The following is a 108604-nucleotide window of genomic DNA, read 5'->3' as shown; positions in this document are numbered from 1 at the left end:
AGCTTATGAGCTGCTTGGCATCTTTTTTTATTGGTCATAGTGAACGGCATTAATCTAAACGATCTAGAAGCGAGTTGAAAACTTGTTTCACCTGTTCATCATACTTCCCTTTTTCCTTACCGGAGGAAGTATAAACGAGCGAGGCACGATGATGATTGTAAATTACTGTTCGGGAATTCTGTGTATCAATGACGTTCTGATCACCGTACCAATTGTGAATTCGGTTCACGCGTTCTTGCTCATTTGTAAACACATGGAGTGAAATATATTGTGCTGGATTCCCGTTTATCATATACATGTAGCTAATATTCCCGCGACCGTCCTCTGAATACATTTGATGTGTAAGAGGTATATGAAGTGAACCGAACGTAAGTTGAAGTTCATTAAGAAATTTTCCGTTCAATCCTTTTCCTTGTGACTTCGCACGAATATTTCCTTCATCGAAAGATTGCATATTATAGAGCTTTGTTTCTTTATTGATAACGTTATGTTTGCTACATCCAACCGTAGCAGCCAGCAGCGCACAAGCAAGGATTCCCGCTACTTGTTTTTTCATGAAGTCCATCCTTCCCTCATGCCGATATAGGTTTAGAATGCCAGAAAAAACGGTAGCTTATTCAGTTCCTGTGCAGGAAGTTATGATTTCTCTGCTCGGTCATCCAAGTGTATGATCGTACGACCTACTGCCTCACCATTTAAAATTGCTGGTAACACTTCTACTAAATCTTCTAATCTCTTCTCTGTCAGACCCATTTCCAATACGATATCTGGTTTCCATTCATGAGCAATACTATTCCAAAGCTGAATTCTCAGATCCATTGGACAGAGTACAGAATCTATACCAAGTAGCTGTACTCCTCGTAAAATGAACGGATAAACCGTGTTATCAAACTGTGTTCCTCCCGTTAGTCCTGATAGGGCAACACCCCCACCATAACGGATGCTTTTGAGTAGACCTGTAAGCCCTGGACCTCCTACTGGATCAATCACGGCTGCCCATTGCTCTGAACCCAGAACGCCCTTCGAAGTAACCTGAATATCTTCACGAGTCACAACATGTGCTGCTCCCAATTGTTTCAACCATTTCTGATACTCTTTATGCTTACCTGTACTTGCTGTGACTTCATATCCTAGCTTAGAAAGCATATTAATCGCCATGCTCCCTACACCCCCACTAGCACCAGTAACCAGCACTGGGCCACTTGAGGGAGTCAAGCCATTACGTATAAGACGTTCAATGGACTCAGCAGCGGTAAATCCAGCGGTTCCAATGCCCATCGCTTCTCTCAAACTCAATCCTTCAGGCAAATGAACAAGCCATTCACCGCTTAAACGTGTATATCTGCTGAACCCACCATAGTGAGAAGAACCAAGACCGTATCCCGTACAAATCACTTGATCTCCTGCTTTGAACTTAGAATGCTCTGAAGAAACAACCACTCCAGCTAAATCGATACCGGGGATAAACGGATATCTATTTACGATCCCGCCATTTGTAAGGCTCGCTAATCCATCCTTATAATTCACGCCTGTGTATTCAACTTTAACAGTGACATCTCCATCGGGTAATTGGTCCATCGACAGAATTTCAACACTGCCTTGGACTTTATCCGCTTCTTTTCGCAATACAAATGCTTGAAAATGATCCATAAATCAAATCAGCTCCTTTTTTATTTTCCAATAAAATAAGTACTACGCATATTCTATTGAGGGGATATGTATATCAAGCAGTGTCGAACAAGCGCGTTCTACATCATTTATTAGCAGGATCTGCGATTTCCCGAGAAATAATTATGCCCAGATACTCTCGAAAATAAAACGCCTGCTAAAACATAATTTCATGTTCAGCAGGCGCCGAAAGGAACCTATTTTATATTTATAAGCAGCTCTATTCCTCTTCTTCCATATGCTCAGCCATCATTCTTTGTTTAAGCTCCCAGGCCTTTTCACTGATATTAATTCGATAAAACTCAGGATTTAGTTTACGAAGATATTCAGGCCAGAATATAGCTAATTGCTCCTTATGATAATCGCGAATTTCATCCAGCGATGGCAGCTCATACACTTGTATTCCTTGCTCAAAGACAGGAACAAGCATCGAAACCGCATCATAATTCCGCACGTATTTCTGTAAGAAAGGATGCTGTGGGTTAAACAATTTCAGCCTCAAACCATCATGTGGCTTCTCTTCATCAGGGAAGCAAATATAATCAGCTGTTGCCTTACCTGTAACCCGATCGATAATACGGTATACATCCTTTTTACCGGGAGTTGTAACCTTCTCGGGATTACCAGAGATTTTAATAGTAGGAACTATAACCCCATCCATCTCATGTTCAACAAGCTTATACACACCACCCAAAGATGGCTGGTCAGAAGCCGTAATTAACTGTGTGCCTACGCCCCATGTATCGATGCGGGCACCTTGAGCCTTCAGGTTGAAAATCGTATTCTCATCTAGGTCATTAGAGGCTACGATTTTCACATAAGCAAGCCCTGCATCATCAAGCATTTTACGAGCCTTAATAGACAAGTATGCTAGGTCTCCGCTATCTAATCGAATAGAACCAAGTCGTTTACCCATGGATTCCAGCATTTTTGCTGTTTCGATGGCATGAGGAACACCACTTTTTAAGGTGTCAAATGTATCCACTAATAATGACACAAAATCCGGTAAAACTTTTGCATACGTGTTAAAAGCCTCTTGCTCACTAGCGAAACTTTGTACCCAAGAGTGGGCATGAGTTCCTTTGGTAGGGATACCGAATTTCTGCCCAGCAAGCATATTCGAAGTCGCATCGAATCCCGCAATATAAGCAGCGCGAGCCCCCCATACAGCAGCGTCTGCTTCTTGAGCACGACGCGTACCGAATTCCAATAACATATCGTTTCCAGCAACTTGCTTGATTCTTGATGCTTTCGTGGCAATAAGCGTTTGAAAATTCATGAAATTCAGAAGCGCTGTTTCAATGAGCTGAGCTTCCATAATTGTGCTTTCGACACGAATCAAGGGTTCATTCGGAAAAACTAGCGCTCCCTCTTCATGGAGTACATATCACCACTGAATCTAAATTGCTTCAGTTCCTCTAAAAAAGCAGAATCATAATTCTCTTCCTGCTCCGACAAATATTTAATATCGTCATCTGTAAAACGGAGATTAGCTATATAGTGTACAATTCGCTCTAGCCCTGCAAAAACAGCATAACCATTTCCAAAAGGAAGCTTGCGAAAATATGCCTCAAATGTTGCCTTTTGCTGATGCGTTCCATTCACCCAGTGGGCATACATCATATTGATCTGGTATTTATCGGTGTGCAAAGCCAAACCCATCGTTTGCATAACCAACATCCTCCTTTGTCTACCTTTTTATGATGTTCGCCCCAAGACTCGTTCTGAAATGTTGAAGAGCCCAAAGATGTCCTTCTGGATTAAAGCTCGCTACAGCATCCTCATGAATCGTAATATGATAGCCCTTGTTATAAGCCTCAATCGCTGTATGTAAGATACAAATATCAGTACAAACTCCAATCAGATGTACTTCCTTGATGCCACGTTCCCGCAGTCTTATATCAAGATCAGTCCCACAAAAAGCACTGTAACGAGTTTTGTTCATCCAGTAAATCATTTCTTCGTTGTTTTGATAAACTTGTTTTAATTCACCATAGAGCTCGCGACCAACAGTATCACGAATGTTATGGGGCGGAAAAAGTGCTGTTTCAGGATGATATATATCACCCTCTTCATGCATATCTACAGCCATTACTACCCAATCTCCGTGATCTATAAACGTTTGTGTTAGTTCTGCTACTCTCTCCTGTATGTCTATAGCAGGTTGACCAACAGGTAACTTACCATCCACAAAATCATTTGTAAAATCAATTACAACCAGTGCTTTCATTTCCCCACCCCTTACGTATAAATGGATAAAAGTGGCACTAAATCAGTAAAACGATAGAGCTGCGCAGGGCGCTGAGAATATTGATTAGAACTTAACGGCTTGCCATCTTTATCACGTACTTCCTCTAAAATACCTTGTCTACTGCGAGTAGACGTAATTTTTCGAATAAAATTTGGCTCGTTAAACTCCGGTACAACGGTCTGAATTACCTGGTATAGCTCACTTAGTGTAAACTGTTCGAGAAGGAACTGCCTCGCGATCGTAGAATGCAGCATTTGCTGCTGAATGCGCATATAGGCATCCCGAATGATATCTCTGTGATCAAAAGCTAAGTCTAATTCACCAAGTACTTCATCAATTCCAAATAATCCAACTTCACCAGCATCATCCGCCGCTTGTCTATGCTCAAGCATCCACTCTTCCACAAGAGCAAAAAAAGCATTGCTGATAATCCAGCCCCGTGGATCTCTGCCTGGAGTACTGTAGACGCCTAGATATTCCAGATGTCCTCCGTCAACTCCTGTCTCTTCCTTGAGCTCCCGCTTAGCTGCATCATAAATGGATTCACTCTCTTGGCAAAACCCTCCGGGTAATGCCCACATCCCAGCGAACGGCCACGCCTTACGGCGAATCAACATAACCTTGAGCTCACGAATAGGTAATGTCTTCGTTACGGTTTTTCGTTCTCTCTTAGTCAATGTGAACATCACAATGTCAGCAGGAACTCCATCAGGGTCCGATATTTCTTGACCCGATTATTAGAAGCTCCCTCTTCATGAACCAGGTTTCCATTTAAATCAGATTGATTTTCAATTAATTGATTGTTGTTATTTGAATCTCTATTTACTTGATCATCCATATTATCACCACATAACATTCTTATTGATATTTTCATTATGAACAATTAAAAAATAATGTCAAGTCTCCCCATTTTATCTGATGGATTCCATTCTATTATTGTTTTATGATTTACGTTGAATAACTCTGAAACTTCCAGTTGCCATGCATCCTAGGTTACCCTCGCTGTCATGAATTCTTGCCTGTGACGTCAAGCTTCTTCCAGCCTCATGTAAGATAATAGCCGAGACAAAAAGACGACCTTGCTTCATAGGAGACATAAAATGAACATTGAGATTTGTCGTGACGCAGCTATCCAAATTTTTTCTTGCGGTTGCAACCATTCCCATAGCTTGATCCATTAGAGAAGTGAGGACACCCCCATGAATAATGCCCAATGAGTTGGTATGATGTTCTTGTGCATCGAGTTCAATTTTCACTTCGTTCTGATCACCTGAAATGTACTCACAGCCCAGATAATTCCAAAACGTGTGTTCTCCACGAGCCAACATTGCATCTAATGCATTTTCCATCTATTTATTTCCCCCATAGTTGTTTATATTTTATGTGACTGTTCTCGGATGGTGTTTCCTATGCGAACTACAATACTTGGATGATAATTCGGCTTCTAGGATCACTTGATCTCGGCACCATATCCCATTTTCATATATCATTTCTTGATAATGTTTAATAAAATGATCCCGCTCGATGCGTACCATTCGAAAGCCACATTTTTGATACAGAGCTAACTGATTTAAACTAGAATTGCCTGTACGAATCCATACCCGTTTATAACCTTGTGTTCTTCCCATCTCCATCACTTGCCCAATAAGCCTTTTTGCATACCCTTGGCCTTGACAGTCCGGATCAACTGCAATATTCATGATCTCTAGATTGTCTGGTTCAATTTCCATAACACCACATACTCCAACAACAATCTCGTTTTGCTCAACAATTAGCCATTTTACGAGATCCCTGTACTTCATTACTTGCGTTATTTCAGAATCGGCGAGTAGTAAAAGTTCCATGGGTGGTATTTCTCCATCCCTTAATTCTCTTATGAGAAACGCTGGTTCTACATCCTTCATACTCTTCCTCTTCCTTATATCTTAATACTACCCAAAATACACCCTAGAAAAAGCAAAAAAGGCGCGGATCTTGATCCGCAACCTTATTCCTTAACTTATCCGCAATCGGAAGGAGGCGAATCTGTTCCCGCTTCCACGTTTACTTTTTGAGAAACCGTATCCCGAAGGACAGAAATTACCAACTGTAATAAATAATTGATGTCGCTTTGGCTTTGTTGAAATTCTACAACTAGCGGAATACCATCAATCTCATCCTGTAAATCTGAAACTTCTTTCTCTATTTTCATAATCATCTCTTTATTTTGAAAAGATTCGAAAGCAACAAGTTCTTTTTGTTTCTTCTTAATTGTTTTAATAAGACCTTGAATGCGTTCATGTTCACGGATTTTTTCTTCAGCTTTCTGAAACTGTTGAACTTCTTCGCTGCTTGAAATGAGTTGAGCTAGTTCCTGAGCTTTGGCCATGATATCCTCACGGATAATCAATTCTTTAGTATCGTATGACATCATGCCGTATTTATTCATATGTCCCTTGTCTGTCACGTTTATTACCCCTATTCTATTTATATGGATACTGCTACAGTTACTGGTTCGTCAACGACTTCGCCCTTAATGTACCAGGTCATTGAATCGGTAATTTTAACCTGCACAAATGTGCCAATCAAACTTGCATCCCCTTCAAAATGAACCAGCTTACTTGTGCGAGTACGGCCGGCAAGCACCGCAGCATTGTTCTTACTCTCACCCTCTACGAGAACTTCGACCACCAAGCCAAGCATATTCTTATTGCTCTCATGACTACGATCAACGATAGCTTTGTTGAGACGTTGTAGGCGCTCGCTCTTCACGTCCATCGGAACGTTGTCTTCCATTACCGCAGCAGGCGTACCTTCACGCGGGGAATAGATAAACGTATACGCGGAATCAAAACCAACTTCACGCACTAGATCCATCGTATCTTCAAACTGCTCTTCAGTTTCTCCGGGGAATCCAACAATAATATCAGTCGTCAGGACAAGTCCAGGTACACTTTCCTTCAATTTGCGAACAAGCTCAAGATACACTTCACGTGTATATTTTCTTCCCATAATTTTGAGAATAGCATTGTTTCCCGATTGACTGGTAAGTGAATATGCTCGACTAAATTGCCACCTTTTCCAAGTACTTCAACCAAATGATCATCGAAATCACGCGGGTGTGAAGTCATAAAACGTACTCGGGGAATATCGATTAATCGAATATCATCCATCAGATCAGCGAACGAATATTTGATGTCGATGAAATCTTTACCGTAGGCGTTTACGTTTTGACCCAGAAGGGTAATTTCCTTGAAGCCTTGCCGAGCTAGGTCGCGCACTTCCGCGATCACATCTTCTGGACGCCTGCTACGCTCTTTTCCACGAGTAAATGGAACAATACAATATGTACAGAATTTGTCGCAGCCATACATAATGTTAACCCAAGCTCGTAATCCCTGCCGTTTCTTCGGTAGATTCTCAATAATGTCGCCTTCTTTAGACCAAACTTCGACGATCATTTCTTTGCTAAACAGCGCTTCTTGAATCAATTGTGGTAATCGATGCACATTATGAGTTCCGAAGATCAAATCCACGAAACCATGCTTTTGCATAATACGATTGACCACATTCTCTTCTTGCGACATACATCCGCACACACCTAATAGCAGGTCGGGTTTCTCTGTCTTTAAATGCTTGAGATGGCCCAATTCTCCAAACACCTTATCCTCAGCATTTTCACGAATTGCGCATGTGTTTAGCAGAATAATATCCGCTTCCTTACGGTCTTCTGTGCTTGTGTATCCCATTTGTTCTAATAAGCCTTTAATCGTTTCTGAATCATGCTCATTCATTTGGCATCCGAAGGTATAGACAATATAATGCTTACCTTCACCAATACCCATGAGCTCCTGTGGCACAGATTCGTAAAGCACCTGTACATCTTCTTTGCGGCGCTTCTTACCTTGTCTATGGTTAGGCTCCGAAATAATATGAATCTCCCGGCCCTTAATTCGTACTTTTTTTCCGAATTCATCCTCAGAGAGGATCTTAGCGTCCGAGAAATCAAAATATTTGGAGTAATCCTTTGTTTCTTTAGCCATGATGTTGACCACTCCTTCACTTCCAAGGGACAAGCCCTACAAACTAAAAGACATTCTTATGGATTATATCATGAACCCAATGTGTTATCTACTTTAACACTACACGAAAAAAGCAAAAAACAGGAGATTTCCTCCCGTTTTTTATGCTTAGCTCATATATAAATTTAAATAGATCTACTCTACTAATTCAGCCGTATCACCAGTCTTAGCCCCCGCTGCGTTCGCTTCATCGGTATCAATATGCATATCTAGCGCAAATGAATCGGAAACACGAGCGATTACATTCTCAAGAATGAGACCGCGTTCTCCGCTCAGACGAACTTTAAGTAGCTGCTGATCTTCAATTCCCCAGTTCTTTGCATCCGAGGTATGAAAATGAATATGTCTTGCAGCCACAATGACTCCCTGTTCAAGCTCTACTTGACCTTCAGGCCCTTTAATTGTAATGCCTGGAGTTCCATCTATTTTACCAGATTCTCGAACTGGAGCCTTCACTCCAATCGCGAAAGAATCAGTACGAGAAATTTCTAATTGGCTCGCTTGACGAGCTGGTCCCAAAATTCTAACCTTGTCGAATTGTCCCTTAGGACCGATAACAGCCACCGTTTCATTTGCCGCAAATTGTCCGGGCTGTGAAAGAGGCTTGAATTCTGTCAATTGATAACCTTGACCAAACAGGGCCTCAATATGTTCTTGGGACAGATGTATATGTCTTGCAGATACGCCTACAGGTACAGTTTTACTCATCTGAAATCACTCCTTAATGTTATCTATGTTCTGTACATTGTAAGACTTATTATACATCCTTTTAACCGAAAACAAAAAGGTGATACCCCTAAGGAAGCGCCTTCAATGAAATTATTTATACTCTGCTACAAGTTTGTCATTTCTTCGCGCCTAAGTAAACGGGATTACACAGAAGATTTACTTCTTTCAGGCAAATGGGTTTCCAAAAAGTTTAATGCATTATTGTTAAACCATCCTTTGATCTGGGATTCCGAATAATGTTTGAGTAGCAGTTCAGCAAGAGCGGGATAGCATGCCGGATGTTCAAGTCCCTTTACCCAGGATTCAATGCCGTCGAAATCAGACCCAAACATGAGATGATTCTCTCCTCCCAGCTCACAAATGTGTTCAATATGAGGAAGAAGATCTTTAATCTTAACGGAAGCCTCATCTTGTTTTACAAACCAAGGCACAAAGGTAAGCCCTATTCTTCCATCCATGGATACAATAGCCCGAATTTGTTCATCACTTAAATTACGAGGATGTGGACAAATACGATATACATTAGAGTGAGAAGCGATAAAAGGTTGTTTTGTGAGCTCTGTCAGTTCCCAGAATCCAGCTGGTGACAAATGTGAGACATCAAGAAGTAGTCCAATCTCGTTACACAAGCGCACGAGCTCAATTCCCTTTTTCGTTAAACCGCCGTTTCTTTTCTCCAACACACCGTCTGCAGCCCAATTAGCATAATTCCATGTTAATCCTAAAAACCTTACTCCTAATTCGAAACACATTTTGACATAAAACAAATTTCCTTCAAATCCGTCTGCCCCTTCAACCGATAGCATCCCCCAGCACCCTGAGGGTACTTCTAAGGAGTTTATATCTATTGCTTTTAACGAGTGCCCACCTTTATGATGATCGTTCTTTAGAGCACCCTTTACGCCCGCCTGATATGAGATATTATTTTCTGTTAGGTTCTTTTGTTCGCTATTTTGTCCTACCTTTGGACGTATATGCTTTATCTGCTCTCTCCACTTTAACCACTCCATTCCATCGGCCGTAGGGAGCACTCGTGATTTGAATACATCCACTTGATTTAAAATATATTCATAACGAGGCGTCCCCCAACGTTCAGATAAATATATAGCAAAGCATTGTAGCGACACTTCTCCCTGAAGCATACGCTGGTATGTAACATCAAGCTGATATCCATCCTTAAAAGATATATTTGCATTCTCCATCATTTTACTCAGAGCATCACAATGAAAATCTACGACAGGATAATTCATAATCCTTCCCCTCCTTTAACTCATAACATGCAAAAAAACCTGTCTATTTCATATAAACTGAATAAAAGTTTGAGGACATACAGTCCCCCTCTTCTGCTTCATTCAATTTATATCAATAAACAGGTTTACCTAGAATGAACTACTAAAGATATGCCCAATCATAAACGTTAACATTTATTAGGATTATTACATAACAAATTTAAATTCAATCTATATCGTTATTCACAATTTGAATCTATCCATTCATCTAGGCTCAACTATTAATTTAATCGCAGTTCGGTCTTCCCCATCGATCACAATGTCTGTAAAAGCTGGAATGCAGATCAAATCAACTCCACTGGGTGCAACGAATCCCCGGGCAATAGCCACTGCTTTAACAGCTTGGTTAAGTGCACCAGCACCAATCGCTTGCAACTCAGCAGCACCACGTTCACGAAGCACGCCTGCTAATGCACCGGCAACAGAATTTGGATTGGACTTTGCTGAAACTTTTAATACATCCATGGTAAGTACCTCCCCTGGGAATATGATGTTAGCTCGCATCTACATACTCAAATGTTATTCGGGGGAGGTAAAATAATACCTTCTTTTTTACAATCCTTAAATAAAATATCCATCTATAGACATATCATATTAAGCCTTATGTCTTATAGCCTTAGTCCATAATCCAATCGTCTTCTAATATCCTTATTTTTTCCATCTTCATCGCTTTACCTGTCACATCATCAAGCTTAACAAACAAGCCATGAAGATGCCATTTACCTTCATCTACCTGAAAACGCACAGGGAGCTGTGTCTTGAATTTTCGTAATACTGCATCCTGCTCCATACCTAGAACGCCATCTCTTGGACCTACCATACCGGCGTCAGTAAGATATGCCGTGCCATTGGGCAAGATCCGATCATCGTTACTCTGTACATGGGTATGCGTGCCTACCACGATTGAAGCACGTCCATCTAAGTGCCAGCCCATCGCAATTTTCTCTGACGTTGCCTCTGCATGGAAGTCGACAAGAATATGCTTATGCTTCTTGCGTAGTTCATCGACAATTTCATCACTTACTCGAAATGGACAGTCGATCGCTGGCAGAAACGTACGCCCCTGTAAATTAACAATAGCAAGCTCTTTACCATTAGCCTTAACAACGGTATAACCCAGGCCTGGTGTGCCTGGAGGGAAATTGGCTGGACGAATCATACGAGGCTCATGATCGATAAAATCAAATATATCTTTATTGTCCCAAGTATGGTTACCCATTGTAATGCCATGAACTCCCCAATCAAAAAACTCTCTAGCGATGGACTGTGTAATTCCTCGTCCTGCAGCTGAATTTTCACCGTTAACGATAATAATATGTGGATTATACTTTGATTTAAGGGATGGCAATGTCGTTCTTAACGCTTTTCTGCCTACACTTCCTACGATGTCTCCAATAAACAAAACGTTGATACGATTCTCCTCCTTATATGTGAACAATTGAAAAGTGGCCCCAAATGGCGGCCACTTTATCTTGTGTTTCTTTATTTAGCGTATTCAACTGCACGCGTTTCACGAAGAACTGTAACTTTGATATGTCCTGGATAATCCAGCTCATTCTCAATCCGTTTCGTAATATCACGCGCAAGACGGAATGCATCCGCATCATCGACTTTTTCAGGCTGTACCATAACGCGAACTTCGCGTCCAGCTTGAATGGCGTATGATTTCTCAACACCTTCGAAGGATTCGGATATTTCCTCAAGCTTCTCAAGACGTCTGATATAAGTCTCAAGCGTTTCACGGCGTGCTCCCGGTCTTGCAGCGGAGAGTGCATCTGCGGCACCAACCAACATAGCAATAACCGATGTAGCTTCAACATCACCGTGATGCGATGCAATACTGTTGATTACAACTGGATGTTCTTTGTATTTCTTCGCAAGTTCCACGCCAATTTCCACGTGAGATCCTTCCACTTCATGATCCAGCGCTTTGCCAATATCATGCAGTAAACCGGCACGTTTCGCGAGTGTGATGTCTTCTCCTAGCTCTCCAGCCATTAAACCAGTCAGATAAGCTACTTCCATGGAATGTTTAAGCACATTTTGACCATAGCTAGTACGGAATTTCAGGCGACCCAGAATTTTAATCAAATCTGGATGCAATCCATGTACTCCTACCTCAAACGTAGCTTGCTCACCATACTCACGAATTCGTTCATCAACCTCTTTACGTGATTTTTCGACCATTTCTTCAATTCGCGCTGGATGAATACGTCCATCTGCTACCAATTTCTCAAGCGCAGTTCGAGCGATTTCGCGACGAATTGGATCAAATCCCGACAAAATAACAGCTTCCGGAGTATCATCGATAATGAGATCAATACCAGTGAGGGTTTCCAGAGCACGAATATTACGGCCTTCACGACCGATAATACGCCCTTTCATCTCCTCATTCGGCAACGTTACTACAGAGACTGTCGTTTCTGCTACGTGGTCGGCAGCACAACGTTGTATAGCAAGTGTAACGATTTCGCGGGATTTCTTATCCGCTTCTTCTTTCGCCTGCTGTTCAATATCCTTAATCATTTGTGCAGTTTCATGGCGAACTTCCTGCTCTACATTGCTCAAAATGATGCTTCTTGCATCGTCCATTGTCAAATTAGAGATACGCTCCAATTCTGACATCTGGCTCTTGTAAATCGTGTCAATTTGCTGTTGTGTTTCTTCAATTCGTTTCTCTTTGTTAGCCACTTGTTCTTCTTTACGTTCTAGCGATTCAATTTTTTTATCCAGCGACTCTTCTTTTTGCAACAATCGTCTTTCTTGTCGTTGAATTTCATTCCGACGCTCACGAGTGTCCTTTTCAGCTTCAGTCCGGATTCTGTGGACTTCGTCCTTACCTCCAAAACTGTTTCCTTCTTCTGAGCTTCTGCTTCTTTCTTCGCGCTTTCCACGATTTGTACGGCAGCTTCTTCAGCACTGGAAATTTTAGCTTCTGCAAGAGATTTGCGAATAAAATAGCCAATCACGAACCCAAAGAATAATGCGGCAACAACGAGAACGACCGATAGCCATATAGGCATTCTGTTCACCTCCTCGTTGGTTCCTCCAAGGTATTCCTTGGGAAATTCTACAGTTGTTTAATTACTTCAATACGTTCATCATCATACAAAAAATCGTGTATTACCGATTTCCATCTGCACATGCGAACCGCATGTACAAAGCCCGCCTTACTTGTGGCGGAATCATATCATATGAATTGGGCCAAGGAATCTTACATAAACGATCCTCTTTGGAAGGAAAAAGGGTACCTTTATAAATAGAAGATTCATACTCATTTTAGTATTTGTCAAAAGATATTGTCAAGAGAATGCGGTTCATTCTTCGTTAAGTTCTTAATTTAATGGTATTTATTTAAATGACAGATTATCAAACCTTGTCATACATCACTCTACAATTAGTCAAAAGAATAACTTTCTTCTTCGTCCTCAGGTAAATTATCCTCTTGAATCAAACGGTTAATAACATTCCTTACCTGATCTCCAGAGAAACCTCTCCTCATCAAATATGCTCCTGTTTTACGTTTCTTATCTAGAATTTCTCCCTTGATCTGATTCCATTTCTTTCTACCAATCACCAGAGCACTGTCAAATTCCTGTTCAGGACTGACCTCAGCTAGCGCTTCCGTAATTAACACCTTATCAACGCCCTTCTGCTGCAGTTCCTGTCTGACCCATGCCTTACCTTTACGCTGGTTTGTAATCCTCTGCTCCGCCCACTGCTTCGCATATATTTCATCATTGACCAGCCCTTCGTTCTCCAAACGCTGTACAGCAACCTCAATCGTATTGGCTTCCATACCTTTGTCACGAAGACGGTCAGCGATTTCCTTGCGTGTGCGCGGCTTATGCCCCAAATAACTTAATCCATGAACGTAGGCCTGCTGCTTCTCATCGGCAAGTATGATGTCCTCTAGCTCCTGCTTCCAGAAGGAATTCCCCTTCATCATACGGTATTTAACCACTACATCTTCGTGGACAGACACCGAATAAGGACCAAAAGAAATTAAATATCTTCCTTTAGGTCTTCGTAATTTTTCAACAGATGTTATTTCCAGACTCTCGTTATCCGGGAAGTGAGCAACAACACTACTCTCTTGTTCTAAATCTGAGTCATCATCCTTCATCGTCATCTTCTCACCCCTATTGATTCAACATCATCCCATTTGGAAAAAAGCACCCTGTGACATAATATCACAGGGCGCCTAAGTTCTTAATCATCTATTCTAATTCAAGCAATTCCTGTGCTTCGCGTTCCTCTGCTTCCAGATCCTTCGCAGACGGTTCTTCCACATGAGTAACTAAATTACTAGCTTCACGAATCTTGGTCTCGATCACATCACAGATTTGTACATTTTCTTTCAAAAATTGCTTAGCATTCTCACGACCTTGACCTAATCGCTCACCCTCATAAGAGTACCACGCACCGCTCTTATTGACGATATCCAGCTCAGTACCAATATCAATAATGCTACCTTCCTTCGAAATACCTTGACCGTACATAATATCAACCTCGGCCTGTTTGAAAGGAGGAGCTACCTTATTCTTGACAACTTTAATCCGTGTGCGGTTACCCACAACATCGTTGCCCACCTTAATGCTCTCAATACGACGTACATCCAAACGAACAGAGGAATAGAATTTCAACGCGCGTCCACCTGGTGTTGTCTCCGGATTACCAAACATAACCCCGACCTTTTCACGAAGTTGGTTAATAAAGATAGCAATCGTCTTCGACTTACTAATTGCACCGGACAGCTTACGAAGAGCCTGAGACATCAAGCGAGCTTGTAGACCTACGTGAGAGTCACCCATGTCGCCTTCGATTTCTGCCTTAGGAACCAGTGCAGCTACGGAGTCAATAACGACGATATCTACAGCTCCACTGCGAACAAGTGCTTCCGCAATTTCAAGTGCCTGCTCACCAGTGTCTGGCTGAGACAATAGCAATTCATCGATATTAACACCTAGTTTGCTAGCATATGAAGGATCCAGCGCATGTTCAGCATCAATAAAAGCAGCTTGTCCACCTGTTCTCTGTACTTCAGCAATAGCATGAAGAGCTACTGTGGTTTTACCAGAAGATTCTGGACCATATACTTCAATAACGCGGCCTCTAGGAAATCCGCCTATACCTAATGCAATATCCAAAGCTAAAGCTCCGCTGGGAACTACTTCCACTTGCATATGAGTGGATTCACCCAATTTCATAATCGAACCTTTACCGAATTGTTTCTCTATTTGACGAAGCGCCATTTCAAGCGCAGCACGACGATCTGACAATAAAATCACTTCCTTCACTGTTTATACTAATACTATTATAATACCTTGTTTGAAACCATTTGCCAAGCTTTTTTCGAACATACATTCGTTTTTTTGCAGTTATCATACTCCTTTCCCTTTCGATGCCTTATAGCTCAACAAAAAAAGAACCGCAGCAACGATTAGATTGCAACGGTTCTTCCGTATTGGTTATATTATACATTCAAAATAATAAGGTTCACAACTATGTTAACTCTATTAACCTAAACATAAATTATCTTTCAGCCTATAGAATTAACTTTTTCCATAGATGATGGAGCAAAGTTTTGGCTGTACGAATACGAATCGTTTCCCGGTTACCACTGAAACGAAGCTCATATACTTCGGTCTCACCCTCACGTCTCGCAATAGCCACATACACTAACCCAACCGGTTTATGTTCTGAGAATGCAGGGCCCGCAACTCCCGTTACGGATAATCCAAAATCACTGTCCATAATCATTCGAACCTGCTCTGCAAGCACCTTAGCTACTTCATGGCTAACAGCGCCGGGCGCATCTGGACCTTCGAGCAATGCATGAGGAACATTGAGAAGCTTCTCCTTAATAGCATTCGAGTAACACACAACTCCACCTTTAAACATGTCTCCGCTACCCGGAATGGAAGTGATACTCTCCATCACAAGCCCACCCGTACAGCTCTCAGCAATACCTAATGTGAGACCTCGATCCGACATAATGTCGACGATCATCTTTTCGATTGGTACATCAGTATTTGCATACATGTGCTCCGGAAGACGCTTCTGTATTTCCGCCTCAAGCGTATTCAGCTTCACAAGAGCCTCCTGCTCGCTATTTGCCTTGGTAGAGATCCTTACAGTAACTTCCCCTTCCTTGGCGTAAGGAGCAATGGTAGGATCGCTTTGAGCATGAATTAAATCAAGAAGCTTATCTTCAAGTAAAGATTCACCAATTCCAGCGAACTTAAGCATTTTAGAATAGATCGGCATTTCATCCGTCAAAGCATGTTGTAAGAGCCAGGGTTTAGCTTGCTGATTAAACATGGGCATCATTTCTTTAGGAGGACCCGGAAGAACAACATAAAATTTGTTCTCTTCTGTCAAAGCAACCCCGACTGCAAGTCCAGTCTCGTTAGGAAGCGGTGTGCTTCCTTCAATAATAAGAGCCTGACGCCGATTGTTTTCTGTCATATGTATGCCTCTGCTCACGAAGAATTTCTCCACCTGATCCATCGCAAGTCGATCGATATGAAGCTCACGTCCAAGAAACTCAGCCAACGCGTCCTTCGTGAGATCATCTTGAGTTGGCCCAATTCCACCCGTAAATAGCAAAACATCTGCACGCTTGGTAGCTAATTCAATAGCATTCTTCAGCCGAGACATATTGTCCCCTACCACCGTTTGACAATAAACATCAATGCCTATAGCGGCAAGTTCTCTAGATAAGAACTGTGCGTTTGTATTTACGATTTGGCCCAGAAGCAGTTCCGTGCCCACTGCGATAATCTCTGCTTTCATGCTTCTCACGCCTCCTCATTTACATCTGTGATATGTATTTATCATTTACAATTAATCATGAAGGTACAACAGCATTTTCTGATAAATGGGAAATAAAAAGCAATAGGATAAGTCCTATTGCCGTTAAACGTTAGATGCATGAAGCAATTTTCTATTTTTCACAAAATAATCGATTCCGGAATAGAGGGTTATTAATGCTGCCGCCCAAGTTGCAATCGAATCAAACGGAATGCCTGCAAATACAAACGGAAAGTTGTTAATCAGCATCGCCACAATAGCGACAATTTGAACAACAGTCTTTACTTTCCCCCAATAACTCGCAGCTACAACAGCACCATCAAGCAATGCAACTTGACGTAATCCCGTCACAGCAAATTCACGACTAATAATGATCACTGCAATCCATGAATCGCATTTTCCCATTTCTACTAATGAAATCAGTATGGCAGCAACAAGTAGCTTATCCGCTAAAGGATCCAGCAATTTACCTAAATTCGTAACCATATTATTCTTGCGAGCCAGGTAACCATCAATCCCATCCGTACTGGCTGCCACAATAAATATTACAGCTGCTATTAGTTGGTTATAGGGCAGTTCATACGAACCCCAAACCAACGGTTCAGGATAAAAACTGAAATCAACTAGCAAAAATACCATCATGATCGGAATCAGACAAATCCTCGCGATTGTGATGCGGTTGGGCAGATTCACTGTTCACCCTCCCCAGAAAGAAAATAACTCGCTAAAACCGCACTGAGCGTGACATTATTTGTTTGTTCTGTCATTCCGCATCCCCCAATAATCAAAAGCCCGTCATCCATAATTACACTGATCAAGTATAATATATCAAAATATGCTATGTCAAAAAGCGAAGACCGTTCATCCTTCTTTTCAAAAATAGGCGCATTATTTAAAATTCATAAACTGTAAATCAAGCTTTAATTCTGCTTTGCGAAGCATCTGCATAATTTCTTGCAGATCATTCTTACTCTTACCTGTCACACGAATTTGGTCACCCTGAATTTGACTCTTTACCTTTAGCTTCGAGTCACGAATCAAGACATTAATTTTTTTCGCATTGTCTTGATCAATCCCCTGCTTCAGTGTGATTTTCTGACGAACAGACCCGAGCGAAGCAGGTTCAACTTTGCCGTAATCCACATTTTTAAGAGATAAACCACGCTTAACCATCTTCGATTGCAAAATATCGAGTACTGAATTGAGCTTATACTCATCATCTGAGACCACAACAAGTGCATCTTTTTCGAGTTTTAAACTGCTTTTACTTCCTTTAAAGTCAAAGCGTGTCTCAATCTCTTTCTCTGCTTGCGTAATCGCATTCGTCATTTCCTGCAAATCAAACTTAGACACAATATCAAATGAACTTTCTGAACTCATGACTTCACGTCCTTTCTTTAAACATCAAGATATATTATATGAAAATATAGACATCAAGTCTAATAAACCACACATTTTTCTTAAAAAAACAATAAAAAGACATTCCTTTGGATGAAATAATCCTTCAGAAATGTCTCTTTCATACATATTTTATGCTTGCGAATCTCGCACGGGCTGTCTGAACATATCTAATATGCCCAAAACGATATGAGCAAGACCATAGCCCAAAACGCCATACCCCCAAGAATTTGGAGTCAGGTAATAACCAAAGAGGCTGACAACAATACCCAAACCAGTTACGATCCAGCTAACTGTCATAGCACAAGCACCTCATTTCAGTGGAAATTAGACGACTAGAAACTACCATCAAAGATAGCTCTAGTCTTTCCTTAAGAGCAAGGGCTTATACTCTTGAAATATTAGTTGTTTCCGGTTGTGCTTGATTCGTCATTGGAATCTGAATTCGTAGTACCATTACCGCTATTAGTTGACTGACCTGTGCTGTCTCCATCGCCCTCAGGACCATATCGTACTAGAATACGAGATGTTGACTTACCATCTTTAACTGGTTGTCCAGCAACTGTTATATCCGTTGCAGGGGAATATCCTGACTTAATATAAATCCCAGTTGAATCAAGTGTAAAGGAGAATGTTTGACCTGCTTCTGTATTACCAAATTGCAGCTTTTCACCATGGATATTATTTCCCTTGTATATCTCGAGCCAGCTCTTGCCAGTCGCCTTGATTTCTATTTGTACAGGACTTCCTTGAGGAGCTGATACATTAAAGATTGTATCTTTACCCTTCTTACCCGCAGGAGTTACTGTTGTTACTTGACTGCCTGTATTATTTTCCGGCTCCGTAGTCGTACCTGTACCATTCGTTGCATCTTCACCAGTCGTACCACCACCCGTAGTTCCATCAGGATTAGTACCCGGCGTAGTCGTAGTGTCAGGCTCCTTCACAGGTTCTTGAGGCTTCGTCACGGGCGGAGTCGGCTGTGTCGCTGGGTTCTGTTCCGTATTAGTCAATTTACTATCGTCTACTTGATTCACCTTCGGTTCTTTTTGGTGGCTCGCGTATAAGTAAATAACTACAATAATTAGAATTGGGAACGTCCACATCAGAACGGTAGACAGCCATTTCACATTTCGTTCTGGAGCTGTTCGATTCTTTGTACGTTTCTGAATTACAGGTTCCATGACCGTTTCAGGCTCAGCTGGACCCACATCCTGTTTATGCCCTTCCAGCAGTTCATCAGGATCTAGCCCAACCGTTTCGGCATAGGTTTTGATAAAAGCCCTCACATAAAAACTTCCCGGGAGCACCTTATAATCCCCAGCTTCGATGGCTTCCAAATATCTCTTGCGGATTTTTGTCATTTCTTGCACGTCGTCCAGACTCATACCTTTTTGTAATCTGGCTTCTCTTAACTGTTGACCCAGTTCAGACATACCATCACCTCCTCTTCAAAATATTCATGTTATAGATCATCGCTATATGTGCTGGTAAACGTATCATAGAGAATTTCTTCTTGCGGATTGTTTCTGAGTTCAACAATGATATTGAAATCATCATAAGTGTATTCGGACTCTTGCACAAAAACATCTGGATGTTCAATTACCTTTGTACAAGGCATATTCATAATATCCTGTAAAAGATTATAATGCCGCTCATTCGAACGAATTGTACTCACAATACCATCTATAATAAAAACGTTGTTATGATTCATTTCATCTTCTGACAACTGGCTTCGTACCGTTTGACGAAGTAGTGTTGAGGATACAAACGTCCATCGTTTCATTGCGCACACACTGCCTGCGATAATAGACTCCGTTTTACCAACCCGTGGCATCCCACGTAATCCGATGACTTGATTTCCTTCCTTCTTAAATATTTCACCCAAAAAGTCGACAAGTAATCCCAGCTCATCCCGAGTGAAACGAAACGTCTTTTTGTCATCCGAATCTCTGTCGATATATCGTCCATGACGCACCGCAAGAATATCAACCAATTTTGCTACTCTCAGGGCCCCCACTGTAATATTATCCACTTTTTTCAACATGGAACCCATCAAATGTATTTTCTCATCATCATCTGTTTCCAGAAGCATACCACGTGTTTTGCCTTCTACACCGTTTATTGTCAATATGTTAACTTCCAGCATACCCAAGAGAGAAGCAATATCTCCAAGAAGACCGGGACGGTTCTTATGTATCCTGTATTCCATATACCATTGTTTAGATTCCAATTCGACACCCCATCTGACCTTTTCCCGTTCGCTTCGACAAAATAAACCTTCAACCTTTTCAGGAGAGGTTCAGCTGATTTGAACTCATAACGGGTCACGTTAATGATATATAAAATACTTATGAAAAACAAGTTCAACTCTGTAACCATTAGAGAAAAGCCCCCAAATGGGGGCTTTTTCCAAATCATTATGCATTTCTCTTGGCAAGTTTCACCATCAAGCGGGCGATTGTATGCCGTTCTTCCTTATTGCCGACTTCCCATAATTCCTTAAGGGCGCGGTTAGAAGGATTCTGTGGATCGACCTTCTCATCGAGGAAATCACCAATTTCATAAGCCAGCTTGGAAATGGTATCCTCATTCATTCCTAACTTTTCAGCTTGAACGACACGTTCACCCAGAAATTTTTTCCAGGTATCGAAATTTCTCACTACTGTTGACATGATAAATCTCCTCCTCAGCTCATTGCATAAGATTTAAAATCAACAGTTGTAATATAACCTCATAGTGTGAACGCTATTCCTCCGTAGAACTGGCTTATTTAAGTAACCCATCCTCCATTTGGACTAATGACTTGGCCGTTAATATAACCCGATTCAGGAAGTGCCAAAAAATAAACAAGTGAAGAAATTTCATCAGGTCTCGCCAGTCGTCCAGCCGGTATTTCATCTTCGAGCATACGAATTTCATCGTCCTCCAAATGATCTAGCATCGCTGTATCCACTGCCCCAGGTGCCACTGCGTTCACCGTTACACCAGAAGGTGCAAGTTCCTTGGCAAGCGCTTTAGTGAACGCATTAATACCACCTTTACTGGCAGAATAAAGCACCTCACAAGAAGCACCGGAAATGCCCCAAACTGATGAAATATTGATGATTCGTCCGCAGCGTTGTGCAATCATATACGGCATGAAAGCCTGTGTACAGAGAAACAAACCCTTTAAATTAACTGACATGACCTCATCCCACTGCTCCTCTGTCACTTCAGACAAGAGTCCATAATGAGAGATGCCAGCATTATTAATAAGAATATCCGGATTCATGCCGTGACTCTCCAGCTTATCACGCATTCTATAAATTTGTTCACGATCTTTAAGGTCTGCCGATACCGTTATCACCTTACCACCAAACTTCATACAGCGACGAGCTACATCATTAGCAGCTTCGTGAGAATTCCCATAATGAATAACAACGTTCATGCCTACAGAGGCGAAACGCTCAGCGATCGCTGCTCCAATTCCCCTACTTGCACCTGTAACTAATACCGTCATTTCACCAATTGCCTTAACTGAACATGCCTCTCCCACATTGTCCATTAAGGATTCACCACGATGGATATGGCCAATTGATCCCAATCAATATGTTCACGCAGACGTGTATTTACATCGTCTAATGTAATGGATTCATAAACCTGCACAACAGAGAAAAAATCACTTCCACGGAACTGATATTTCGTAAATTCATGAGCAATATTTTCTGGAGAGTTAAGCATACGCAAATATCCACCAATCTTCTTCTTGCGTGCTCTTTCAAAATCAACCTGTTTAAAACCGCTAGAAACAATCGCATCCACTTCGGTACGAATTCTCGCCAGCATCTCATCGGGATCGCGAGTATCTCCTCCTGCTGCTGAGAAAGCATATTGCGGGGAGCTATTATATTCATGTGAGAAGCTGTCAGATATCAAGTCTTCATCATAAAGCTTCTGATATAGTGGTGTGCTAGAACCAAACAACAGATCGAGCATCAGCTTGGTTGTCAAATCACTTTTCAAAAGATCTTTGCCTGTTGCCCCAAAACTTTTATCTTTAAACCCAAATAAACACTTAGGCATGGAAACCGCGAGTTTACTAACTCGTTTTTTCTCCGCAACGCCTATTTGTTCAGGCTCAAATAATCTTTCAATACTACCTTGTTTTTCATACGTTTTTTGCGCTTGATTGTTACGAACCAGCTCAAATACTTCCTCAGGCTTCACACCACCCACTACAAACAATAGCATATTGCTTGGGTGATAAAATGAATGGTAGCAGTTATACAATGTTTCTTTCGTGATGGTGCTAATGGATTCCACTGTACCCGCAATATCGATATGAACAGGATGAATGGAATACATGGCTTCGATTAAGCCAAAGTATACTCTCCAGTCTGCATTGTCTTGATACATATTAATTTCCTGTCCGATAATGCCCTTCTCTTTATCCACATTTTGATCCGTAAAGTAAGGGTTTTGTACGAAATTGATCAATGTTTCAAGGTTCGTTGTAATATTCTCCGTCGCCGAGAACAGGTACACCGTTTGATCAAAACTTGTAAAAGCATTAGCCGAGGCCCCATTGGTAGCAAAAGTTGCAAAAATATCGCCTGTTGGCTCCTCAAACATTTTATGCTCTAGAAAATGAGCGATCCCGTCAGGTACTTTGACTTCGTCCTGTCCTTCTACCTTAAAATGATTATCCACTGAGCCATATTTGGTCGCAAATGTTGCATATGTTTTCTGAAATCCTGGCTTTGGCAGAACATATACATGCAGCCCGTTGTCCATCACTTCGTAATATAGGCTTTCCTGTAGCTGATCGTATTGAAGTTTTTCCACCGGCTATTCCTCCTCCTGCCCTTTCAGAAAATAAATCGTATCCAGTTCAAAAGTTAATGCGGCTGCCTTGACATCATCTATACTGATATTCTCCACCTGATTTAGTAATTCAGCACGAGAACGATCTTTACCTGAAAATTGACGATTGAAGTCATACGCAATCATTTCAAAAGCAGAATCATCGATTTCGCGAAGCAGATTACGAATCATTGCTTTCGTTTGAGACATTTCAAGCTCGGTTATATTCCCAGCGCGCATCTCTTCTAACTGACGCTGAATGATTTCTAATGCCTTCTCGTAGTTCTGAACCTCAATACCCGATTGTATTGTCCCGATGCCTTTGTGACCATCGTAGCGGGATGAGGCATAGTAAGCGAGACTTTCTTTCTCGCGAACATTGATGAACAGCTTGGAGTGAGGGTATCCACCCAAAATACCGTTATACATTAAAGCTGATGCATATAGATCATCACTGTAATTAATAGACGTACGAAGACCAAGGTTCAGCTTCCCTTGACTGACTTCAAGTTTCTCCACCACCGTCTTCACATCACGCACTTCACGGATCGAAGCATTAGGTTTGTAAGTGATTCCGGGTGCATCGCCAAGTTCAAAGTATTTCGTAACAAGTTCCTGCACTTCTTCCAGTGATGTATCCCCAACAACATACAAATCCATGCTGGAATTTTGCAACCATTGCTGATAAGCATCATAAAGATTCTCTGCATTGATTTGATCCAAATCTTTGCGTTGTCCAAGAGGGTGAAGGCGATAAGGCTCGTTGCTACACATCTCCTCAATACACCGTTCCGAAGCATAGCGGATTTTATCATTAACAATGGAATCTAATTTTTTACGTACATTTTCTTTTTCGGCCTGCACATAGGACTTACGGAAATGTCCATCTTCAAGCGCAGGACGAGTAACTACTTCTCCTAAAAAAGCAAAAGACGATTCAAGTAGACTTTCCTCACTTTTCACAAAAGAATCATTGATGGTATCCATTCTGAACTGGACCATTTGATAATCTCCGCGCTTATATACGTCAAAACCGAATCCGGCTCCATACATTTGTTCAAGCTGTTCCCGAAATTGAATTGTTTCCGGATAGGAAGCTGTTCCTCGCCGAAGCACAAAGGGAATTAATGCCGTGCTGGTAACGGTTTCCTCCGTAAGCGGTGTGCCCGCAAATAGTGAAATCGCAAAAGTCTTGAAACGTTTTGTCGGCAGTACGTGAAGCCGAACACGCTTCGCTTTTCCATGTTGAAATCCCGTTTTATCCAAGGTTCCAAGCTCCTTTAGCCATGAATTTATAAAGAATCACGCTCTCGATTATTATCCATTCTAACCCATTCGAAAGTGAAGAAGCAACCGAAGACAAACCCTTCGGTTGCTGTTTCCAGAGTGTTTCTTGTTACATACAGAAAATATGTTGTCCAATCGTTTTCACTTGTGGTCGGCTCCAAATCCACTTTGATGTTGCCGTCTTCGGATTAAAATAATACAAACAGCCACCACTTGGATCCCAACCGTTTAGCGCCTGTTGAACGGCCTTGCGAGCTACATCATTGGGTTCGAGCCAAATCTGACCGTCCGCTACAGCTGTGAAGGCTCCTGGCTGAAATATTACGCCTGAGGTCGTATTGGGAAAGCTAGGTGATTTAACCCGGTTGAGTATAACTGCGGCGACGGCAACTTGCCCTTCAAACGGCTCACCCCGAGATTCACCATAAACCGCATTAGCCATGATTTTGAGGTCGTTCTCTGAAAGTCCCATCGTATTTGAAGAAGACATCTGAGAATTCTTATCCTTATCTTTATCTTTATCAGTGGATGGCTTTGTTCCAGAATTCGAACCTGAGGGATTAGGATTGGCCGCTGTACCCGCAGGCTTCCAATTCTTAGTAGCATTATATAGTTTCAGCTTGGTCTTGGGCCCAACCGATCCATCCGCCTTTATACCAAATTCCGATTGGAACCATTTCACAGCTTTTAGTGTTGTAGCACCAAATTGACTATCAATTTTGCCACTATAGAATCCCAAATGTTTGAGGCGGCCCTGGAGCTCGTAAATATCCTGACCCGATGCACCATACTTAAGCAAAACTGTACCAAACGTTGGAACAGAATCTTGATCCAATTGTTCATCGGCGTTTGTTAATTGCGGAGATGCAGTAACCCGTGTATGTTCAGACCACGGTTGCAGCTCTGCGAACATAGCACCCGATAGCACAACGGTTAAACCGATAGTGATCCATATTTTTACCTTTTTCATATCATAAGCTCTACCTTTCTCTTGTGGATTAACAGGATGGCTAAGGTTATTATGACAATCGCCCCCATATCCTATGCACTTCAGAAGAGACAAGCTTTAACCTGAGAGTGTCAACAATTACGAATCGAATACAATACAAAAAACCTCCCTGCATCAGTGACAATACCACATTTAGTAACGCTGAATGTGGTATTGCCTCTGGTCAGAAAGGTTTGATTAAAAAATGAGATTAATTAAGAACTAATTCGATTGTTTTGCTGATATTGCTCCATCGACATCAATACTTCTCTTGGCTTACTACCCTCATAAGGACCGATGATACCTCTTGCTTCCATCGAGTCAATCAGACGTGCTGCTCTAGTATATCCTACCCTCATTCTCCGCTGTAGTAACGAAACCGATGCCTGCTTCGCTTCAAGAACGATTTGAACCGCTTGATCGTAAAGTTCATCAAGAACTTCATTTCCATCGGTAGTGGTTTCCTCTATTTCGGGCACTAGGGACTCATCATACTTAGCTTCGCCTTGTTCTCGCACATAATCAACAATAATTTCCACTTCCTGGTCAGTCATAAATGCACCCTGAACACGGATCGGCTTGGAAGAACCCATTGGCATAAACAACATATCACCGCGGCCAAGAAGTTTCTCGGCACCTGCCATATCTAGAATAGTACGAGAATCTACTTGCGATGACACACCAAAGGCAATTCGTGAGGGAATATTCGCCTTAATTACACCCGTGATTACATCTACGGACGGGCGCTGAGTAGCAATAATTAAGTGAATACCTGCAGCACGGGCCATTTGTGCCAATCTAGTAATAGCTTCTTCCACATCGTTCGCAGCTACCATCATTAGATCAGCAAGCTCATCCACAATGACGACAATATAAGGGAGCACCGCTGGCAAATTATCTTTCATTAAATTATTATAACCTTCAATATTCCGCGTCCCTGATTTCGAAAATAATTCATAACGCTTTTCCATCTCAACCACAATTTTCTTCAAGGCCAAGGAGGCACGTTTCGGATCGGTTACAACCGGTGCTAACAAATGGGGAATCCCATTGTAAACATTAAGCTCCACCATTTTGGGATCAACCATAAGAAACTTAACTTCATCTGGTTTGGCTTTATACAAAATACTTGTAATTATACCGTTAATACATACGGATTTACCTGAGCCTGTTGCACCTGCAACGAGTAGATGGGGCATTTTAGCCAAATTACCCACTATCGTTTGACCAGATATGTCACGTCCGAACGCAATAGATAATTTAGATTGGGCATCTTGAAAAATGGGTGTTTCCATGACTTCACGCATCGTAACAAGTGATACTTCATTATTTGGAACTTCAATGCCTATGGCTGATTTACCTGGAATCGGCGCTTCCATCCGGATATCCTTGGCGGCAAGTGCCAGTGCGATATCATCAGTCAATCCAACGATCCGACTGACCTTAACACCTATATCCGGCTGAATTTCATAACGAGTTACTGCGGGTCCGCGAACAACCTCAAGTACCTTAGCTCGAACACCAAAGCTTTCCATTGTAGCTTCAAGCTTCCTCGCCGTCTGCATATAATCCTGTTGATCTCCAGCTTTCCCTCCAGTTTGGGGCTTAGCCAAAAGACGGAAGGGCGGAATCTTGTATGGCTTTGGTGGCGGAACGGGAATGCTTGGCTTCTCCCCACCATCAAGAGACTCACCTTGAGCGGATTCCGATGTATTTGTATCACTTACACTTGAACCGTCATTCAAAACATCACCTAACTCGTCATCAGCTTCAGCATTCAACTGAACTGATTCATCTCCAACAGAATCATTCACATGTGGATCATCCCAATCTTCTTCACCAACACCTTCAGATTTCACTTGCTCAAAGAAATCACGGATAATAGGGGTCGGCGCTTGAAACACTTCTTCGCGTTCCACATCCAATCCCTGCTTATTAGGATTATCTAAGCTTTGTCTTAATAAATGATCGTACGGACCTTTTGAAGCTTTTGCAGGTTTAGAAGGATAATCTTTAATACCTTCAAGAATATCGCGGCCATCGAGCTCCTCATCCTCTTGGTAATCCTTTTCCTGCTTAGCAAACCTGCTACCAAACATTTGGAAGAACACAGGTGTAGAACGTTTTGACTTCGGAACTACAAAATCATCAAATTCATCTTCCTCGTCTTCGGTCGGAAGTAAAGGTGCTCTAGTTGAAGCGGTAGACTTTCCAGATTTCGTGAGTGGAGTCTGCTGTCGGTTGGATCCGATTCTCTTATGCATTTCTCCTCCCACTTTCATCACTCGAGTGCGGAAGATTCGTAATAAATCCACATAAGACAGGTTCGTAATTAACATAAAGCTAATGATAAACATGACCACAAGCATTAATTTAGATCCTAAGCTACCGAATAGCCAGAACAGCACTGCAAATTGAAGCGCCCCGATATACCCTCCACTAATGTCTTTGTTCATCATCGAACGATCACCATTAACGGCAGAAGTTAACAAACTTCCCTGCAAATCATTATGTACTTGGGTAATAATCGACGACGGACTTATAATATTAGGTGGTATCTTAGTTCCCAATGAAGAAATACTGCTCATCAAAGTCAAAGCTAGTACCACTAGTAAAATCCCCGTCTTACGTGTACTCCATCGACTAGGCCATTTGCGCTGTATCATAACAGCAAGTCCCAGATAAATCCCGATCAATGGGATAATAAAGTAAAATCTCCCTAGCAAAAGCCCAAACATTTTGGACAAAGACCATCCAACCTTGGCCTCTCCTGAAAGCGCAATAACGGAAAGAGTAATTAGAATTATTCCATATATTTCATACTTCAGTACATTAGTCAGTGAAGCCTTCTTTTTCCTTCTTCGTTTAGCCAAAATGTCACCCCCGGAACAATATTATACCATATAATTCCGTGGGCACCTATGTTCTGTTTATCCTTCTATAAATCCATTTTCAGTGTGGGGATATAATGAATAATTTGCCCTGGTGCAAACGCAGGATTCAAATAATCGCCAAGAGGGCAACCAAGAAGTCTTACGATTTGCGCTTCATTATTACCTAGAGGATTCACCTGCATTAATACTCCTTGTATAGTCACCTCTTCAGAAGGTTGATCGAGCTTGTCTGCTCCTTCCCAAATAGCCTCAAGTGGGATAATTGTATGCAGCGTCATTGCGTAATCCCCTCCGCTATAGAGACTCTATTCTTATCATCAATAAGCTGGTTGAGTCTGGCTAAGGCATGCCCGATTCCCCCTACCTGATCCATTAGACCATACTTTACTGCATCGGCACCTCCAACTGCCGTTCCGATATCCCTGTTCAATTCACCTGTCTGAAACATCAACTCTCTAAATCTTTCTTCAGATATGCGCGAATGAGATGTAACGAACTTTACAACCCGTTCCTGCATTTTTTCCATATATTCAAAGGTTTGTGGAACGCCGATTACGAGCCCATTAAGCCTAATGGGATGTATAGTCATCGTTGCACTTTCTGCAATAATGGAATAGGTTGATGCAACAGCAATAGGAACACCGATACTGTGGCCACCGCCGATGACAACTGTCACAGTAGGTTTGGTTAACGAAGTAATCATTTCGGCTATAGCAAGCCCTGCTTCAACATCACCACCCACGGTATTCAGTATAATCAGAATTCCTTCGAGTTTACGATTCTGTTCAGCTGCAACGAGTTGCGGAATAATATGCTCATATTTCGTCGTTTTGTTCTGCGGAGGTAGAACCATATGTCCTTCAATTTGACCAATAATCGTCATGCAAAAAATATTGGATTCATTCGATTCTGCAACAGAAGTCTGACCCAGTTGCTGGATGGTATCGAGTACGGTTGGTTCACGTATCACTGATGGAGAAGGTGAAGTGGGTTGAACAGGTTCAGGAGCATTTGGCGCGGGCTCCTCTTGAATATAGTTCGTATCAAGCTCATCATTATGTACCATGTATGCACGATCCTTTCCCAGTAAAATCAAGATGATATTGATTGTAGTATGCCGGAAAAGAGTAAGATTTTATTCAAAATACGATAACACCCTAAAGAACACGCAGGTCTTTGTGACTTGCGTGTTTCTTTAGTACATTAACTCAAAAAAACACATAAAAGCCCCCTTTTCGCAAGAAACCGTCCATTATTGCCTGCGAAAAGGGGGCGACTGTGTGCTTATTTCAAGACCAAAGTCTATTCAGTTTATACATTATACTTCCATAATAATAGGAAGTATCATCGGTCTACGACGGGTTTGTTCATATAAGAATCGACCCAAAGCATCCTTAACTCCGGTTTTGAGAGAAGCCCATTCATTTACATTCTCGCTCATCAGCTTCAGGAGCGTACTCGATACGATTCGGTTCGCTTCATCCAGAAGTCCTTCTGATTCACGAACATAAACGAATCCTCTCGAAATGATGTCTGGTCCCGACATAATAGTCCCATCTTGTTTGCTAAGAGTGACAACAACGACCAAAATACCATCTTGAGACAGTAATTTACGGTCACGAAGAACGATGTTACCAACGTCCCCAACTCCCAAACCATCAATCAATACATTACCTGCAGTAACTTTACCAGCTCTACGTGCAGCTCCGCCTTGGACTTCAACAATTTCTCCAATATCGGTAATAAATATATTGTCTGGATCTACGCCTACAGCTTCAGCCAGCAAAGCATGACGACGTTGCATACGATATTCACCGTGAATAGGTAGGAAGAACTTAGGTTTCATCAAGTTCAGCATTAATTTCAATTCTTCTTGACTACCATGTCCAGATACGTGAATACCAGAGTTAGCACCGCTATAAATAACATCAGCACCTAAACGGAATAATTCATCGATTGTACGGCCGACATATTTTTCATTACCCGGAACTGGAGTCGCGGCAATGATAACAGTATCACCTGGTAAGATATCTACTTTACGATGTGTAGAACGTGCCATACGTGTCAATGCTGACATTGGCTCGCCCTGACTGCCTGTACATAGTACAACTACACGATCAGCAGCCATTTTATTTACTTCTTCTGGCTCAATCAACATGCCATCTGGAACATTAAGATATCCAAGATCAGAAGCGATTGCAACCACATTAACCATGCTACGGCCAATAACCGTAATTTTGCGGCCTGTTGATTCAGCTGCATTAACAACTTGTTGAATGCGGTGTACATTAGATGCAAATGTCGCAATAACAACACGCTGTGCAGCTTTACGGAAAATATCCTCTAGCACCACACCAACATTTTTCTCCGAAGGAGTAAAACCTGGTTTCTCAGCATTTGTACTGTCTGACATAAGTACCAATACGCCTTCTTCACCGATTGCAGCCATTCGCTGTAAATTCGCATACTGACCATTAACTGGCGTATGATCAAATTTAAAGTCACCCGTATGAACTACGTTGCCTTCTGGAGTAGCAATACAAATTCCGACAGAGTCTGGAATACTGTGATTAGTTCTGAAGAAAGATGCTTTAAGCGTCGATCCTAAAACGACTTCGGAATCTTCATCAATCAGAATACGCTTAGTTTCACCAAGCAAATTGGCTTCTTTTAGCTTGTTCTCAACAAGGCCAAGAGTAAGCTTTGTTCCATACACAGGAACATTTAGATGTTTCAGAACGTAAGGCAATCCACCGATGTGGTCTTCATGTCCGTGTGTCAGCAAAATGCCTCTCACTTTGTCACGATTTTCCGTCAAGTAGCTAATATCCGGGATGACAATGTCGATTCCGAGCATGTCCTCTTCCGGGAACTTAAGCCCTGAATCAACTACTACGATATCATTGGCGTATTGAACGACATACATATTTTTTCCGATTTCACCGACGCCGCCCAACGCAAATACCGTCAATTTATCGCTATTATTTTTTTTAGACAAATGAATCTAACCCTCCTATGGTTTTGGACGTCGTACCATTTAGTATTTATATTTCAAAAATATACCGCACCCAGTCACTTGACCTCATTATACATGATTAAAAACTCAAAAAACAAGTCACGTTCTGAGTATCCATTAGGCTTCCCTTTACAAAAGCTCAATATTTAGCAAAAAGGCGCCCCAAAGGGACGCCTTAATACTTTAAACAGCTAGTTCAAAATTAAGATAATGATAACAAATTTCTAATGAATAAACTTTCTGCCTCATCGGGTGCCACAAGCGGTAAACGAACATCGCCGACAGAATGTCCAAGTAAATTCAAGGCATATTTCAAGGCAGCAGGATTAGGAACTGGCGTCGGACATTCAAATAATCCTTTGAACACCGGGAATAACTGCTGATGTAGATTGGCAGCTTTTTGAACATTCCCCTCTAGATAGGCATGGATCATTTCTGACATGGATGCACCAATGATATGGCTTGCTACACTTACAATACCATAAGCACCAACAGATAATGCTGGTAACGTCATCGGATCATCGCCAGAATACACTTTAAAATGAGCTGGAGCTCCAATCACAATCTGAGTCACCTGTTCAAGCGACACACATTCCTTCGTAGCTACAATATTTGAAATTTCAGCAAGACGTAAAGTCGTATGAGCACTAATGCTGGCTACGGTACGGCTTGGCACATTATAGAGCATGATAGGTAGCTGAGTACTGTGGGCAATCGCTTCAAAGTGGCGATACATCCCTTCTTGACTGGGCTTGTTGTAATAAGGAACTACAAGCAAAGCTCCATCAACTCCAAGCTTCTCAGCTTCTTGGGTAAGATGGATTGAATGAGCTGTGCTATTACTACCTGTGCCAGCAATAATTTTACAGCGACCGTCTGCATGCTTTACAGCAAATGCAAATAACTGCAATTTCTCTTCTTCACTTAAAGTTGGTGATTCACCAGTTGTTCCGCAAATAACGAGAGAATCTGACTTTTGCTCTTCAATTAAGTAGTCTATTAATGCAGACGTCTCCGTCCAATTGATATTGCCCTGCTCATCGAAGGGTGTTACCATGGCCGTGATTAATCTTCCGAAATCCACCTTGCATACCTCCTCATATGATTCGCTAGTGCTGACAATCTCTAATATGCATTCGTTTAGCGATGTAACTCAAACGTTTTGTGAAGTGCTCTAAGTGATTGAACCATATCTTCCTTCTTGACCAGCACCCAAATCGTAGTATTGGAATCTGCAGATTGCAGGATTTGTATGTGTTGTTCACTGAGTGATTCTACAATTTTAGCCATAATACCAGGTACGCCATTAATACCTCCACCGATGACAGAGACCTTAGCACAGCCCGACAGACTCTTTGGCTTGAGACCCATTTCCTGCAGAACCGTAATTGCTCGCACCGAGTCGGTATCAAATACCGTATAGACTGCGCCCGTAGGAGTGACATTGATAAAGTCTACACTGATGGAATTCTCAGCCATTGATTTGAACACTTGTAGCTGAAGATTGTCCGTTTCATTTAGGCACTCTACTGTAATTTGGGTTACATTACTCACATAAGCAATACCCGTAACATAACGGTCTACAATGCCTGACTGAACATCCTTGAAACCTTCGGGCTGAGTCACAAGTGTCCCTTCATCTTCAGAGAAGGTTGATCTTACACGGACAGGTACTTGGGACTGCATTGCGATTTCAACAGCTCGTGGATGAATCACCTTAGCCCCGTTTTGGGCCATGTTGCAAATTTCAGCATAACTTACAAAGGGAAGCGGTTTGGCATCTTCTACGACCCGTGGATCAGCTGTTAGAATACCATTTACATCTGTATAAATGTCTACCATTTCGGCGTGCAAAGCGACTCCCAGGGCCGTGGCCGATGTATCGCTGCCTCCTCGACCAAGTGTTGTAAAGTCCCCGGATTCGGTTTGCCCTTGAAAACCCGTTACAATTACGACTTGATGACGTGTCAACTCGTCGATAATGCGTTCAGGTCTTACGTCCAATATTCTAGCATTTCCGTAATGATCGTTAGTAATAAAACCAGCCTGTGCTCCTGTCAATACTGTAGCCGTAATCCCTTCATGATGCAGTATGCTGCACAGGGTTGTCGCAGATATGATTTCACCACAGCACAGCAGTAAATCCTTTTCGCGTGATGGTAGGGCGTTTCCGTTGAGGGCAACCCAGTCCAGAAGTGTATCTGTAGCGTAAGGCTCCCCTTTGCGGCCCATTGCTGAAACGACAACAACGATTTGATAGGAAGCAGCAAGCTCCCTTTGAATATGTTTAATAACAAGCTCTCTTGCCTGCGGTGTGGAAAGAGAGGTGCCACCGAATTTTTGTACTAAAATACCCATTTCAATTCCTCCATAAACCTTAAGCGCGCGCGTTACGTTTAGAAACAATAATTTCAGCAATTTGCACAGCATTCCATGCTGCACCCTTCATGAGATTGTCAGAAACAATCCACATGTTCAATCCTTTGTTATCACCCAAATCACGGCGCAGACGTCCGACGAATACATCGGGTTTACCTGCACAATCCGTAGCTAATGGGTAAGCCTGCGAGCTAGGATCATCCACAAGCGTAATTCCTGGAGAATCAGCCAAAAGCTTCTTGACTGCATCCAAATCATAATCATTCTTCAGTTCAACATATACGGATTCAGAATGACCATATACAACCGGAATTCGGACACAAGTAGCTGTGACACTAATAGATTCATCTTTCATAATCTTCTTAGTCTCAAGAACCATTTTCATTTCTTCCAATGTATAGCCATTTTCCTGAAACTTATCAATCTGTGGAATCGCATTGAAAGCAATTTGATGTTTCACAGGCAATGAACCTACTGGCAATATATCCGGAGTTACTTCCTGACCTTCAATCACTGCTTTCGTTTGGCGATGCAATTCATCTATTGCACGGCTTCCCGCTCCTGAAACAGCCTGGTACGTCGAAACGATGATCCGTGAAATACCATATGCGTCTTGAAGCGGCTTCAATGCTGCAACCATTTGAATAGTTGAGCAATTTGGGTTAGCTATAATGCCATTATGTTCATCAATTTGCTCAGGATTAACCTCTGGCACAACCAATGGCGTATGAGGATCCATACGAAAAGCGTTCGTATTATCTATACAAACAGCCCCGTGCCGAGCGGCGTGGGGGGCAAGCTCTTTACTTACGTCGCCCCCAGCGCTGAACAGCGCAATGTCAATACCTTTAAAACTTTCAGGGGTTGCTTCTTCTACTGTAATGTCTTGGCCTTTAAAGTTAATCGTCGTGCCGGCGGAACGTGCAGAAGACAGCAATTTCAAACTAGAAATTGGGAAGTCTCTCTGATCCAGTAATTTCAAAATTTGTTCTCCTACTGCTCCTGTTGCTCCTACGACTGCGACATTAAACTTTTGATTACTCATTTGCCGTATCTCCCCTTATCAATTAAGACTATTTCTCTATAAAAATAGCAGTGTTTATGCTGAGAAAAAACGTTGTATAATCATAGGCTGTAATTGGGCACCTTCTAGTGCGGCATAGCATGTTTCAGGAATAAGATCCATTTGGGCAACAAGAGAATTTGGCTTCTGCTCCGGATTATCCTGACCAAAAGGAACAAAATAAATGTTCTTGGTAACGAGTAGCTTAGCGATATTAGCTGCATTAAGCCCCAGTCCGTCATTCGTTGAAATAGCGAGCACCAACGGTCTGCTATTGCGCATTTGCGATTTAGCTGCCATCAGCACAGGACTGTCTGTCATCGCATTCGCGAGCTTACTCGTTGTATTACCGGTACATGGAGCAATAACCATGACATCTATTAATTTAGAAGGACCCAAAGGTTCAGCCTCAACAATGGAAGAAATAATATCATTTCCAGTAATATCTTTCAACTGCTTCAGCCAATTTTCCGAAGTTCCAAAACGTGTATCCGTTACTAAAACCGACCCTGACACAATAGGTACCACATTGGCTCCAGCTTCCACAAAGCGCTTAATTTGTGGCATGATTTCAGCAATCGTGCAGTGTGAACCCGTTATTGCATACCCAACCGTCTTCCCCTGCCAGTTCATTCGCCATCCCCCCGAATCTTGATCTCGTCCGAAATCAACTGTACCAACGCATTGGCAATAATTAAGCCAGCTGTTTTGGGAGCTACGATGCCAGGCAGACCGGGAGCAAGCAAAGCCTTAATCCCCCGTTTCTCCGCATAGCGGAAATCACATCCTCCGGGAGCTGAAGCAAGGTCGATAATGACTGAGCTTAAAGGCATTCTAGACAGGATTTGTGCTGTGACTATCATAGTCGGTATCGTATTAAAAATCAAGTCGATATTGCCCACATGATCGCGCAAATCCCTTGTCAGGAAAGGCTCCCAGCCCATAACCTGTGCTCTTGCAAAATGCTTCTCCGAGCGTACGCCCACCTTAACTTCGGCACCGAGTCCCTGTAAACTTTTAGCCATTGTGAATCCTGTTCTCCCTAAACCAAGTACCATACTTCTCGATCCATGTATCGTGAAATCCGTATTCTCAATAGCCATAACTAATGCACCTTCTGCGGTTGGGATGGAATTATGAATAGCTACATCATCCCGGTTCAGAAGCTCCGTCAGCTTGACATGATGAGCAGCACAAAGATTCCGCAAATAGGGTTTAGCCATACCCGTGTAAACCGTGCATTCACGGGATAGGGAAGCCATAAGCTCATCCGTCAGCTTAAGCTGTTCATCAGAGAACAATGTGTTAATCATGCCGTTATCATCGCACCCGACCACAGGCAAGACCAGAACATCTGCAGTAGAAATCAAATCATCGGATAATTCACTCCAAGTGACTCCTTCCATTCTCTCCTTCAAATTATCGAAACCAACGATATGAACTATCGCATCCAATTCCGAACATTTACGGATTACCTCAAGCTGCCGTGCATCCCCGCCTAGGAAAACGAAGCGGACCCCTGTCAGCATAAGGATGTCACTCCTTTCAAGTAACGCTGTTATACAGCCATCTTATGCGCTGGCCTACACATGGGTGAATTAACTGCGATTTTCTCACACAAAAAAAAGCTTGCCGGTTTCTTCCTTTAAGAAGAAATCAGCAAGCTCTATTTATGTTTACTTACCCGTATGACCAAAACCGCCTGAACCCCGAACCGTTTCTGATAAAACATCAACCTGTTCAAATTCTACATCAGGCACCGTTTGAAAGACCATCTGCGCGATCCGTTCATTTCTATCGATCGTGAATGGCTCTTGACCTAAATTAATCAGTAGCACCTTCACTTCACCTCGATAATCAGCATCAATCGTACCCGGTGTATTCAAACATGTAATACCATGTTTAAATGCTAAACCACTTCTCGGACGAATTTGTGCTTCAAGTCCATCTGGCATAGCAAGAGCAAAACCTGTTGGAATCAACTTTCTTTCATTAGGCTGTAAGATAACAGGCTCCTCGACGGCTGCATATAAATCATACCCTGAAGCGGAACGTGACATTCTTTCTGGAAGTTTAATATCTTCGTGACCCGGTAACTTATTGATTTGAACGTAATGCGACAAAGTCGTCCCTCCTCATTCCAGCAATCGCTTTATCCGTTGTTCCCACCATTGCAAGTGCAAACGGCTTACTAAACATAAGATCCAGAGCCGCATTCACATCATCCATATTAACTTTCTCAATCTTCTCAATCATATCATCTAACGATAGATGCTTACCCATCATGAGTTCATTCTTGCCTAGACGATTCATACGACTTCCCGTACCTTCAAGACTGAGGATTAGACTTCCTTTTAACTGCTCCTTACCTTTACGAAGCTCGTCCTCACTAATCCCGTGAGTTGCTATATCCGCCATGACCTCTTTAGTCAACTTCATTACCTCTTGCGTTTGTTTAGGAGCCGTACCTGCATAGACTGTAAACAGTCCACTGTCCTCGTTGGAACTGTGGTAGGAATAGACAGAATAGGCCAGTCCCCGCTTTTCGCGAATTTCTTGGAAAAGGCGTGAGCTCATGCCCCCGCCGATACTATTATTCAGCAAAATCATGGCATATTGAAGCGGGTCATGAATGGAGCAGCCTGGAAACGAGAGGCAGATATGATTCTGCTCGGTCTTTTTCTTATGATATAACACTTCACTGTGGAAATCAGGAGTAGCAATATCCATGACTTCACCATGATTACCAAACCCACCGAAATGTTTTTCTAATAATTCAATAACATCGTCATTAATGTTACCCGCGACACTTACCACTGTATTCTCAATTGTATAATGATCTTTCATATAGGCACGCAAATCATCTGGACCCATCGCTTCTAGTTGTTGTTTAGTACCCAAAATCGGATAAGCTAGGGGATGATCTCCGTACACGACTTTCGACATAAGATCATGGACCAAATCATCTGGCGTATCCTCATACATTGAGATTTCTTCTAAAATGACGTTCTTTTCTTTTGCAAGCTCTTCCCCATCCATCAGAGAATTAAAGAACATGTCTGCCAGTACATCTACAGCTATCGGCAGATGCTCATCTAGTACCTTGGCATAATAACAAGTGTATTCCTTTGAGGTAAAAGCATTGACATTACCTCCAATGGCGTCGAACTGCTCAGCAATAGCCTTGGCATCAAAGCGATCCGTACCTTTAAACAGCATATGCTCGATAAAATGAGAGATCCCATTATTGTCTTGATGTTCATGTCTTGAACCTGTTTTGACCCATATTCCGAAAGAAACAGACCGGCAAGTCGGAATTTTTTCCATTACTACTCTAAGGCCGTTGGTCAGCTTTATTTTTTTCATGCAAAAAGGCCCTCCTAAATGTAATGCGTAAATTCCTAATCACTAAACGCAATCCTTATCCTATCAAAAAAAACGCTCTCACTCAACCGGGGCTTTTACGATCCGTTCTGAGGAAAGTGTTTGGCTTACCGTCCCAAGTGTTAACCCCTTTGCTTTAATCGCTTTAATCATACCCTTGAGGGCCTGAGAAGATGAAGAAGTCGGATGCATCAAGATGAGCGATCCTGACTCCACTTTATTTGATATTTTGACCACGATTGATGAAGGTGAAGGTTTACGCCAATCCACTGTATCCAGCGTCCATAGCACCGTTTGTAGTCCCAAACGATGTGCAATGCGAACAGTCTGCTGATTAAAGTCCCCAGAAGGAGGAGCAAACCATTTATTCTCAACACCAAGGCTTTCTTTTAAAAGCTTCTGAGTTTTGCTGATCTCTAACGTAGCTCGATCTGTACTAAGCTGACTCATGTTCGGATGCGAATAAGCGTGGTTTTCAAGCTCATGTCCCCGTTTTTGAATCTCTTTGGCCAACTCTACATTTTTCTTCAGCCAACTTCCGTCAAAAAAGAATGTTGCCTTCACACCTTCAGCATCCAGCGTATCCAGAATAGGAATGATATACTCGTTCCCCCATGCTACATTAATCATAAGCGATGCCATTGGTTTCTGCGGGTTACCACGGTAAATAGCTCCGCGCCCAGATCCTTTACATCTACCTTAGGTAGAATCTGCCTATAGACGTATGCAGTATGCGGTATGGATGTTTCCTTCGCTGCTTTCTGCGCCCGTTTGTATGTTTCTTCTACGTCAATCTCAAGGCCATTATAGCAGGAACGGCTTTCCACACACGATCTAAGGTTGCATCAATCGGCTCAATTCGTGTCTGCTTCGCCTTCTCTACAATTTGAATATAAAGTGGATCACTCAGGTGATTGTCCTGCTGAGGACCAACAGTCTCTATAATCGATGTATTCTGACGCACTTCATTTATATAATTCCTAACCACAGTGGTTTTCCCTATACCTAGCACAATGACAAAGCACGCTAGCACTATCGATGCCTGTCTAACTTTCATAGCTCCGCTCACCCCTCAACCCACTTTGTCCCATCATATGAGTCAGGCCATTGGAATATGATTAGATTCGTGCAAAGGAAGATACGATTGTGGTTATTTTCTATAAAAAAAGAGCCAGAAGTCTAAGCTTTCTGCCTCTTTTAATGCTTATTCAGCTGATGGTATAGCACATGAAGATAATTAAGCTTTCGTTTCTGTTGTAAGTACCGCTTTACGAGATAGATTAATACGTCCTTGTTGGTCAATTTCGGTTACTTTCACCGTAATTGTATCACCAATAGCAATGACATCCTCTACTTTAGCAACACGATCCGTTGACAGTTGCGAAATATGCACTAGGCCATCTTTATTCGGTAAAATTTCAACAAATGCTCCGAATTTTTCAATACGTTTAACCGTACCAACATAGATTTCACCAATTTGCACTTCACGAACAATACCTTCAATAATAGCACGGGCTCTTTGATTCATTTCTTCATTCGTAGAAGCAATGAACACACGTCCGTCCTGCTCAATATCGATCTTGACGCCAGTTTCTTCAATAATCTTATTAATAATCTTGCCACCTGCACCAATAACATCACGGATTTTATCCGGGTTAATGTTCATAATCATGATCTTAGGTGCATATTGTGACAATGATTCTCTAGGCTTCTCGATAGCTTCCACCATTTTGCTCAAGATGAATAGACGACCTTCTTTTGCCTGTGCCAAAGCATCATTCAAGATACTACGGTCAATCCCATCAATCTTGATATCCATCTGAATTGCAGTTACACCTTCAGCTGTTCCTGCAACTTTGAAGTCCATATCCCCTAAGTGATCTTCCATACCTTGAATATCCGTCAGAATCGATACATGGTCTCCATCTTTAATCAGACCCATAGCAACACCCGCAACAGGAGCTTTGATTGGAACACCCGCATCCATCATTGCCAAAATACTTGCGCAGATACTTGCTTGAGACGTCGAACCGTTCGATTCAATGACTTCAGATACGAGACGAATCGTATAAGGGAATTCCGTTTCAGAAGGAATAACTTTGGACATTGCGCGTTCGCCAAGAGCACCATGACCAATTTCGCGGCGGCCTGGAGCACGCAGTGGACGAGCTTCACCTACGCTGAATGGAGGGAAGTTGTAATGATGCATGAAACGTTTAGTTTCCTGTGGGTCAACACCATCCAGAATCTGAACATCACCAAGAGCACCCAAAGTACATACACTAAGAGCTTGAGTTTGTCCACGTGTGAACAAGCCTGTTCCATGTGTACGCGGTAGAATATTAGTATCGCATTCGATCGGACGAATTTCATCCAATTTCCGTCCATCTGGACGTACTTTATCATGCGTAATAAGACGTCTAACTTCTTCTTTAACAATATCATGAAGCACTTCTTTGACATCTTTCAAGAGCTCTGGCGTCTCTATGTATTTTTGTTCAAAGAACGAGACTGATTCGTTATTGATTCCGTCGATAGCGTCTTGACGAGCATGTTTCTCTTCAATACGTACAGCTTCAACGATGCGAGCTTCGGCAAAAGCACGAACTTCAGCGTTTACTGTAGCATCAACAGCATGCAATTTAACTTCCATTTTAGGTTTACCAGCTTGTACAACCAGTTGTTCAATAACAGCGACAATATTCTTGATTTCATCATGACCAAACATAATTGCCTCAAGCATGACTTCCTCAGGAACTTCATTCGCTTCCGCTTCAACCATCATAATGGCATCTTTCGTTCCTGCTACCACAAGATAGAGATCGCTCGCTTCTTGCTGCGCAACATTAGGATTGATGATAAATTGTCCGTCAATACGACCAACAGCTATACCACCAATAGGTCCGTTAAAAGGAACGTCCGAAATACTAAGTGCAGCGGATGTACCAATCATTGCAGCGATATCAGGTGCACAATCTTGATCCACACTCATAACTAAATTCAGAACTTGAACATCATTACGGAATCCCTCAGGGAACAATGGACGAATTGGGCGATCTGTCAAGCGGCTAGAGAGGATTGCTTTCTCACTCGGTCTACCTTCACGCTTGATAAATCCCCCTGGAATTTTACCTACCGCATATAATCTTTCCTCATAGTTCACAGTCAATGGAAAGAAATCCAAATCCTTCGGATCTTTTGAAGCCGTTACGGTACAAAGAACAACTGTATCGCCATAACGTACAGTTACCGCAGCGTTCGCTTGTTTAGCAAGACGTCCTGTCTCAAGTATCAGGGTTCTTCCGCCTAGCTGCATTTCAACACGCTTTTCCATGAAATCCCTCCTTCTTCTTCATTCATTATATCCATTTATAAATATATTCATCTAATCCTGCATAAAAAGCAACCCAGTTGCCCCCGCTGTCACTCCTAGAAGGACGAACGGTGAACAACCAGGCTGCTTTAATGTAGAACCATATTAGCGGCGCAATCCTAGCTTCTCGATTAGAGCGCTATAGCGTCTAACATCTTTATTCTTCAAGTATGCCAACAGCTTACGACGTTGACCTACCATTTTCAACAATCCACGACGGGAATGATGATCTTTCTTGTGCGTACGCAAGTGGTCCGTCAAGGTAACGATATTCTCCGTTAGGATAGCAACTTGCACCTCTGGTGATCCAGTATCGGACTCATGAGTTTTGTTCTCTTCAATCAGTTGTTGTTTACGTTCTTGAGTTAATGCCATCCTGTTCACCTCCTTCATATAATCATAAAAATAATCGCCGTTAGCCTCGTTACCGTCGGTGAGATCGAGTAACCAAGCTAAGGTTATGTGTACTGTTTCCAGCAACGTTAATCAGTATAGCATACTTGATGACATAAAGTAAATGTTAGCCACTGTTTAATATTACTATTGCAAGAGCTTCTTTGCCTGCTCTGCATCTGCAGTGATTTGAGCTACCAATTCGGGTATCGAGTTAAACTTACGTTCGTCTCGGATATAATGAACCAGTTCTACGGTCAATATCTCTCCATAAATCTCTTCATCGAAATCAAATAGATGCACTTCGTAGCTTGGAGCGATTTTACCTTCATTAAAAGTAGGTTTTACCCCAACATTCATCACGCCTGGAATCCAATTTCCTTGGTACAACGTCATGACTGCATAAACTCCTTGGCGGGAACAACAAAACGGTCAGTTAAGGAAAGGTTAGCTGTAGGAAAACCAATCGTACGACCACGCTTATCGCCATCGATTACAGTTCCCCGCAAACGATAGTTTCTCCCCAGTAAATGATTGACCTGTACCAAATCTCCCGACTGCAAAGCTTGACGAATGACCGAACTGCTGACCTTCTCTCCTCCAAGTAAAAATGGTGGAATGGTCTCCACAAGCATTTTCGTCTGGCCAAGTTCCCTCAGCATATCAGCATTTCCTTCCCCTTTATGACCAAACCGGAAGTCAAAGCCAACAACGGCTGTATGAATCTGTAGCGGAAACAGCATACCTTCCACAAAGTTAAACGGACTAACATGGGAAAAGGCATCATTAAATTCCACGACATATAACGTTTCCACACCCAACTCTTGAAGCAACAACTGTTTCTCATGGAGGGGTGTCAAGTTCCCATCATAGTCGCCTTTCTTCATCACATCTTTGGGATGTGGATGAAAGGTCATCACAGCCGCAGGCACACCAGCTTGGCGGGCCTGACGGACCGCAGATGAAATAACACTGGCATGTCCCAAATGTACGCCATCGAACTGTCCAATAGCTACTACCTGAGGATGAGCATATTCGCGTGCGATGTCTTGAGATAGTGGATAGGATAAGTTCACAGTTTTCACAACGCTCTCACCTGCAATTCATTAGATATCCCTACATAAATAAGTACGGGTTACTGCTCTGGTAAAAACACCTTAATGGGTGCTATTGCTCCAGTCTCTTCCTGCCGTTCGAAGATACCCAGAAAATGACCTTCTACATCATACAACCGAATACTTCCTTCGCTCTGTACTTCAGGAGTCACGAATCTTGCAGATAAACGCTGACCTTGCAGCGTCGCAGCGGTTTTCTCCTCTGCAACAACATGAGCTGGTAAATGCTCAATTGCCTTATCTACTGCAATTAAACGTTCGCCTAATGTTCCGCCCTCTACCAATTGTTCAATCTCAGCAAAAGACAGACATTGCGATGCATCGATGCCCGCTGACACCGTGCGCACCAACTTTACCATCGTGGAAGGCAGACCTAACTTGCGTCCGATATCCACACATAGTGTACGGATATACGTTCCTTTGGAGCATAAAGCACGAAATGATATATCTAGATGCGGACCATTCCAAGATGAACCTGTCATTTCAATCTCATATATCGTTACTTCTCTACTCTTACGTTCAACCGTCTTACCTTCACGGGCCAACTCGTAGAGTCGCTTACCATCTACTTTGACTGCCGAATACATTGGCGGTACTTGAGAGATAACCCCTTGAAATGATCGGAGCACCTTCTCTACCTCTTCAAGAGTAACAGATATATGATCAACTTGCTCTAACACTGTGCCGGTCATATCTTCCGTATCCGTTGCGAGGCCTAAACGTAGGGTAGCTTGATATTCCTTAGGAAGTTCCTGCATATATTCAACAACACGTGTTGCTCTACCAAGACATAGCGGGAGAACACCTGTAACTTCAGGATCTAACGTGCCCGTATGACCTACACGCTTCATTTTTAACAAACGGCGTACTTTGGCCACAACATCATGGGAAGTCATACCAGCCGGTTTATCGACTGCCAAAACTCCTTCGAATTCACTCATAAAAATGATCTCACCCGTTCTATAACCTCTGGTACAATGGTTTCCATTGCGCCTTCAATCTTGCATCCTGCCGCTCTGACATGTCCACCGCCACCAAAAGATTGGGCAAGAGCAGCTACATCAACTTTACCTGCAGAGCGCATACTCACTTTAACGGCTTGATCATTAATTACTTTGAAGAGAATACCAACCTCAACACCCTGAATATTTCGTGGATAGTTTACAATACCCTCAAGATCTTCATTCGCCGCACCCGTGTCTATCATATCTTGTGGTGTGATGCAGACCCAGCTAATTTTACCATCGTCAGTCATCTGAAGAGAACGAAGTGCTTTCGTTAGCACCTTCATTTGAGCATGCGTCATAGACTCCAGAAGTTGTTCAGACAGCTCAGGCCCATTAACCCCATAATCCAAAAGCTTCGACGCAATTGCCATCACTTTAGGGGAAGTATTCGAATAACGAAAGCCTCCCGTATCCGTCAATAGTCCGGTATAAATCGCCGTAGCTATTTCCTGATTCCAGGTAACATTCGAAATATTAATAAGGTCATATAAAATTTCCGCAGTTGCTGCTGCATCTGGCTTAATCAGCGTAACACTTCCATATCCATTATTCGTCGGATGGTGATCAATGTTTAGTATTTCAGCATTGTTGTCAAAATAACGCTCTGTTAATCCAACGCGGCCAAAATCGGCACAATCGACGCATATTACATGCTGAAATGTACGTTCAAGCGGATTCTGTTCCATATTCACAATTTGATCTGACATAAGCAAAAATTGCATACGCTCCGGAATTGAACCCTCATTAATCAGTGTAAATTTCTTCCCTAAACATGAGAGAAGCCAGCCCACGGCTACCGTGGAACTGACTGCATCTCCGTCGGGCTGAATATGCGACACTACTAAGAAGTCATCGTGTTCCAGCAGAAATTGCTTAGCCTGCTCAAGCGATTGTTCATAGGTCTGCATTACAGTCTCCTTTTATAAAACATACTTTAATTCGTATCATCCTTGCTAATCTCGCCGAGCAATTTCTCAATATGACTACCGTAAGCTACGGACTCATCAAATTTGAAAATCAACACAGGCGTATGACGCAAACGAATTCTCTTTCCTAACTCAGAACGGAGAAACCCATTAGCTTTATCAAGCGCTTTGAGCGAATTCTCTTTCTGTTCCACATCCCCCAGTACGCTAATGTAAATCTTAGCCTGGGAGAGATCGTTAGTTACTTCAACACCTGTTATCGTAAGAAAACCGATGCGTGGATCTTTTAGTTCACTTTGGATCAGCTGGCTCAGTTCTTTCTTAATCTGCTCTCCAACACGTCCAGTCCGTATTTTAGCCATGCAATTTCACCTCTCTACTTGCGCTCCACCGTTTCCATGATGAACGCTTCAATAACGTCGAGTTCTCTGACGTCATTATAGCTTTCCAAAGTAATACCGCATTCATAACCTTGCGCCACTTCTTTAGCATCATCTTTGAAACGTTTGAGAGTATCGATCTTACCTTCATGAATGACAATACCTTGACGGATCAAGCGAACTTCCGCATTACGCGCAATTTTGCCTGATGTAACCATACAACCGCAAATGGTACCGACTTTACTGATTTTGAAAATGTTACGTACTTCTGCGTGGCCGATAACCACTTCTTTAAATACTGGATCAAGCATACCCTTCATGGCTTGCTCAATTTCTTCGATTGCGTTATAAATTACGCGGTGCAAACGGATATCAACCTTCTCTTGCTCAGCCGTTGCTCCAGCTTGAGGATCAGGACGAACGTTAAATCCGATAACAATCGCATTGGATGCTGCTGCGAGAATAATGTCCGATTCCGTAATGGCACCTGCACCACTATGAATGATCTTAACGCGAACGCCTTCAACTTCGATTTTGCTAAGTGAACCCTTAAGAGCTTCAACCGAACCTTGAACGTCACCTTTAATAATCACATTCAGATCTTTAATTTCGCCATCTTTAATATGCTGGAACAGATCATCCAGTGTAACACGTACGTTAACACCCAGATCCGATTGTCGCTGCGTAATGGAACGTTTGTCAGCGATGGAACGTGCTTTACGCTCATCTTCAAACACCATGAACGGATCACCCGCTTGAGGAACCTCAGTCAAACCTGTAATTTCAACAGGTGTCGAAGGTCCAGCTTCCTTAAGACGACGGCCTTTATCACTTACCATGGCGCGAATACGACCGAAGCAGTTACCTGCAACAAATGCATCACCGACTTTGAGCGTACCATGTTGCACGAGAATACGTGCTACTGGTCCACGTCCTTTGTCCAGCTCAGCTTCGATAACCGTTGCACGAGCACGTTTATCAGGATTTGCTTTATATTCGTTCATTTCAGCTACGAGAAGGATCATTTCAAGTAGTTCTTCCAGACCCATTCTTTGTTTAGCTGATACATTTACGAAGATTGTATCGCCGCCCCATTCTTCAGGAACAAGACCATACTCAGTTAACTCTTGTTTCACTTTATCAGGGTTAGCATCTGGCTTATCAATTTTGTTAACAGCTACAATGATTGGTAATTCTGCAGCCTTAGCATGGTTAATTGCTTCAACCGTTTGTGGCATAACACCATCATCAGCTGCAACCACAATAATCGTAATATCCGTAACTTGTGCTCCGCGTGCACGCATAGCTGTAAATGCTTCGTGACCTGGAGTATCAAGGAATGTGATTTTCTTATGGTTAATCTCAACTTGATATGCACCAATATGCTGTGTGATACCGCCTGCTTCGCCACCCGTTACATTGGTAGAACGAATTGCATCCAGAAGTGTTGTTTTACCATGATCAACGTGACCCATAATGGTAACAACCGGAGGACGGGATTTCAAATCTTTATCATCGTCGCTCTCTTCAACCGTTTCAAAACGATCATCTTCAAGTACAATTTTCACTTCTACTTCAACACCGAACTCGCCGGCAAGCAGAAGAATCGTATCCATATCAAGCTCCTGATTAATGGTTGCCATAACACCCATCGAAATCAGTTTCTTAATCACTTCAGAAGCATCCTTGTGTAGCAATTTAGCGGTTTCACCAACCGTCATTACGCCACGAACAATGATTTTCTTAGGTGTGTTGTCAATTTTCTCTCGCGGAGGCTGATTCTGTCCTCTTCCACGGCCGTTGTTACGTCCGCCACGATTGTTGTTTCTAAAGTTACCTGATTTGTTATCATCAAAACGTTTCGAACCGTTATTGCTTCCACGGCTCTTATTGTTGTTTCCGCCTCTGTTCTCACCTGGCTTGGAGAAACTATCTCCACCACCACTTGGTTGACCTGATTGGAATCCACTACGATTTTGCGGTGGACGGGAAGAAGTGCCGCTGGACGAACGTTGACCAGCACCCGCTCCTTGTGACCCTTGAGGACGGCTTTGTCCTCCACCTTGTGAAGGTGAACTTGATGGACGGGAGGTATATCCGCCTTGCGAAGAACTTCCTTGCGTGCGGTTACCTTGACCTCCACTTTGTTGTCCTTGAGGACGTGGGTTATTACCTTGGTAAGTACTACCTTGAGTACGGTTACCTTGTCCAGAGGATTGTCCCTGCGGACGATTACCTTGACCGCTAGATTGTCCTTGAGGACGACTAGTGGAAGATGAACTTTGTTGAGAGCTTGGTCTGCGGGAATCTTGCCCGCCCTGGGGTCTTTGTGACCCGGATTGTGTGGTGTTATTCGTATTATTATTCATACCTACCTGCTTTTCCTGTTGTTTTTGGGATTGCGGCTGACCGGATGAACCGGTACCCAGGTTTCTCACGACACTCGTGTCTTTTTGAACATTGGGAGCAGAAGTAACTGGTTTGTTATCTCCACTTTCCCGTTTTGCTGCCGCATTTGACTTGATATCTTTAAAAAATTGTTCCACTTTAGTGACTGTACCATTCTCCATGACGCTCATATGATTGTTCACAGGAATATCGAGTCTCTTCATGATGGTTATAATTTCTTTACTGCTCATATTTAGTGATTTGGCATATTCGTACACGCGCAGTTTTTCTTTACTGTCTTGTTTACTCAATATACTCCACCTCCGTCATTATCTCCAAAGACTTGGAGATCATTTCCGCGAACCCTTGATCCGTAATCGCGAGCACAACGCGTTCCGGCTTACCTATGCTTGTGCCCAAACTTTCCCGGTCAAATCCGATCACCAGAGGGATGTTGTATGTTCCGCATTTATCGCGAAACTTTTTCTGTGTATTTGCTGAGGCGTCACCCGCCAGTATGACTAGTTTAGCTTGAGAAGACCGTATGGACTTTAGCACGATTTCGTCACCTGTGACTATTTTTCCCGCTCGCATGGCAAGACCGAGACGAGACAGTGCTTTATTCATCACTGGATTGTTCCTTGACTGCAAGAAATTCATTCTCAACAGAAGTGAAATCCTCAGCGAGTTGCTCATAAATTTCTGGCTTCACATGATGCTTCAATGCCCGATCGAGCGACTTATTCTTCTGTGCTAGCTTAAAGCAGGAAACTTTACCACATAGGTAGGCTCCTCTTCCAGACTTCTTGCCAGTCAGGTCAATTAGCACTTCATCTTCAGGCGTCTTAACGATACGAATCAGTTCTTTCTTAGGCATCATTTCTTGGCATGCCACGCATTTGCGTAGCGGTACTTTTCTTTGTTTCAAACCGCGACCCCCGTCCTGTTTAAATTAATCGACGGTAACGGAATCTTGATGCATTTCACCCGAGGATGTTTTCGGTCTGCCGAATTCCTGTTCCGCCTGGCTCTCGCTCTTAATGTCGATCTTCCATCCGGTCAGCTTAGCAGCAAGACGCGCATTTTGCCCTTTGATACCAATAGCGAGCGATAGTTGATAATCCGGCACGATCACGCGCGCCATCTTCTCATCTTCAAAAACCAACACCTCAAGAACTTTAGAAGGACTTAATGCATTCGCAACATATTCCTCCACCTGATCTGAATAACGAACGATGTCGATTTTCTCACCACGAAGTTCATTAACGATGGTTTGTACCCGCATACCACGGGGTCCGACGCATGAGCCTACAGGATCAACTTCCGCATTACGGGAATGCACTGCAATCTTCGAACGGAAACCAGCTTCACGAGCAACTGAACGAATCTCAACAACTCCGTCAAAAATTTCAGGCACTTCTAGCTCAAACAGACGTTTGAGAAGACCCGGATGGGTACGTGACAGCATAATTTGAGGACCTTTAGTCGTGTTCTCAACCTTGGTGATATATGCTTTGATACGATCGCCATGTTTGAATTTCTCATTAGGCATAAGTTCGTTCTGCGGAAGAGCAGCTTCGATTTTACCTAAATCAATGTAAAAGTTACGTGGATCCTGGCGCTGGACGGTACCTGTTACGATATCTTCCTCTTTATCAACAAAAGCGTTATAGATCAACCCACGCTCTGCTTCACGGATACGTTGAGTAACAACCTGTTTTGCCGTTTGTGCGGCAATCCGTCCAAAATCACGAGGCGTCACTTCAATTTCAGCAATATCTTCTAGTTGAAAGTGAGGGTTAATTTCTCTTGCAGCAGCAAGCAGAATTTCAGTGCGGGGATCTAACACTTCCTCAACAATCAGTTTACGGGCATATACTTTAATAACCCCTGTGTTACGATTCATATCAACTCTTACATTCTGTGCTGTATTAAAATTACGTTTGTAGCTGGAAATCAGAGCAGCTTCAATAGCTTCAAAAAGGATATCCTTGCTAATTCCCTTTTCTCTTTCCAACTCATTCATTGCTTCAATAAATTCCATACTCATTGGAATTCAGTTCCCCCTTTCATTAGAATGTCTTTAAAAAACAATGGCCAGTCTAGCGCTGGCAACTTTGTCATACGGAATGCGGTATTGCTTCTTGCCTGCTGCGATTAAAAGCTCTTCATTCTCAAACGAAAGAAGCCGGCCTTCAAATTCTTTCAGACCATCTAGCGCCTCGTATACCGTAATATAAACATCTTTACCGACAGCCTTTGCAACGTCTTCACTCTTCTTGAGCGGACGTTCTGCCCCCGGCGAAGATACTTCCAAAAAATAAGCGGTGGGAATCGGATCATTGTTATCCAGTTTCTCACTCAGGTATTCACTGATCATGCCGCAGTCATCAATATCGATGCCGCCATCCTTATCGACAAAAACACGGAGGAAGTAATTACTACCTTCCTTTACGTATTCCACATCAACCAGTTCGAAGTTATGTTCCTCCATATAGGGCTGTACCATTTCTTCTACAATATCTTTAATCTTCGTTGTGCTCAAAGAATATAACCTCCAAGACTTCATTATCCTATATACCAAAGAGTAAAGAGTGGGTCGCCCCACTCTTTACACAACGGTTTTATCTCCATGATTACCAAAAAAATTATAACATAGTCTGGCAACACTGACAAGTATCTGTCCTTGACTGCACCTTGTCTACCAAGGGATTTGGGCATTGTTGCATCAAGTCAACATGACTGAAAAGTTCCTATTTCCACTACTAAAATAATGATAATTGATTACTTTCAGGCAAACCACGGAAGCAGCCCATTTGCGTGAGCAGTTCAATGATTGTTTTACCTGCCTTCGATTTCTGCTGGAAATCTTCAATTGAAAGAAACTCGCCGAAATCACGTGCTCCCGCGATATTGCGGGCAGCATTGTCTCCTATTCCTTGAAGAGCAGAGAATGGTGGAATCAATGATCCTTCGTCTACTGTAAAACGCGTTGCTTCTGAGCGATACAGGTCAATGTTCTTGAAACTGAAGCCTCTTGCTGTCATCTCAAGCGCCATTTCGAGAATAGCAAGCATCCCTTTTTCCTTGGTAGTTGCTTGGAATCCCTTCTGCTCGATCTCTTGAATTTGACGATAAATAGCCTCATATCCCTGACAACAAAGCTCTATATCAAAGTCTTCAGCACGTACTGAGAAATAGGTTGCGTAATACTCAATAGGATGATACAGCTTAAAGAATGCTGTTCTTACGGCTGAAATAACATAGGCTGCGGCATGAGCCTTTGGAAACATGTACTGGATTTTGAGACAGGAATCAATATACACTGTGGTACCTTGCATTTCTTCATCTCATCGATCCATTCCTGAGATAATCCTTTACCTTTACGTACATTTTCCGTAATTTTAAAGGCCAAGCTAGCATCCATACCCGCTTTATAGATCAAGAAGAGCATGATATCGTCACGACAACCGATTACGGTTTTGATGTTACAAGTTCCATTCTTAATCAATTCCTGAGCGTTACCAAGCCATACCCCTGTTCCGTGGGACAAACCTGAAATTTGCAGTAGATCGGCAAATGAAGATGGCTTCGATTCAATAAGCATTTGACGAACAAATTTGGTTCCCATTTCAGGTACACCATATGTTGCAACAGGCGAGCGTATTTGCTCTGGCGTTACACCAAGTGCTTCGGTTGAATGGAACATGCTCATTACTTTTGCATCATTCATCGGAATACTTACCGGATCAACACCCGTTAAATCTTGAAGCATCCGCATCATAGTCGGGTCATCATGACCAAGAATATCGAGTTTAAGCAGATTCGCATCAAAAGCATGATAGTCAAAATGCGTTGTTTTCCATTCAGAGCTGGTATCATCCGCAGGATATTGCACAGGTGTAATATCTTCGATGTCCATGTAATCAGGTAATACAACGATACCGCCTGGATGCTGCCCTGTGCTTCTTTTCACACCCGTACAACCCGCAGCCAAGCGATTCACTTCAGCTCCACGCCAGCTTTTCTGATGATGCTCTTCATATTTCTTCGTGTAACCGAAAGCTGTCTTCTCAGCTACTGTACCGATTGTACCTGCGCGAAACACATTTTCAGGTCCAAAAAGGACTTTCGTATAGTTATGCGCCTGCGGCTGATACTCACCTGAGAAGTTAAGGTCGATATCGGGGACTTTATCACCTTTAAAGCCAAGGAAAGTCTCAAATGGGATATCTTGACCCTCACCTTTTAACATATCGCCACAATCAGGACATGTCTTGTCAGGAAGGTCAAATCCACTTGGAATACTACCATCGAGGAACCATTCGCTATGTCTACATTCACTATTTTTACAAACATAATGAGCAGGCAACGGATTTACTTCGGATATCCCTAAGAAAGTTGCAACAACGGATGAACCTACTGACCCTCGTGATCCTACTAGATATCCATCCCGATTGGACTTCTTAACCAAACGCTCAGAGATCAAATAGTTGGCAGAGAAACCATATTTGATAATAGGTTCAAGCTCCTTCTCTAGCCGCTTCACCACGACATCCGGCAATTCCTCACCATAAATGGATTTTGCCGTGTCATAACATGTTTGGCGAATCTCTTCATCCGCGCCTTCCATAACCGGTGTAAACAGCTTGTCCGGAAACAATTCCAATTCTTCAAAGCGGTCTGCCAAGTCGCATGTATTACGGACTACCACTTCAAATGCTTTATCTTTACCTAAAAATTCGAATTCACTTAACATTTCATCCGTTGTACGGAAGTGTGCATCGGGTTTGCGCATATCCTTGAGTGGACTAAACCCAGTGATCCCATTAATCGTAATTTCACGGAACAACTTATCACGTTCTTCTAAATAGTGAACATTACCTGTCGCAATAACCGGTTTATTTAACTTCTCACCAATTTCACAGACTTTTCGAATCGCTGATTTCAATTCCAGAGCACTGCCTACCAATCCTTTGTCTACCAGATGCATATACATCGTTAGAGGTTGAATCTCAAGGATATCGTAGAACTGAGCAACTTCGATTGCTTCTTCAACGGTTTTATTCAGTACAGCTTCGAAAAACTCGCCCTTTTCACAGCCAGAGATAATCAGCAGCCCTTCACGTAAATCTTCAAGCTTCGACTTTGGTATACAAGGAACACGTTTAAAATATTCAGTATGCGATTGGGAAACAAGTTTGTATAAATTTTTCTTACCAACTGGATTCAGCGCGTAAATGCCACAGTGAAAAGGACGTGCGTTGGACAAATCTACACCGACGTAATCATTGAGACGTTCAAGCTTGGTTAACCCTTTCATCTTCTCAGCATCGGCAAGTAGTCCATTCAAAATACCTGCTAGTGCTATCGTATCGTCAATGGCTCGGTGATGGCTCTCTAGCAACACTTTGTATTTATCAGCCAGTGTATTTAGACGGTGGTTCTTCATGCTTGGATAAAGTAACCGTGCAAGCTCTAACGTATCCAGTCCTGGATTGTCCATGGTGTTCATACCACGTTCTTTAAGTGAGGCTTGTATAAAACCAATATCAAACCGCGCATTATGAGCAACCAGAATGCCGTCTCCAGCAAACTCCACAAAATCACGCAACACAGGCTCAAGATCGGGTGCATCTTTTACCATTTCATCCGTGATGTTCGTTAATTGCTGAATATGATATGGGATCTTCTCATGCGGATTAACAAATGTAGCATAACGGCCAATTTCTTTACCCTCATGAATTTTTACTGCAGCAAGTTCTGTGATATTACTATTGGTAATCGACAGACCCGTGGTCTCGATATCGAATACAATAAAAGTTGCCGTTTTTAAATCTTCAGAACGGGGTTGAATCACCACAGGAACGGAGTCATTCATAACGTTAGCTTCGACCCCGTAGATCATCTTCATTCCATTCTTTTTAGCGGATTTAGCCGCATCCGGATAGCTTTGAACCCCGCCATGGTCACTAACTGCGATCGCTTTATGACCCCATTTAGCAGCGGTCTTCACATATTTATCGATTGAGGTTACCGCATCCATCGTGCTCATCGTCGTATGCAGATGAAACTCCACTCGTTTCTCTGGTGCATTATCTTTCCGAGCAGGAGGGGCTTGTACTTCAGATAAGTCTGACGGGATCATTACAAGCTCAGGGATCGGCATAAACCGGTCCATTTCAACCCGTCCACGTGCCTTTACCCACTTACCATTTTCGAGTAAGTTCATGATTTTGAGATCTTCTTTATTCTTAGCAAACATCTTCATCTGCATAGAATCACCAAAGTCTGTCAGATTGAACATGAAGAGTGTACTGCCATTACGCAGTTCCTTGCGATCCAGACCAAAAATCGTACCCTGAATCGTAATCTTCTTCTCTTCATCTTGAATCTCCTGAATTGCAACAGGCTGCTCTTTAATGTCATAGCCCACTTGCAGGCGTACGTCGCCTTCTTCATCATCTGAAAAGTTCGCTTCCGCTTCAATACTACTCATCATTTGCTGAATCACTTCACGTTGTTCTTGAAGCTTCTTCTGCTCGAATTCTTCGAATGCATCCTGATTAGTCTCTCCAAGCTGAATCTTAACGCGCAATGGCAACTCAAAAAAGCGGGTAAAGAAGCGGGTAATCGCCTGGTCTATTTGTTTCTTACGGGCAAGTTCTAAGGATGTATTATCATTCATCGTCAGTAGCAGCACTTCGCCGTCAAGTTCATGCTGCGCACGCATCATCCAACCATTCACAGACGGTACTTCACGTTGTACCCAACTAAGAAATAGGTTCCAATAAGTGTCAACAATCTCTTTAGGAGCAACGGAAGGTCCGTATTTGAAAATAAACGATAGTTTGGCAATATGCTGCATCTTATCCTGGAGTTTTAAACAAAATGCTCGGTAAATTTCAGCAGGCACCAATGTATCTTTTATAATCGTAATCATCCATTCCTGGCTACTACGACTAATTTCCACCCGGTCAATATATCCATCTAAAAAATAAGGATCAATTAGAGCAGGAGGCACTTCCCCCTGTTTCATCAACAGTTCAAATCTTTTTCTTTGTTCCAGTGTCTTATCCACGCTCTCTTCCCCCTTGCTGCCTTAGCATAAAAATGAAAAGCTCCTGTTCACAAAAATGTCCTCGATCCCTTACTCACCGACTCATTTCTGGCAGAAGCTCCTCAAACATCTATTTCTTAAACCGTATTCTGCTCTCACCCCAGAAAACGACTTCAAATCATCCTAATTAATAGGCTCTAGCGAACACAACAGTATGCTTCGCAGGTTGTCCGCACACAAGGCAAGTATGTTTCACTTCAGTAGGATTAAATGGAATATTACGGCTTGTTGCACCCGTCTCTTCCTTCACCTTACTTTCGCATTCATCCGAACCACACCATCCAGCAAGTGAGAAGCCGCGTTTTTCTTCCATGGCACTCTTCATTTCTTCAAGGGTATCTACGGAATAGAAATTATCAGCCATAAACTGCTTGGCACGCTCGAACATTTCGCTCTGAACTTGTGCAAGCATTGCATTTACTTCTTCAACCAGATTATCCTGCTGAACGACCTTCTTCTCGCCAGATATACGTGATACGAGTACACATACGCCATTTTCCATGTCTCTTGGACCGATTTCCAAACGAATTGGAACACCACGCATCTCATATTCATTGTATTTCCAGCCTGGACGAACATCACTACGATCGTCTACGCGTACACGAATGCCTGCTTTTTTCAGTTCAGAGAACAATTCATCCGTACGACCAACAACCGCATCCCAAGTCTTAGGTGGACCAATTGGAATCATAATCACTTGAGTTGGAGCGACTTTCGGTGGCAAAGCCAGACCGCGGTCATCACCGTGCACCATAATCAGAGAACCAATCAAGCGTGTGCTCGTTCCCCATGAAGTCGTATGAACATATTCCTGTTTATTTTCCCGACTAAGATACTGAATGTCAAAAGCAACGGCGAAATTGGTACCAAGATAATGAGAAGTTCCGGCTTGTACAGCACGACCATCCTTCATCATGGCTTCAATTGAGAAAGTTTCCTTTGCACCAGCAAATTTTTCAGAAGGTGTTTTCTGACCTGTAATCACAGGGATCGCTAAGAACTCTTCAGCAAATTCACGATATACTTCAAGCATTTTCATCGTTTCTTCACGTGCTTCCTGCTCATTCTCATGTGCAGTATGGCCTTCTTGCCATAAGAACTCACTTGTACGTAGGAAAGGTAGTGTACGTTTCTCCCAACGAACTACGTTAGCCCACTGGTTAATGAGTACAGGTAAGTCACGGTAAGATTGAATCCATTTGGAGTACATATGACCAAACATTGTCTCTGACGTTGGACGTATGGCTAGACGCTCCTCAAGCTTATCTCCGCCTGCTTCAGTAACCCAAGGCAGCTCCGGATTAAATCCTTCGATATGTTCTTTCTCCTTTTGGAAAAAGCTCTCAGGAATGAACAACGGAAAGTAAGCATTACGGTGTCCAGTCTCCTTAAAACGGCGATCAAGATCGCTTTGAATATGCTCCCAAATTTCATAACCATCTGGACGAAAAACAATACATCCACGTACTGGCGAATAATCCATAAGGTCAGCTTTTTTAATAACATCTATATACCAGCGTGAGAAATCTTCCCCTTGCGGCGTAATTTCCGTCACAAATTTCTTATCGTTCGACATAAAAATGGACTTCCTCCCAAAAAGTTCTCCCCTATGACTCCTTTTAAGAGTAGGGTATTTCGTCTTTATCCGTTTATCAATCGTAAAATATCATTATACGTCACAGCAATCATGAGTAGGAACAACATCGCAAAGCCTATGAAGTGAACCATACCTTCTCGATTTGGATCAATTGGTTTACCACGAAGTGCTTCAACCCCTAAGAAGACAAGTCGACTACCATCCATTGCTGGGATCGGTAGTAGATTAAATATTCCTAGGTATAAGCTCAATATTGCCGCCCAATACGTAAGCTGCACAATACCTTGCTTCGCAATTTGCCCTGTCACTTCAAACGTGCGGACTGGACCTCCGATGTCATCCATATTGAATTGGTTTATCAGTTGCCCAAATCCTTTGAAAATGATCTTTGTTGTATCGACCATTGCCATTCCGGAACCGGTAAATGTTTCACCAATGGAAGCTTTGCGACTTGGAAGCTGCGATGTAATACCGACTTTACCACCTTCCTCACCCTTCATGCTGCGCGGAGTAAGTGTAACGTCAAATACTTCATTGCCACGTTGAATCGTCCATTTCATTGGCTTATCTTTAGATTTGGCTGTAATATCAACCATTTTCTTGAAATCAGCACCAATCGCTACTCCATCAATCGATTTTACGATATCACCTTTTTGTAAATCAGCCTCTGCCGCTGGCATCCCTTTACTGACATTACCGATTTGTACATACGTCGGATTCTCAATCGGAATGCCCGCCATTTGTAAATGTACAGCGAACAAAATAAATGCCAAGATGAAATTCATCAAGGGCCCAGCAAAAATGGAAAGAGCACGTTGTCCGACTGTCTTGCTGCCAAACTGACGATTCCTTGGTGCAACTTGTATTTCCTGGGATTTTGTCACTAACATGGCTTGTGGATGAATCGGATACTGCTGCATTTCACCATCTACATCTAAACGAACCTTCATCGAATCTACGATATCAATGAATTGCACTTCACCACGAATTACATTCTTACGGTTGTCGAGTTGATCTAAATAAATCTTCTTCGCTTCTCCGTTACTAACTCGTAATGCAATCGTCTGTCCGGGGTGGATTTCAGCAATCTCTGGATCCTCTCCCGCCATACGAGCGTAGCCGCCAAATGGCAGCAGACGCAGTGTAAACTGCGTTTCATTACGCTTATAAGAAAACAGTTTCGGACCGAAACCGATAGCAAATTCCCTGACTAAAATTCCCGCCCTCTTGGCGAAATAATAATGGCCCCACTCATGCACCGTTACAATGACGAAGAACATAAGTACTGTCAAAAATACTACTTGCACCATTTCCAATCGTCGCATCCCCCTTCTTTGTCTGAGACCGAAGTCATATTTCAAACCTATAGATTGAATTCATTATAAAAAGCTGAAGAGCTCGTCTTTTGTTCAGTCTATATAGATTATCATTATTCTCCGGTCACGCACAAGAGAATCACATTTGTACCTATTTTTAAATTAAGGGAGAAGAGTGGTGAAACATATCGGCAGACGGGAGTTCTACTCTTAAAGCTTCGCAGCCCGTTCCCGCGTCAAACGATCGCATTCCTCAATGGAACCAAGTTCTGGATATGAGATGTTGTCATGCATGCCCAGCACTCTTTGTATAATATCCTCAATCTGCAAAAAGGAGATCTCTTTGCGTAGAAACCGCGATACAGCTACTTCATTAGCCGCATTAAACGCTGTCGTTGCGGTTCCTCCTATTTTACCACATTCAAAGGCTAGTCTTAAACATGGGAAACGTTCGTAGTCCATTTCATGAAAATGAAGCTTACCTATTTCAGCAAGAGACAGACTCTTAGACGGGGAAGGCCAGCGCTCAGGATAAGTCATAGCATATTGAATCGGCACTCGCATATCAGGATTTCCAAGCTGGGCAATAATGCTCGTATCTTTAAATTCCACAAACGAATGAATAATGCTCTCGGGATGCAAAAGCACATTAATTTGCTCGTAAGGAAGATCAAAAAGCCAGCGAGCTTCAATAACCTCAAGTCCCTTATTGACCATAGTTGCTGAATCAATCGTAATTTTGGCACCCATAGACCAGTTGGGATGCTTTAACGCATCTTCTACAGTTACATGAGTAAGTTCTTCACGACTCCGGTTACGGAATGAACCACCCGAAGCCGTTAAAGTTATGCTCGCCAAATCACGACGATTCTCTCCATTCAAGCATTGAAAAATAGCTGAGTGTTCACTATCGACAGGCAATAGCTTCACACCACGTTTCTCAGCTAATGAAGTTACAATATGACCCGCTGTAACAAGCGTTTCCTTATTGGCTAGCCCAATCTGTTTACCAGCTTCAATTGCTGCAAGAGTAGAATGCAGACCTACACTTCCCATGACCGCTGTGATAACCATTTCTGCATCTGTGTTTGCAGCAATTTCGATCAACCCTTCATTACCATGAAACAGCTCGACACCTGATGGAATCTTCTCTTTAATTTGATCCGCAAGTTGCTTAGACGCAACGGACACTTTCTTGGGATGATACTGATGGATTTGCTCTAGGAGCAGATCTACGTTGGTTCCCGCTGCAAGCCCTTCAATTTGAAAATGCTCCGGATGCTTTGATACCACATCCAGTGTCTGCGTACCGATCGAACCTGTAGAACCAAGAACACTAATCTTTTTCATCATGCACCTTCTTTTGTTTGCGTTAGTATGGCAACAGCATCGCGATATGTACAAATGGAAAAACAATGATCCAGCTGTCACAGCGATCAAGAATACCACCATGACCAGGCAATAGCGTACCCGAGTCTTTTATGCCGTAGACCCGTTTATATGCTGATTGAATTAAGTCACCTAATTGACCCGCGACTGCACAAGCAAGTCCTATAAGTAGTGCTCTTCCTAATGGAAGAACTCCGCTCGATAAAAATGAAAACACGCATGAGGTCAGCATTGCGATGACAACACCACCTAATGCCCCTTCAATCGTCTTATTAGGACTAATTGCAGGCCACAATTTATGGCTACCAATCCATTTGCCCACAAAATAAGCACCTGCGTCACTACTCCAAATAGATGCTAGCAAAAGGAATGTCCAGAACAACCCATGTCCATCCGATGTGCTACGAGAATCGGCTAGATATGAAAATCCCATTCCTACATATAGAACACCTAAAAAAAGCATAGCCGCTTGTTGAATGCCTACCCGGTTCTTCGTCAGCACTGTCACGAGCATAAACAAAAATAGAAGTAGCCAAATCGCATGTTCCACTGCAGCGGGAAAGGTATATCTAATAAGCTCCACGGGAACATAAACATGAGGATCCCTAAGTATCCGAGCATTGCTATGCCACCGAATGAAGGTACTTGAGTCATGCGCACAAACTCATAATAGCCAATCAAGGCCATTGCAAGTACAAGGATATGATACGGCAATCCTCCAAGAAAACAAAATCCCAGGAAAACAATACCTGCAATGATTCCGGTAATCAATCGTTGTTTCAACGGCTCTGTTCCTCCATTAAGATGATGTAAGTCCGCCATAGCGCCGTGTTCTGCGCTGGTACTCAGCTACTGCTTCATACAAATGATTTTTATTGAATTCTGGCCAATAGATATCAGTGAACCACATTTCACTATATGCAATCTGCCAAAGCATAAAATTACTAAGCCTCATTTCACCGCTCGTACGTATCAGTAAATCCGGGTCCGGAATACCGCCAGATAATAAATGTTTATCAATAAGTTCACTGGTTATATCGGCCGAAGTAATAATGCCTTCCTCCACCTGTTTCGCCAAATTCTGCACACAGTCCGTCATTTCTTTGCGACTCCCATAATTAAGTGCAAAGTTGAGTACAAGCCCATCATTATGCTCTGTTCTACGCATAGCTTCTTCCATAGCAGCAAGTGTATGTTTTGGCAGTTCTTCTTTGTTGCCCATCATGCGTACTTGGACATTTTTCTGAATCAGTTCTTCCAGCTCGATCGCCAGAAATTCTTGAGGGAGGCGCATCAGGAAGTCAACTTCGTCTTTGGGTCGTTTCCAATTTTCCGTAGAGAAAGCGTATAGCGTCAAAAACTTGATGCCTAGCTCATCAGCAGCTATGGTGGTTCGTTTTACTGCCTTCATCCCGTTCTGGTGCCCGACAATACGTGGTAAGCCTCTGCTTTTTGCCCAACGTCCATTACCGTCCATAATGATGGCAACGTGCTCAGGAACGTTATCAAAAGAGCCTTCCAGCGGCTGCTGTTTATCTTCCTGTCTCCACCACGATCGAACTCGATTGATCATTCTAGTTCCTCCAAGCCTATTTCTGCGAAAAAAAGAGACAAACCCCACCGTAAAAGGAGGGGCCGCAAGTCTCTTATACTTCCATGATCTCTTTTTCTTTAGCTACGAGCACTTTGTCGACTTCCGCAATGAATTTGTCCGTCGTCTTCTGGATATCTTCTTGATGACGGTGTGACTCATCCTCAGATATATCGGTTTTTTCCATTTTTTTAATGTCATCGTTTGCATCTCTACGGATGTTACGAATGGCAACTTTGGATTCTTCACCAAATTTCTTAGTTGTCTTAACTAGATCAGCTCGGCGTTCCTCCGTAAGCTGAGGGATAGAAAGACGGATCATTGTGCCATCGTTAGATGGAGTCAGACCTAGATCAGATTTCATGATCGCACGTTCGATTTCAGACAAGGAGGATTTATCCCATGGCTGAATCATTAGTGTCCGAGAATCCGGTGTATTAATGTTCGCTAGCTGATTAAGTGGAGTTTGAGCTCCATAATATTCAACTTGAACTCGATCCAGCAGGGCTGGAGTTGCGCGTCCCGCGCGAAGGGTTGCTAAATCTCTTTTCAGAGATAAAATTGCTTTTTCCATACGCTCTTCTGCGTTCTTCTTTACTGATTGTGGCATCAGTCTACACTCCCTTTAACAATTGTTCCGATTTTTTCACCCAGTACGACACGTTTGATGTTACCTTGTTCCGTAATGGCGAAGACGATGAGCGGAATGTTGTTGTCCATGCACAGGGATGACGCAGTGGAATCCATCACACCCAGGTTTTTATTCAATACATCCAAATATGTTAGTTGATCATATTTTTCTGCCGTACTATCTTTAAACGGATCCGCTGAATACACGCCATCCACTTTATTCTTAGCCATCAGAATTACTTCTGCTTCGATTTCAGCAGCCCGCAGTGCAGCTGTCGTATCCGTCGAGAAGAACGGATTGCCTGTACCTGCCGCAAAAATAACAACACGTCCCTTTTCCAAATGACGGATTGCTCTACGTCTGATATAAGGTTCAGCAATTTGCTGCATCGCAATGGATGTTTGCACCCTTGTCGGTACCTCAATTTGCTCAAGCGCATCTTGAAGGGCAAGTGAATTCATCACTGTTGCCAGCATTCCCATGTAATCTGCTGTTGCTCTGTCAATACCGCTGGAGCTTCCAGCGATACCGCGCCAGATGTTTCCGCCGCCACAAACAATAGCAACTTCAACGCCAAGCTCGACTACTTCTTTGACCTGCTGCGCGATGGAATTGATCATTTCCGCATCAATACCATACCCGTTCTGTCCGGAGAGCGATTCCCCGCTGACTTTTAAGACAACTCGTTTAAATACAGGCTGTTCCAAATGTTAACCCTCCACTTTAAGACAGCACCCGAAAGTGCCAGTTTAGATGAACTGTCTTCTGTACCATTCTGTATTTATGACAGAGCGAACCAGAGTTGATGTCTTTCTCTTAAAAAAGAGGGAACACTCGCGTGTTCCGCTCTTCTCTCATCTTGTATATTCATGTAGCTGAAATGGTGACTTGTTTTATTGATTAACTTGAGCCATTACTTCTTCAACAAAGTTGTCGACTTTTTTCTCTAGACCTTCACCAAGTTCATAACGAACAAAGCGACGGATTGAGATGTTTTCACCGATTGTGCTGATTTTTTCTTTCAGCAATGTAGAGATTGTTTTGTCCGGATCTTTAATGAAGGATTGCTCAAGCAAGCAGAACTCTTCATAGTATTTACTGATACGGCCTTCAACCATTTTTTCAACGATTTTTTCTGGTTTTCCTTCATTAAGAGCTTGAGCTTTCAAAATTTCTTTTTCTTTCTCAATTTCTTCTTGTGGAACTTCTTCACGTGCTACATAACGAGGGTTTGAAGCTGCGATGTGCATTGCAATGTCGCGCGCAAACTCTTTGAACTGATCTGTTTTACCAACGAAGTCAGTTTCACAGTTGATTTCAACAAGTACGCCGATACGGCCGCCTGCGTGAATGTAAGCTTCGCAAACACCTTCTGTAGCAGTACGTCCTGCTTTATTAGCCGCTGCTGCAAGACCTTTCTCGCGTAACACTTCGATCGCTTTAGAAATCTCACCATTAGCTTCTTCGAGTGCTTTTTTACAATCAAGCATACCTGCGCCTGTTTTTTCACGAAGCTCTTTTACTGCACTAGCATTAACTGCCATTTATATTCCCTCCAACATAATATTCTTAAATTATTTCACATGTATACTATCATCTTAAAAAAAGGGCAGTGAGAGGTTATCCACCTGCCAACCACCCTTTTCATTTAATTTATGTCTATATAACTGTTCTGTCGAACTTAGGCAGAAGTTTCTTCGCCTTGGTGAGCTTCCACCACTGCGTCAGCCATTTTACCAGTCAACAATTTAACAGCGCGGATTGCATCATCATTACCAGGAATGACATGATCGATTTCGTCCGGATCACAGTTTGTATCTACGATACCTACAATTGGGATACCCAATTTGCGAGCTTCAGCAACTGCGATACGTTCTTTGCGTGGGTCAATGATGAACAAGGCACTAGGAAGGCCTTTCATGTTCTTGATACCGCCCAAGAATTTTTCAAGACGATCTTTCTCTTTGCGAAGAAGGATAACTTCTTTCTTAGGAAGAACTTCAAATGTACCGTCTTCTTCCCATTTCTCAAGCTCTTTCAAACGGTTGATACGTTTTTGAATCGTTTCAAAGTTTGTAAGAGTTCCGCCGAGCCAGCGTTGGTTAATGTAGTACATTCCACAACGTTCAGCTTCTTCTTTCACAGAATCTTGAGCTTGTTTCTTAGTTCCGACGAACAGAATTGTACCGTTCTCTCCTGCTACGCCTTTTACAAAGTTGTAAGCTTCTTCTACCTTCTTGACTGTTTTTTGCAAGTCAATAATGTAAATTCCGTTTCTTTCAGTGAAGATATATTTATCCATTTTTGGATTCCAACGACGAGTCTGGTGACCAAAGTGAACGCCAGCTTCTAGTAGCTGTTTCATGGAGATTACTGCCATCTTCACACACCCCCTAAGTTTTGGTTTTTTGTGTTCCTCCGCTGTGATCATTTTCCGACAAGACTTCCCATCTGGGTAAGCACCCCTGACGAAATCAGACAGCGTGTGTTTTAACACCGTTAATTACTATAACACAATTGGAATCATGATGCAACGCCTTTGTTAGCATTTATAGACAACAAAAAAACCGTCAGGCTGCATTATGCTAGCTTGCCGGTTTTGCCGTAATTTTAGAGAGAATGCTGTTAAAATCCTCGCCTGGTTCAAAATAATAGGTACCTGACTGAATTTTAGTACTCATTTTCTTTGATCTGCCTTTTTGAATAAACTGATTGGTATCGGAAATGACCCCAGCCTTCTTCAGGTCTTCAGCTACATCTTGCAGAAACTTACCATCCGAGATTTTATACTCTATTTTTACGGATGAAGGTGTCTTTGGAGTATCAGGTTTATTGGTAGAAACAGGCTTGTCTGAGGTAATATCAGTCTGTTTCTCATTATCTTTTGGCTGTTTAGGTTCGGTAGGTTTAGAAGGTTGCTTCGCTGCTCCTCCATTGGTAGGTGTCTTAACACCACTCTCCTTAGCTTTAGCGGCATCGCTTATTACCTTCTGCTTCCATTCTTCTTGGGTCAACAGCTGATCCTTGGGATCCACTATCTTAAGTTTCATAGCACTGGCTTGCTCTTCAAGTTGTTCCTTAGTTAGCTTCACCTGTGGATTTTGGGACTCTACTACACTTTGACCTTGACCCATTAACATAAGCTGCAACAGAAGTGCTCCAATTAGAAGGCCAATGCCAAGGCCAGTCATAAATGAACGATTTCTAATCATTGCAACTCCTCCTGTTTAGCAAGTTGTAAAATGAGCTGTACTTCTCCACTGTGTAGACCCATCATTTTGCCTATCACATCAACCGACTTTCCATTGCTATACATCTCAAACAATTCTGGATAGCGGTCTTTAATAGATGGCTCGTGCTTCTTAAGAGAGATATTCTCCTCAAGTTCGGTAGTCGCTTCCTCAGAATGAAGCGTGATGTTCTCAGATGAATTACTAGGTTTTGCTTCAGAAAAATACTGCTGTGAATGCTTATTCTCAGCAGTATTTAAACGAAGATCATTAGCTGCAGCTTGTTGTTCAACCAGCACAATTCGCTGTCTCAGCTCAGCCAACTGCTCCTGCTGAGCAAGTTGTCTTGATGAAGTATCCTGCTTCATTTGGCTAATTAAATCAACCAATTCATCATTTTCTTTTTCAATATCTGCCATATACTGTTCCAAAGTTGCTTCCACTTCTTTAACAACCTTATCTGCAGATGCTGCCTCTCCCTTTTGCTGCTTAGGTAACAGTAGAGCATATACAAGAGCGGCAGCACCTAATACAACAACAATCATCCATGGTTCCAAACGATTGGTCTCCTTTATACTAACTCAAATGATGTTCAGAGCGAGACATCCAGATGGTGACCCTTATATGGGTGCTCAGCGCATGTGTTCGCTGCTCTGTCTCCTGCTGTGATTTATGCTCATCTGTTGCTTGCTGTCCAGAATACTTAGGTTTGCCCTCATCCCTTACTTCGGTATGAGCGCTCTCATCAACCTCTGTACTACGTTGTCGCATTTGCTGACTAGCCTTAATCTGCTGTCCCGCAAGAAATTGTTGTTCTTGCGAGGACCTATGATGAAGCTCATTTTGAATTTTACCTGCTTCGCTGGTCCGGGGAATTGCAATTTGCAGCTCTACCGATTTCATACTCATGAGCTTCACCTCATCTTAATAAGGATGGGAAAGTAATAGTATTGCTTGTATGTTTAAGTATTTTATAAATAAGGAACCATCGAGATATCACCTTCATGATAATAAAAGGATACACGTTCAGCTGGATCTTTAACAAACCTCGTATAACGTCCAATCACGATCTTAGAACCTCCATAGATCATCCGAATGACGTTAACCTTAGCCGTGCCTGTGTCCTCAAGTGTCTTTTCAATCTCAAGAATTCGGTCTTTGGCCACTGTCTGCTCCATTAGATTCGATTTCTTAGTAACATTTAGTTTGAGACGTAATGATGCCTTGTCCTGTGATAATTGACCTGTCGAAGCAAGCTGATTTAGCAAATGTAACGCTTTATCCGTCTTATCTAAGGCATCCATCTGCTGCTTGATTTGTGCACGTAAATCAACCAGCTCATTTCGCAACTCTGGTAAAACCCCGACTTCGATATTCGTTATCGTCGACATGGAGTTACCAATTGTACGCGCAACTACTCTCTCGCCAGCCTGAATGCTTCCTCCAACAATTAAGCCCTTTGTCCCGTTACAAATGACATTTTTACCTGCTCTGATATTAGAGTGCATAATACTCTGGGATACAATAACTTCTTCTCCCGCCACTACATTACCATCCTGAATAAATGAACTTTTAACATTCTTCCCAGCTTTGACATAACCCTTGTTATATCCGATGATACCACTGGTAATTTCAATTGAGCCCTCTGCTTCTAATTCAGCACCCTCTACGCCACCCACAACACGGATGTCGCCAGCCGCCTTAATTCTAAATCCGGTGAGTACATTGCCTCGAATGACTACTGTACCTACAAAATCTATATTACCGATACTGTAATCAACATCACCATTCACTTCATAAACCGGGAATACATTGACTTTGTTTTTATCCGTCAATGTAATTAAACCATCGATAGCTGCATACATCGAAGTTTGTTCAGAGTCAAGGACCACATTCTTCCCTACTTTGAAAAAAGCCTCTTTTCCCGGTTTAAAAGGAATGGGCTCACCCGTTACAGAAAACCCTATTTTTCCAGGTTCAGGAGGGATCTTCTTCGCAATCAGTTGGCCTTTATTCACATTATTTAAGTTAATCAATTCTTTATAATCGACTTTACCATCAGAGATTTCTAACGGACGATGCTGCTTCTCATCACTTAGTTTGAAGACAAATTCAATTCGTCCGTCCTTACCACTTTGGGGCTGATCCCCCATGGCAACTGGCGTGCGATTAAACATAAATTCTTCTGGATGACTAGCAATCCGACTGAGCGTAGCAATTTCAATACCATGGTTGATTTGATGATTACGAAGAAACAGATTCAGTTCATCTTCAGAACATTTAAATTGTTCATCACGCTTAGTAAACTGTAAATAAGCGATGCTCTTATCCTCTGAAAAAGTAATGTTTAAATACGTATCAAGAGTAAATTGAGCTGACAAAAGGCCTCCTCCTTTCTACTATCCTGCGGTATTAATCGTTTTGCATCAATAGGTCGCGGTGTTTCTCTAAGGTTCCTCTCAGACGCAGTATTGCTTTAGAATGGAGCTGAGATATTCTAGAAGGCGATAACGACATAACCTCAGCTATTTCACTAAGCGATAGGTCTTCATAATATAGTAAAGATACAACGGTACGTTCTTTTTCTGTGAGCTTCTCGATTCCCTTAACCAAGGACTCTCTCAGATAAAATTCATTAACCTTGTAATCCGGATTTTTAGCTTTATCATCTACCATAACCGACAGGCGAGTCTCAGACTCTTCCTCACGGATAGGATCTTCCAGCGAACAAAGAGTCATGACGGCAACTTCCTGGAGCATATGTTGGAAATCTTTCTCGGAAATGTCCAAATATTCACTCATTTCCCCATCGCTTACAGAACGCAAATGACGCTGCTCTAACTGCTGGTATGCATCTTCAATCTTCTTCGCTTTCTCTCTTACGGAACGGGGAACCCAATCCCCCTGACGCAACGAATCCAGTATAGCTCCACGTACTCGAAAAGAGGCATACGTCTCGAACTGGAGACCACGTTTATAATCAAATTTATCAATGGCGTCAATGAGACCCATAACTCCGTTACTTGCTAAATCATCTTTAGAAACATTTTTAGGCAAACCAATCGCTAAACGACTGGAAACATAATCTACAATGTGCAAATAATTTTCAATCAATTTCTTTTTCGCTTCTAAGTTGCCATCTTCTTTACATTGTTCCCAGAGCTCGGCATGATTCAGATGTGAAGCTTTACGCTCGTTCACTAGCCCTCACCCTCCTTATTTGTCTGTCAGGTGACGAACGGCCATAGCCAATTCTTCTGGATCCTTCGCTGTAACCAGTTTAGGCGGATCCAAAGGTGTAAAACCATTCCCGTCTTGTTGATAAGAATTAGGCTTTGGTTTCAATAATTCATTCAGTTCGTTACTCTCATCATGTATTGTCATATCTAAATTGCTTCCGCGATCCTCTTCAACAACATGTTGTCCCGCTGTAAGGCCGATGACGATGCAGGGATGCTGACAGCACCCCATACCCAGCGCAATATAAAAGCAAGTAAAAACCAAATAGCAAATGACATTAATCCTCGGATCATACTTGTCATCAATAAATTATTTCCTATTGAAAATAGGAATGTTACTACAAATCCTACAGCTCCAAATACCACATTAAATATCATATTACCCTTCATGGCTACATTTCCTTTACACCCATTAGTACACTGCGGATGGATAATATCCCTGTGCTACAATCCAGTTCAATTGTACGACCGTAGTTACCGCCAGTGTCTTCTGCTAATAACGGTACGCGAAGCTCCATTAATATTAGCTTGCTGGATTCTACATTACGTGGACCAATTCTCATGGTGTCTCCACTTCCTGCAAAGGCAAACATTTGAGATCCTCCGGCCATTTTGGCTACGATGCGTGAGGGGGATGCTCCCAGTGCTAACAGTTTATCCATCAGAGCAGGTAAAGCCGTATCTGCATATTTAGCAATATTCAGTTGACCTTCGCGGGCAATTTCCGATGACGGCAGCATAATATGTGCCATTCCGGCAAGCTTGAGCTCGGGATCATATAAAGTAACACCAACACATGAGCCCAGACCCAGCGTACGAATTACGCCAGAATGTCTGATAATATTTAGATCAGCCATACCTACTTTCACGATGCTTTGCTCTTCAATCATTCTCTAGCGGCACTCCTAGTGCTTGAAATATTTTGGCAAAAGATTCCGGATCAGGAATCAAGAAGAATTGTCCTTCAACTTCCTGATCCCCTTCCAGAAATGTAGTATCGATCAAGAGGGCATCGTCTCCCATTTGTCCGAACTGCAGAAAACCATAACCCAATATGGCCCCAGCCATATCCATTGCTAATGAAGGAACTGTCGGTGACATCGACAACTTCGTGAAATCAGCCAACGATGAGAGATAGGACCCCGCTAAAATATTACCGATTTCACTAAGAGCAGATTGCTCCATTTCATTGAAATCTCCTTCTTCTACATGGATACCCGCTAATCTTTTCAGTAAGCTTTTGGCTGCATCTGGACTAAGTATAAAAAATAGATTACCTGGTGCATCACCTTCAACTCGAAGGAAAATGGCTATAACTACCTGTTCGGCTCCGCCTACTTTTTCAGAGATTTCTTCAAAAGGAAGTAATTGCACTTTAGGAACAGCCATGTCCACGGGCTTGTTCAGAAGGCGGGATAAAGCGGTTGCGGCGTTGCCCGCGCCGATATTACCCACTTCCTTCAGAACATCCATTTTAAATTCCTTGAAATATTTGAAGACATCCACAACCTAGTCCTCTATACTTTCTAACTGAATAATCTCACTCTTCTTAAGGACTTCTGCCAAGTTTAACATGATCAACAAGCGATCATCACCGATTTTTGCAACGCCATCCAAATATTTTGCTTTGATGCCTCCAACGACTTCTGGAGGAGATTCAATGCGATCCGTATTCAAATCAATCACATCATTTGCTGAATCGACGATAAAACCGACTTCCATTTCATTTACAGCCACAATAATAATACGGGTTTGATCCGTATATTCACCTTCCGGCAGATTGAACCTTCCACGAAGATCGATTACTGGTATAACAACTCCACGTAAATTGATTACGCCTCTTACAAAGGTGTATGTTTTCGGAACCCGAGTAATAGGAAGCATGCGTTCAATCGTTTGAACCTTCTCTACTTCAATTCCGTACTCTTCGTTTCCTAATTTGAAAACGATAACTTTCAATTCTTCTCCCACGCCAAAAACCTCCCTGTTTGTCTACTTAATAAACACATTTGGATCAAGAATCAACGCAACTTGTCCATCACCAAGTATCGTAGCGCCAGATATACCTTTAACCTGAGGCAAATATTTGCCTAGACTTTTCAGCACGATCTCATTTTGACCAATAAATTCATCAATAGCTAAAGCCGCCATCCGATCTCCTTTTTGAATCACAACAATTTCGGTTTCGTCTTCGCTGGCTTCATTAAAATCTTTAATCCCAAAAATTCCACTTAATGAAATGAGAGGGATATGCGAACCACGGAACTCGATCATGTTATTGCCGTGTACACTGCGGATCTGTTCTTTTTTAATTATGCCAGTTTCTACAATAGAAGACAGTGGAATGGCATACTTCTCAGAACCCATTTGTACCATCATCGCCGCAATAATGGAGAGTGTCAAAGGTAATTGGACTGAAAAATTTGTTCCTTTTCCTGGTGTAGAGTAAATGGTTACATGACCACCTAAAGCCGTGATTTTGGCTTTAACGACATCTAATCCAACGCCTCGTCCGGATACATCTGAAATTTTCTCCGCCGTGCTAAAACCAGCAGCGAATAGTAGTTGATTAACTTCCTCATCTGACATGGCATTAGCTTGTTCCTGAGTAACGATACCTTTCTTCAGAGCGGACTTCAGAACATTATCACGATAAATCCCTCGGCCATCCTCTTCAATTTCAATGAAAACATGGTTTCCACTATGAAAAGCGCGTAGGTTTACAGTACCCATTTCAGGTTTACCGGCAGCTAAGCGGTCACTTACAGGCTCTATACCGTGATCTACAGCATTTCGCAGTAAATGAACCAATGGATCGCCAATTTCGTCTATCACTGTGCGGTCCAACTCGGTTTCTGCACCTGTTATAACTAAATCGATTTTTTTGTCTAGTGATTTTGCAAGGTCTCTCACCATCCGCGGAAAACGATTAAACACTGTGTCTACAGGTACCATCCGAAGCTTGAGTACAATATTCTGCAAATCAGAGCTAACTCGGCTCATATGTTCAACGGTTTCAGTGAGCGCATGATCCTTTGCTTCGCTTGCCAGCTGTTCTAGTCGCACGCGATCGATCAACAATTCACTAAACAGATTCATAAGCACGTCAAGTCTTTCAATATCAACACGGATGGTTCTCGAAGGAGTCGAAGTAACTGCTTTGGGAGCCGTTTTTGAAGCCGATTGATTTACTGCTGCAGTCTCGGATACCGTTTTATTGCTAGGCTCAGAATCTACAGGTGGCAATTCAAGTTGTACCGACGCCGCGGCTACTTCTGAAGTTGAAGTAGCCAATTCACCCATTTGCTTCAATGATTCATGATCCAATTCAACCAACTCAACCCGGTCAACCTCGGAAACATTAAGAATCAGTTGTTCCAGCTCAGCCGGATCTTTCTGAGTTATGTAATATAATGAGAAACTGTGATCGAATTTTTCTTGCTCGATATCCTGTACACTCGGATACGATTTTATGACTTCTCCGGATCTCTCCAACGCATCAAATACCATGTATGCACGGACAGCCTTTAACTGACAGTTTTCACGAATGAATACTTCAAGATAAAGTACACGATGCCCTTCGGCAATGGATTGATCTAGTACAGAATACTGAAACTCGTCAAGTTGAATAGCAGAACTTGTTTTTATAGCTGGCACATTATTCTTTATAGACGCTTGTTCTACAGTTCCGCCGTTTTTGGTAGATACTACCTCACCACGGACAATCGCTTGGAGTTGAGTCACGAGCCCGGAGACATCAGCCTTGCCTTCGCCTCCCTGTGTAATATCCTCAACCATTGATTCTAGGATATCTAACCCTTTAAATAACGTATCAAAAATAAAATCCTGCATTGCAAGCTTCTCATTACGAACTAAGTCCAGTACATTCTCCATCTGGTGGGTAAGCGAAGCAAGATCTTCATACCCCATCGTTGCAGCCATCCCTTTAAGCGTGTGCGCTGAACGGAAAATGATTTGTACGATTGAGAGATCATTTGGGTTGCTTTCCAGCAGAAGCATATTTTCATTTAATGATTGCAGATGATCATTCGACTCATCAATAAACATTGATAGATATTGATTCATGTCCATTGTGAGACACCTCCTCTATGAGTTCACATTCCGTTACTTCACTGCTTGAACTAGTTTGCCTGCAATGTCATATAGCGGCAAAACATGATTAACACACTTTAACTCGACGGCTGAACGCGGCATACCGTACACTACACATGTCTCTTCACTTTCAGCAAAGGTACTCGTTACTCCCTTATCATATAGACGCTTCATCATATCTGCGCCGTCACTTCCCATACCCGTCATGAGCACAAGATGAAGTTTGATATCTGTAATCGTTAATAATGATTTAAACATAACGTCGACAGATGGTTTATGTCCGTTGTATTGATCCTCATCTGAAAGTGATATGGAGTATTGATTGCCAGTTCTATTTAGAACGTGCATATGGTAACCTCCAGGAGCGATGTAAACCTTACCACGCTGCAAAAGCATTCCATGTTCAGCCTCTAACACCTCAAGCGGACTGAATGTATTCAGACGCTGTGCAAGAGAATGCGTAAACTTCGGTGGCATATGCTGTACAATCACAACAGGAGCTGGAAAATCCGCGGGTAATTGTTCCAACAACGTTTTTAAAGCCCTAGGTCCACCAGTCGAACAACCTACAGCAATAAGATCGCTAAATGACTCATTCTTCACATGATCAAAGGAATTTCGTTTGCCTAATTTTATAGAAGCAGGCTGAATTGAACTTGCTGTTTTTAACGACTTCTGAGACTCAGAAGATTCTTTGCCTCGTAAACTCTTAGGCGCTTTATCTAAATTCACATTCTTTGGTATCGCTGTTTGAATCTCTTCTGAAACTTTTGTATCTCTTTTAGAAGGATTGGACTTCATCATTCCAGAGTTGTCGGGCTTCTTATAAGAAAGAGAATCGGTACTCAGCCTGCTGCTTGTACCCAATAATTTGTCGGGTTTTTTTGACGATGGCCTTGCAAGAGAAATACTCTCTTTATTCAACTTGTTAATTATTAACGATGACTGTTGCTGAACAAAGGATGTGGTCTCTTGCTTTCGCTTCTCCTCTTCTGCTTGCCAAGCTGCCCGTCGTTCTTTAGCACTCATCGCAGCCCTTAATTGTTCCAGCAATATCTTTCCGACTTGATCTATGTGTTGAGAATGGGATACGGAAGGCTTGCGGATAAAATCAAAAGCTCCTGACTCCAGTGCAATGATTGTCTCTTTCATCCCCTCTTCATTAATACCCGAGAGCATAATGACAGGAAGGGGATGCTCAGCCATAATGGCCTTTAAAGCTTCCAAGCCGTTTAATTCTGGCATCTCAACATCCATGGTGACAATGTCCGGCTTTAATTTTATTATTTTATCAACAGCCTCTCGGCCGTTCACCGCTGTATCCACCACTTGAAAAGAAGTATCCTTCTCGATCAAATCAGAAATGATTTTTCGCATAAATGCCGAGTCATCTACTACTATGACTTTGTATGGCGTCATGCCATTTCCACCCCTGTCCCTTTTACGGAAGAATCATTTTGTACGTCGAAGCCACTTCTGCATAAATCCTTTGATTCCTGCCAAGGCACCCGGTTCCGGGAAAGATTGTACAATCTTATAACGATGGGTTATTCGCTGAATATCCCGCGATGCATCGCAATTAGGAAAAGCTATAGAAAATGGGATCTGCTTCTTCACAGCCTGTACAACATGTGAATCATCCTTAATGTAACCCAGTAGTTTAACCTCCACATTCAGAAACTTTCGAGCTGCCATTGCAATTTTCTCTGCGGTCTGCGCTGCCTCTCTATCATCCGTTGCACGGTTAACTACGAGTTTGAAAGGAACTTGTTGTTCTTGTTCAGTCCCACTAACCACCTTAATTAAAGCGTAGGCATCCGTTATCGAAGTCGGCTCGGGTGTTGTAACCACAAAGCATTCGTCAGCCGAATGAATAAAACTTAAATTCTCTTTTGATAGTCCAGCTCCAGTATCAAAAATAATATAATCCATCTCTCCAGCCAACTTTTCGATCTGGGTTATGAAATAGTCTAAATCATTTTGAGATAAGGAGAGCAAATCCGACATTCCCGAACCTCCTGAAATATAAGATAGGGAATTCGGACCTTTGGCAATGATCTCTTCAATACTCTTCTCTCGCCGTAGCAAGTGATATAAATTGTAGGGAGAGGAAACTCCCATTAGAACATCAAGATTAGCCATGCCTATATCTGCATCAAAGACCAGTACCTTTTGACCTAGCGCTTGTAAGTTCAGAGCGAAGTTAAGGGTGAAATTGGATTTGCCTACTCCTCCTTTTCCACTTGTTACCGTAATGAACTTAGCCGTACGCCCTACATTCCCCGGTTCGGATGCTTGCTTCTGCACCAGATTACGTAAAGGCTGTGCTTGATCCATCATCATTCATTTTCTCCTAACAGGAGACTGCATAGTGCTTTTTCATTAGGTACTAGCAGATCATCCGGAACATTTTGTCCATTTGCCATATACGATAAATGAAGTGGGTATTCATGAATGAGATTGAATATAGATCCGTAGCTTCCGGTTTCATCCAGTTTCGTAAAAATTACTTTATCCAGCCCATATTTACTGAAATGCTCCGTAATTTTTTTCATATCCTGAAACTTAGAAGTAAGACTAAGAACCAAATAGGTTTCACTATTTTCAATTGGTGATAGCAAGCTTTGAAGTTCAGATACCAATATCTCATTACGATAATTTCGCCCTGCAGTGTCCATTAAGATTAAATCACAGTGATTTAGACGCTGAATGGCTCGCTGCATATCACCCGGAGACTGTACGACCTCAAGAGGAACATTCAGAATAGAAGCATAGGTTCTTAACTGTTCCACAGCCGAAATTCGGTATGTGTCAGATGTAATGAATCCAACTTTACGCTGATAACGAAACAGCTGCTCAGCTGCAAGCTTGGCTATCGTGGTTGTCTTTCCAACACCCGTTGGGCCAGCTACGTAGACGATCCTTGTATCATCCTTAATACCACCACCAAAACGATTACGAAGGAAAGAATTAATCGTATCATGTAGAACCGCATTCAACCCTAACTCATCCTGTGTACGACCACTCCCTTCCCAGCTCTCGCGTACCGGCTCCAGCCATTCATCAATAAGTTGCTGGTCCACGTCTTGGTCACGAAGACGATCCTGAAGTTTCTGTAAGGGAAGTGGCAGCTCTTGTGACGAACGTGTTTGACGGGATATCTTAGCCATCCACATCTTCATCTGCCGCATCTCTTCAACTAACTTTTCTTCAGTGAGACCAGGATCTTGATTTGGCTCACTCAAATGCGCATTCGTGATCGAGTCAAAGTTATTCGGGATGTTAGCCACAGAATCATCTTTCATCATAAGAGCAGGCTTGATATTCTGTTGTTCCACTTGGCCTAAATCTACATCATCCTTACTAATGAGGGTTTCTCTGTGGTAACAGCTACTTCGGGCCTTTCAACCTTCATTGCTGAGGTAAGTTCAGCGGTTTTTTTATACGCATTAGGTACCGCTCTTTGTGGGATAGAAGCATACTTCATTACTGGGGCAGCCTGTTGAGACTTTACAGACGATTCAGACTGCTCCTCGCTCTCGATTGCAGCTATAACTTCGATCTTCTTCTGCTGAAACATTCCAAGGAAACCACCAATCTTCGTTTCCTTCGTGCTTAAAATTACAGCGTCAATGCCAAGATCATTGCGAATCTGGAGCATAGCTTCGGGCATGGTATCAACCAGATAACGCTTTACTCTCATAAATTCACCACTCCGACACTTTGAATTTCAACGTTTGGTTCAAGTTCACTATAAGATAGGACCGGAATATCCTGCATGGTCCGTTCAATTACTTGACGTAAATACATACGTATATTTGGCGATGTGAGCAAAATCGGCTGCTGGCCCGATTGGAGCAGCTTATTAATTTGTTCATTCAGCTTCTGATAAACTGTTTGGGTTGACATTGGATCCATCGCAAGATAATTTCCTTGTTCCGATTGTTGTACACTGTCCGAAATTTTCTTCTCCAGTGTAGGTCCTACTGTAATAACCCTTAACGTCTCCCCCTGTTGGGAATATTGCTGCGTTATTTGTCTGGAAAGGGCTTGTCTAACATACTCAGTAAGAACGTCCGGATCCTTTGTAAAATGACCGTAATCTGCTAGAGATTCAAATATAGTTACTAGATCACGTATAGAAATTTTCTCACGTAGTAACTTGGCTAGTACTTTTTGCACATCACCCACTGTGAGCACGGAGGGAATAAGTTCATCGACAAGAACTGCATAGTTTTCTTTTAAATTGTCGATTAGTGTCTTCGTCTCCTGACGTCCAATCAATTCATGTGCATGTTTCTTAATGAGTTCAGTCAAATGAGTAGCTACCACCGACGGTGGATCAACTACCGTATAACCAGACAGTTCAGCGCGTTCTTTGGTTGCTTCATCAATCCACAACGCGGGAAGGCCAAAGGCAGGTTCCAAAGTTTCAATCCCTGAAATAGATTCATCCTCATAACCCGGACTCATGGCCAAGTAGTGATTTAATAATAATTCACCACCTCCGACCGTATTTCCTTTAATTTTTATGACGTATTCATTCGGTTTTAGTTGAATATTGTCACGAATTCGGATAACAGGGACCACTAGGCCTAGTTCAAGTGCACATTGTCTGCGAATCATAATAATTCGGTCAAGTAAATCTCCGCCCTGCTGCGTATCTGCGAGTGGAATTAGCCCATAACCAAATTCGAATTCGATAGGGTCAACTTGAAGGAGGTTGATGACACTTTCAGGACTACGCACTTCTTCGATCTGTTGTTCCTCTTCAAGCTGCTCGTCCTCAATCTGCTTACGATTTAAATTTTGTTTCATTTTACGTGCTGCAAAGACCAGCAATATTCCCATCGGCAATGTTGTAAGCAAATGTATTGGTGTAAAGAGGCCTAATAGTGTAACTGTGACCGCTACAATATACAACAGATTAGGATAGGCCATCAGTTGCTTGCTAAGATCATTTGCTAAATTACCTTCAGAGGAAGCCCTAGTTACGATCAAACCTGCAGCAGTCGAAATCAAAAGCGCAGGTATTTGGCTTACGAGCCCATCACCAATTGTCAATATGGAATACGTTGATAATGCATCACCAAAAGACATTCCTCGCATTGCCATACCAATGATAAATCCACCAACAAGATTAATTAGAAGGATAATGATACTGGCAATCGCATCACCTTTGACAAATTTACTAGCACCATCCATTGCACCATAGAAGTCAGCTTCACGTTCAACTTTTCTACGGCGTTCTCTAGCCTGCTGCTCGTTAATCATTCCCGCATTCAGATCGGCATCAATACTCATCTGCTTACCGGGCATCGCATCAAGGGTAAACCGCGCCCCAACTTCAGCTACGCGTTCCGAACCTTTCGTAATGACAATAAACTGAACAACGACTAAAATCAGAAACACGATGAATCCAACTGCAATCTCACCATTAGCAATCCAGCTACCAAAAGTAGCAACGACTTGTCCAGCTTCCCCTTTAGAAAGGATTAGCTTTGTCGTCGAAATATTTAGTGAGAGCCTGAATAGCGTAGTAATCAGAAGAAGAGACGGGAAAATGGAAAATTGCAGCGCTTCCTGCGTATTCATCGCAACTAGCAAAATCATAAGCGCAAGAGATATATTGATGACAAGAAGAATATCCAAAAGCCATGGCGGGATCGGAAGAATCATCATAAGCACGATGCCGATGACACCGAGTAGAACTGTTATCTCTTTAATTTTCAAGGTCTTCTTAGCCTCCGATCCCTGCGTTATTTAACTTTGCCTTTCAATTTATATACATATGCCAGTACTTCAGCCACCGCCTGAAACAAATCTGCAGGAATCGAATCCCCGATCTCTGCCCTTTGATACAGTGCGCGGGCCAACGGCTTGTTTTCCATAGTGATTACGCCATTCTCCTTGGCGATCTCTTTAATACGCAGTGCCACAAAATCTTGGCCTTTGGCGACAATTTGAGGAGCTTCCATTTGAGAACCCTCATACTTCAAAGCTACCGCAAAGTGGGTCGGATTTGTAATAATCACATCCGCTTTAGGCACCTCTTGCATCATGCGCTGCATGGCCATCCTGCGTTGACGTTCCCTGATTTTACCTTTAATCATAGGATCGCCTTCCATTTTCTTATACTCGTCCTTAATGTCTTGCTTGGACATTTTAATACTTTTCTCAAATTCATATTTCTGATATAAGAAATCGAGTACAGCGAGTACAAACAAGGCAACTCCAATTTTCAAACCTAAATTCAGTGTCAAACTTGCGACGAAATGAAAAGACTTCTCGATATTAACTTCGGATAGCTTAGATATTCCAGCTAATGCTCCCCACAATGTTTGATAGACTAGAAAACCGATAATCGTAAGTTTAAAGATCGATTTTGCAAATTCAACCAGTGACCTCATCGAGAAAATGTTCTTAAAGCCTTTAATTGGGTTGATTTTACTGAATCTCGGCGTTAACGGATCTCCAGTAATCATAAAGCCTACTTGCAGCATGTTAGCTGCCAATCCCATCACAATTGCGCTGATAAAAAGGGGGGCCAGCATTAATAATATCTGTATCCCATATTTCATAAGCAAGCTCATTACATTACTAATTGATATTTCAGTGTTTAAGCGATTAGTCAGAACATCTGTAAACAAATGAACTAGCCGTTCCCTGAGATAACCTCCAAACATAAGAAGAGTGAAGAAGGAAGATAACAGGACCACAGCTCCCGAAAGATCCTGACTTTTGGCCACCTGACCTTTTTTACGAGAATCTTGCCGTTTCTTTGGTGTTGCTTTTTCAGTCTTTTCTCCGGCAAAAAGCTGTAAATCTAGTGGATACCTGTACAACAAATGTTGTCCCTCCGTCCTGCTCAACTCGGTTTATGTCCTATAACTGCCAGCAATTTCTGCATCGACTCGAACATAATTCCGAATAGTTCACCAAATATGTACGAAAAACTGGGAACGAGTAAAAGCAGCATGATCAGACCCACTATGATTTTAAGCGGTATACCGATGACAAATACATTAAATTGTGGCGCTGTTCGTGCAAGAAAACCAAGGCCTATATCCGTTAGAAACAATGTAGTTACTAAAGGAGCAGCCATCTGAAATGCTAACACAAAAGATTGTCCAAAGGACTGAATTAAAAATTCCGACAAACTACCATTATATAATTTCATAAATAACTGATTTGATAGAGGAACCCAGTCGTAACTGTGAATAATGCCATCAAGCAAATAATGATGTCCATTCATTGTAAGAAACAATAAAAGAGCAAACATATATTTAAAGTTTCCTAACATGGGTGAAGATGCACCCGTCATCGGATCAATAACATTCGCAATTCCGAAACCGATCGAGATATCAATAAAGGAACCCGCCGTCTGAATAACCATAAACATCATGTATGCTACAAAACCAAGCAACAGGCCAATAAGTATTTCTCTTATAATAAGCAGTACGTATGAAAGGTCAGTAGGAATCTGTTGATGGATGCCATAAGTTAGAAAAACCAAAACTGATATGAAAAAGGAAATACCGATTTTGAATATATTCGGAACTCCTTTAGAAGAAAACACTGGAACGACAACAAAAAAAGAGGTTATTCGACAAAAAATAAGTAAGAAAACCGGCAGGCTTTGTAACACCATGTTCATAGCCAATTCCGCCTAACCGATATATTTGTATAAATTGTCCAAGATATTAAATGTGAAATCAACAAGTGTTGTTAGAATCCATGGTCCAAAGATGAGCAATGCTAGCATGACTGCTACTATTTTCGGGACAAATGCCAAGGTCTGTTCCTGGATTTGTGTTGTTGCCTGGAAGATACTGATGATTAAACCCACAACTAACCCCAATAGAAGCATTGGAGCACTCACTTTAAGCACTGTATAAACTGCTTGCCCGGCGAGTCCAATAATAAACTCTGAATTCATGACTGACTCCCCCGCCCCCTTTTAAAACATTCAAGTATTAAAACTCATCAGTAGTGATTTGACGACTAGATACCAGCCATCTACAAGCACAAACAATAGAATTTTAAACGGCAGCGAAATCATTACTGGTGGAAGCATCATCATACCCATCGCCATCAAAGTACTGGCAACGACGATATCAATAATAAGAAATGGAATAAAAATCATAAATCCCATCTGAAACGCTGTCTTCAGTTCACTAATTGCAAATGCCGGAACCATTACGGTAAGTGGAATGTCTTTATACGTTTTGGGTTTTTCAGCTTTGGTATATTTCATAAACAATAAAATGTCTTTTTCCCGAGTATTCGAATACATAAATTTCTTCATCGGTTCTTGGGCTTTACTTAAAGCCTGTGTCTGAGTGATCTCACCCTTAAGATAAGGCTGAAGAGCCACATTATTGACTGAAGTAAATGTTGGCGTCATTACAAATAACGTTATAAATAGCGCCAATCCTACTATTACCTGATTTGGAGGCATTTGCTGCGTACCGAGTGAAGTTCTAACAAAACCAAGAACAACTACTATTCTTGTAAAACTGGTCATCAGCATTAAAATTGCTGGTGCAACGCTGATGACCGTTATCATTAATAGAATTGAAATTGAACTTGTACTAGGCTTCCCACCGGAATCGCCAACTTTAATGTCAATATTAGGTATTGGATCCGCAAACGCGGCTGTCATAGATAGTAAACTGACTACAGCCAATAGAATACATGTAAGTAAGATCTTTTTTTTCATGGATCCCTCAACCGATCTGTAGTATTGTCATCCCGCAGAATTTCTTTCATCTTTTCTTTACGACTTGACATCCGTCTGAGCTTATCGTCGAACACTTCATGAAAAGAAGATGTATCCTCTAGCTCGATATCCTCAGATACTACTTTCTGTTTGCGAAGCTTGGAAATCATATTTGCGATGAAAGGAGATAAGGATCCGACCTGATTCGCAGATTCCTGTTCGAATGAAGCCAGAATTAGCGCCACTTCATCAGGATCAGATATTTTGTCAACGAGGCGAATATCCTCGCCCACGCCGACTAAATATATTTTATTTCCAATTTCGATAATTTGAAGGGACTTGTTCGGCCCAAGGCCTACTGTCCCTAAAGTTCTTACAGAGCGATTGCTGAACCATGTTTTATTCTTACGACCTAAAAAACGAATTAATATGATGATCAGACCAACAATAATGATCAAAACAAAAATTACATACATTAAGTACAAGGCATTGCTTCCAGTTGAAGGAAGGGATGTATCTGGTGTACTCATAAATACAAACCTATATGCCTAAAGTTTTATTAATAGCTTCAATAACACGATCCGTTTGGAACGGTTTTACGATAAAATCTTTTGCGCCCGCTTGGATCGCGTCAATAACCATAGCCTGTTGTCCCATAGCTGAACACATAATCACTTTTGCACTTGGATCAATCTTCTTGATTTCTTTCAGTGCTGCAATTCCATCCATTTCTGGCATCGTAATGTCCATGGTAATTAAATCTGGACGTACTTCTTTAAATTTCTCGATAGCCTGTGCACCATCTTGAGCTTCTCCTACGACTTCAAATCCATTTTTAGATAAAATATCACGGATCATCATTCTCATAAACGCTGCATCATCCACGATAAGAATTCGGTTTGCCATTGATTTAAAATCCTCCCTAAGCTTTGCTATTGTAATTTTTGAATTCGGTCCCACTGGCTAAGGATGTCTATTACACGTACACCAAAGTTCTCATCGATAACCACGACCTCACCCTTCGCGATTAACTTGTTGTTAACAAGAATATCAACCGGTTCACCGGCAAGCTTGTCCAACTCGATAATAGAACCTTGTGACAATTCCAATATATCCTTAATTTGCTTTTGGGTCCTTCCTAATTCTACGGTGACTTTAAGAGGAATGTCCATCAATAAGTTCAAATTGTTTTGATCGACATGCCCAAATGATCCAGTCTCCAAATTAGAAAACTGCACCGGCTGAACATTGACATTGCGATTTGGCATACCACCATAGTGCTGTGGACCTGGATAAGGCACTTGCTGATTAGGGTCAAAACCTTGTGGCATACCGTAATTAGGCTGATTATACTGCTGATTTACAGGCGCCGCTTGCGGAGGCTGGGTACTAGTCTGCTGCTGAGGAATAGGGCGCTCTGGTGCTTCTACAGCAGCTGCACTTTCTACCGCAACTGGCTCAGAGTCATCAGAACCATTAATAAGCATACTCACCATTTCCTTGGCAAAGTTAATTGGAAGTAGTTGCATAATCGTAGAATCAATCAAATCACCGATTTTCAGCCTAAACGAAATTTTTATTAACGTTTCTCCTGTTGGTAAACTACTAACTCCATCTCCACTCGACATGTCCAGAATATCAATGCCTGGCGGTGAAATATTCACGAACCGGTTAAAAATGGTTGACATCGAAGTTGCAGATGATCCCATCATTTGGTTCATGCTTCCTGTACGGCGCTGATATGAATCTCATTTAGTTCTTCATCATCAGGGTTACCGTCGCCTCCCAGCATTAAATTAGCAATAACCTGAGCGTCCCTAGTCTTAATTACAAGTGAATTAATCCCTTCAAATCCGTCAACATAGTTGACATGAACAGCGACATGGGGTTTTGGAAATTCAGCCTCAAACTGAGCACGTGTAATCACAGTCACTTTGGGTGTTGTAATTTCCACTTTTTTGCCAAGCAGTGTCGATAAAGCTGTTGCTGCGCTACCAAAAGTAATATTTCCAATCTCCCCAAGCGCATCTTGCTCAAGAGCAGTTAAGTAGCTGTCTACACTTGAATCGCTGGCACTTTCGGAAAAATCCAACTCAGATTGCTTTAGTAGCGCATCAATTTCCTCCTGAGACAAATAATCTTTACTCGTCAATTTCCTCAACTCCTTCACTGACAATCTCATCAATCTGTATGGCAACTCGATCTTTAATCATGCCTGGACTACCGATATACTTAAGTCGATTACCTACTTTAATTGGCAATCCCGAATGAACAGGTTTATTTAGACTTATGACATCGCCTATGTTCAACCCCAAGAACTCTGCTATCGAAACGGAAGAGTCACCAAGCTCAGCAACAATATTTAATTGAGCTAGACTGATTCTATGCTTTAATGATGCCGCTTCTTCCGGCACACTCGATTTTTTCTCAGAAACAAACCATTGATGCGCTGACAACTTCGACATAATTGGCTCAAGCACGACATGCGGTATACATAAATTAATCATACCTGTGGTATCTCCAATTTTCGTACTCAGCGATATTAGAGCAATGGTTTCGTTAGGAGATACAATCTGCATAAACTGCGGATTGGTTTCCATCGCTTCCATTCGCGGAGTAATATCCAGCACGGTCTTCCAAGCTTCAGCTAAGCTCTCAAAAGCACGACTAAAGATACGTTCCATAATCGTTGTTTCGATTTCAGTTAAAGAATTGATTTTAGATGGGGCAATCCCTACGCCTCCGAGAAGTCTATCCAGCATTGAATAGGCAATATTGGGGTGTACTTCTAGTACCATCCTACCTTGGAGCGGCTCTGCTTCAAAAATATTAAGTATAGTCATTTTAGGAATAGACCGAATAAATTCATCATAAGGAAGCTGTTCAACCTGTACAACACTAATCTGCACAAAAGTACGAAGCTGCGCAGAGAAATAGGTTGTGAGATAGCGAGCAAAGTTTTCATGTATCCTAGTTAAGCTACGGATATGGTCTTTGGAAAAGCGAACTGCTCTCTTGAAATCATAGGATCGAATTTTCTTCTGGGATTCTTCTTTCTTAAGCTCTTCAGCATCCATTTCTCCTGAAGACAAGGCTGCCAGAAGAGCATCAATCTCATTTTGCGATAATACATCAACCAATCATCTCACCCCCTTGCAGGATTGTCTCAACGATCCCTTACAATGCTGTTAAAACTTTATCGGTAATCTGAATTTGACTCACTTTACCTTGAGTCACGTTCTTATTGATCAAATTGATCAATTTTGCGCTTAATTGGTCCAAACCGTTGGCGCCCTTGAGTTCGTCTGGTTTCGTATCCGCAAGCACCTTTATAAGAATGGGTTTGATTTTGAATTCTTTGATTTTATCGAACTCTTCTTTCGCCTTTTTGTCATTCAATTGGAACGCAAAATTCATCAATACGATATAATCCTGATCTGCGAGATTAGTCTTAATACCAGTAATTTCCGATGTCATTTCAACAAGTTCATCTGCTGATAGTTTAGGCACTTCAATAGCTTGGGATGCCGAATTTGAATCGTTACGATTCGAGCCAAATAGATTGGGTGCTAGCAGAAACACAGCCAGAACGATCAAGGTTATAGCTAGCAAAATCGTAATTAGCCAGGGCAGCATCTTTTTCATGAGGATTCCTCCGTTTGTTGCACTTTAATAGTTGAAGTATTGACGCCAATTTCCTGATTATAATGCTTTACCATGGAAATGACCTCAGCGGCTTTCTCTAATACAATCATTCGTTTGCCTGTAATTAAGGTGATATAAGTATCTGGTGTTTCTTCAACTGTCTCAATCATTAATGCATTCAGCCACAATGTGGAACCATTTATACGAGTAACAGAAATCATAGTAGACCTCCTATGAAAATTTAGGGGAGGCTACCTCCCCTATGATTTCACTTCAATATTATCGTTTTAAGTTAACAATTTCCTGAAGCACTTCATCAGAAGTAGTAATGATTCTTGAGTTCGCCTGGAATCCGCGCTGTGCCACAATCATTTCAGTGAATTCATTAGTCAGATCCACATTTGACATTTCCAATTGTCCAGCAACAATTGCACCCGTACCATCTGCTAAGTTATTAGCTGTTGTAATTGCAACCTCTCCGCCATCATTAGCGTTTAAAGTAATTCGATACAGGTTGCCGCCAATCTTCTCAAGCCCCTCTGGATTTGTCACTTTCGTAACCCCAAGCTGTGTTCCGTTTTCAACAGATCCATCATCAAGTTTTTGAAGCAGGACTCCATCTTGTGAGATCGAAAATGAAACGGTGTTCTCTTCAAGCGTAATTGGAGCTCCACCAGAATCACACACGAATAATCCATCAGATGTTACTAAGTGCTTCTGTGCATCGACATGAAAGTCGCCTGCACGAGTCATAAATGGAGTATCTTGGTCAGCAGTAAGTTTGACCACGAAAAAACCGTCTCCATCAATACGCAAATCTGTAGGATTGTTTGTAGTCATTGCACTACCACCTAAATGCAAAGTATCAATAGAGCCAATAGATACCCCAAGACCAATTTGCTTCGAATTCGAACCGCCCTGATCTGTATCATTTGGTGCAGTAAGCCCTGCTACAGTCTGACTCATTACATCCTTGAACATCACTCGACCTGATTTAAAACCGATTGTATTTACATTGGCAATGTTATTACCAATAACGTCTAACTTCGTTTGAAAACCGCGCATACCAGAAACGCCAGAATACATGGATCTTAACATAAAAAATTCCTCCTCAATTGGTCATGAACCGCGTCAGTCGATCAGCAGTTCTCTGGCTTCCTTATCGGGCCAGCCAGTCTTATGAAATAACTACAGCACTATCAATCTTAGTAAAAACATTGTCTTGCATTGACTTGCCATCCATAGCTGTAACAACTGTACGATTCGCTACATTTACGATCAAAGCCATATCCTTCATCAAAATCAAAGATTCCTTGCTCCCTTTAGCCGCTGCCTTATCGACTGCACTATTGATACGGGCAAGCTGATCCCCTTGAATTTCAATACCTCTCTGCTCCAGCCTCTTGACCGCGTGATTGCTAAATTTAAGTAGATTCTTCTGCAATAGTTGATCAAATGATGTTGTACTTTCATTTTGTTTGTCACGTTGTTTAGAGACCGTTGAGGGGTGAATCTTAGCAGTAGGATATAGTTGACCAATCGTCAACCGATCACTCATAACGACTCCCCACCTGCTTGTGCCGTACCACCCGTTTTCTCTGAATTAGGAGCTTCTCCAGGCTTATTAACTGGCTCCTCAACTACCGCAGGGGTTGTAGGCTCTTTTTTAGGAACATCTTTAATTTCAATAATTTTTGTAATTGGAATTGCACTATCCCCTACAGCAGCATATTGCACTCCGTCCTTCACAATAATGGAGTCTACAACACCCGATTTTAACTGTGGGGCTGTGTTTTCTTGTCCAGTAGAACCGGAAGTGCCTCCATCCATCCAACTGATTTCTTTACCTATAAGTCCAGATACATTACCTAGAGACTGACTCATTGTGGTCAATTGATTGGAAATGTTCATAAGTTGCTCTACCGACGAGAATTGAGCCATCTGTGCAATAAACTCTTTATCTTCCATTGGTTGCATAGGATCCTGATTCTGAAGTTGCTTCATTAGAATACTCAAAAACTGATCCTTACCCATGGTTTGTGTGCTCTTACTGGCTGCCTTAGCAACATTAGCAGTAGAGTAATTCGGCCATATATTACTTGTTGAAAAATTATCAGAAGCCATATTTCACCTCCACCTTATGCTTTTGCTGTAAATGAATTGCCATTTTTCTCCTGCTCTTGAATAGCCATCCACTCACTCAATTCATCTGCAATCTCAGACACAATTAGAGCATCGTCTGAAGCTGTATCCTTTTCCTTAGAGCGTCGATTAGACTGTTGCTGCTGTCCCGATCCAGGCTGACGTCCATCATGATACATTTGTGATTGAAGTGATTGATTTTGGGTAACCACAAGCTTTTCTACTTGAAGTCCTTGCGAATGCAGAGACGAACGAAGCTGACTCATTTGCTGTTCTAGTAAGTCTTTTGTTCCCGCATGTTCTGCAGTAAACTGGGCAATAAGTTGTCCATTTTGCATCGTGATTTTAATATCAACTTGACCCAAATGCTCTGGATACAAAGAGATCTTCGCTTCTGTAATACCTTGCTGTTTCACAATATCCAGCTTATTAATAACAAAGTTCGTCATTTCCTTAGAAAACGTATCCACTGGAACTGTTGGAACAGTTGCTGCTTTAAAAGGAGATTGAATTCCCTCTTTCATAACCAATTGGCCCGCTGTGATCGTGGTTTGGTTATCGACTACATCATCAAAATTCACACTAGAAACTTCTTCAATGGATGCACCTTCCACACGGCTTGAATTACTAGTTAGAGACGATGTAATGTTCTCCGTTGAAGTTTTTCTGCTAAGCTGAGACATTCTGGTGGGTTCCAGTAATGTATTGTTCTTCGCATCATTTTGCTTCACACTTTCCAGTATCGCAGTAAGACGCTTCAATTCACTACTGTTCGATGAACTGGGAACTGAATTACTAGGGATCGGCTGTGATTCAGAAATTTGGTCGGCATTTTCAGTCGAAGAAGCCTTTGATAATGATTCCATACCATTTTGGACTAACAAATTTTGAAAAGATCCGAGTAACTGTAGCGCGTTAGCTGGAATATCCTTTGATGTTGATGACTGAATCGCTGATAAAAGCTGTGCTAAACCATCCTGGACAGCAAACCGTAAAGTTTCGGGATGTTCTGCAAGCTGTGAAATTGCCGGAGAACGATCCTCATCTGACAACATCGATGGATCCTGCTCCTGATTAGCATTTAAAACCGTAGTAACCTGTTGCAACCAGCTTTGAAGAGAAATTATTAAGGAAGGGTCTGCTGCAATAGCATCATCCAATTTACTTGCGTTTTCCAACAGGCTATTCATAATCTGTGTCAAACCCTGAACTAAGGATTCATCTGCTGTTTCCGAGCCAATATCAGATGCGTTTTGAACTAGCCCAGTCAACAGAGTTCCAACTGAAAGAAGATTCGATGCCAGCGCCGCATTGCCCTCACCTGTCATCATCTGGGACAAGGACTTAACGAATGTATCCGTCCCCGTTCCTGGGGATACCGATGCAGCAGCTACCGTTGGTTTCAAACTACTTACATTACCTGTTGTGACATTTTGAAAAGCTAAGCTCATATTTTTTCACCTCCTTTCAAATGTACATAAGTTACATGATTTCGATTATTTAGTACTCATAAGCTTGTTCAAAATGACAGCTGACGTTGTTGCATCCTGTGATGACATTGCATCCAAAATACTTGATCGCGTAGAATCAGTGACTGAATTCAGAATTTTCAATGCTTTTTCAGGACTGATTTTATAAGTTTTCAATACTAACATCGCAGCACTTTTAGGTGGCATACTTGCAAATGTTTGACTAATCTGAGTTCGATCAAGACCAGTGCTTTCACTGGATGCTGGAGGAGAATTCTTATTAATACGCGACTGTAAAGCTGCTATAGCTAAGTCGCTAGATGAAACTACCTCTTTCAGCATCGTTGTAACTTCAGCAGCAATTTTCGGGTCCATTTTCTCTAAAATGGCGATACGGCTGTCATTTTTCATCGCACTAAGCAACTGTACTATTTCAGCAGTAGTCATACTCTGTAAAATAGGAGCGGACTTACTAGGACTCATATTTGCGTACATTTTAGCTAGATCCTTTATTTGCTTATCATAGGGATCATCTTCTTCATCAGAAGAGGTTTGAGACTGATTTTTAAGTTGCATCGAATCAAGCTCTTCTTGCGCGTTCTTGAGTTTAGTTTCCTGCTGTTGTTTTTCTTCATTCGCTTTTTGTAATGCAGTCTCTTTCGTTGCAAGCTTGTTCTTCAGCTCTTCAATTGTAGCTTTGGCACTTTTAACCTGTTGCTTGCTTTCATCCAATTTAGTTTTTTCAGGATCCTTATCAGGCTCAGGTACCCACTTATTAACAACAGGGATTTTGTTTGCAAACTCTAACATGTTATTGCGCCAGTTTACATTTAATAGAGTTAATAGAACGACAAGTAGTACAATTGTAAAAATAATAGGGATCATGAAGAATAAAACCCGTTCAAATCTCCCTGTTGTTTCTTTCTCTAAATCAAAATCATTATGAGCCACTTTCATTCCTCCCCCGAGGCAAGAGCATCCATTTGCTTCGTCAAACCCATATTATCTGGCTCTCATTGCAAACCTTACGGTTGCCATTTCATCAAGTTCTCCCTGCTCGCGCTGGAGCATTTGTTTTACAAAAGAATCCTTGGCCTTATCTCGAGCCTTCAGCCAAACTTTCTCATCCAGTAATTTATCGGATAGATGAATTTTCTCTTTCTTAACATGATCATTCGCCCGATGAACATCTGAATTTTTTTGAATAATACATAGTTCCAGGTGCTCTACATACGATTGTATTTCACGAATTTTGGCGACAGGAGTTTTGGTTCCAGCCGCCTCTTGAAGCTGATTAGCCATATAATCGCGGCTGTCCAGCAACTCATGTAGTGTCTTTTCTTCAGCTTGCAGCTTACCAATAGCGCTGGACAGCATCCATTCTGCTTGCGTTTTCTCGTTGCTTTTTAAATCTACGATTTTCTGGAACGCATATTGAAATCTCATCCCTTAGGTTCATCTCCTCAAAAATTCGGAAATCAAACGTTCTTGTGCTTGATCTAAAGTCACTTTTTCGTTCACTTTTTGCTTCGTGAAATCCCAAATATCCTGAATATATTCCATTGATTCATCAATTTGCTCATTTGAACCCTGCTGGTAGGCTCCAATGTTAATTAAATCTTCCGACTCCTTATACACAGCAAGAAGACGTTTGAGATTATCGGCCGCTTCGCTTTGCTCTTCAGGGGCAATGTCTTTCATCACCCGGCTGATACTTGCTAAAATATCTATCGCTGGAAAATGACCTTTGTGAGCGATTCCTCGATCAAGCACAATGTGCCCATCCAGAATACCTCGCACCGCATCTGCGATTGGCTCATTCATATCGTCTCCATCAACCAGTACGGTATAGAAAGCAGTAATCGAACCGGTTGGACCTGTTCCTGCTCGTTCTAGTAGTTTAGGTAAACTCGCAAATACCGAAGGAGTATATCCTCTCATAGCGGGAGGTTCACCTATAGCCAGTCCCACCTCACGCTGAGCCATAGCATAACGTGTTACAGAGTCCATCATGAGCATGACGTTAAGACCTCTGTCACGGAAATATTCAGCTATGGTTGTGGCGATCAATGCACCTTTAATGCGGATCAGTGCTGGCTGATCAGAGGTAGCTACAATCACTACAGATCTTTGAAGACCCTCTGGTCCGAGATCTCTCTCAATAAAATCTAGCACTTCACGTCCGCGTTCACCGATCAAGGCAATAACATTTACATCTGCCGCTGTATTACGGGCAATCATGCCCATCAGCGTGCTTTTACCAACCCCAGAACCTGCAAATATACCAACCCGCTGTCCCTTACCTATCGTAAGAAGTCCATCAATCGCTCTAACACCAATACTAATTGGCTCTAGTACTCTTGGCCGCTTAAGTGGATTAGAGGGTATGTTAAAAGTAGAACTGTAGGGCATTCGTGTCGGAATCAATGAACCATCTAAAGGTTGCCCCAGACCATCAAGAACTTTCCCAAGCAGTTCGGAACCGACCTGAACACTAAGGGGCTTGCCCGTTCCTACCACATCACAGCCAGGTCCAATGGACTGAAGTTCACCAAGAGGCATCAGAAGCACTTTATTATCTCTAAAACCTACTACCTCTGCTTTTAGAGGCTTCGCACTTTTAGTGGGATAAATGTAGCATAAGTCTCCAATGCTAGCATCGGGACCCTCTGACTCAACCATCAAACCAATCACCTGAGTAACCTTCCCGTTCACACGAACAGGATCCATGTTTCTCAAGTGATCCATATACCTTTCACTACTAGGCATCTTCATCTTGATGTCTCCGATCGTCATTATCCAGAGCAATGCGGATTAACTCTTTCTTAATTTCAGTCAACTGCGTATCTATTCTTGCATCTACGCTTCCGAATGACGAGCGGATCACACATCCACGATCGACAACCGTAGAGTCTGGTAAGATTTGCAATTCGGCCTGTGAATCAATGGCTACACTTAGCTCTTCTCTTGCTGCCTGTACAAAAGCAAAATTAGCAGGCGCTACACATAGTGTGATCGTCCCTTGCTCACGCTTACGAAGCAGATTTCTCTTAATCAAATCAACCGTGTATTCTGGCTCCAGCGAGAGCTGCTTATCAATAACTTTCTCAGCAATGGCACAACTTAGATCCACAAGAAAAGGCTCAGCTTCTTGGATGATTTGTTCCTTGACCTCGTAGGCCTGTTTTAATACAGCCTGTGCTTCCGTCATCATTTCTTGAATGCGAATCTGCAGTTCCTCTTCAGCCCGCTCTACTCCCTCGCGGTAACCTTGATCAAATCCTTCAGATTTAAGAGCTTCTACCAAATGCTCATCCTGATCGCGACGTTCTTGCCACCATGCAGCTACCTGTTCATTAGCTTGTCCTAGAATTTGCTCTGCTTCTTCAGAAGCCTCGCGTATTTGACGTTCAGCAAAATCTTTGGCATCCTCTAGCATTTCTTTACGTAGACGCTTGGTTTCTTCATCCACTTGAATGATTGGAGTTTCTTCCTGCTCATTCACTGTCTCAGTCTCTTTATCTTCGGTAGACGCATAGTGATGTCCCAAGTTTAATTGTCTCAGAATCTCAACGGGTACATACTGCGAAGATTTAATCAAATTAGACAATGATGTCATCTCCTCCGCCACGAGCTATGATAATCTCACCGGCTTCTTCCAATCTACGGATTGTTCCTACGATACGTGTCTGAGCTTCTTCAACATCACGCAACCGTACAGGACCCATGTATTCCATTTCTTCTTTGAACGTTTCTGCCATTCGTTTAGACATATTCCGGAAAATTACATCACGAACCTCTTCACTAGCCACTTTAAGCGCAAGCTGAAGATCGGCATTTTCGATGTCTCGTATAATACGTTGAATCGACCTGTTGTCCACATTGACGATATCCTCGAAGACAAACATCCGTTTCTTAATTTCTTCTGCAAGTTCAGGATCTTGAATTTCGAGTGCGTCGAGAATAGTACGTTCTGTACCACGGTCTACACCATTCAGGATCATTACAATCGACTCAATACCACCAGCATTCGTGTAATCCTGAGTCACCGTTGCCGACAGTTTTTGCTCCAATACGCGTTCGACTTGAGAAATGACTTCAGGAGAAGTACTGTCCATAACTGCGATTCTACGAGCAACGTCTGCTTGTTTTTCTTGTGGAAGCGAAGAGAGTATGCTAGCTGCTTGTTCAAATTGTAAATAAGATAATACGAGTGCGATGGTTTGTGCATTCTCATTTTGTATAAAGTTCAAAATCTGATTAGGGTCTGCTTTACGAGCAAAATCGAAAGGACGAACTTGCAACGTTGCCGTCAATCGATTGATCACTTCTAGAGCCTTTGTAGTACCAAGAGCCTTTTCAAGAATCTCTCTAGCGTAATTAATACCGCCTTGTGAAATATATTCTTGAGCCATACAGATTTGATGAAACTCTGACATAATCATATCTTTTTCCATACTGTCCACTTTGCGGACATTGGCAATTTCAAGCGTGAGTTGTTCAATCTCTTCATCACGCAAATGTTTAAATATTTGTGCAGATACTTCTGGACCCAAGGTAATGAGTAGAATTGCCGCTTTTTGTCTTCCACTCAGTCCCTGATTGTTTGGTTTTGCCAATGGATTCACCTCTATTCGTCAGCAAGCCATGTTCGAAGCAGGTTGACGAATTCGTCAGGTTTTCTTTTCGCCAACGTTTCGAGCTGCTTACGGACTTGACTTTCGTTCGTCACGCTATCCAAATTAATGGATGGAAATTCAGTTGGAATAGACATAGGAAGATCTTCTTCGATCTCTTCTTTTTGTTTGCGGCGTCTGTATATTAGGTAACCCCCACCTGCAAGTAAAGCAAGTGCGGCAAGACCAATCCCCCATAGCACCCCACTAGAAAGCTGAATGCCTTTGGACTCATTGACATTTCCACTATAAGGTTGCGAGTACACCGAAACTTTTTTTGTTAGGTCAGCGTCTGTATATGTAGTACCTGAATCAGCCAATGATGCTCTAACAATATTCACTAGAATATTCTGTATAGCATCCTCTGTTTTCTGATCAACACTTTTTTGACCAGCTGGTGGTTCAACTGCCACATTAATGGTTAAATCTTTTACAGTATATGGGCTAGCAACAATATTATTGGTAATACGGTTAACCTCGTAATTTATTGTTTTAGTCAAATCCTCAGAAGTTACATCACCCGTCGAAGAATCGCTTGGATACGTTGGAACATCAGTTGCTCCGGTTCCAGCCACACCACTTGTCGGATTGCTTTTCCCTTTATAATTCTTAGAAATTTCCTGAACACTAATTTCAATCCCCTTCATGTTATCCACATCGACTGGGGTTACCATATCTTCTTTTCTTTGAACCTTATCGAAATTAAGCTTAGAAACAACAAGTACATCTACTTTATTAGGGCCCATAAATTGACTTAGAAATTGTTTTACATTCTGGCGAACTTCATTCTCGAATTTCTTTTGAAGTGCGAAGTTCTCTTCAACATTGTTGACAAGTCCACCAGATCCCCCCTTAGCTGTAGCAAGCAGTTCCGCATTACTATCTGCTTCCGTTACCGTTATGTTTTCTACAGGAAGATTGGGTACAGATGTCTTCACCAGATTAAAATATCCATCAATCGCCTCTTGACTAGGATGATAACCAGGTTTGAATGTTATTACAACGGAAGCAGAAGCTTTGTTAGCGTCATCCGTACCCGCAAATACGCTCTCTTTAGGAAGATTAACAAGAACTTTTGCGTTTGCTATGCCGCTCATGCTAGTCAACAACTGCTGAATCTCACCGTTCAACGCATTGTTATATTTCACATTGAATTCACTATCGGTTGTACCTATAGAAGATGAATTCTGTTCAAATGTTCTGAAACCGATGGATCCGTTCTGAATAATCCCCTGCGAACCTACATCAACTTTAACTTTAGCTGCTTGTATACTCGGCACAGATATTGTTTTACCATCCACACCAAGTTTATATGGAATATTATTACTGTCCAGATAAGTCATGATTCCTGCTGAATCACTTGAATTCAAATCACGAAACGCTACTTCGTATTCGGTCTTAGAAAATTGCATTGTCATCACGATAATCGCTATAACAATAAAAGCAAAAGTTGATATAAATAACACTTTTTGTTTTTTACTAAATTGATTCCAGTATTGTAGGACCTTATCCTTGTACTGGATGATTCTTTCGTTCACAACTTCACCCACCCCACCCGAAACTTAGCTCGATCCGATTATACTTGCGTACGCATGATTTCTTGATAAGCTTCGATTACCTTATTACGAACTTGCGTCGTAAGCTGTATACTCAGCAATGCCTTCTCCGAAGCAATCATGGTCTGGTCAACATTTACTTGTCCGAGCATGAATTGGTTGTTCATCACTTGAGATGTTTTCTCTTGCTCAGATACTTGGTTAATGGCGTCTTCCAGATACGCACCGAATTTGCTAAGTGACTCTGAAGGTGTAGCAGTTTCTTGGGAACTATTTAGCACCTTCAAAGGTTGTACACTTTGAGTGGAAAACAAGGTGTTTTGAATCATTAATGTCCCTCCTTACGTATGTTTAATTTTTCACAAGTGTCTATTTACCTATTTCTAAAGCTTTCATAACCATCGATTTAGACGCATTCAGAGCTGTTACATTTGCTTCATAAGATCTCGTAGCAGAAATCATATCTATCATCTCTTTTGCAATATCTACATTAGGCATATATACATAGCCCTTTGCGTCCGCATCCGGATGCGTTGGGTTATAAACAGGCTTAAAAGCTGATTGATCATCTTTGATAGCAGAGACTTTAACACCTGCTGCTGTGCTTTGACCGCTCATTTGATTTTGAAGCAGTTCTGAGAAACTTGATTCATTAGGAGAAAGCACAACCATTTTTCGCCGATAAGGTACTGCTTGTCCATTAACCACCGATGCTCTAGTTGATTCTGCGTTTGCTACATTAGAAGAAATAACATCCATTCGCAGTCTTTGTGCTGTTAACGCAGAGGCACTAATATTGAAGCTACTGCTAATGTTCATTGAGTTTATCTCCCTTCAACTACAGTACGAATCATTTTGATTTGTTCATTCATCTGTTGGATGTATGAATTATATTGCAGTTGATTTTCGGCCAACTTCGACATTTCGGAATCAACATCCACGTTATTTAAGTTATTATTCATGGCAGTGGACTGGTCAACAGTTATTACTGGCGAAGGAATGGAACTTATAGGTCCAATGGCAAAGTGCCGGGAATCTGTAACCTTGCCGCGAAGCTCGGGCATTTCTCCATTAATTTCCTGCTGAAGTAGGCTTTCAAATGATACATCCGACTTTTTAAAATATGGTGTTTCTGCATTCGCAATATTGTTAGCAAGAACCTTCTGCCGCGTATTTGCAGCTTGTAGCCCGCTCTCCATGCGTTGAAAACTCATACTATTCAATAAGTCCAATTGCTTTCCCCCTTTTTTCCAAAAGTTGTATAATTGATTTTTCCACCATCTTACCGCAAATCCTCTTTTTTCGACAAAAGAATATATAAATAACGGTATTTCTAGGACTTAAGTAGAAAATTTTACTATGCTGTCGTATATCCTAAGTTTCTTAGAGATTGGGTTATATTACAATAAGAAAAAAGCCCTATCTTTTTTCAGAAAGAAGGGCTTTTATCTCATTTTTTGTTAAATTATTAACAATTCGGCCTGATATAAGGGCTCACAGGATTAAAAAGGTCTCATACAAAGTCAAAATTCGATAAAACAACAAATCTTTGGTCCTAGTTTTTCGGATTTACGCAAAAGAGAGACGATTTCTCTCCTCTGACTTCTATCATATCACTACAAAATATATTGGCTTAGATCACGATCTTGAGCGATATCGGACAACTTTTCTCGTACATACTCTGGCGTAATCACCATTCGTTCTAAAGTAAGCTCTGGAGCCTCAAAAGAAAGATCCTCAAGTAATTTCTCTAATATAGTATGAAGTCTCCGAGCGCCTATGTTTTCCGTATTCTGATTCACCGTTGCTGCAATCTTGGCAATTTCACGAATCGCTTCTGGTTCAAAGACAATTTCAATGTCCTCTGTTTTAATAAGATCTGTGTATTGCTTCGTTAAAGCATTCTTCGGTTCAGTTAGAATAGATACGAAATCCTCTAGAGTTAAACTGCTCAGTTCTACCCGAATTGGGAATCTACCCTGCAGCTCTGGAATAAGGTCTGAAGGTTTGGAAATATGGAATGCTCCTGCAGCTATAAATAAAATATAATCCGTCTTCACGGGACCATATTTTGTCATCACCGTTGATCCTTCAACAATTGGCAGAATATCGCGCTGTACGCCTTCTCTAGACACATCTGGGCCAGAACCCTTGCCATGACTGGCTACTTTATCAATTTCATCAATGAAGATAATCCCAGACTGCTCTGCACGCTGAATAGAATCAGAAATAACATCATCCATGTCGATTAACTTAGAAGCTTCATCCTGAATAAGTACTTTTCGAGCTTCTCTAATGGGAAGCTTACGTTTCTTTGTCTTACGTGGCAGCAAACTACCAAACATTTCTTGCATATTCATACCCATTTGATCGTTTCCCTGCCCTGCAAACATATCCATCATTGAAGGTGTATTGTCTTCTACGTCTACTTCAATTAGATCATTCTCCAAAGTACCCGACAACAATTGGAATTTAACCTTACGACGACGCTCAGCAAGCCCGCTGTCCTGTTGGTCTTTTTCCTCTTCCTGTTCGTTCTGATTGTTGTTTCCGCCACCAAAAATCATTTCAAAAGGATTCTTCTGTGACTTATTCTTAATCGATGAAGGCTCCAGAATATGTACAATTCGTTCATTAGCAAGCTCTTCAGCACGATCCTTCACTTTCTCTGTGCGTTCAAGTTTGACCATACGAATTGATGTTTCAATCAGATCCCGGACCATTGACTCTACGTCACGACCGACATATCCCACTTCAGTAAATTTGGTAGCTTCAATTTTGACAAAAGGAGCATGAACCAGTTTCGCAAGTCTTCTAGCGATTTCAGTCTTACCCACTCCTGTGGTCCAATCATTAGAATGTTCTTGGGAACAATTTCATCACGGATATCATCAGGAAGTAAATTGCGACGATACCTATTGCGCAAAGCAACAGCAACTGACTTTTTAGCCTGTTTCTGCCCTACGATATATTTATCCAGCTCAGCTACAATTTGTCTTGGAGTTAACGTTTGATTATCCATGTCCATTCCTCCCACTACAACTCTTCCACAATGATATTCGAATTGGTATATACGCAAATCTCAGATGCGATGGTTAATGCCTCTTTGGCAATATCCTTGGCTTCAAGTTCATGACCATGGCGTTTTAGCGCACGGCCAGCTGCTAGAGCAAAATTACCACCGGAACCAATGGCGAGCACGTCATCATCAGGCTCTATAATCTCTCCGCCACCCGAAATCAGCAGCATTCCACTCTTGTCCATAACAATCATTAGCGCTTCAAGTTTCCGAAGCACGCGATCTTGACGCCAATCCTTTGCGAGTTCTACAGCTGCACGCTGTAGATTACCATGATGTTCCTCTAGCTTACCCTCAAACTTTTCAAACAAAGTAATTGCATCTGCTACGGAACCAGCAAACCCAGCAATAACTTGCCCGCGATAGAGACGGCGTACCTTTTTGGCTGTCGTCTTCATAATGACGCTCTCCCCAAAGGTTACTTGCCCATCGCCAGCAATGGCAGACTTTCCGTTATGTCTCACAGCACAAATCGTTGTAGCATGAAAAGACAAATCCATATTCTATGACCTCCTTGTTATACTTCCTGATGTTCAGGTGACGCACTGGAGCTGTCAATAAACTTAGAAATACTTTCCAAAGCCCGATTAGCGAGCGCCTCATTCTTATCCTTTTTGCTACGCATTCTTACTTCAAGCTTAGGTAGCAATCCGAAATTGGCATTCATCGGTTGAAAATGTTCTGGGTCCGCAGTTGTAATATATTGTGCCATACTTCCAATCGTACTAGTAGCAGGTAATACGACACACTCTTCACCAAGTGCTACTCTCGCAGCGTTGATACCCGCTATAAGACCTGAAGCAGCAGATTCAACATATCCCTCTACCCCTGTCATTTGACCCGCAAAAAACAGGTTCTCATTCGTTTTAAGCTGATAGGTAGGTTTGAGCAACCTCGGCGAATTAATAAACGTATTGCGGTGCATGACACCATAACGAACATATTCCGCATTCTCAAGACCCGGAATCATAGAAAATACCCGCTTCTGCTCTCCCCATTTAAGATGAGTTTGGAAGCCTACCAAGTTATAAAGTGTACCTGCTGCATTATCTTGACGAAGCTGAACAACTGCATGAGGTAGTGTCCCCGTATGGGGATTTACAAGTCCTACAGGCTTCATCGGGCCAAATAGCGCAGTTTGTTTCCCACGGCTCATCATGACCTCAATCGGCATACACCCTTCAAAATAAACTTCTTTCTCAAAATCTTTCAACTGTGCAACCTCTGCTGTAATCAATGCCTCGTAAAAAGCATTGAATTCCTCTTCATTCATAGGACAGTTCAAATAAGCAGCTTCGCCCTTATCGTAGCGAGAGGCTAAATATACTTTATTCATATCAATGGAGTCCTTCTCAACGATCGGAGCCGCCGCATCATAAAAATAAAAATATTCTTCGCCCATAAGTGCTTTAATTTCAGAAGACAGAGATGGGGAGGTCAAAGGACCTGTAGCAATGACTACAATCCCATCATCAGGTATATGCTGCAGTTCTTCATTTACAACCTCGATTAGTGGATGATTATGCAGAATATCGGTAATATCACCAGAGAATCCATCACGATCCACAGCTAGTGCGCCCCCCGCAGGAACGGCATTCTTATCTGCTGAACGTAAAATAATAGAATCCAGCATCCGCATTTCTTCCTTAAGAACTCCAACTGCATTCGCTAAACCATTTGCACGCAATGAATTGGTACATACCAATTCCGCAAACTTATCCGTATGATGCGCGGGTGTTTTCACCACGGGTCTCATTTCATATAGTCTGACTGGAACGCCTCGGCTGGCAATTTGCCATGCAGCTTCACTACCCGCTAAGCCCGCTCCGATGACTGTCACTGTTGGTACCTGTTTCACTTGTATGACCTCCTACATTTTACGATTCTACGATTTCTTCATCATCCTGATCTTCAACCATCTCAACATGATCACATGATGTACATTGTAACTTAGTTCCTTGCTTGTTACGTTTCTCAACCATAAGGGAATCACACTTCGGACAAGGCTTAATGGACGGTCTATCCCATGATACAAAATCACAATCTGGGTAACGATCACATCCGAAGAATATCCGGCCTTTTTTACTACGTCTCTCTACGACATGACCTTCTTTACACTTCGGACAGGTCACACCTATATCTTTGACGATAGGTTTAGTATTGCGACAATCAGGGAATCCGGAACAAGCCAAAAACTTACCAAAACGCCCTAATTTATAAACTAGCGGTTTGCCGCATTTTTCACAAATTTCGTCAGAAACCTCATCTTCAATTTCGATTTCTTTCATTTCTTCTTCAGCAAATTCGAGACGCTTCTCAAACGATTCATAGAATTCGGCAAGTACTCTAACCCAATCCTCTGAGCCTTCCTCCACATGGTCAAGATCTTCTTCCATATGAGCAGTAAATTCAACGTTAAGAATTTCGGGGAAAAATTGTTCCATCTGTTCAATGACCAATTCTCCGAGTTCCGTTAGCATAAACTTCTTCTCTTCAATTGCCACATAGCCACGTTTCTGAATGGTTTCAAGTGTTGGAGCATACGTACTTGGACGTCCAATACCCAGTTCTTCCATAGCCTTTACTAAACGCGCTTCCGTATAACGCGGCGGCGGTTGCGTAAAATGCTGCTTCGGTTCTATATCCTGCTTCTTCAACTTATCACCTGCTGTAAGAACCGGCAAAAATTTGTCTTCATCTGTCGTACCGTCATCATTACCCTCAACGTAAACTTTCATGAAGCCAGGAAACCGGACCTTCGAACCTGAAGCACGGAACATTGCATTTCCAACTGCAATATCCACAGAAAGTGTATCTAGAATCGCAGAGGACATCTGACTAGCTACAAAACGTTCCCATACTAGTTTGTATAAACGGAATTGATCTCTGCTTAAGAATTGTTTTACGGAGTCAGGATTGCGCTCAACTGATGTAGGACGAACCGCTTCATGCGCTTCTTGAGCATTAGCGGCCTTCTTCGAATATTCACGAGGTGTTTCTGGAACAAAAGTGTCCCCGTATTTTTCCTGTATAAATACTTTGAATTCCTCTTGCGCTGAAGCAGCAACTCGAGTGGAATCCGTACGCATGTAAGTAATTAAACCTACTGTTCCTTCTTTTCCAAGCTCTACACCTTCATATAGTTGCTGCGCAACCGACATCGTCTTTGCAGCACGAAAGTTCAGCTTACGAGCAGCTTCTTGTTGCATCGAACTGGTAGTAAACGGCGGTGAAGGATGGCGTTGACGTTCCTTTTCCTTTACCTCGCTAACTTTAAAAGTCGATCCTTTAATGGCATCGAGTATTTCTTGAACATCCGCTTCTCTCGTAAGCTCTTTCTTCTGTCCATTCAATTGATGGAACTTTGCTTCAAAAACGGAATCGCCTTTACCCAATCGAGCTGTAATTGTCCAGTACTCTTCAGGTACAAAAGCATCAATCTCATTCTCGCGATCCAAAATGATTTTGACAGCAACGGACTGTACACGTCCTGCAGATAGTCCCTTTTTAACCTTTTTCCATAACAATGGGCTGATCTTATAACCAACTAATCGATCAAGTATACGTCTGGCTTGCTGAGCATTGACAAGATCCATATTGATTTTACGTGGTGTTTTAAAAGCATCCTTGACTGCTTGTTTCGTAATTTCATTAAATACAACACGACAACTTTCGTCTTGATTTAAATCAAGAGCATGAGCAAGATGCCAAGCAATCGCTTCACCTTCACGATCCGGGTCAGCTGCGAGGTAAACATTTTTCACTTTTTTACTAGCATCCTTCAGTTCCTTCAATATTGAACCTTTTCCACGGATGGTAATATATTTTGGATTGAAATCATTCTCTACTTCAACCCCGATTTGACTCTTCGGCAAATCACGAATGTGGCCCATTGAAGCCTTCACAATAAACTTACTGCCTAAATATTTGCCGATCGTCTTCGCCTTAGCAGGCGACTCTACGATGACGAGTGAATCCGCCACAGGCTCATCCTCCTCTCAAAACATCAGAATTATCTATTATATAATCTTGTATATTGCACCAGGTAATTGGGTAATCCGCATTTTTATGATTAAAGATAACAGAACTGAATGCAAATGTCCAAAATCCCACTGGCTGTGCTGCAGTAGCTCATCCAATGTGAACGGACCCTGCTCCAATACATGGTATAGTTCAAACTCCTCTGTTGTCAAATCGGTTTGTTGTACATCTGTAGCTTTTTGTACTTTGCTATTGTATGTATTCTCTATTACTTTTGGCAACCATGATTCATATTCTTCAAAAATATCACTCGCGCTGATAACCATTTTGGCTCCCTGTTTAATTAGCCCTAATGCACCCCGACTTTTGGGTGAAGTAATCGGTCCTGGCACGGCAAAGACATCTCGTCCAGCTTCCAAAGCAGCATCCGTCGTAATTAAAGAACCGCTTCGCAAATCTGCTTCTACTACTAATACTCCTAAAGATAATCCTGCAATAATTCGATTACGCTGAGGAAATAAACCGGGATGAGATGCGGTACCCGGTGGATATTCACTAATCAGTAATCCGTTATCCTTGATTCTTTCATATAAAGAACGGTTCTCTGGAGGATAGATGGTATCCATTGCAGTCCCTAGAACAGCTATTGTATTCCCTGCAGAAACGAGTGCCGATTCATGACAAACACTGTCGATTCCACGCGCCATCCCACTGACAACAGTGAGTCCACCAGAACATAAATCTTTGGCAATCTCAGTCCCTACTTTACGTCCATATGCAGTTGGCACTCTAGTTCCCACCATGGCAATACTCGATGAATGAAGTAAATCCGTTCGACCCCTACAATATAAAACCCATGGCGGCTCTGGACTTTCCAGTAGTAACACTGGGTAATTCTCATCTATTGCTGTTAGTACTTGAATCCCTTGAGACTCAATCTCAGCTTTACGTTTGTCGATCCAAGATGTAGAAATTTGTTGTTTTAGTTTATTAGATTGTTCAACGGAAAATCCATGATTCTCCCAATCTCTACTATTATAATGTAGCATGTCCTGAGAGAACACACCTTGTCTCATTAACCGTGATATGGTCTTCCTTCCAATTCCCGATGTTTCATGCAAAGCAATCAATATCCAGCGTTCATTCATTTTCATCTTACATCCCCCTTGTTAACTTGTTATAAAAAAACAAACTTAGAAAACGACAAAAAAGCAACCTCTTATCTCCCAACTGGAAAATAAAAGGTTGCTTACCTTAGAAGCGTATACTATTTATGAACAATTAATGAGTAGTGCATTTGTTCAAAATACCGCGTTCTTCAAGAACACTTACAAGTGTAGATCCCATTTCAGATGGGGTCGGAGCCACTTTGATGCCACACTCTTCGAGTTTAGCAATCTTCTCTTTGGCTGTACCCTTACCACCTGAAATGATCGCTCCTGCATGTCCCATACGTTTGCCTGGAGGTGCAGTTACCCCACCAATAAAGCCTACAACTGGTTTGGTCATATTGTCGCGAATCCACTCTGCAGCTTCTTCTTCAGCAGTACCACCAATTTCACCAATCATAATGACAGCATAGGTATTCGGATCATCATTGAATTTAGAAAGGATATCAATAAATTCCGATCCTTTAACCGGGTCACCACCAATACCCACAGCAGAGGACTGGCCAATGCCGCGAGTAGTTAACTGATGTACCGCTTCATATGTTAGTGTTCCACTACGGGAAACGACACCCACATGTCCTGGTGTATGGATGTAACCTGGCATAATACCAATTTTACATTCGCCCGGCGTGATAACACCCGGACAGTTTGGTCCGATCAGAACTGTATCTTTACCTTCCAGATAACGAGCGACTTTGACCATGTCAAGTACCGGAATTCCTTCCGTAATACAAATAACAAGTTCTAGGCCCGCATCGATGGCTTCCAAAATGGAATCCGCAGCGAAAGCTGGAGGTACATAGATTACGCTTGCAGTAGCACCTGTAGCTGCTTTTGCTTCCTCAACGGTATTGAACACGGGTAGACTAACCGTCTGTCCGTTTTCTAGCGAAATTTCCACTTGGGAACCACCTTTACCCGGTGAAGTTCCGCCTACCATTTGAGTTCCGTAATCAAGCGCACCTTTCGCATGGAAAAGGGCGGTTTTACCAGTGATACCCTGGGTAATGACTTTTGTATTTTTATCAACCAAAATACTCACGATTCGTTCACATCCCCTGTCGTATTTAAAAAGGTACTATTTTACGAGTGAGACAATTTTTTGAGCACCATCAGCCATAGAATCAGCAGCTACGATATTCAGACCTGATTCAGCAAGGATTTTCTTGCCTAGTTCTACATTTGTTCCTTCCAAACGCACAACTAGAGGACGTGTTAAACCAAGCTGTTTAGCTGCTTCAACCACACCATCAGCAATAACATCACAACGCATAATGCCGCCGAAAATGTTAACGAAAATACCTTTGACCTGCTCATCAGACAAGATAATCTTGAATGCTTCAGTTACCTTCTCTGTTGTAGCACCGCCCCCTACGTCTAGGAAGTTAGCTGGGTCTCCACCATAGTATTTGATGATATCCATTGTAGCCATAGCCAGACCTGCGCCATTAACCATACAACCGATGTTACCATCAAGAGCTATGTAGCTCAGATCATACTTAGATGCTTCAATTTCCTTCTCATTCTCTTCATCCAAATCACGTAGTTCCATAATGTCTTTATGACGGAACAATGCATTGGAATCGAAATTAAGCTTGGCATCTAGTGCCATAACGTTGCCATCACCTGTAACGACTAACGGGTTGATCTCTGCAATCGAACAGTCTTTCTCAACGAATGCTGTGTACAATGCCTGCATGAACTGTACTGCTTTGTTAATCAGCTCATTAGGAATGTTAATCGCATAAGCAAGTTTGCGAGCCTGGAATACCTGCAGTCCCAGAACTGGATCGACAACTTCTTTGAAAATTTTCTCAGGAGTAGCTGCAGCCACTTCCTCAATTTCAGTACCGCCCTCTTCGGAAGCCATCAAAACGACGCGGCCAGTGTCACGGTCAACAACGACACCGATGTAATATTCCTTACGGATATCACAGCCTTCTTCAATCAAAAGACGCTTCACTTCTTTACCTTCAGGGCCAGTTTGGTGTGTTACCAATACTTTACCGAGAATTTCCTGTGCATACGCACGGACTTCGTCAAGGTTCTTAGCAACTTTAACGCCGCCAGCTTTACCCCGGCCGCCTGCATGAATTTGCGCTTTGACAACCGTAACCGGACTGCCTAATGATTTAGCGGCTTCTACTGCTTCTTCCACCGTGTACGCAACCTTTCCGTTAGGAACGGCAACTCCATACGCTTTTAAAACTTGCTTTCCTTGATATTCATGGATATTCATTTAATGGAATCCTCCTATCAACATGACTGCCACAAGGTGGGTTATGGTCAATGGAAAATATTTATAAACCCAAACAATTGTAACATGATTTTGATATGCATACCTTATAATATGACCAAATGATCCACAGTATTTTGATATCGGTTTAATCCCTCTTTGCGAATGTTTGGAAAAATATGTTAATTATAGAATGTAAACTCTTATTTTATATTTATATCATCAATTATTTATGCTTCCTATTCGTCTCATGAACTCTTTCTAACAAGTGATTGAATTGAGTCAGAAGATCGTTAAATTCTTCGCTACTAATGCAAATATCCTTTTGCATAGATTCCGGTATGCTCTGAGCTTTATCTCTAAGCTTCAAGCCCGCTTCGGTAAGTGTGATAATAACTTTGCGCTCATCCTGAATTGAACGTTCTCGGACGATCAGACCTGCAGTTTGAATTCTTTTGAGTAAAGGTGTAAGGGTACCCGAGTCCAGATACAAAGCCTCCCCCAGCTGGGATACGGTACAGGAACCGCGCTCCCACAATACTAACAAAACAAGGTACTGCGAGTATGTCACCCCCAGCTTGTCAAGGTAAGGTTGATATAGCTTTGTAATTTCCCGCGAGCAAGCGTAGATGGTGAAACACAGCTGATTCTCCAGTTGTAATTGAGGCATAGGCGTAATTGCTTCATCTTTCATTCATCACCTGCCTTTATAATCTAATAATATCATACTGCAATTATATTATCATGAATGTCCTTAGTTACATTTCTTGACTTTTAGCTACTTCAATTTTACAATTTAGGTAGAATTATATTAACTGATCATAAACAAATGAAAATGGGGAAGCACCTTTTTTTCAAATCACATACCGCAAGTCCAATTCAGGATTGTGGTCATGTCTAATTTGATAAAGAGGTGCTTTTGCGTATGTATGGAAAAATGTTCAGTTCTTGTTTATATGGAATCGATGGTGTCATCATTCAGGTTGAAGTTGATCTTGCCAATGGTCTCCCGCAGACGTCTATTATTGGTTTACCAGATTCCTCAATAAGAGAAGCCGTGGAACGCGTAAGAGCCGCCATTAAAAATTGTGGGTTTACGTTCCCAATGCAGCGTGTAACGATTAATCTAGCTCCTGCTGATCTAAGAAAAGAAGGAACTGCCTTTGACTTAGCTATAGCCCTCGGCATTCTAACGACAAGTGGCCAGATTAAACTTCCCGCAGCTGAAGATATACTTCTGATTGGTGAGCTTGCATTAGACGGAAGCTTACGCCTGTAACGGGTGTATTATCCATGATTGATCGCGCCAAAAGAGAAGGGTTCCGCTCTGTGCTGCTTCCTAGAGAAAACGCTGCTGAAGCGACTCTCATTGAAGATATTAAAATTTATGGAATAAATCATCTACAAGAGTTACTCAAAGATGTGGAAAATTCCAAAGTTACAAGGAATTCATCAGGTAATCCAGTATCGATTCCTTCACTCTCTTTTTTGCAAATGCACCCTAAACCGGTGGAACAGCCAGAACTATACATATCTGAGGATTACATGGATGTGCTTGGACAACAACATGTGAAACGCGCACTAACGATTGCAGCAGCTGGAATGCATAATATCATTCTGATGGGACCTCCTGGTACCGGTAAGACGATGCTTATTAAGCGTCTCCCTTCGATTCTACCTGCTATGACTGAGCAAGAAGCACTTGAAACGACCAAAATTTATAGCGCAGCAGGTAAACTGAAGGAGCCCTCTTCCGGATTGCTTCGCAAGCGTCCATTTCGTTCGCCGCATCATACGATTTCTCCAGGTGGACTTATTGGTGGAGGATCCATCCCCAAACCAGGGGAAGTTAGTCTAGCTCATCGCGGAATTCTCTTCTTAGATGAACTTCCTGAATTCACACGTCAAGTGCTTGAGGTGCTGCGCCAGCCGCTTGAAGATAAGTCCGTTACGATTAGCCGCGCTCGTGCTGTGCATACTTTCCCGGCTCAATTTATGCTGGCAGCCTCCATGAATCCTTGTCCCTGTGGATATATGGGTAGTGATCACCCCGAGCATCACTGTACTTGTAGTGCTTCGCGAATTGCTCACTACCGCTCCAAAATTTCCGGCCCTTTACTGGACCGAATGGATTTACATGTGGATGTACCACGGCCTCGAGAATGGACGCGTGAAAAATTGAGTTTATCGTCAGCGGAGATGCGTGAACAAGTGGATCAGGCGCATGCCAGGCAGGTCATCCGTTATAAACATCTCCCATTTGGATGGAACAGTGAGTTATCTGGTAGTTCACTCCATCACTTCACCAAACTTGATTCTTCTACACATGACATGCTCAGGCAGACCATTGAAGTACTTGGGCTGAGCATGCGTGCTTATGACCGAATACTTAAATTGGCACGAACCATTGCCGATCTGGATGGCTTAGAGAACATTACATCGTCGCATGTCGCTGAAGCCATTCAGTACCGTAATTTGGACCGGGCGCAGATTATGATGAATGAATAGTTAGATCCTTTTCACTGTAAGTGCAACGCTTATAATAAATAAAAGACTTCCATTTAACACTCTTCGGAAGTCTTTTTGGATTTTAGTATTAAGTGTCCTAATTTAAAAAGCGTTCTCTATATGCTCTAGGCTTGCTATCGTAAGATCTGCATTAAACTGTACCGCGATGAAATCAAACCGAATATTTTTATTCTTCGTCTGTTTATAATGTAGGTATACTTCAGCTGTACCGCGAACCTGTCTGATTTTACGCATATCTACCGATTCCGCCGCTGTCCCATAGCGGACATTGCTGCCCCTACTTCGAACTTCGATGAAAATAAGCCAGTCATCATACTCCATCACTAAATCTAGTTCACCACTGCGGCAACGCCAATTTCTATCCTTCAGAAGATAGCCTTGAGAGAGCAAATATTGGTAGGCCGCCTCTTCTGCAGCAGCCCCCTTTTGTTTGCGATTGTCATTACGATGAGTTCCATCCGTCACCACAGCTTCTCCCTTTCTTGAGCCATCCGATCCGCACGATAAACATAGCTTAATACCTCAGCAACCAACTGGTATAGCTCGGGTGGAATCTGCTGATCCAAATCCAGCTTCGATAAGACCTCCACTAAAGCTGCATCTTCCTGCACCGGGACACCATGCTCTTTAGCTCTTTCTAGAATGGTCTCTGCTATTTTCCCTCGCCCTTTGGCAACCACAATAGGGGCTTCCGATTCTCCCGGAGCATATTTGAGCGCTACCGCTTTTTTCAGTCGAGGTGAAGGCTCTTGCGGCTTATCACTCATATTCGCATATCCACCCCTTTGTATGTTTGAGGAACGAAGTCCGAAGCGTTTGGGGATGTTATACCATCTGCATTTTTAGCAGCTAGCACGGGTAGCGGTCCTGCTTTCAAAGTCAGTAAATGATACCCTAGAGACTCCATAGCGCTAGAAATTTCGTCTCTACGTTCTTCGAGTAAAGGTGCAGCCCAATCATTATCATTGTGCACCTTCAAACTTACAATTTGATCAACGACCTGCACATCTATTAAGGTTTGTCCCAAATGCTTCATTTGCAGATCAAACCATAAATGACAGTTAGAAGCGTCTAATTCGCCTTTTTTACCACGCCGTGATTGAATTTGTACAGATGCCGTTTCTTGGCCATCCGGTCCGTTAAGGGGGATAAACATAGTGACCTGAGCAAAAGGAGCCGTGCGATCTGTATTCAGCAACAATTGCTGACCCGTTAAAGATTGAATCAACTGTTGCGCCGCTTCTCTTAGTACTGGAGGTACGTCATCCCGTCTTACCAACTGTAAGAGCACGCCCTTAAGCGTATCCTCACCATCAGCAGACAACGAATGCTCCGAGTGGATCACCGCTGTTATATCATTTAGAGCCGCCGCCGTACTATGAGCAACTCCTTGCTGTGCTGAAGCGCGGGTCAGATGCTCCAGACCCGGGGATATTGGGGCTGCCGCTTGTTGTGAGGCAGCAGCTTGCAGCGCAACACCCGTAGGCGTTGCGCTCGGTTGGGTCGTCTGGGGCGCACCTGTGG

Annotated in this window: 97 protein-coding genes and 13 pseudogenes; 1 reads left to right on the top strand and 109 read right to left on the bottom strand. The window is 42.2% G+C overall.

The genetic code is table 11. The features are described from left to right. Nucleotides 1-49 precede the first annotated feature (49 nt). The 106 genes and pseudogenes from JCM16418_RS17695 to JCM16418_RS17175 form a co-directional block, all read right to left on the bottom strand. Nucleotides 50-556, bottom strand: a complete 507-nt coding sequence (locus tag JCM16418_RS17695; protein WP_148298849.1) for a hypothetical protein — start codon at nt 554-556, stop codon at nt 50-52. 80 nt (nt 557-636) lie between these two features. Then, nucleotides 637-1650, bottom strand: coding sequence for an acrylyl-CoA reductase family protein (locus JCM16418_RS17690; protein WP_036651622.1), 1014 nt, complete (start codon nt 1648-1650; stop codon nt 637-639). A 238-nt stretch (nt 1651-1888) separates the two neighbouring features. Next, nucleotides 1889-3339, bottom strand: a pseudogene (locus tag JCM16418_RS17685) (nicotinate phosphoribosyltransferase). A 19-nt stretch (nt 3340-3358) separates the two neighbouring features. Further along, nucleotides 3359-3898 (bottom strand): cysteine hydrolase family protein, encoded by a 540-nt coding sequence (locus tag JCM16418_RS17680; RefSeq protein WP_036651620.1) that lies wholly within the window; start codon nt 3896-3898, stop codon nt 3359-3361. Between the two features lie 11 nt (nt 3899-3909). Then, nucleotides 3910-4682, bottom strand: a pseudogene (locus JCM16418_RS17675) (NUDIX domain-containing protein). A 178-nt stretch (nt 4683-4860) separates the two neighbouring features. Next, complete coding sequence (locus JCM16418_RS17670) at nt 4861-5268, bottom strand: PaaI family thioesterase (protein ID WP_036651617.1); 408 nt, start codon at nt 5266-5268, stop codon at nt 4861-4863. 30 nt (nt 5269-5298) lie between these two features. Next, entirely contained in the window at nt 5299-5823 is a 525-nt protein-coding gene (locus JCM16418_RS17665) for a GNAT family N-acetyltransferase (protein WP_052020478.1), read from the bottom strand. Nucleotides 5824-5918: 95 nt separating this feature from the next. Next, nucleotides 5919-6347 (bottom strand): YlbF/YmcA family competence regulator, encoded by a 429-nt coding sequence (locus JCM16418_RS17660; protein ID WP_036651650.1) that lies wholly within the window; start codon nt 6345-6347, stop codon nt 5919-5921. A gap of 38 nt (nt 6348-6385) precedes the next feature. Further along, nucleotides 6386-7941: pseudogene (gene miaB / locus JCM16418_RS17655) on the bottom strand (tRNA (N6-isopentenyl adenosine(37)-C2)-methylthiotransferase MiaB). 174 nt (nt 7942-8115) lie between these two features. Continuing rightward, a complete protein-coding gene (gene pduL / locus JCM16418_RS17650) occupies nt 8116-8688 on the bottom strand; it encodes a phosphate propanoyltransferase (RefSeq protein WP_036651614.1) in 573 nt (190 codons plus the stop codon). Nucleotides 8689-8852: 164 nt separating this feature from the next. Then, a complete protein-coding gene (locus JCM16418_RS17645) occupies nt 8853-9959 on the bottom strand; it encodes a dipeptidase (RefSeq protein WP_036651613.1) in 1107 nt (368 codons plus the stop codon). A 243-nt stretch (nt 9960-10202) separates the two neighbouring features. Next, nucleotides 10203-10463: a stage V sporulation protein S gene (locus JCM16418_RS17640; protein ID WP_028597363.1), complete on the bottom strand. Its 261-nt coding sequence runs from the start codon at nt 10461-10463 to the stop codon at nt 10203-10205. A 151-nt stretch (nt 10464-10614) separates the two neighbouring features. Then, a complete protein-coding gene (locus tag JCM16418_RS17635; RefSeq protein ID WP_036651647.1) occupies nt 10615-11409 on the bottom strand; it encodes a TIGR00282 family metallophosphoesterase in 795 nt (264 codons plus the stop codon). A 71-nt stretch (nt 11410-11480) separates the two neighbouring features. Continuing rightward, nucleotides 11481-13021, bottom strand: a pseudogene (gene rny, locus JCM16418_RS17630) (ribonuclease Y). Between the two features lie 374 nt (nt 13022-13395). Next, nucleotides 13396-14130: a regulatory protein RecX gene (locus JCM16418_RS17625; protein ID WP_036651609.1), complete on the bottom strand. Its 735-nt coding sequence runs from the start codon at nt 14128-14130 to the stop codon at nt 13396-13398. 88 nt (nt 14131-14218) lie between these two features. Beyond that, nucleotides 14219-15280 carry a recombinase RecA gene (gene recA / locus JCM16418_RS17620; RefSeq protein WP_036651606.1) on the bottom strand — a complete coding sequence of 354 codons (1062 nt, stop codon included), beginning with the start codon at nt 15278-15280 and terminating at the stop codon, nt 14219-14221. 265 nt (nt 15281-15545) lie between these two features. Then, complete coding sequence (locus tag JCM16418_RS17615; RefSeq protein WP_036651603.1) at nt 15546-16796, bottom strand: competence/damage-inducible protein A; 1251 nt, start codon at nt 16794-16796, stop codon at nt 15546-15548. A 123-nt stretch (nt 16797-16919) separates the two neighbouring features. Continuing rightward, nucleotides 16920-17507, bottom strand: coding sequence for a CDP-diacylglycerol--glycerol-3-phosphate 3-phosphatidyltransferase (gene pgsA / locus JCM16418_RS17610; protein ID WP_036651599.1), 588 nt, complete (start codon nt 17505-17507; stop codon nt 16920-16922). 195 nt (nt 17508-17702) lie between these two features. Further along, on the bottom strand, nt 17703-18194 hold the full coding sequence (locus JCM16418_RS17605) for a YajQ family cyclic di-GMP-binding protein (protein WP_036651594.1): 492 nt from the start codon (nt 18192-18194) through the stop codon (nt 17703-17705). A 150-nt stretch (nt 18195-18344) separates the two neighbouring features. Continuing rightward, nucleotides 18345-18512 (bottom strand): hypothetical protein, encoded by a 168-nt coding sequence (locus JCM16418_RS25330; protein WP_162832481.1) that lies wholly within the window; start codon nt 18510-18512, stop codon nt 18345-18347. A gap of 101 nt (nt 18513-18613) precedes the next feature. After that, the gene (locus tag JCM16418_RS17600; protein ID WP_036651588.1) at nt 18614-19648 is read right to left on the bottom strand and encodes a helix-turn-helix domain-containing protein; all 1035 of its coding nucleotides are present in this window, start codon (nt 19646-19648) and stop codon (nt 18614-18616) included. A gap of 29 nt (nt 19649-19677) precedes the next feature. Beyond that, complete coding sequence (locus tag JCM16418_RS17595) at nt 19678-20445, bottom strand: DUF3388 domain-containing protein (RefSeq protein ID WP_036651586.1); 768 nt, start codon at nt 20443-20445, stop codon at nt 19678-19680. A gap of 187 nt (nt 20446-20632) precedes the next feature. Continuing rightward, complete coding sequence (locus tag JCM16418_RS17590) at nt 20633-20887, bottom strand: DUF3243 domain-containing protein (protein ID WP_036651585.1); 255 nt, start codon at nt 20885-20887, stop codon at nt 20633-20635. Nucleotides 20888-20985: 98 nt separating this feature from the next. Next, nucleotides 20986-21759, bottom strand: coding sequence for an elongation factor P 5-aminopentanone reductase (gene ymfI / locus JCM16418_RS17585; RefSeq protein WP_036651583.1), 774 nt, complete (start codon nt 21757-21759; stop codon nt 20986-20988). After that, on the bottom strand, nt 21759-23039 hold the full coding sequence (gene yfmH / locus JCM16418_RS17580; protein WP_036651581.1) for an EF-P 5-aminopentanol modification-associated protein YfmH: 1281 nt from the start codon (nt 23037-23039) through the stop codon (nt 21759-21761). Before yfmH ends, ymfI begins: the two co-directional genes overlap by 1 nt. 3 nt (nt 23040-23042) lie before the next feature. Next, entirely contained in the window at nt 23043-24323 is a 1281-nt protein-coding gene (yfmF, locus tag JCM16418_RS17575; RefSeq protein WP_036651579.1) for an EF-P 5-aminopentanol modification-associated protein YfmF, read from the bottom strand. Between the two features lie 130 nt (nt 24324-24453). Further along, nucleotides 24454-25314, bottom strand: a complete 861-nt coding sequence (gene sleB, locus JCM16418_RS17570) for a spore cortex-lytic enzyme (protein ID WP_036651578.1) — start codon at nt 25312-25314, stop codon at nt 24454-24456. Nucleotides 25315-25547: 233 nt separating this feature from the next. Then, complete coding sequence (locus tag JCM16418_RS17565) at nt 25548-28208, bottom strand: FtsK/SpoIIIE family DNA translocase (protein ID WP_242403892.1); 2661 nt, start codon at nt 28206-28208, stop codon at nt 25548-25550. Nucleotides 28209-28270: 62 nt separating this feature from the next. Beyond that, nucleotides 28271-28504, bottom strand: a complete 234-nt coding sequence (locus JCM16418_RS17560) for a YlzJ-like family protein (protein ID WP_036651572.1) — start codon at nt 28502-28504, stop codon at nt 28271-28273. Beyond that, on the bottom strand, nt 28501-29292 hold the full coding sequence (locus tag JCM16418_RS17555; protein ID WP_052020476.1) for a ClpP family protease: 792 nt from the start codon (nt 29290-29292) through the stop codon (nt 28501-28503). The genes JCM16418_RS17560 and JCM16418_RS17555 overlap by 4 nt, the downstream gene beginning before the upstream one ends. Before the next feature lie 252 nt (nt 29293-29544). Further along, on the bottom strand, nt 29545-31224 hold the full coding sequence (locus JCM16418_RS17550) for a ribonuclease J (protein ID WP_036651570.1): 1680 nt from the start codon (nt 31222-31224) through the stop codon (nt 29545-29547). Nucleotides 31225-31444: 220 nt separating this feature from the next. After that, nucleotides 31445-32326, bottom strand: coding sequence for a 4-hydroxy-tetrahydrodipicolinate synthase (gene dapA / locus JCM16418_RS17545; RefSeq protein ID WP_036651568.1), 882 nt, complete (start codon nt 32324-32326; stop codon nt 31445-31447). Between the two features lie 56 nt (nt 32327-32382). Beyond that, nucleotides 32383-33600: an aspartate kinase gene (gene dapG / locus JCM16418_RS17540; RefSeq protein ID WP_036651566.1), complete on the bottom strand. Its 1218-nt coding sequence runs from the start codon at nt 33598-33600 to the stop codon at nt 32383-32385. Between the two features lie 19 nt (nt 33601-33619). Beyond that, the gene (locus JCM16418_RS17535) at nt 33620-34666 is read right to left on the bottom strand and encodes an aspartate-semialdehyde dehydrogenase (RefSeq protein ID WP_036651564.1); all 1047 of its coding nucleotides are present in this window, start codon (nt 34664-34666) and stop codon (nt 33620-33622) included. A 54-nt stretch (nt 34667-34720) separates the two neighbouring features. Beyond that, the gene (locus tag JCM16418_RS17530; protein WP_036651563.1) at nt 34721-35317 is read right to left on the bottom strand and encodes a dipicolinate synthase subunit B; all 597 of its coding nucleotides are present in this window, start codon (nt 35315-35317) and stop codon (nt 34721-34723) included. Next, nucleotides 35314-36213, bottom strand: coding sequence for a dipicolinate synthase subunit DpsA (gene dpsA / locus JCM16418_RS17525; protein WP_036651561.1), 900 nt, complete (start codon nt 36211-36213; stop codon nt 35314-35316). Before dpsA ends, JCM16418_RS17530 begins: the two co-directional genes overlap by 4 nt. 147 nt (nt 36214-36360) lie before the next feature. Continuing rightward, nucleotides 36361-36807, bottom strand: a complete 447-nt coding sequence (dut, locus tag JCM16418_RS17520; protein ID WP_036651558.1) for a dUTP diphosphatase — start codon at nt 36805-36807, stop codon at nt 36361-36363. Next, nucleotides 36782-38050, bottom strand: a complete 1269-nt coding sequence (locus JCM16418_RS17515) for a M16 family metallopeptidase (RefSeq protein WP_036651555.1) — start codon at nt 38048-38050, stop codon at nt 36782-36784. The genes dut and JCM16418_RS17515 overlap by 26 nt, the downstream gene beginning before the upstream one ends. A 78-nt stretch (nt 38051-38128) precedes the next feature. Beyond that, a pseudogene (locus JCM16418_RS17510) lies at nt 38129-39125 on the bottom strand (polysaccharide deacetylase family protein). Between the two features lie 180 nt (nt 39126-39305). Further along, entirely contained in the window at nt 39306-41402 is a 2097-nt protein-coding gene (pnp, locus tag JCM16418_RS17505; RefSeq protein ID WP_036651553.1) for a polyribonucleotide nucleotidyltransferase, read from the bottom strand. A gap of 144 nt (nt 41403-41546) precedes the next feature. Further along, nucleotides 41547-41816: a 30S ribosomal protein S15 gene (rpsO, locus tag JCM16418_RS17500; RefSeq protein ID WP_036651551.1), complete on the bottom strand. Its 270-nt coding sequence runs from the start codon at nt 41814-41816 to the stop codon at nt 41547-41549. Nucleotides 41817-41981: 165 nt separating this feature from the next. Next, a pseudogene (locus tag JCM16418_RS17495) lies at nt 41982-42919 on the bottom strand (bifunctional riboflavin kinase/FAD synthetase). A 50-nt stretch (nt 42920-42969) separates the two neighbouring features. Then, nucleotides 42970-43890, bottom strand: coding sequence for a tRNA pseudouridine(55) synthase TruB (gene truB / locus JCM16418_RS17490; protein ID WP_036651549.1), 921 nt, complete (start codon nt 43888-43890; stop codon nt 42970-42972). Next, nucleotides 43887-44864, bottom strand: a complete 978-nt coding sequence (locus JCM16418_RS17485; RefSeq protein WP_036651546.1) for a DHH family phosphoesterase — start codon at nt 44862-44864, stop codon at nt 43887-43889. The genes truB and JCM16418_RS17485 overlap by 4 nt, the downstream gene beginning before the upstream one ends. 26 nt (nt 44865-44890) lie before the next feature. Next, entirely contained in the window at nt 44891-45244 is a 354-nt protein-coding gene (gene rbfA / locus JCM16418_RS17480; protein ID WP_036651543.1) for a 30S ribosome-binding factor RbfA, read from the bottom strand. Nucleotides 45245-45258: 14 nt separating this feature from the next. Continuing rightward, a complete protein-coding gene (infB, locus tag JCM16418_RS17475; RefSeq protein WP_036651540.1) occupies nt 45259-47961 on the bottom strand; it encodes a translation initiation factor IF-2 in 2703 nt (900 codons plus the stop codon). After that, entirely contained in the window at nt 47954-48277 is a 324-nt protein-coding gene (locus JCM16418_RS17470) for a YlxQ family RNA-binding protein (RefSeq protein WP_172679245.1), read from the bottom strand. The genes infB and JCM16418_RS17470 overlap by 8 nt, the downstream gene beginning before the upstream one ends. Beyond that, nucleotides 48270-48578: an RNase P modulator RnpM gene (gene rnpM, locus JCM16418_RS17465; protein WP_036651535.1), complete on the bottom strand. Its 309-nt coding sequence runs from the start codon at nt 48576-48578 to the stop codon at nt 48270-48272. Before rnpM ends, JCM16418_RS17470 begins: the two co-directional genes overlap by 8 nt. 24 nt (nt 48579-48602) lie before the next feature. After that, nucleotides 48603-49700 (bottom strand): transcription termination factor NusA, encoded by a 1098-nt coding sequence (nusA, locus tag JCM16418_RS17460; RefSeq protein WP_036651533.1) that lies wholly within the window; start codon nt 49698-49700, stop codon nt 48603-48605. A gap of 33 nt (nt 49701-49733) precedes the next feature. Then, nucleotides 49734-50195 carry a ribosome maturation factor RimP gene (gene rimP / locus JCM16418_RS17455; protein WP_036651530.1) on the bottom strand — a complete coding sequence of 154 codons (462 nt, stop codon included), beginning with the start codon at nt 50193-50195 and terminating at the stop codon, nt 49734-49736. A 220-nt stretch (nt 50196-50415) separates the two neighbouring features. Further along, nucleotides 50416-54689, bottom strand: a pseudogene (locus JCM16418_RS17450) (PolC-type DNA polymerase III). 208 nt (nt 54690-54897) lie between these two features. Further along, a complete protein-coding gene (proS, locus tag JCM16418_RS17445) occupies nt 54898-56346 on the bottom strand; it encodes a proline--tRNA ligase (protein WP_036651527.1) in 1449 nt (482 codons plus the stop codon). Between the two features lie 65 nt (nt 56347-56411). Continuing rightward, entirely contained in the window at nt 56412-57683 is a 1272-nt protein-coding gene (gene rseP / locus JCM16418_RS17440) for an RIP metalloprotease RseP (protein ID WP_036651525.1), read from the bottom strand. Between the two features lie 210 nt (nt 57684-57893). Next, the gene (locus tag JCM16418_RS17435) at nt 57894-59033 is read right to left on the bottom strand and encodes a 1-deoxy-D-xylulose-5-phosphate reductoisomerase (protein ID WP_036651523.1); all 1140 of its coding nucleotides are present in this window, start codon (nt 59031-59033) and stop codon (nt 57894-57896) included. A gap of 22 nt (nt 59034-59055) precedes the next feature. Next, nucleotides 59056-59855 (bottom strand): annotated as a pseudogene (locus JCM16418_RS17430) (phosphatidate cytidylyltransferase). A 16-nt stretch (nt 59856-59871) separates the two neighbouring features. After that, a complete protein-coding gene (gene uppS, locus JCM16418_RS17425; RefSeq protein ID WP_036651521.1) occupies nt 59872-60645 on the bottom strand; it encodes an undecaprenyl pyrophosphate synthase in 774 nt (257 codons plus the stop codon). A gap of 73 nt (nt 60646-60718) precedes the next feature. Next, complete coding sequence (gene frr, locus JCM16418_RS17420; protein ID WP_036651519.1) at nt 60719-61273, bottom strand: ribosome recycling factor; 555 nt, start codon at nt 61271-61273, stop codon at nt 60719-60721. Next, nucleotides 61273-62001, bottom strand: a complete 729-nt coding sequence (gene pyrH / locus JCM16418_RS17415; RefSeq protein WP_036651517.1) for a UMP kinase — start codon at nt 61999-62001, stop codon at nt 61273-61275. The genes frr and pyrH overlap by 1 nt, the downstream gene beginning before the upstream one ends. A 186-nt stretch (nt 62002-62187) precedes the next feature. Beyond that, nucleotides 62188-62838, bottom strand: coding sequence for a translation elongation factor Ts (gene tsf, locus JCM16418_RS17410; protein ID WP_036651514.1), 651 nt, complete (start codon nt 62836-62838; stop codon nt 62188-62190). Nucleotides 62839-62975: 137 nt separating this feature from the next. Beyond that, complete coding sequence (gene rpsB, locus JCM16418_RS17405; protein ID WP_036651511.1) at nt 62976-63674, bottom strand: 30S ribosomal protein S2; 699 nt, start codon at nt 63672-63674, stop codon at nt 62976-62978. Between the two features lie 205 nt (nt 63675-63879). Continuing rightward, the gene (locus JCM16418_RS17400; RefSeq protein WP_036651508.1) at nt 63880-64506 is read right to left on the bottom strand and encodes a hypothetical protein; all 627 of its coding nucleotides are present in this window, start codon (nt 64504-64506) and stop codon (nt 63880-63882) included. After that, entirely contained in the window at nt 64503-65081 is a 579-nt protein-coding gene (locus JCM16418_RS17395) for a DUF6115 domain-containing protein (protein ID WP_052020474.1), read from the bottom strand. Before JCM16418_RS17395 ends, JCM16418_RS17400 begins: the two co-directional genes overlap by 4 nt. 19 nt (nt 65082-65100) lie before the next feature. Then, complete coding sequence (locus JCM16418_RS17390; RefSeq protein ID WP_242403890.1) at nt 65101-65433, bottom strand: hypothetical protein; 333 nt, start codon at nt 65431-65433, stop codon at nt 65101-65103. 62 nt (nt 65434-65495) lie between these two features. Beyond that, on the bottom strand, nt 65496-66905 hold the full coding sequence (locus JCM16418_RS17385; RefSeq protein WP_036651506.1) for a flagellar assembly protein A: 1410 nt from the start codon (nt 66903-66905) through the stop codon (nt 65496-65498). A gap of 31 nt (nt 66906-66936) precedes the next feature. Then, nucleotides 66937-67725, bottom strand: coding sequence for a FliA/WhiG family RNA polymerase sigma factor (locus tag JCM16418_RS17380; RefSeq protein WP_036651504.1), 789 nt, complete (start codon nt 67723-67725; stop codon nt 66937-66939). A 15-nt stretch (nt 67726-67740) separates the two neighbouring features. After that, nucleotides 67741-67908 carry a hypothetical protein gene (locus tag JCM16418_RS26065; protein WP_242403889.1) on the bottom strand — a complete coding sequence of 56 codons (168 nt, stop codon included), beginning with the start codon at nt 67906-67908 and terminating at the stop codon, nt 67741-67743. Nucleotides 67909-67910: 2 nt separating this feature from the next. After that, nucleotides 67911-68153, bottom strand: coding sequence for a hypothetical protein (locus JCM16418_RS26060; RefSeq protein WP_242403888.1), 243 nt, complete (start codon nt 68151-68153; stop codon nt 67911-67913). 2 nt (nt 68154-68155) lie between these two features. Further along, nucleotides 68156-68653 (bottom strand): chemotaxis protein CheD, encoded by a 498-nt coding sequence (locus tag JCM16418_RS17370; protein ID WP_036651501.1) that lies wholly within the window; start codon nt 68651-68653, stop codon nt 68156-68158. Continuing rightward, nucleotides 68646-69236, bottom strand: coding sequence for a chemotaxis protein CheC (locus tag JCM16418_RS17365; protein ID WP_172679244.1), 591 nt, complete (start codon nt 69234-69236; stop codon nt 68646-68648). Before JCM16418_RS17365 ends, JCM16418_RS17370 begins: the two co-directional genes overlap by 8 nt. A 36-nt stretch (nt 69237-69272) precedes the next feature. Further along, nucleotides 69273-69734 carry a chemotaxis protein CheW gene (locus tag JCM16418_RS17360; protein ID WP_036651496.1) on the bottom strand — a complete coding sequence of 154 codons (462 nt, stop codon included), beginning with the start codon at nt 69732-69734 and terminating at the stop codon, nt 69273-69275. Between the two features lie 21 nt (nt 69735-69755). Then, nucleotides 69756-71855 carry a chemotaxis protein CheA gene (locus tag JCM16418_RS17355; protein ID WP_036651491.1) on the bottom strand — a complete coding sequence of 700 codons (2100 nt, stop codon included), beginning with the start codon at nt 71853-71855 and terminating at the stop codon, nt 69756-69758. A gap of 33 nt (nt 71856-71888) precedes the next feature. Continuing rightward, nucleotides 71889-73295, bottom strand: a complete 1407-nt coding sequence (locus JCM16418_RS17350; RefSeq protein WP_036651489.1) for a protein-glutamate methylesterase/protein-glutamine glutaminase — start codon at nt 73293-73295, stop codon at nt 71889-71891. A 33-nt stretch (nt 73296-73328) separates the two neighbouring features. Then, a complete protein-coding gene (locus JCM16418_RS17345) occupies nt 73329-74216 on the bottom strand; it encodes a MinD/ParA family protein (RefSeq protein WP_036651639.1) in 888 nt (295 codons plus the stop codon). Continuing rightward, nucleotides 74216-75579 (bottom strand): annotated as a pseudogene (gene flhF / locus JCM16418_RS26955) (flagellar biosynthesis GTPase FlhF). The gene JCM16418_RS17345 and the pseudogene flhF overlap by 1 nt, the downstream one beginning before the upstream one ends. Then, nucleotides 75576-77609, bottom strand: a complete 2034-nt coding sequence (gene flhA / locus JCM16418_RS17330; protein WP_036651486.1) for a flagellar biosynthesis protein FlhA — start codon at nt 77607-77609, stop codon at nt 75576-75578. Before flhA ends, flhF begins: the two are co-directional and overlap by 4 nt. A gap of 26 nt (nt 77610-77635) precedes the next feature. Further along, the gene (gene flhB, locus JCM16418_RS17325; protein WP_172679243.1) at nt 77636-78724 is read right to left on the bottom strand and encodes a flagellar biosynthesis protein FlhB; all 1089 of its coding nucleotides are present in this window, start codon (nt 78722-78724) and stop codon (nt 77636-77638) included. Between the two features lie 20 nt (nt 78725-78744). Then, nucleotides 78745-79533, bottom strand: coding sequence for a flagellar biosynthetic protein FliR (fliR, locus tag JCM16418_RS17320; protein WP_036651482.1), 789 nt, complete (start codon nt 79531-79533; stop codon nt 78745-78747). Between the two features lie 12 nt (nt 79534-79545). After that, on the bottom strand, nt 79546-79815 hold the full coding sequence (fliQ, locus tag JCM16418_RS17315; protein ID WP_036651480.1) for a flagellar biosynthesis protein FliQ: 270 nt from the start codon (nt 79813-79815) through the stop codon (nt 79546-79548). A 30-nt stretch (nt 79816-79845) separates the two neighbouring features. After that, nucleotides 79846-80598: a flagellar type III secretion system pore protein FliP gene (gene fliP / locus JCM16418_RS17310; protein ID WP_036651478.1), complete on the bottom strand. Its 753-nt coding sequence runs from the start codon at nt 80596-80598 to the stop codon at nt 79846-79848. Next, nucleotides 80595-81128, bottom strand: coding sequence for a flagellar biosynthetic protein FliO (locus JCM16418_RS17305; protein WP_036651476.1), 534 nt, complete (start codon nt 81126-81128; stop codon nt 80595-80597). The genes fliP and JCM16418_RS17305 overlap by 4 nt, the downstream gene beginning before the upstream one ends. A 10-nt stretch (nt 81129-81138) precedes the next feature. Beyond that, nucleotides 81139-81504: a response regulator gene (locus tag JCM16418_RS17300; protein WP_036651474.1), complete on the bottom strand. Its 366-nt coding sequence runs from the start codon at nt 81502-81504 to the stop codon at nt 81139-81141. Between the two features lie 26 nt (nt 81505-81530). Continuing rightward, nucleotides 81531-82750, bottom strand: a pseudogene (fliY, locus tag JCM16418_RS17295) (flagellar motor switch phosphatase FliY). Then, nucleotides 82740-83738 (bottom strand): flagellar motor switch protein FliM, encoded by a 999-nt coding sequence (gene fliM / locus JCM16418_RS17290; protein WP_036651470.1) that lies wholly within the window; start codon nt 83736-83738, stop codon nt 82740-82742. The pseudogene fliY and the gene fliM overlap by 11 nt, the downstream one beginning before the upstream one ends. A 37-nt stretch (nt 83739-83775) precedes the next feature. Continuing rightward, nucleotides 83776-84243, bottom strand: a complete 468-nt coding sequence (locus tag JCM16418_RS17285) for a flagellar basal body-associated FliL family protein (RefSeq protein WP_036651466.1) — start codon at nt 84241-84243, stop codon at nt 83776-83778. Continuing rightward, nucleotides 84240-84464 carry a flagellar FlbD family protein gene (locus JCM16418_RS17280; protein ID WP_036651463.1) on the bottom strand — a complete coding sequence of 75 codons (225 nt, stop codon included), beginning with the start codon at nt 84462-84464 and terminating at the stop codon, nt 84240-84242. Before JCM16418_RS17280 ends, JCM16418_RS17285 begins: the two co-directional genes overlap by 4 nt. Nucleotides 84465-84522: 58 nt before the next feature. Next, entirely contained in the window at nt 84523-85341 is an 819-nt protein-coding gene (gene flgG / locus JCM16418_RS17275; protein WP_036651459.1) for a flagellar basal body rod protein FlgG, read from the bottom strand. Nucleotides 85342-85420: 79 nt separating this feature from the next. After that, on the bottom strand, nt 85421-85801 hold the full coding sequence (locus tag JCM16418_RS17270) for a TIGR02530 family flagellar biosynthesis protein (protein WP_036651457.1): 381 nt from the start codon (nt 85799-85801) through the stop codon (nt 85421-85423). Beyond that, on the bottom strand, nt 85798-86367 hold the full coding sequence (locus JCM16418_RS17265) for a flagellar hook capping FlgD N-terminal domain-containing protein (RefSeq protein ID WP_036651454.1): 570 nt from the start codon (nt 86365-86367) through the stop codon (nt 85798-85800). The genes JCM16418_RS17270 and JCM16418_RS17265 overlap by 4 nt, the downstream gene beginning before the upstream one ends. Nucleotides 86368-86381: 14 nt before the next feature. Further along, a complete protein-coding gene (locus tag JCM16418_RS17260) occupies nt 86382-87836 on the bottom strand; it encodes a flagellar hook-length control protein FliK (RefSeq protein ID WP_052020470.1) in 1455 nt (484 codons plus the stop codon). Between the two features lie 45 nt (nt 87837-87881). Beyond that, nucleotides 87882-88811, bottom strand: coding sequence for a MotE family protein (locus tag JCM16418_RS17255; protein WP_036651450.1), 930 nt, complete (start codon nt 88809-88811; stop codon nt 87882-87884). A 45-nt stretch (nt 88812-88856) separates the two neighbouring features. Next, nucleotides 88857-89300, bottom strand: coding sequence for a flagellar export protein FliJ (gene fliJ, locus JCM16418_RS17250; protein ID WP_036651448.1), 444 nt, complete (start codon nt 89298-89300; stop codon nt 88857-88859). Nucleotides 89301-89309: 9 nt separating this feature from the next. Next, a complete protein-coding gene (gene fliI / locus JCM16418_RS17245; RefSeq protein ID WP_036651445.1) occupies nt 89310-90629 on the bottom strand; it encodes a flagellar protein export ATPase FliI in 1320 nt (439 codons plus the stop codon). After that, nucleotides 90616-91464: a FliH/SctL family protein gene (locus JCM16418_RS17240; protein ID WP_036651442.1), complete on the bottom strand. Its 849-nt coding sequence runs from the start codon at nt 91462-91464 to the stop codon at nt 90616-90618. Before JCM16418_RS17240 ends, fliI begins: the two co-directional genes overlap by 14 nt. Next, nucleotides 91457-92473, bottom strand: coding sequence for a flagellar motor switch protein FliG (gene fliG / locus JCM16418_RS17235; protein ID WP_036651440.1), 1017 nt, complete (start codon nt 92471-92473; stop codon nt 91457-91459). The genes JCM16418_RS17240 and fliG overlap by 8 nt, the downstream gene beginning before the upstream one ends. 11 nt (nt 92474-92484) lie before the next feature. Continuing rightward, entirely contained in the window at nt 92485-94068 is a 1584-nt protein-coding gene (gene fliF / locus JCM16418_RS17230; protein WP_036651438.1) for a flagellar basal-body MS-ring/collar protein FliF, read from the bottom strand. 38 nt (nt 94069-94106) lie between these two features. Next, a complete protein-coding gene (gene fliE / locus JCM16418_RS17225; RefSeq protein WP_036651436.1) occupies nt 94107-94415 on the bottom strand; it encodes a flagellar hook-basal body complex protein FliE in 309 nt (102 codons plus the stop codon). A 40-nt stretch (nt 94416-94455) separates the two neighbouring features. Continuing rightward, a complete protein-coding gene (flgC, locus tag JCM16418_RS17220; RefSeq protein WP_036651434.1) occupies nt 94456-94905 on the bottom strand; it encodes a flagellar basal body rod protein FlgC in 450 nt (149 codons plus the stop codon). A gap of 5 nt (nt 94906-94910) precedes the next feature. Continuing rightward, nucleotides 94911-95318: a flagellar basal body rod protein FlgB gene (gene flgB / locus JCM16418_RS17215; protein WP_036651432.1), complete on the bottom strand. Its 408-nt coding sequence runs from the start codon at nt 95316-95318 to the stop codon at nt 94911-94913. A gap of 384 nt (nt 95319-95702) precedes the next feature. Continuing rightward, nucleotides 95703-97108, bottom strand: a pseudogene (hslU, locus tag JCM16418_RS17210) (ATP-dependent protease ATPase subunit HslU). Nucleotides 97109-97122: 14 nt separating this feature from the next. Then, nucleotides 97123-97665 carry an ATP-dependent protease subunit HslV gene (hslV, locus tag JCM16418_RS17205; RefSeq protein WP_036651430.1) on the bottom strand — a complete coding sequence of 181 codons (543 nt, stop codon included), beginning with the start codon at nt 97663-97665 and terminating at the stop codon, nt 97123-97125. A 17-nt stretch (nt 97666-97682) separates the two neighbouring features. Continuing rightward, the gene (trmFO, locus tag JCM16418_RS17200; RefSeq protein WP_036651428.1) at nt 97683-99023 is read right to left on the bottom strand and encodes an FADH(2)-oxidizing methylenetetrahydrofolate--tRNA-(uracil(54)-C(5))-methyltransferase TrmFO; all 1341 of its coding nucleotides are present in this window, start codon (nt 99021-99023) and stop codon (nt 97683-97685) included. 19 nt (nt 99024-99042) lie between these two features. Then, a complete protein-coding gene (topA, locus tag JCM16418_RS17195) occupies nt 99043-101148 on the bottom strand; it encodes a type I DNA topoisomerase (RefSeq protein ID WP_036651426.1) in 2106 nt (701 codons plus the stop codon). A gap of 36 nt (nt 101149-101184) precedes the next feature. Next, nucleotides 101185-102294, bottom strand: a complete 1110-nt coding sequence (gene dprA / locus JCM16418_RS17190; RefSeq protein WP_172679246.1) for a DNA-processing protein DprA — start codon at nt 102292-102294, stop codon at nt 101185-101187. A 133-nt stretch (nt 102295-102427) separates the two neighbouring features. Continuing rightward, nucleotides 102428-103357 (bottom strand): succinate--CoA ligase subunit alpha, encoded by a 930-nt coding sequence (gene sucD, locus JCM16418_RS17185; protein WP_036651420.1) that lies wholly within the window; start codon nt 103355-103357, stop codon nt 102428-102430. A gap of 36 nt (nt 103358-103393) precedes the next feature. Continuing rightward, nucleotides 103394-104554, bottom strand: a complete 1161-nt coding sequence (gene sucC, locus JCM16418_RS17180) for an ADP-forming succinate--CoA ligase subunit beta (protein ID WP_036651417.1) — start codon at nt 104552-104554, stop codon at nt 103394-103396. 223 nt (nt 104555-104777) lie between these two features. Continuing rightward, nucleotides 104778-105245 (bottom strand): MarR family winged helix-turn-helix transcriptional regulator, encoded by a 468-nt coding sequence (locus tag JCM16418_RS17175; RefSeq protein WP_242403887.1) that lies wholly within the window; start codon nt 105243-105245, stop codon nt 104778-104780. Nucleotides 105246-105476: 231 nt separating this feature from the next. Between JCM16418_RS17175 and JCM16418_RS17170 the strand changes: the two are divergent. Next, nucleotides 105477-107059 (top strand): annotated as a pseudogene (locus JCM16418_RS17170) (YifB family Mg chelatase-like AAA ATPase). A gap of 102 nt (nt 107060-107161) precedes the next feature. On the opposite strand, the gene JCM16418_RS17165 reads toward JCM16418_RS17170, so the two are convergent. The 3 genes and pseudogenes from JCM16418_RS17165 to JCM16418_RS25050 form a co-directional block, all read right to left on the bottom strand. Beyond that, nucleotides 107162-107545: a YraN family protein gene (locus tag JCM16418_RS17165; protein ID WP_036651414.1), complete on the bottom strand. Its 384-nt coding sequence runs from the start codon at nt 107543-107545 to the stop codon at nt 107162-107164. After that, nucleotides 107542-107847 carry an EscU/YscU/HrcU family type III secretion system export apparatus switch protein gene (locus JCM16418_RS17160; RefSeq protein ID WP_036651411.1) on the bottom strand — a complete coding sequence of 102 codons (306 nt, stop codon included), beginning with the start codon at nt 107845-107847 and terminating at the stop codon, nt 107542-107544. The genes JCM16418_RS17165 and JCM16418_RS17160 overlap by 4 nt, the downstream gene beginning before the upstream one ends. Then, nucleotides 107844-108604: pseudogene (locus tag JCM16418_RS25050) on the bottom strand (DNA ligase); the annotation flags it as partial. The gene JCM16418_RS17160 and the pseudogene JCM16418_RS25050, both read right to left, overlap by 4 nt.

Source organism: Paenibacillus pini JCM 16418 (genome assembly GCF_000576305.1).
In the GTDB taxonomy this organism is placed as follows: Bacteria; Bacillota; Bacilli; order Paenibacillales; family Paenibacillaceae; genus Paenibacillus_AQ; species Paenibacillus_AQ pini.
The sequence above is the reverse complement of the archived record's forward strand: the minus strand, read 5'-3'. Positions and strand labels throughout refer to the sequence as shown.

Bases quoted from the DNA above. Each gene is read 5' to 3' on its own strand.
- JCM16418_RS17695 (WP_148298849.1), bottom strand. From the start codon at position 556: ATGAAAAAACAAGTAGCGGGAATCCTTGCTTGTGCGCTGCTGGCTGCT.
- JCM16418_RS17690 (WP_036651622.1), bottom strand. From the start codon at position 1,650: ATGGATCATTTTCAAGCATTTGTATTGCGAAAAGAAGCGGATAAAGTC.
- JCM16418_RS17680 (WP_036651620.1), bottom strand. From the start codon at position 3,898: ATGAAAGCACTGGTTGTAATTGATTTTACAAATGATTTTGTGGATGGT.
- JCM16418_RS17670 (WP_036651617.1), bottom strand. From the start codon at position 5,268: ATGGAAAATGCATTAGATGCAATGTTGGCTCGTGGAGAACACACGTTT.
- JCM16418_RS17665 (WP_052020478.1), bottom strand. From the start codon at position 5,823: ATGAAGGATGTAGAACCAGCGTTTCTCATAAGAGAATTAAGGGATGGA.
- JCM16418_RS17660 (WP_036651650.1), bottom strand. From the start codon at position 6,347: ATGAATAAATACGGCATGATGTCATACGATACTAAAGAATTGATTATC.
- pduL (WP_036651614.1), bottom strand. From the start codon at position 8,688: ATGAGTAAAACTGTACCTGTAGGCGTATCTGCAAGACATATACATCTG.
- JCM16418_RS17645 (WP_036651613.1), bottom strand. From the start codon at position 9,959: ATGAATTATCCTGTCGTAGATTTTCATTGTGATGCTCTGAGTAAAATG.
- JCM16418_RS17640 (WP_028597363.1), bottom strand. From the start codon at position 10,463: ATGGATGTATTAAAAGTTTCAGCAAAGTCCAATCCAAATTCTGTTGCC.
- JCM16418_RS17625 (WP_036651609.1), bottom strand. From the start codon at position 14,130: ATGACGATGAAGGATGATGACTCAGATTTAGAACAAGAGAGTAGTGTT.
- JCM16418_RS17615 (WP_036651603.1), bottom strand. From the start codon at position 16,796: ATGAAAGCAGAGATTATCGCAGTGGGCACGGAACTGCTTCTGGGCCAA.
- JCM16418_RS17605 (WP_036651594.1), bottom strand. From the start codon at position 18,194: ATGAGTTCAGAAAGTTCATTTGATATTGTGTCTAAGTTTGATTTGCAG.
- JCM16418_RS25330 (WP_162832481.1), bottom strand. From the start codon at position 18,512: ATGACAGTTAGCTGGATCGTAACTGGTTTGGGTATTGTTGTCAGCCTC.
- JCM16418_RS17600 (WP_036651588.1), bottom strand. From the start codon at position 19,648: ATGTCTGAACTGGGTCAACAGTTAAGAGAAGCCAGATTACAAAAAGGT.
- JCM16418_RS17590 (WP_036651585.1), bottom strand. From the start codon at position 20,887: ATGTCAACAGTAGTGAGAAATTTCGATACCTGGAAAAAATTTCTGGGT.
- ymfI (WP_036651583.1), bottom strand. From the start codon at position 21,759: ATGGACAATGTGGGAGAGGCATGTTCAGTTAAGGCAATTGGTGAAATG.
- sleB (WP_036651578.1), bottom strand. From the start codon at position 25,314: ATGAAAAAGGTAAAAATATGGATCACTATCGGTTTAACCGTTGTGCTA.
- JCM16418_RS17560 (WP_036651572.1), bottom strand. From the start codon at position 28,504: ATGACGCTGCATACAATTATCCCACTTGAGGCTATTTGGGAAGGAGCA.
- JCM16418_RS17555 (WP_052020476.1), bottom strand. From the start codon at position 29,292: ATGGTACATAATGATGAGCTTGATACGAACTATATTCAAGAGGAGCCC.
- dapG (WP_036651566.1), bottom strand. From the start codon at position 33,600: ATGGGTATTTTAGTACAAAAATTCGGTGGCACCTCTCTTTCCACACCG.
- JCM16418_RS17535 (WP_036651564.1), bottom strand. From the start codon at position 34,666: ATGAGTAATCAAAAGTTTAATGTCGCAGTCGTAGGAGCAACAGGAGCA.
- JCM16418_RS17530 (WP_036651563.1), bottom strand. From the start codon at position 35,317: ATGAACTGGCAGGGGAAGACGGTTGGGTATGCAATAACGGGTTCACAC.
- dpsA (WP_036651561.1), bottom strand. From the start codon at position 36,213: ATGCTGACAGGGGTCCGCTTCGTTTTCCTAGGCGGGGATGCACGGCAG.
- JCM16418_RS17515 (WP_036651555.1), bottom strand. From the start codon at position 38,050: ATGAAAAAAATAAAGCTGACCAACGGCCTTAGAGTAGTAATGGAAAAA.
- pnp (WP_036651553.1), bottom strand. From the start codon at position 41,402: ATGGAAAAGCGTGTTGAAATGCAGCTAGGCGGAAGAACCCTGATACTT.
- rpsO (WP_036651551.1), bottom strand. From the start codon at position 41,816: ATGGCATTAACTCAAGAACGTAAACAACAACTGATTGAAGAGAACAAA.
- truB (WP_036651549.1), bottom strand. From the start codon at position 43,890: ATGAGTGAATTCGAAGGAGTTTTGGCAGTCGATAAACCGGCTGGTATG.
- JCM16418_RS17485 (WP_036651546.1), bottom strand. From the start codon at position 44,864: ATGCAGACCTATGAACAATCGCTTGAGCAGGCTAAGCAATTTCTGCTG.
- rbfA (WP_036651543.1), bottom strand. From the start codon at position 45,244: ATGGCTAAAATACGGACTGGACGTGTTGGAGAGCAGATTAAGAAAGAA.
- JCM16418_RS17470 (WP_172679245.1), bottom strand. From the start codon at position 48,277: ATGAATAAAGCACTGTCTCGTCTCGGTCTTGCCATGCGAGCGGGAAAA.
- nusA (WP_036651533.1), bottom strand. From the start codon at position 49,700: ATGAGTATGGAATTTATTGAAGCAATGAATGAGTTGGAAAGAGAAAAG.
- proS (WP_036651527.1), bottom strand. From the start codon at position 56,346: ATGTCGAACGATAAGAAATTTGTGACGGAAATTACGCCGCAAGGGGAA.
- JCM16418_RS17435 (WP_036651523.1), bottom strand. From the start codon at position 59,033: ATGAAAAAGATTAGTGTTCTTGGTTCTACAGGTTCGATCGGTACGCAG.
- uppS (WP_036651521.1), bottom strand. From the start codon at position 60,645: ATGATCAATCGAGTTCGATCGTGGTGGAGACAGGAAGATAAACAGCAG.
- frr (WP_036651519.1), bottom strand. From the start codon at position 61,273: ATGCCACAATCAGTAAAGAAGAACGCAGAAGAGCGTATGGAAAAAGCA.
- tsf (WP_036651514.1), bottom strand. From the start codon at position 62,838: ATGGCAGTTAATGCTAGTGCAGTAAAAGAGCTTCGTGAAAAAACAGGC.
- rpsB (WP_036651511.1), bottom strand. From the start codon at position 63,674: ATGGCAGTAATCTCCATGAAACAGCTACTAGAAGCTGGCGTTCACTTT.
- JCM16418_RS17400 (WP_036651508.1), bottom strand. From the start codon at position 64,506: ATGATTAGAAATCGTTCATTTATGACTGGCCTTGGCATTGGCCTTCTA.
- JCM16418_RS17390 (WP_242403890.1), bottom strand. From the start codon at position 65,433: ATGAGTATGAAATCGGTAGAGCTGCAAATTGCAATTCCCCGGACCAGC.
- JCM16418_RS26065 (WP_242403889.1), bottom strand. From the start codon at position 67,908: ATGACAATACATGATGAGAGTAACGAACTGAATGAATTATTGAAACCA.
- JCM16418_RS26060 (WP_242403888.1), bottom strand. From the start codon at position 68,153: ATGAAGGGTAATATGATATTTAATGTGGTATTTGGAGCTGTAGGATTT.
- JCM16418_RS17370 (WP_036651501.1), bottom strand. From the start codon at position 68,653: ATGATTGAAGAGCAAAGCATCGTGAAAGTAGGTATGGCTGATCTAAAT.
- JCM16418_RS17365 (WP_172679244.1), bottom strand. From the start codon at position 69,236: ATGGATGTTCTGAAGGAAGTGGGTAATATCGGCGCGGGCAACGCCGCA.
- JCM16418_RS17355 (WP_036651491.1), bottom strand. From the start codon at position 71,855: ATGGACATGAATCAATATCTATCAATGTTTATTGATGAGTCGAATGAT.
- JCM16418_RS17350 (WP_036651489.1), bottom strand. From the start codon at position 73,295: ATGACGCCATACAAAGTCATAGTAGTAGATGACTCGGCATTTATGCGA.
- JCM16418_RS17345 (WP_036651639.1), bottom strand. From the start codon at position 74,216: ATGATGGATCAAGCACAGCCTTTACGTAATCTGGTGCAGAAGCAAGCA.
- fliR (WP_036651482.1), bottom strand. From the start codon at position 79,533: ATGAACATGGTGTTACAAAGCCTGCCGGTTTTCTTACTTATTTTTTGT.
- fliQ (WP_036651480.1), bottom strand. From the start codon at position 79,815: ATGAATTCAGAGTTTATTATTGGACTCGCCGGGCAAGCAGTTTATACA.
- fliP (WP_036651478.1), bottom strand. From the start codon at position 80,598: ATGAAAAAAAAGATCTTACTTACATGTATTCTATTGGCTGTAGTCAGT.
- JCM16418_RS17305 (WP_036651476.1), bottom strand. From the start codon at position 81,128: ATGAGTACACCAGATACATCCCTTCCTTCAACTGGAAGCAATGCCTTG.
- JCM16418_RS17300 (WP_036651474.1), bottom strand. From the start codon at position 81,504: ATGGCAAACCGAATTCTTATCGTGGATGATGCAGCGTTTATGAGAATG.
- JCM16418_RS17285 (WP_036651466.1), bottom strand. From the start codon at position 84,243: ATGAAAAAGATGCTGCCCTGGCTAATTACGATTTTGCTAGCTATAACC.
- JCM16418_RS17280 (WP_036651463.1), bottom strand. From the start codon at position 84,464: ATGATTTCTGTTACTCGTATAAATGGTTCCACATTGTGGCTGAATGCA.
- flgG (WP_036651459.1), bottom strand. From the start codon at position 85,341: ATGTTAAGATCCATGTATTCTGGCGTTTCTGGTATGCGCGGTTTTCAA.
- JCM16418_RS17270 (WP_036651457.1), bottom strand. From the start codon at position 85,801: ATGAGTGATCGGTTGACGATTGGTCAACTATATCCTACTGCTAAGATT.
- JCM16418_RS17265 (WP_036651454.1), bottom strand. From the start codon at position 86,367: ATGGCTTCTGATAATTTTTCAACAAGTAATATATGGCCGAATTACTCT.
- JCM16418_RS17260 (WP_052020470.1), bottom strand. From the start codon at position 87,836: ATGAGCTTAGCTTTTCAAAATGTCACAACAGGTAATGTAAGTAGTTTG.
- JCM16418_RS17255 (WP_036651450.1), bottom strand. From the start codon at position 88,811: ATGAAAGTGGCTCATAATGATTTTGATTTAGAGAAAGAAACAACAGGG.
- fliJ (WP_036651448.1), bottom strand. From the start codon at position 89,300: ATGAGATTTCAATATGCGTTCCAGAAAATCGTAGATTTAAAAAGCAAC.
- fliI (WP_036651445.1), bottom strand. From the start codon at position 90,629: ATGAAGATGCCTAGTAGTGAAAGGTATATGGATCACTTGAGAAACATG.
- fliE (WP_036651436.1), bottom strand. From the start codon at position 94,415: ATGATTCAAAACACCTTGTTTTCCACTCAAAGTGTACAACCTTTGAAG.
- flgC (WP_036651434.1), bottom strand. From the start codon at position 94,905: ATGAACATTAGCAGTAGCTTCAATATTAGTGCCTCTGCGTTAACAGCA.
- hslV (WP_036651430.1), bottom strand. From the start codon at position 97,665: ATGGATTTGTCTTTTCATGCTACAACGATTTGTGCTGTGAGACATAAC.
- dprA (WP_172679246.1), bottom strand. From the start codon at position 102,294: ATGAATGAACGCTGGATATTGATTGCTTTGCATGAAACATCGGGAATT.
- sucC (WP_036651417.1), bottom strand. From the start codon at position 104,554: ATGAATATCCATGAATATCAAGGAAAGCAAGTTTTAAAAGCGTATGGA.
- JCM16418_RS17175 (WP_242403887.1), bottom strand. From the start codon at position 105,245: ATGAAAGATGAAGCAATTACGCCTATGCCTCAATTACAACTGGAGAAT.
- JCM16418_RS17160 (WP_036651411.1), bottom strand. From the start codon at position 107,847: ATGAGTGATAAGCCGCAAGAGCCTTCACCTCGACTGAAAAAAGCGGTA.